This is a genomic window from Actinomadura sp. RB99 (assembly GCF_014706005.1).
Taxonomy (GTDB): Bacteria; Actinomycetota; Actinomycetes; order Streptosporangiales; family Streptosporangiaceae; genus Spirillospora.
In genome coordinates this window covers 1-87,165 of record NZ_JABMCA010000042.1, presented here as the reverse complement: position 1 = coordinate 87,165, position 87,165 = coordinate 1, and the positions used below count along the sequence as shown (strand labels likewise).

The following is an 87,165-nucleotide window of genomic DNA, read 5'->3' as shown; positions in this document are numbered from 1 at the left end:
CGGCGCCGCCGGTGCTGGCCAGCACGGCCCCGGCGACGCCGAGCGCGACGATGGTGCGGGGGCCGCGGCGGCGCGGGCCCGGCCCGGGGGCCGGCGGCGGCGTTCCGGGGCCGGGATCGGACGGGCCGGAGGCGTCGCGTCCGGGGTCCTGGTCGTCGACGTCCGCGATCAGCGCGCGCAGCAGCCGGACGGCGGGGTCGGCCGAGCCCTCGTCGCCGTCGGCGGCGCGGGCGCATTCCCCGGCGGCGCGTTTCTCGCCGGCGGCGCGGTCAGCCGCGGGTCGGCCCGTGGAGCCGACAGCGCGCCGCGCCGCCAGCGCGTCGATGAGCGCGTCGGTACGGCGCACCGCGCCGAGATCGGCGAGCAGGGTGACCGCCGGGGCCGGCGGCCGGCTCCCCGGCTCGCGGGTCCCGCCGGAGTTCGAAGGCCCGACCGGATCCGGGGCGCCAGGGCTCCGCTCCGTCAAGCGATCGACTCCTCTCTGGCCATCGCGCGGAGCCGGGCCAGGGCCCGGTGCTGCGCGACCCGTACCGCCCCCGCGGACATGCCCAGCACATTACCGGTCTCCTCCGCCGACAGGCCCGCCACCACGCGCAGCAGCACCAGCTCGCGCTGGTGGTCGGGGAGCCGCGTGAGCAGGTCGCGGGCGCGCTGCGCCTCGATGTAGCGGACCACCGTCTCCTCGGGTCCCGGACGGTCGTCCGGGCCGTCGGGCAGGTCCTCGGTGGGCACGGCCGCGCGGACCGCGCTGCGCAGCGCGTCGGCGATCTTGTGCGAGGCGATGCCGAAGACGAAGGACGCGAACGGGCGCCCCATGTCGCGGTAGCGGGGCAGCGCCGACAGCACCGCGATGCAGACCTCCTGGGCCACGTCGTCGGCGATGTGGTACTGCCCGGAGACGCGGCCGAGACGCGCGCGGCAGTACCGCACGATCATCGGGCGGACCTCGCCGATGAGCACCTCGATGGCGCCCGGATCGCCCTGCACGGCGAGGTTGGCGAGTTCCCGGAGGTCGCCGTCGCCCTCGTTCGCCGCGCGGAGCACGCGCATGCGGCGGCCGGTGTCGTGGCGCGGCGGAGGGGCCGGTCCCCCCGAGGGTTCGACAGCGCGCGCGGTCATGGTCCCGGCGTAGCTTCCCTCGGTCACGTCAAGCATGATGCCCAGCACCGCCGGGCGTGTCGCCACTGTCGTCGGCAACGGAATGGTCACAGTGCGGGGACGAGCCCGGAAATACCACGCATTGCTGTCACTCAAGTGCCCAGAGTGGCGGCGTGACCCTCCCCCATGCGGAGAGAGATGTGTTCCTCCCCACGCGGACAGAAAGGCGGCGGGAGGGCCGGAACGGCGGGGGAAGGCCGGAACGGCGGCGGCCGGGGCGGAACGGCGGTGGGAGGGGCGGGGACGGCGAAGGCCCCCGCCCGGTGACGGGCGGGGGCCTCGGTGATCTCCGCGGCGGGCGAGCCGCACGCCCGCCGAGAACGGACGATCAGTGACCGTGGCCGTGCCCGTGGCCGCCGGCCGCCGGCTCCTCCTCCTCGGGCTTGTCCACGACGAGCGCCTCGGTGGTGAGCAGCATGCCCGCGATCGACGCGGCGTTGGTGACGGCCGAACGGGTCACCTTGACCGGGTCGATGACGCCCTGGGCGATCAGGTCGCCGTACTCGCCGGTGGCGGCGTTGTAGCCGTGGCCCGGCTGCAGCTCCTGCACCTTGGAGACGACGACGTAGCCCTCCTGGCCGGCGTTCTCGGAGATCCAGCGCAGCGGCTCGACCAGCGCGCGGCGCACCGCGTCCGCGCCGGTGGCCTCGTCGCCGGACAGGCCGAGGGCGTCGAAGCCCTCCTTGGCCACGTGCACCAGCGCGCTGCCGCCGCCGGACACGATGCCCTCCTCGATCGCCGCGCGGGTCGCCGAGATGGCGTCCTCCAGGCGGTGCTTCTTCTCCTTCAGCTCCACCTCGGTGGCGGCGCCGACGCGCAGCACGCAGACCCCGCCGGCCAGCTTGGCCAGGCGCTCCTGCAGCTTCTCGCGGTCCCAGTCGGAGTCGGAGTTCTCGATCTCGACCTTGATCTGGTTGACCCGCGCGGTGATCTCGTCCGCGGAGCCCTCACCGTCGACGATGGTGGTGGCGTCCTTGGTGACGGTGATGCGGCGGGCGCGGCCGAGGTCCTCGAGCCCGATCGAGTCGAGCTTGAGGCCGATGGCCTCGCTGACGACCTGGCCGCCGGTGAGGGTGGCCATGTCGCCCAGCATCGCCTTGCGGCGGTCGCCGAAGCCCGGCGCCTTGACGGCGACGGAGGTGAAGGTGCCGCGGATCTTGTTGGCGACGAGCAGTGCCAGGGCCTCGCCCTCGACGTCCTCGGCCACGACCAGCAGCGGCTTCTTGGTCTGGGCGACCTTCTCCGCCAGCGGCAGGAACTCCTGCACGTTGGAGATCTTGCCGTCCACGATGAGCACGTAGGCGTCCTCCAGGACGGCCTCCATGCGCTCGGGGTCGGTGACCATGTGCGGCGACAGGTAGCCCTTGTCGAACTGGAGGCCCTCGGTGAACTCCAACTCGAGGCCCATGGTGTGGGCCTCCTCGACGGTGATGACGCCGTCCTTGCCGACCTTGTCGAACGCCTCGGCGATCAGCTCGCCGATCTGCGCGTCCTGGGCGGAGATGGTGGCGACGTGCGCGATCTCGCCCTTCTCGTCGACCTCGCGGGCCGACTTCAGGAGCTGGTCGGACACGTGCTGGGCGGCCGCGTCGATACCGCGCTTGAGGCCGAGCGGCGAGGCGCCGGCGGCCACGTTGCGGATGCCCTCGCGGACGAGGGCCTGGGCGAGGACGGTCGCCGTGGTGGTGCCGTCGCCCGCGATGTCGTTGGTCTTGGTCGCCACTTCCTTGGCGAGCTGGGCCCCGAGGTTCTCGTAGGGGTCCTCCAGCTCCACCTCGCGGGCGATGGTGACGCCGTCGTTGGTGATGGTCGGCGCGCCGAACTTCTTGTCGATGACGACGTTGCGGCCGCGCGGGCCGATCGTCACCTTGACGGCGTCCGCGAGAGCGTTGACGCCGCGCTCAAGAGCCCGGCGAGCGTCCTCCTCGAACTCCAGGATCTTCGCCATGGGGTTAACTCCTATGTCACGCGATCCGCCCCGGCCGCCCCGCCGGTGGGCGGCGCGGGCCGGGGCGGGCGCATCACGTCTCGGTGATTACTTCTCGATGACCGCGAGCACGTCGCGGGCCGAGAGGACGAGGTAGTCCTCGCCGTTGTACTTGACCTCGGTGCCGCCGTACTTGCTGTAGAGCACGACCTCGCCGACCTTGACGTCGACCGGGACGCGCTCGCCCTTGTCGTCGACGCGGCCCGGGCCGACGGCCAGGACGGTGCCCTCCTGCGGCTTCTCCTTGGCGGTGTCCGGGATCACCAGGCCGGAGGCGGTGGTGGTCTCGGCCTCAAGCGGCTGGACGACGATGCGGTCCTCGAGCGGCTTGAGAACAACCTTGGTGGCGGTCGTCACGATCTGACCTCCCCTTCGATTGGTCCTCGGCGGCCATGGCAGGCCGCCGGCACATGTGACAGAGAGGCGACCCTGGACCGGCCTGTCGTCGCGGGTGCCAGACCGACCTTGTCGCTGTGTTGGCACTCTCGCAGTGAGAGTGCCAGTCAGTGAGACTATGCCGTGCCCGTTGGCCCGTCAACACGGACACGGAGGCACGGCCCGCGGCGTTCCGGCGCGTTCACCCGCGGATCACCCGGGCGCCGCGCTCGGTACGGTCCAGGCATGGACATCGCGTCGTTCCGGGAGCTGCTCACCCCCGTCGGCCAGGCACTTCTGGCAGAGGCGGGCGAAGCGGACATCTCGGAGGCCGGGTTGCTCGGCACGGCGTCGCGGCTGCGCGAGCGGCACGGGGCGGACCTCGTGGCGGCGGCGCTGACCCAGGTGCGGCTCCGGCGGCGCGCCGAGGCGAAGTTCGGTTCCGACGCGGGCCGCATGTACTTCACCCAGGCCGGCCTGGAGCAGTCCACGCGTGCGAGCGTGGCAGCGCATCGCGCGCGACGCTTCGCCTCTGGGCTGCCCGCAGGCGCGCGCGTACTGGAACTGGGATGCGGCATCGGTGCCGACCTTATGGCGCGTTCCCGAGTGGGTCTGACGGGCGACGGCGTTGAACGCGACCCGCTGACGGCCGAGGTGGCCGGCGCCAACGTGACGGCGTTCGACTTGGACGGCCTCGCGCGCGTGCGCTTAGGCGACGCCTTGGACGAGGACCCGGACGGGCACGCGGCCGTGTTCGCCGACCCCGGCCGCCGGACGGCACGGGGCCGCGTCTTCGACCCGCGCTCCTACGAGCCGCCGCTCGACGCCGTCCTCGGCCTCGCCGGACGGGCGCCGGCGGCGTGCGTCAAGGTCGCGCCCGGCATCCCGCACGAGGCCGTGCCGGACGGCGCGGAGGCGGAGTGGGTGTCGGTCGGCGGGGACGTGAAGGAGGCCGCCCTGTGGCTGGGCGGCCTCGCAGGGGACGTGCGACGCCGCGCCACGCTCCTGCCGGCCGACGGCACCGCCGCCGGGGAGGCGGTCACGCTGGTCCCGGCCGGGCTCGGCGATCCGGACGTCCGCCCCTGGGGCCGCTACCTCTACGAGCCGGACGGGGCCGTCATCCGGGCGCATCTCGTCGCCGAGGTCGCGGACCTGGTCGGCGGCGGGCTCGCGGACCCGCACATCGCCTACGTCACGTCCGACGAGCTGCGCCCGACGCCGTTCGCGTCCGCGTACGAGATCGACGGCGTGCTGCCGTTCTCGGTGAAGCGGCTCAAGGCCGAGCTGCGGCGCCTCGGGACCGGCGTGCTGACGGTCAAGAAGCGGGGGTCGGCGGTCGACGTGGACCGGCTCCGCCGCGACCTCGGCTTCGGCGGGCGGCGGGCCGGGTACGGCGCCGCCGAGACCACGGTGGTGGTGACGCGGGTCGGCCGGGACCCGGTCGCGCTGCTCGCCCGGCCCGTCGCGCGGCCCGGGACGGCGGACGCCGACCCGCCCAGGGCGGGCCGCGCCCGCTAAACGGTCCAAAGATCTCCGCACGGCACCGCAACGCCAAGGACGTCCGTGGGACGCACCATGCCCGTGCAAATCATCGGCGCTTTTCTGTATTGCGTTCACCAGGGATTCCGGGCGCCTGGCAAGGTGGGTGCGGCGGCAGGCGAAACGGCACGGCGAGAGCCAGGGACGGCAAAACACCAAGGCAGGTTCAGCGATCGGGTTCCGGGCTCCCACGAATGCCGGCCTGAAATGGCCGCGGGCCGGGCGGCCGGGCGCCCGGCCGGACGTCCCCGCGCCGGGGCGCCGCGCCGGGAGGGCGGCTCGGGAACTGCCGATGTTGGACGAGATGTACGGACAGAGCCCCCGCCGCAGGCGCTCCGGCGGCGTCAGGGCGCTGGCGCGGTGACGGAACCGACCGCCGCAATCACCCCGAAGCCCTCAAACTGCGGAAATCACCTTATGGACGGTGGTCAACGTCAATTCACACCATCGGGATAACAGGCGCATTCCGCAGAACCCGCGACGTTCCCTGCTACCCGTTATAGCGGCGCTTCACACGCACTACAGTGGCGACTTCACGATTCATTGCCGTGCGCCATTTCGACGCGTCCGGCACACGAAGGAGCATCGGGTGGAAACGAATCACAACTTCCTGCAGACGGGGGGTCAACCGGTCTCGGATCGGATGCGGGAGTTGCTCGCCCGTGCGGCGCAGGACCACGTCTATGAACAGCGCTCACAGGGTCAGGTCCTGGACGAGATCCGCCAGCGGCTGGAGGGTATGGAGTGGCTGCTCCGCGAGGTCCGCGAGCGCGAGCTCAGCGGGCTGACGGGGCAGCTCGACAGCGTGCGGGGCCAGGTCGACGAGCTGGTCGGCAAGCCCCCCGAATGGGCCGAGGGGCTGGCCGAGCACATCGACGGCCTCGGCGAGCGGGTCAAGCCGGTCGCCGAGCTCCCCGCGCTGTGGGCCGACGTCGGCGTCGTCGCCGAGAACGTCGACGAGGGGCTGACCCGCATCCAGGCCGTCCTCGACTCCGCGCAGCACATCACCGACGCCACCCAGCAGGCGTCGCAGCGCATGGAGGAGATGACCAAGCGGCTGGACAAGCTCCAGGGCAGCATGGAGGCCGCGTCCGTCCGCTTCAACCGGCTGGACAAGTCGCTGGCCGAGCTCGGGCACCGGTCCGAGCGGCTGGAGCACTCGATCACCGGCGTCACGGCACGGGTCGACCAGTCGCTCGGGGAGATGGCCGAGCGGATGGAGCAGGGGCTTGAGGCGGTCAACGGCCGGGTCGAGGGCGTCGGCGGCCGCCTCGACGGGCTGGACGGGCGGCTGGACGGGGTCGACGGGCGCCTCGAGGGCCTGTCGGGCAAGCTGGAGGGTCTGGACGGCCGGTTCGAGAGCATCGACGGCCGGATCGACGGCGTGGGCGAGCGCATCGCGCGGCTCCCGGCCACGCTGGAGATCGCCGAGATGCACCGGGTGCTGGGCGAGCTGGCGCGGCGCCCGCCGATGGACCACAGCGACCGGTTCGACGCGCTGGAGAAGCACCTGGCCGACGCGGTCGACCCGCTGATCGAGGAGCTGCGCGCCCGGCCGGACCGCGACGAGGTCAAGGCCACGATGTCGCAGATCGCCGAGACGGCCTACAGCGACGTCGCCCGGCGCATGGACGAGTTCTCCCGCCGGTTCGAGGACGTGCACGACGACGTCCGCAAGCGGATCGAGGGCATCCACGAGGAGGTCGCCAAGCGCGTCGATGTGGCACTGGAGGAGTTCACCGCGCAGGTCGACCTCGTGTCCCGCCGGGTGGAGTCGGTGCACACCGATGTCACCAAGCAGGTCGAGTCCGTGCACAGCGAGGTGGTGCGGCAGGTCAGCGGGGTGCACGACGACTTCGGCAAGCGGATCGGGGACATCCACGAGGACGTCAGCCGGCAGGTCGGCGCCATCAACGACAACGTCGCCAAGCAGGTCGCCGGGATGCAGGAGGACATGGCCCGCCAGGTCGGCGGCGCGCAGGAGGAGTTCGGGCGCCGGGTGGACGGCGTGCAGGACGAGGTGACGCGCCGGGCCGAGGCGGTGCAGGCCGAGTTCGCCAAGCGGTTCTCGTACGTGCAGGACGAGGTCGGAAGGAAGGTCGACGGCGTCCACGACGATGTGTCGAAGCAGGTCAACGCGGTGCACGAGGACGTGCTGAAGCGGCTGTCCACGCTGGAGGAGACGATGCTCGCGCTGGCCGAGGCCCTCCTGCGCCCCCGCCGCGACGGCAAGGACTAGCGACGGGCGGGGAACGGCGACGGCGACGGCGACGGCGAGGACGAGCGACGGGGTACGGGCTCCGGGATACGGGTCGGGTGGGGTCGTGGCGCGGCCCCACCCTGCGCCGTGTCCCGCCCCGTCGCCGCCCCCTCGGCCAGGGCTTCGGATACCCCACCGGATCCATTGAGTTCGTCCGGGTAACCGGCGCGATGACCGGAGAGCCTCCACCAAGACCCCGCGATGACGTGCATTTTGTTACGTTCCGTCTTCGCAAAATCACTCCCAATACCCTTCGGAATCCGTTTTCATGGATCTCGTGACTCCCACACCGGCCCAGTGCCTGCCGACCGGCGCCCTGCCCGGCCACGCCATCCTGCGCTGGGTCGAGGGCTGTCTCGGCGAGGGCGCCGAGGTGCGGATGGTGCGGCCGCTGCCCGGCGGCACCGCGCACGCCAACCACGCGCTCGTCGTCGAGACGCCGTCCGGCAGCGCGCACCGGCTCGTGCTGCGCCGGTGGACCGGGCGCGACTCCGGCCTGGACGCGGGCCCCGGCCGCCGCTCCTACGGCGACACCGAGTTCTCCCCCGAACGCGAGATCGCCGCGCTCGCGCTGCTCGCCGGCTGCGAGATCCCGACCCCCGAGCTCGTCGCCGCCGACCCGTCCGGCGCGCACTGCGACGTCCCCGCCCTGCTGATCACCCGGCTGACCGGCCACCCGCCGCGCCCGTCCCCCGACGACCTGCCCGAGTACCTCATCCAGCTGGCCGCCGCCCTGCTGCCCGTGCACGCGCTGAACGGCGCGGCCACGATGCCGCCGTACGTCCCCTACAACCGGCTCGACCAGCGGCTCCCGCCCAAGCACGCGCTCCGCCCTCAGCTGTGGGAGCGCGCGTTCGAGATCGCCGCCGGGCCCGCCCCCGAGGCGCCCGCCCGGTTCGTCCACCGCGACTACCACCCCGACAACACGCTGTGGTCCTACGGCAAGCTGACCGGCGTGGTCGACTGGTCGGACGCCTCGTCGGGGCCCGTCGCCGTCGACGTCGCGCGCATGCGCCGCGCCTTGGCGCTCCGCTACGGGGTGCCCGTCGCCGACCGCTTCCTCGGATCGTTCGACCAGGTCTCCGGCGGTTACACGCACCACCCGTACTGGGACGTCCGCTGCCTTCTCGACCTGCTCCCCGAGGACGACGGCCGGATCGTCGACGAGGCCAAGGTCCCCCTCTTCGAGGACTACCTCGACGCCCTGCTGGCCGCCCTCAGAGGGTGACGGACTCGATCGGCAGGCTGGAGTCGGCCGGAAGGTCCAGGTCGGACGGGGCGAGGCCGGAGGCGACGAGTTCGGACCCGAGCGCGGCGACCATCGCGCCGTTGTCCGTGCACAGCTTCGGGCGCGGGACGCGCAGCCGGACGCCCGCGGCCTCGCAGCGCTCGGCGGCGAGGGCGCGCAGCCGGGAGTTCGCCGCGACACCGCCGCCGATCAGCAGGTCGCGCACGCCGTTGTCCTTGCAGACCTTGAGGGCCTTCTGGGTGAGGACGTCCACGACGGCCTCCTGGAAGGACGCGGCGACGTCCGGGACGGGGACGGCCTCGCCCGCGCGCTCCTTCGCCTCCACCCACCGGGCCACGGCGGTCTTCAGGCCGGAGAACGAGAAGTCGTAGGTGCCGTCGTTGTACTTGCCGCGCGGGAACGCGATCGCGGCGGGGTCGCCCTCGCGGGCCATCCGGTCGATCACCGGGCCGCCCGGGAAGCCGAGGCCGAGGACCCGCGCGACCTTGTCGAACGCCTCGCCCGCCGCGTCGTCGACGGTGCTGCCGAGCGAGCGGACGTCGCCCGCCACGTCCGGGACGAGCAGCAGCGAGGAGTGCCCGCCGGACACCAGCATCGCGACGCACGGCTTCGGCAGCGGCCCGTGCTCCAGCTGGTCGACGCAGACGTGCGCGGCGAGGTGGTTGACGCCGTACAGCGGCTTGCCGAGCGACAGCGCGTACGCCTTGGCGGCGGCGACGCCGACCATCAGGGCGCCGGGCAGGCCGGGGCCGGCGGTGACGGCGAACGCGTCGATGTCGTCGAACGTCACGCGCGCCTCGTTCAGGGCCCGCTCGACGGTCGGGCCCATCGCCTCCAGGTGCGCGCGGGACGCGACCTCGGGCACCACGCCGCCGAACCGGGCGTGCTGCTCGACGCTGGAGGCGATCGCGTCGGCCAGCAGCGTGTGCCCGCGGACGATGCCGACGCCCGTCTCGTCGCACGAGGTCTCGATGCCGAGGACCAGCGGCTCTTCGCGGATCATCAATTCCCCCTGGTGAAGCCCACCGGGCGGCGCTCCAGACGGCGGCACATGACGACCGCGTCCACGTCGGCGGGCTGGTAGTAGCGCTTGCGGACGCCGACCTCGAAGAACCCGAACCGCTCGTAGAGCCGGCGCGCGGGCGGGTTGTCGGCGCGGACCTCCAGGAACACCGCCTCGGCGTTGCGCCGGGACGCCTCGTCGATCAGCTCGGCGAGCAGCGCCGCGCCGATCCCGGCGCCGCGCCGGTCGGCGCGGACCCCGATCGTCTGCACGTCGGCCTGCCCGCCCGCGGCGGCGAGGCCCGCGTAGCCGACGATGTCGCCGTCGGGCTCCTCGGCGACGACGTAGTGGCGGGTGTCCGGCTGCCCGGAGAGCTCGTCGGCGAGCATCTGCGGGCTCCACGCGTCGTCGGGGAACAGCACCTGCTCCAGCAGGTGGACGGCCGCCAGGTCCTTCGGGGTCATCCCGCGGAGCACGACGCCGGTCGCCATGCCGGTCACCGCGGCGTCACCTTCTTGCGGGGGCCGGGCTCCCGCGCGTCGGGACGGCGCAGGTAGAGCGGTTCGGGCGGCAGCAGGTCGGGGCCCTTCTCGCCGGCGAGCCGCGCGACGGCGAGCTCCGCGACGGCGGACGCGGTGGGCAGCAGCGGCTCGTGCCCGGACTCGCCGAGCACCTCCGGGTACAGGGCGGCACCCTCGCCGATGACGGGAAGGCCCTCGGGCGCGCCGTCCAAGACGTCGGACGCGGGGCCGACGGCGGGTTCGGTGGCCCGCGCGCGGGACGACTCGTACCGCGCCCAGTACACCTCCTTGCGGCGGGCGTCCGTGGCGACGGCGAACGGCTCGTCGCGCGCGGCGGCCCAGGCGATGGCGTCGAGGGTGCAGACGCCGTGCACCGGGATGCTCAGGGACGCGCCCATCGCGCGGGCCGTGACCAGCCCGACCCGCAGGCCCGTGTACGGGCCGGGGCCGACGCCGACGGCGATCGCGCTGAGGGTGTCGGGCGCCGCGCCGGCCTCCGCCAGCACCGCCTTGATGGCCGGGGTGAGCAGCTCGGTGTGCCGGCGCCGGTCGACGGCCTCGGCGTGGCCGCGGCGCCGCGCGCCCTCGCCGGGGATCCACTCATGAAGCGCCACCGTGATCGCGGCGGTCGCGGTGTCGAAAGCCAAGACCAGCACGGGTTGTAAGCCTAGTCCAGACTCCGCCCTGGACGGTCCCCATCTGCGACGGAACGGCCCGGACGCCCCGGAGCCCCCTGCGCCGCCGGTGGGGCGGGGCCGGTTCAGCCCTTGGCGAGCGACTGAAGGACGGTCTTGGCCGCCTCGGTGGCGCCGTCGCCGGCGTCCTTGGACGACAGCGGGTCGCCGCCGTCGGAGCCGGAGTAGTGGATCGTGACCAGGACGTTCGCCAGCCGCACGTTGGTGATCGCCTCGCCGGAGCCCTGCCCCTTGTCTACGCTGTAGACCAGGTAGCCCTCGTCGCCGACGCCCTTGAGGTCGCTCTTCTCGGTCAGCTCCTGGCCGGCGAGCAGCGACTTGCCGGACTCGTCGGCGCTGCGCTCGGAGGAGATCGTGCCCTGCGCGATGGCGGTCGGGGTCTGCGAGGCGGTCCCGGCGATCGCGCGCAGCTCGACGGTGAGCTGGCGCTTGTTGTCGCCCGCGTAGGCGCCCCAGACGCAGCCGTTCTGCTGCTCGTTGTTCTGGTAGTTGTCGGCCGGGTTGCGCTCGGAGCCGGGGGCGAGCCGGTTGATCAGGTCGTCGGCGACGACGGAGCAGGAGTCGGGCACCTCGGAGCGCTCGCCGCCGGCGGTCGGCGAGCTGTCGGCGCCGCTGCCGACGGCCTGGCCGGTCCCGTGCTCGGAGCCGCCGCCGACACCGTGCAGGATGACGAACACGGCGAGCGCGCAGGCCGCCACGGCGCCGCCCGCGGCCAGCAGGATCGCGCCGCGCCGGCCGCCGCGGCGCTCGCGGGCGACCCGGTGGCTGCCGCTGCCGGACCGGTAGCCGCCGCTTCCCGCGCGGTGGCCGCCGCTTCCGGATCCGTATCCCCCGCTCTCGGAGGCGTAGCCGCCGGTTCCGGACGCGTATCCCCCGCTGCCCGAACGCGAGCCGCCGCCCTCCGTGCGGTAGCCGCCACTGGCGGAGCGGTAGTCGCCACTGGCGGAGCGGTAGTCGCCACTGGCGGAGCGGTAGTCGCCACTGGCGGAGCGGTAGTCGCCGCTGTCCGCTTCGTAGCGGTCACGCCGCGAGTAGCCGCCGCTGTCGGCCGGGTAGTTGCCGCTGCCCGAGCCGGTCTCGTAGCTGCCGCCCGTCCGGTAGTCGCCGATCGGGTAGCTCCCGCTCTCGCCCGGGTAGCCGCCGGAGGGGCGGCCGCCCGGCGGGTAGCGGCCGCTTTCGGACACGTACGCGCCGCTGGCGGTCGAGTAGCGTCCGCTTCCGGACGCGGAGCCCCCGCCTCCGGTGGGATAACCGCCGCTCTCGGTTGAGTAGCCGCCACTTGCCGTGGAGTAGCCGCCGCTCTCGGTGGGGTAGCCGCCGCTCGTGGAGTAGCGGCCGCTGTCGCCGGACCGGTCGCCGCCCTGGGTGGGGTATCCACCGGTCGAGTAGCCACCCGTGGAGTAGCCGCCGGTGGAGGACTCCACGGCCGGGTACCCGCCCGTGGAGTAACCACCGGACGAGGGATCACCGCTGGAGAGGGGCGCTGTCGGGTAGCCGCCGGAGCCGCTCTCGAAGCCCCCGGTGCTCGCCTGGTGGCCGCCCGTGCCCGAGGCACGGCGGCCGTCCTGTCCCGGGTACGGCGCGTACTCGCCGTCCCCCGTGCGGTCGTCGCCGCTGCGATGGCTGCCACTCACCGGATCCCACTCCTGCTGTGAGGAAATCTCTGATATGTCGCGAAGGTGAGGTTCGTTCCGGCAAAGAGTACGACATCTCACAGCAAAGTGGTCCGGGCCCACTTACCGAATTCGGGGAAGATCTCCGATCCTTCTCAGACCAGGTCGGCGGGCAGGTCGCGCCAGCGATCACCGACCCCTTCGATCCTTACTTCGCGGATCTCGCCCGGCCCCTCCCCGCGGGAAATGATCACTTCCAGCCGGTCGTCGGCGAGGCCCTCCGCGAGCCCTTCTCCCCATTCCACGATCGTCACCGATTCCGCCAGCGAGGCGTCCAGATCGAGATCGTCGAGCTCGGCGAAACCGCCCAGCCGGTAGGCGTCCACGTGCACCAGCGGCGGCCCGCCCGCCAGCGACGGGTGCAGCCGCGCGATGACGAACGTCGGCGAGGTCACCGGCCCGCGGACCTTCAGGCCCTCGCCGATCCCCTGCGTCAGCGTCGTCTTGCCCGCGCCGAGGTGCCCCGTCATCACCAGCAGGTCCCCGGCCCGCAGCAGCCCGGCGAGCCGGACCCCCAGCTCGCGCATGTCCCGGTCGGTCGGGACGGTCACCGTCATGCCGTTCACGCCGTCATGCCCTTCACGCCGTGCGCTCCTCCTCGTCCTCGTCGCAGCCGGGGCGGACGCGCTCGACCAGCCGGCGCAGGCCGCCGGTGACCACGCCCGGGTACTCCAGCGGCAGCACGTGCCCGGCCTCGTCCACCTCTACCAGCTCCGCGTCCGGCAGCGCCGCCGCGATCCGGCGGCCGTGCTCCGGCGGGGTCAGCCGGTCCCGGCCGCCCGCCAGCACCAGCACGGGCACCCGGCCCAGCGGCTCCAGCGCCGCGACCTTGTCGTGCACCATCAGCGCCGGATAGAACTCCGCGATCACGTCGATCGGCGTCGCCCTGATCATCTGCTCCAGGAAGTCCACCACCGTCGGGCTGACGTGCTTGTCGGCGAACGCCATCTTCCGGGTGACGACGAACGCCAGGTCGGCGCCCAGCCCGCGGGCCCGGTCCACCAGCTCGGCGCGCCGCCCGAGGCCCCGCAGCGTCCGCGGCGCCAGCGGGCGGACGACCTTCGCCAGCACCAGTGGCAGCCCCAGCGTCATCTCCGCGAGGTCCCCGCAGGAGGTGTTCACCAGCGCGACGCCGACGACCCGCGTCCCGAACAGCTCGGGGTGCGCGTCCGCCAGCGCCATGATCGACATTCCGCCCATCGAGTGCCCGACGAGGATCACCGGCCCCTCCGGGACCGCCGCCCGCAGCACCGCGTACAGGTCCTCGCCGGTCTGCTCGATCGTCGCATGGGTCGGGTCGCTGCGCCCCGACCGGCCGTGGCTGCGCTGGTCCCAGAACACCGTCCGCAGTCGTCCCCGCAGGTCGCGGCGCTGGTAGTGCCACGAGTCGCCGTTCAGGCAGTAGCCGTGGCAGAACACGACCGTGAGCCCGGCGTCGTCCGGGCCGTCCACCTCGGCGTGCAGTTCCAGGCCGTCGGAGGCGCGGACGGTCAGCTCCCGGCCGCGCAGCTCGCCGAACGGCTCGTCCGCGTCCGGGTCGGGACGCAGCCGCACCCGGCCCACCGCGAGGTGCCGCAGGCCCACCGCCGCGCCGATCCCGGCCGCGCCGACGCCCGCCACGACCCCGGCGACGCCGATCCGCCGCTTGTTCCTGACGTCCATGCTCACGCCCCCTGCCGCCCCCGGTAGGCCCTCGGCACCCGGGCCCCGATGCGGGTGACGATCTCATACGAGATGGTGCCGAGCGCCTCCGCCCACTCCTGCGCGGTCGGCTCGCCCCGGTCCCCCGGCCCGAACAGCACGATCTCCTCCCCCGGCGCCAGTTCGTCGTCACCGAGGTCGATGACGAACTGGTCCATGCAGACCCGCCCGGCGATCGTCCGGCGGCGCCCGGCCGCGAGGACCTCCAGCACGTTCGAGCCGTGCCGCGGAATGCCGTCCCCGTACCCGGCGGGCACCACCGCCAGGTTCGTCTCCCGCGACGTGAAGTAGGTGTGCCCGTAGGACACGCCGCTGCCCGCCGGCACCCGCTTGACCAGCGCCGCGTCCGCGACCAGCGTCATCGCGGGCCGCAGTCCGAAGGTACCGAGGGACGGCACCGGCGTCAGCCCGTACGTCGCGATACCCGGCCGTACGAGGTCGAACCGCGCCTCCGGCAGCGTCAGCGCCGCCGCCGAGTTCGCCAGGTGCCGGACCTCGAACCGCGCGCCCGCCTTCTCGGCGTGCTCCACCATCTCGGTGAACGCCCCGATCTGCGTGCCGATCGACGGGTGGCCCGGCTCGTCCGCGCAGGCGAAGTGCGACATCGCCCCGACCACCCGCAGGTGCCCGGCCGCCTCCGCCTTCAGCGCCGCGTCCACCAGGTCGTGCCAGTCCTGCCCGCGCGCCCCGCCCCGCGCCATGCCGGTGTCGGCCTTCAGGTGCACCCGCGCCGGGCGCCCCGCCAGCTCCGCCGCCCGGACCAGCTCGTCCACCAGCCACATCGCGCCCACGGTGATGTCGACGTCGCGCGCCACGGCCTGCTCGTACGGCTCGCCGGGCACGCCCAGGCACACCAGCGTCCGGACGTCCACGCCCGCGTCCCGCAGCGCCAGCGCCTCCGCCAGTTTCGCCACGCCCAGCCACGTCGCGCCGCCGGCCAGCGCCGCGCGCCCCGCCTCCACCAGGCCGTGCCCGTACGCCTCGGCCTTCACCATCGCCATCACCTCGGCGCCGCCCGCCCGCTCGCGCAGCAGCCCGACGTTCCCGGCAATGGCGTCCAGATCGACGCGCGCCTCCGCAGGAACCCTCATGGTTACCCAGTGTGCCGTTCCCCAGGCCGTGCCCGAAGCATCGCGGACAGGCCCCGTCCCCCGCAGGGCCCACCCCCGTGCGCCCTTTGCCTGATATGACGCACTTTCCCCGCACCCGGTTCAGCCCACGCCCGAGCTCTCCCTTGATCAAACCACCGCCCCGCACGCGAGCGCGTTACCTGACCGATGGGGGCGACGCCGAAGGCGAGCGCCCATCGGGAAGCTCGCGAAGCGAGGTCGCCCTCGCCCAAGACCGGTCAGCGGGCGAGCCGCCAGGCGAGGCCGCTGGGCCGGGATTGCGAGAACACAGCCGCCAGGCGAGCGCGCTGGCCGGGGTTGCATCAAATACTGCGGAAGGCGTCGGGGAGGGCGGTGATGACGTCGTAAGCGCTGATCGGGGCCTCGGCGGCGGACGGGTGGGGCGCGGACGCGAGGCGGGCGGCGAGGCCGTGCAGGTAGGCGCCGGAGGCGGCCGCGTCGAGGGCCGGCATGCCGCCCGCGAGCAGGGCGCCGATCAGGCCGGACAGGACGTCGCCGGTGCCTGCGGTGGCCAGCCGCGGGGTGCCGGTCGGGTTCACGCGGACGGGGCGGTCCTGCTCGGCGACGAGCGTCGTGGAGCCCTTGAGCAGGACCGTCGCGGACAGCTCGGCGGCGGCGCGGCGGGCGTGCTCCAGCCGGCGCGCCTCGATGTCCTCGCGGGGGACGCCGAGGAGGCGGGACAGCTCGCCCGCGTGCGGGGTGAGGACGGTCGGCGCGGGCCGCAGCAGCAGGTCGCGGCGGCGGGCGAGGACGGTGAGGCCGTCGGCGTCGACGAGGACGGGCAGGTCGGTGGCCAGGACGGCCGCCAGCAGCGACTCGGCGGCGTCGCCGGTGCCGAGGCCGGGGCCGGCGACCCACGCCTGGACGCGCCCGACGCGTTCGAGGACCTTCGGCTCGTGCGGGCCGGGGTCGATCACGGTGGTGACGACCTCGGGCCAGCGCTGCCGGACGAGCTCGACGGGGTGCGCGACGGAGGCGAAGCGGACCATCCCGGCGCCGCCGTGCACGGCGCCGCCGGTGCTGAGGACGGCGGCGCCGGTGTACTCGTCGCCGCCGGCGAGGATGCCGACGACGCCGCGCCGGTACTTGTCGGACTCGGGGCCGGGCTCGGGCGGGCGGACGTCGGCGGGGCGGGCGGCGACGACGTCGGGGTCGGGCAGGTCGTCGCCGAGGCCGATGTCGACGAGTTCGACGACGCCGCAGTGGGCGGCGCCGGGGTCGATGAGCAGGCCGGGCTTGTGGGTGCCGAAGGTGACGGTGATGTCGGCGTGGACGGCGTCGCCCTCGACGCACCCGGTGCCGGCGTCGACGCCGCTCGGGACGTCGCAGGCGACGACGAGGCCGGGCGCGGCGGAGGCGAGGGCGGCGAGGCGGGCGTGCGGGTCGCGGAGGGCGCCGGTGCCGCCGATGCCGGTGAGGCCGTCGACGATGAGGTCGGCGCCGGCGATCGCGGGCTCGGGGTCGCCGTCGAGGAGGCGGCCGCCGGCGGCGCGCAGCGCGGCGAGCCCGGCTTCGTGGATCTTGGAGCCGGCCTGGACGGCGCGCACCCGGGCGCCCCGGCGGGCCAGCCGGGCGCCCGCGTAGAGGGCGTCGCCGCCGTTGTCGCCACCGCCGACCAGCAGGACGACGCGGGACCCGTAGACGGCGGGCAGGACGCGGGCGCAGACGGCCGCCAGCCCGGCGGCGGCGCGCTGCATCAGCGCGCCGTCGGGGAGCCGCGCCATGAGCGCCCGCTCCGCCGCCCGCACCTTGCCGACCTCGTGCGCGTACCTCATCCGCTGCTCCCCATGCGCGCCGTCCGGACGATCACATGACTTAGCCTGCCACGCTCCACCGCCGTGTAACCGGCCGGAGCCGTTCCGCGATCCCCGGCGCAATGGCGCGGGGGATCCGGGTCCGATTCATGGTCCGCCACCCGAAAGGTGGGTTAGCGTGTGTTTTCACGGAAGTTGCAGTGCGGCGCGGGCGCGGAAAAACCCGTAAAATGATCAGCCAACGTGCAGCGACGGACGGTCCCGATGCGGCACACTGCGACGGGACCGCTCCCCGGACGAGAAGGGGGTCGGAACGGTGGTCGCGTCTCGGAGTGCCTCCGGGGACATGAGTCCGTTCCGGGGTCCGAACGTCCGGCAGCGCCGGCTCGCCGCCGAACTCCGGCGGCTCAGGGAACAGAAGGGACTCACCGGAGACGATGTCGCCGAGCGGCTGGCCTGGTCGACCGCCAAGGTGAGCCGGCTGGAGAACGCGCGTACCGGCGCGAAGATCGACGACATCCACGCGCTCATCGACCTCTACGATATCGCCGAATCCCACCGATCCGAGCTGATCGCCCTTGCACACGATGCCGCGGAGAAGGGCTGGTGGGAGGGTTACCGGGAACTGCCCGGCGGCTACTCCGCACTGATCGCACTGGAAGACGAAGCGAACAAGATCACGCAATGGGAGACCTACATCGTTCCGGGCCTCCTGCAAACCGAGGCGTACGCGCGCGCGACGATCTCCGGGCTGCATCTTTTCGACACCGTCCCGCCGCGGGAGATCGACCGCAGGGTCGAGGTGCGGATGCGTCGCCAGGGAATCCTGCACAGAGCAGAACCTGTCGAATACACCGTCCTGCTGGACGAGTCCGTGCTGCAGCGCCTCGTCGGCGACCACGCGGTGATGCGAGCGCAGCTCGACCATCTCCTCGAGGTCGCGGAGATGCCGAACGTGACTCTGCGCGTCCTGCGGCTGGGTGTCGCCCATCCTCTGATGGAGGCGTCGTTCCAGTTGCTGGAGTTCGACCCGGTCCACGACGTCGTCTTTCCGGACATCGTTCACACGGAAAGTCTCACGGTCAGCCAGTTTCTCGACGAGAAGATCACGCACATGTATCGGCTCGCGTTCGAGGGAATGGCCCGGGTCGCGCTCGACGGCGCCGAGTCCATGGAATTCATTGCGCAAGCGCGGGCCGTCTGGCGATAGCACCGCCGCTACGGCGGTGCATATATCCGGAAAGGCCAACGCGTGTCCTCGTTCGAAATGTCGCCTGACCTCAACGCGCCCGCAGCCGGTGCGTCCGAAAACGCCGCGACCGGCTGGCGGAAAAGCGCGCGGTGCGCGGGCAACGGCGCCTGCGTGGAAATCGGGAGCCTGCGCGGCGGCGCGGTCGCCGCACGGGACGCCTTCCACGGCGACAGCGGGCCCGTGCTGACGTTCTCCGCCGCCGAGTGGCGGGCGTTCGCGTCCGCCGCCAAGGCCGGCCGCTTCGATCTGGCCCGCTGACACCGGGGGTCCGCGGGCGAAGAGGTGACCGACGGCCCGCACCGGCGTCCGCCGGGGCGGGCCGCTCTTGCGCACCAGGGGTCGCAGCGGTACCGGCGCCCCCGCTGATCATCGGCATTCCGGGCAGATCTTGTTACCTTGTTCCTGGCATCGGCAGCGCCGCCGTGAGCAGAATGCGTCTCCGATTCGGGAGCCAGGATGAGTTTCCATGCCGCACCGCCCCCACGCTGGAGGAAGAGCACCCGCTGCGGGGCGAGCAACACCTGTGTCGAGGTGGCCGGGCACGACGACGGAATCGTCTCCGTACGGGACGGAGCAGCCGACGATACGTGCTTGGACTTCGCTCGCGGAGAATGGCGGCGGTTCGTCGCGGCCGTCCGGAGGGGAGCCTTCGACTTGCACTGAAAGTTGCATTTACTGAGATTCTCAGAAACGACCCGCGAATAGCCGCCACCCGTCCGCACCGGCGCGGACGGGCCCGCGCGCAAAGGCTCCGCACGCGAAGGGCGGGGGAGGCGCCCGCCTCCCCCGCCCCCCGCGTCGGCGGCTACTCGACCGTGACGGACTTCGCGAGGTTCCGGGGCTGGTCGACGTCGTGGCCCTTCGCGGTGGCCAGCTCGCAGGCGAACACCTGCAGCGGCACGGTCGTCACGAGCGGCTGCAGCAGCGTCGGGACGGCCGGGACGCCGATCAGCGTGTCCGCGTACGGCTCCACCGACGCGTCGCCCTCCTCCGCGATCACGATGGTGCGGGCACCGCGGGCGCGGATCTCCTGGATGTTCGAGACGATCTTGTCGTGCAGGACGTCCCGGGCGCGCGGCGGCACGACCACCACGACCGGCAGCCCCTGCTCGATGAGCGCGATCGGGCCGTGCTTCAGCTCGCCCGCCGCGAACCCCTCGGCGTGCATGTACGCCAGCTCCTTGAGCTTCAGGGCGCCCTCCAGCGCCACCGGGAAGCCCACGTGCCGGCCGAGGAACAGCACGCACCGCTCGTCCGCCAGGGACCGGGCCAGCTCGCGGACCGGCTCCATGGTCTCCAGGACCTTGTCGACCTTCTCCGGCATCCGCTCCAGCAGCTGCACCATCGCGAACACCTCGTCGCCCCACTTGGTGCCGCGCACCTGCGCGATGTAGAGCGCGATCAGGTAGACCGCGACGAGCTGGGTCAGGAACGCCTTGGTGGAGGCGACCGCGATCTCCGGGCCGGCGTGCGTGTACAGCACGCCGTCGCACTCGCGCGGCAGCGTCGAGCCGTTGACGTTGCAGATGCCGAGCAGCTTGGCCTTCTGCTCGCGGGCGTGCCGGACGGCCATCAGCGCGTCCATCGTCTCGCCGGACTGGGAGATCGCGATGACCAGCGTCGTCGGCGACAGGATCGAGTCCCGGTAGCGGAACTCGCTGGCCAGCTCCACCTCGCAGGGCAGCCCCGCCCAGTGCTCGATCGCGTACTTGGCGATCAGCCCGGCGTGGTAGGACGTGCCGCACGCCACCACGATGATCTTGTCGACCTCGCGGAGCTCCCGGTCCGAGATGCGCATCTCGTCCAGGTGCAGCCGGCCGTCCGCGCCGATCCGGCCGAGCAGCGTGTCGGCGACCGCCCGCGGCTGCTCGGCGATCTCCTTGAGCATGAAGTAGTCGTAGCCGCCCTTCTCCGCGGCGGACACGTCCCAGTCGACGTGGTACTCCTTCACCTCGGCGGGCCGGCCCTCGAAGTCGGTGACCGTCACCCCGCCGGAGCGCAGCTCCACGACCTGGTCCTGGCCCAGCTCGATCGCGTCCCGGGTGTGCTCGATGAACGCCGCGACGTCGCTGGCGAGGAAGTTCTCGCCCTGCCCGACCCCGACCACCAGCGGCGAGTTGCGGCGCGCCCCGACCACCAGGTCGGCGTCGCCGGTGTGCACCGCGACCAGCGTGAACGCGCCCTCCAGCCGGCGGCACACCCGGCGCATCGCCTCCGCCAGGCCGCCGCCCCCGCCGGCCAGCTCGTCCTCCAGCAGGTGCGCGACGGCCTCGGTGTCGGTGTCGGACTTCAGCTTGTGCCCGGCGTCCTCCAGCTCGGCGCGCAGCTCGGCGAAGTTCTCGATGATCCCGTTGTGGATCACCGCGACGGAGGCGGTGCAGTCGGTGTGCGGGTGGGCGTTGCGGTCGTTCGGCGCGCCGTGCGTCGCCCACCGCGTGTGCCCCATGCCGAGCGTCCCGGCGGGCGGCGGCTCCTCGGCGATCGCCTCCCGCAGGTTCACCAGCTTCCCCGCCCGCTTCGCCGTCGCCAGGCGCCCGTCGGCCAGCACGGCCACCCCGGCCGAGTCGTAGCCGCGGTACTCGAGCCTGGCCAGTCCGTCGACCACGACGTCGAGCGCGGGCCGGCCGCCTACGTACCCCACGATTCCGCACATGGCGGCAACTCTATTCGGTGTCTCCCACCGGACCTACCTGCAGAGGGCGTAGACGGGTGGCGCTAGGTTGGACGCCCGGTGAAAACCCGGAGACCGGCCTGAACGAACGATTACCGTTCTGGCCATGACGAGCGGATGGGACAGCGTGCCGACCCCTTACGTGGAACTCTCCCGCGAGGCCTGGCGGGCCCTGCGCGAGAACACCCCGCTGCCCCTCACCCCCGGTGAGCTGGACGCCCTGCGCGGCCTGCGGGACCCGATCGACATCACCGAGGTCGAGGAGGTCTACCTGCCGCTGTCCCGGCTGCTGAACCTGTTCTTCCAGTCCGACGGGCGGCTGCGCGACACCGTCAGCGGCTTCCTCGGCGGCGAGGTCGCGCCCACCCCGTTCATCATCGGCGTCGCGGGCAGCGTCGCGGTCGGCAAGTCCACCACGTCGCGGCTGCTGCGCACCCTGCTGGCCCGCTGGCCCGAGCACCCGAGCGTGGAACTCGTCACGACCGACAGTTTCCTGTATCCGAACGCGATCCTTACCGAGCGCGGGATCATGGAAAGGAAGGGTTTCCCCGAGTCCTACGACCGGCGCGCGCTGGTCCGGTTCGTCTCGTCGATCAAGGCGGGGGCGGACAAGGCGGAGATCCCGGTCTACTCCCACCTGGAGTACGACATCGTCCCGGACGCGGTGCAGACCGTCCGGCGGCCCGACATCCTGATCGTCGAGGGGCTGAACGTGCTGCAGGCGCCGCCGCCCGGCACCCTCGGCGTCTCCGACTTCTTCGACTTCTCGATCTACGTGGACGCCCGGGTCGAGGACATCATGCAGTGGTACGTCGAGCGCCTGTTCGCGCTGCGCCGCACGGCGTTCACCGACCCGCGCTCGTACTTCCACAAGTACGCCCACGAGCTGGACGAGGACGAGACCGCCGCGTTCGCCAAGCGGGTCTGGCGGGACGTCAACGAGATCAACCTCGTGTCCAACATCCTGCCGACCCGGGCCCGCGCCACCCTCGTCCTGCACAAGGGCCGCGACCACGCCGTCCAGCGCGTCCGGCTGCGCCGGATCTGACGCCGCTCCCCGCCGGGTCGGGGACCCCGTGCCCCTTGCCGGGGCGATCCCTCGGCGCATAGTGTACGAAACGGTTTCGTTTCGAAGTGGGGAGGGACGGGCGCATGTCGGACGCACGGGGCGCGGCCCGCGAGGAGGCCATCCTGCGGGCCGTCCTCGACCTGGTCGCCGAGGTCGGCTACGACCAGGTGACCATGGACGCGATCGCCGCGCGGGCGCGGGCCAGCAAGGCGACGATCTACCGGCGCTGGCCCGGCAAGGCCGAGATGGTGGTGGCGGCGGTCCGCGGCCGCGCCGGCGCCGCCGCGGTGACCCCGCCCGACACCGGGGAGCTGCGCACCGACCTGCTCGCGGTGCTCCGGCAGATGCGCGACGGCCTGCTGGCCCAGGACGCTGCGCTCGTCCTCGGGCTGATGGTCGCCATGCACCGCGACCCGGCGCTGGCCGACGCCGTCCGGGCCCGGTTCGTGCACGACAAGCACGCGATGTTCGGCGCCGCCATCGCGCAGGCCGTCGCGCGCGGCGACCTCCCGGCCGGCCTCGACGCCGCCCTGTTCATGGAGATCAGCTCGTCGATGCTGTTCTCCCGGCTGTTCGTCGCGGGCGAACCGCTCGACGACGCCTTCGTTCTCCGCCTGGTGGACGACGTGCTGCTGCCCCTCCTCGACCACCAGACCAGCGCGACCGACCGGGCCAGCGCGACCCACCGGACCAGTGCGACCTAGGAGCATCCGATGTGGCAGACGATCGTTCTCAGCGGCCTCGGCGGAGTGGTGGGCGGCAACGCCCTCCCCCACTTCGTGCGCGGCATCACCCGCGAGCGCTACCCGAACGTCACCGGCAACGGGCCGCTGCCGAACCTCGTCGGCGGCTGGGCCGGGCTCGTGGTGGCGCTCCTGTTCGTCCACTGGGCGGACCCGGGCCGGCACCCCGGCTGGGCCTTCGGGTCCACGGCGGCCGGCGTGCTGCTCATCGGCCTTTTCCACGCGGGCCCCGGCGCCTTCGGCCGCAAGGAGACCCCGCCCCCGGCCGCTCCCCGCCCCGGCCCCGCGGCCTGAGTCCCGCGCGGGCGCGTGTCAGGACGTCCAGGCCAGCTCGTAGTACTTCAGCGCGTCGTCCTCGGCGACCAGGCGCATCCCCGCCGCGGCCATGACGCGCTGCGACGCGACGTTGCCGCGGTCGGTGTCGCCCCTCACACGGGCGGCGCCGCCCGCGCGGGCGAAGCGGAGCAGTTCCCGGAGCGCCTCGGCGGCGTAGCCGTGGCCGCGCGCCGCCTCGACGAGCCCGTACCCGATCGTGACGGTGCCGCCGTCGTCCGGGGCCGCGTGGAAGCCCGCGCCGCCGATGGCGCGCCCGTCGGCCCGTACCCGGATCTCGTAGGCGCCGAAGGGCCGCGGATCACCGTCGGAGGCGCAGACCTCCAGGTAGCGGCGCGCTCCCGCCACGTCCATGCCGGTGGGATAGCCGCCCGCCGGAGCCGGCCCGGCCGCCACCAGCCGCTCCGCCTCGGCGACGGTGAACGGGTGCAGCACGAGACGTTCCGTCACAAGATCCTCCATACCGGAACCACTACCAGCCGGCCGGCCGGCAGGGCACCTGGTTTTCCGCCGCCGCCGGGTGGCGCGGGCCGGTAGGTTCGTCCGTTATGGGGGCGACCGTCGGTGCGGCGATCGGCATGTTCGCGGGGACGAACGTCGACGACATCATCGTGCTGACCGTCCTCTTCCTCAGCGGGCGGACCGGCGGGGCACCGCGGGCCCGGCAGATCTGGGCCGGGCAGTACGCGGGCGTCGGCGTGCTGGTCCTGGTCTCGGTGGTCGCGGCGCTGGGGCTGACCGTCGTGCCGGACGCGTGGATCGGGCTGCTCGGCCTCGTCCCGTTCGCGCTCGGCGTCCGCGGGCTGGCCGGAGCGGTGCGGGCCGGGGACGGCGCCCCGCCGCCCGTGGCGTCGGGCACCGTCGCCGTGGCCACCGTCACGATCGCCAACGGCGCCGACAACATCGCGGTCTACACCCCCGTGTTCCGCACCATCGGCCCCGGCGCGACGGCCGTGACGATCGCTGTGTTCGCCGCCGGGGTGGCGCTGTGGTGCCTGGCCGGGTCGTGGCTCGGCTCGCACAAGAAGGTCATCGAGGTCGTCGAGCGCTACGGCCGCTGGCTCGTCCCGCTCGTCTTCATGGCGATCGGCGCGGTCATCGTCGTCGGTTCCGGCGTGCTGACCCGGCTCTGAGCAGGGAGATGCGGGTAATCCGCCAGGGGGCGGTGGGCGTCCTCTGGTGAACCGGCCTCCCCGCGCCGGGCGGCGGCTCGGCCGCGGACAGGCCTCAGGAGAGAAATGATCTATCTCGTCGGCACGACCGGGTTCCCGAACTACGGCGATGAGCTGATCGCCGCGGCCTGGCTGCGGCACCTGGCCGAGGCGGCCCCGGACACGGACGTGTGGCTGGACTGCCCGAGCCCCGGCCCGGCCGGGGTGCTGCTCGACGGGATCCACCCGCGGGCGCGGTTCACCGACACGTTCTGGCGGCTGTGCTGGGAGGCCCCCGGCGACGGGCCGTGGGAGACGGCGGCCTGGGTGCGGCGGGCAATGCACCATCCCGGGATGGCCTGCCGCTGGGTAGCCGGCATCGAGCTGGCCGCGCGGGCGCGGATTGTCCACGTCATCGGCGGCGGATACGTGAACCGCATCTGGCCGAAGCACTACGGGCTGCTCGCCGCCGCCGTGGGGGCGGTCGAGCGGTCCGGCGGACGGGCCGTGATGACCGGGCAGGGGCTCTTCCCCGCGGCGGAGGACGCCGCGCCGCTGGTCCGCGAGCTGGCGGCGCGCTTCGAGCTCGCCGACGTGCGGGACGAGCCGTCCGAGCGGCTCCTCGGCGACGTGACGGCGACCGGCCGCACCGGCGACGACCTTCTCCTCGGGATCGGCCCGCACCTGTACCGGCGAGCCGAGGAAGAGATGCCGGAGGCCATGCTCTGCCTCCAGTCGGACCTGCTGGAGATCCCGCGCCCCGCCCTCGCGTCCTTCGTGACCGGCACCATGCGGGCCTGGGGCGTCACCGGCGACCGGATCGGGGTCGTCGAGGGCATCCCGGGCGTCGACCGGGCGATCTACGACCTGGTCGAGCCGTACCTGCCCGGCATGCGCTTCTACCCGTTCTCCGACATCTGGGCGCACGGGCTGCCCGCCGGGCCGGAGCAGGTCTGGCTCTCCACCCGCTTCCACCCGCACCTGCTCGCCGCCGCCGCCGGGGCGAGCGGCGTGGCGGTGCCGATCAATCCCGACTACTACGCGACCAAGCACCGCTCCCTGACCGGCGCGGGCAGCGGCTGGACGCTCGCCGAGCCCCCGGCGGTGCCGGAGCGTCCGGCCGGCGGCGGGTTCGACCCGGCGGCGCTGGCGTCCCTCCGGGAGGGGAAGGCCGCGCTGGCCGCGAAGATCTACTCCTGACACCCGGCGGCCGGGCGCCCGATCAACGAGCGCCCGGCCGCCGGGTATCAGGCCGCTGGAAGGCGCATCACTCGGCGCTGGCGATGGTCAGCGAGCGCAGCCGGAACGCCGCCAGGAACGCGGCGCCCACCGTGACGGCGACGAGCAGCGGGATCGCCACGCCGAGGTCGACGGACGAGCTGACGGGCGACGCCGGGGTCAGGGCGTCGGTGACCGACAGCGCCCACTGCTGGATGGACGCCGACTTCGCGCCCGGCGCGAAGCTCCCGAGCAGCGTCTCCCAGACCAGCGCGTACAGCAGCCCGATCGTGACCGCGTTCCGGCTCATCACCGCGAGCGCCACGAACACCGCGCTGTAGGCGACGCCGCCGACCAGCACGCCGACGGTGAAGGCGGGCACGAGCTGCGCGGTCGTCCCGGTCAGCACCAGCCCGGCCAGCAGGGTCGGGACGACCGAGAACGCCGCGACCAGCACGATCGCGACCGCCAGCTTCGTCAGCACGATCACCTGCCGCGGGATCGGCTTGGTCAGCACGTACATGATCTGGCCGTCGTCGATCTCCGGGCCGATCACGCCGGTGCCGGCGATCAGCGCGAGCAGCGGCAGCAGCGTGGCCAGCCCGAACTTCTGCAGCACGTTCGCCGAGACGTCCAGGTCGTTGTTGCCCGTCCAGCGCAGCACGACCGCCAGGACGACCAGCAGCGCCGGCAGCGCGAGCAGGAGCAGCGCGCGCCGCCGGCCGAGCATCGCCCGGAAGGTGATCATCGCAATGGTCGCGTTCATCGGAGCATCACCGGGCCACCAGGTAGGAGAAGACGCTTTCGAGGGACTCGTCGGCCGGGGAGACCTCCCACAGCCGGACGCCGGCGTCCCGCGACACCTGCGGGAGCAGCCAGGTGAAGCGCTGGAAGTCGACCGCCTCGACGCGCAGGCCCTTGTCGGTGAGCTGGACGCTGCGGGCCGAGCCGTCGGCGATGACGGCGGCGGCGAGGCCCCGGTCGTCGGACGAGCGGACGAGGAAGATGTGCGGCCGGTCGGTCATCAGCCGGCGGATCTTGCGGAAGTCGCCGGACGCGGCGTGCCGGCCCGCGACGATCACCTCGATGTGCCCGGCGAGCCGCTCGACCTCCTCCAGGATGTGCGAGGAGAACAGGATCGTGCGGCCCTCGTTCGCCATCCGGGTGATCAGGTCCATCAGCTGGAGGCGCTGGCGCGGGTCCATGCCGTTGAACGGCTCGTCCAGCAGGAGGACGGGCGGGTCGTGCACGAGCGCGGACGCCATCTTGATCCGCTGCTTCATGCCCTTGGAATAGGTGCCGATCGTCCGGCCCGCCGCGTACGCCATCTCGACCCGGTCGATGGCCTGCCGTGCGGCGGCCTGCGGGTCGGGCAGCTTGTGCAGCTTCGCCATCGACAGCACGAACTGCTCGCCGGTGAGGAAGTCGTAGGCGCTCTCGCGCTCGGGGACGAGCCCGAGCCGCCGGTAGATGCCGGGGTTCTGCCAGATCGGCTCGCCGTCCAGCGTGATCGTCCCGGACGAGGGGGCGAGGAACCCGCCCATCATGTGGATGAGCGTGGACTTCCCCGCGCCGTTCGGGCCGAGGAGGCCGGTGACGCCCGGGCCGATCGTCATCGAGACGCCGTTGACCGCGACGACGTTGCCGTACCAGCGGGACACCTTCTCCAGCCTGATCTCGCTCATGCCCCGCTCCTTCGAGGGGAGACGGCCCCTCGCGCTCCCCGGTTCGCTTCGCTCATGACAGCCCCGCCTTCCGGAACCGGCGGTACAGGACCGCGACCGAGCCGGCGACGATCAGCGCGCACAGCGCGAGCGCGACGACGCCGCTGACCGTGCCGGACGGCACGTCCACCGCGGACTTCTGCTGGCCGAGCAGCCGCACCTGGACGATGTCGATCAGGTTGAACGGGGCGAGGACGCCGATCCAGCCGGCCAGGGTGAAGTTGGTCTGGTGCTCGGCGATGCCCTGGATGATCAGCGTGAACGTGCTGGTGATCATGTAGACGGCGATGACGGCGGCGACGCCGAGGCCGCGGCGCGGGGTGAACGCGGCGACGACCGTCCCGATCGCGGCGAGCACCAGCGCGAACAGCACGCAGCCGGCGAGGCCCGCGAGGTAGTGCAGGAACTGGTGCCAGGAGTCCGGCACCTTCGTCACGAGGCCGCCGACGTACAGCACGGTGACGGGCACCGCCATCAGCGCGAACAGCGCGGTGGCGAGCGCGCCGAGCTTCGCCAGGACGAAGTCGAGGTGGCCGACCGGGCGGGAGAAGTACAGCGGGACGACGTGGAAGCGGATCTCCCGGGACGCCAGCACGGGCGCCTGCGTGGCCAGGAAGATCGCGATGATGACCTGGAGGGTGACCGCGTACGAGGAGTAGCGCATCAGCGCCTCGGGCCGCTTGGCGACCGCGACGACCGCGACGGACCCGGCGGCCGGCAGCAGCATGATCGCGGCGAGCAGGAACGGCATGACCTTCGCGCGGGCGGGCCGTCCGAGGCCGAAGGCGGCGCGCAGGTTGTGCACGTACAGCGACCGCATCACGTAGGCGCGGCCGCTGCGGCGCCCCTCGTAGTGGCGGTAGCCGATGTCGTGGATGGTGCTGGTGCTCATCGCGGGCCTCCCTGCGGCGCGCCGGGCGGCATCGGGACGGGCGGGGCGCCCGGCGGGGCGGGCGGCGGCACGCCCGGCGTCCCGGGCGGACCGAACGAACCCGGCGGACCGGGCGGGCCCGGCGGGACGGTCTCCGCGGGGGCGGTCTGGAAGACCTCCTCGATGTGGTGGCGGCGCTGCTCCATCCGGATCAGCCGCAGCCCGAGGTCGGCGACGCCGTCCCGGACGAGGTCGTAGGTCGCCTCCCCCGCGATGTCGATGACCAGGAACCGCCCCTCCGGATGCACGGACACGCCCTGGTCGTACAGGTGCTGCCCGAGCGTGTCGCGTCCCTCGTCCACCTCGACGGTGAGCACGCCGCTCTCGGCGGTGTACGCCTCGACGGCCTGGGAGCGCAGCAGCTTCCCGCCGTCGATGATGACCACGTGGTCACAGACCCGCTCCAGCTCGCCCAGCAGGTGCGAGGTGACCAGCACGCTGATGCCGAACTCGGCGCCGATGCGCCGGATCAGGTCGAGCATCTCGTCGCGCCCGGCCGGGTCGAGGCCGTTGGTCGGCTCGTCGAGGAAGACCAGCTTCGGGTCGTGCACGAGGGCCTGGGCCAGCTTCACCCGCTGCCGCATGCCCGTCGAGTAGCCGCCGATCGGACGGTAGCGCTCCTCGTACAGCCCGACGTGGCGCAGGGTGTCGGCGGCGCGCTCGCGCGCGGCGGTCGGCGGCAGCCCGCACATCCGCGCCATGTGCACGACGAACTCCGTCGCGGACACGTCCGGCGGGAGGCACTCGTACTCGGGCATGAACCCGACGTTCTCCCGGATCCGGACGCCCTCGCGGGCGATGTCCATGCCCAGCACGGTCGCGGTGCCGGCGGACGGGGGCTGCAGGCCGAGCAGGATCTTGATCAGCGTGGACTTGCCGGCGCCGTTGGCGCCGACCAGCCCCACGACGCCGGGCTCGACGGCCACCGTCAGGTCGTCCAGGGCGGTCACCCGGGGGAACCTCATCGTCAGGCCCTGGGTGGCGATAATCGGCATGTCCCCGAACCTAGCGGCTGGGTGCGGCCGCGGCGTCACCCTTAGGTGGTACGCGGATGCGCCTTAAGTCGACCGTTTGGCCGCCGATCGGCCCCTCTGGCGGAGGACCGCGCTCCACACGGCGCGCTGGAGGAACAGCGTCACCGTCCCGGCGATGATCATCCCGAGGAGGTTGACGCCGAGCTGCTCCAGCGACCCGGTGATCTCGGCGCCGTGCCGGAGCGCCATCGCGACCGCGAGGTTCCCGGCGGCCGGGACGGTGGTGACCGAGATGAAGACGCCGACCAGCGCCGACGACTTCCCCGCCGTCAGCGACAGCACCCCGGCGGCGCCCGCGAGCAGCGCGACGATGAACGACCAGCGGTCGGGGCTGTAGATGAACGCGGTCAGCGGCCGGCTCGCGGGCAGCCGGTCGCTCTCGATCACGCCGGTCCACTTGCTGACCAGCGCGCAGACGTAGGTGATGGCGATGGCGGAGGTGAACCCGACGATCAGCGCCCGGACCGCCTGCCAGATCCGCCCCGGCTGCCGGCGGAAGATCCCGTAGCAGATCGCCGCTACCGCGGCGAACTCCGGGCCGAGCACCATCGCGCCGACCACCAGGACCGGCGAGTCGATCAGCGCGGCGATCCCGGCCAGCTGCGTCGCCAGCGCGAGGAACGCGATGAACGACCAGGTCAGCATGGTGCCCTCGGTGACCTGCCGGTCGAACTCGTCCCACACGACCGCGTCGTCGCCGTGGCCGGGCGCGCGCCGTTCGGCCCGCTCGGCGACCTCCGACACCGACAGGTCGATCTTCTCCATCGCGATGGAGCCGTCCCTGTCGATGCCGAGCCGGCGCAGCGCGGCGAGGACCTCGTTGGCGGACTCGCGCGCCACGTCGATCTGGACGAGGTCGCCGCGCGGGGAGCGCGCGGCGCCGGGGAGGACGACGACGTTCGTGGCGCCCGCGCAGTCCGACAGGGCCGCGCAGACAGCCTCCGTCCGGTCCGGCGGGACGATCGCTCTGAGGTGCAGCACCCGCCACATGCTGCCGTAAAAGCCCGGGGACCATGGCGCCGGCGCGAGTCCGTACGATTTGATCGTTTATTTACCCGCATCTGGGTGAAAGACGACAGAAAACTCCGGGTGGTGAGGGCATGACGCGGCGCGACGGGCTGCGACGGGAACGCGTGCTACGACGGGCACGGGCGCGACGACGGGAACAGGGCCGGCGCGGGACGGCCCTCGCGGCGGCGGCGCTCGCGCTCACCGTCCCCCTCGCGGCGTCCGGCTGCAAGACGGACCCGGGCGCGGACGGATCGGGCGGGACGGGCGGGTCGTCCGGCGGGTCCGGGCCGTCCCGCAACGACGGGCACGCGGTGAGCCCCCTCGACAACCCCGACGGCACCAAGCCGGGCCTCGCGCCCATCACCTCCTCCGGCGACCTCGGCAAGGCGCGCGCGCTCATCAAGAAGGTCGCCACCAAGGGACGCGGCCCGAAGACCGGCTACGAGCGCGACAAGTTCGGCTACGCCTGGATGGACAACGCGCCCGACGTCCCGTTCGCGCACAACGGCTGCGACACCCGCAACGACCTGCTGAAGCGCGACGGGGAGGACGTGAAGTACCGGTCCGGGTCCAACTGCGTCATCGTCTCGCTCACGCTGGACGACCCCTACTCCGGCAAGACCATCCACTGGACGAAGTCGCACGCGACCGCCATCCAGATCGACCACGTCATGCCGCTGTCGTACGACTGGCAGATGGGCGCGTCGCGGTGGACCAAGGACAAGCGCGAGTCCATCGCCAACGACCCGCTGAACCTCATCCCGGTGGACGGGCCGCTGAACGGCGCCAAGAGCGACTCCGGACCGGCGTCGTGGCTGCCGCCGAACAAGCGCGTCCGCTGCTCGTACAGCGTCCGCGTCGCGCAGGTGTCGCTGAAGTACGACCTGCCCGTGACGTCCGCCGACAAGCAGAAGATGCTCGAACTGTGCGGAGGATGACGGCGGCCCGCCCCAATATGCTCGTCGGATGAGCAACGAACCCGACGACCGGCCGGAAGCCGAGAGCACCGAGACCTCCGAGGCCGCCGGCCGGCCCCGCGTCCGCACCGAGCGCGGGGTCGGCGCCCGCGCCGTCGGCGCCGAGGTGACCGGCGCGTCCGCGACCGGCCTCACCCTGCGCCTCGGCAACGGCCTCGGCTCGCTCGCCCTCGGCTCCATGGCGCTCGGCGCGATCGCCATCGGCGCCGTCGCGATCGGCAAGCTCGCCGTGAAGCGCGCGATCATCGGCCACCTGGAGGCGGGCACCGTCGAGATCAAGCACCTCAAGGTCGGGCGCCTGGAGATCGACGAGCGCTGACCGCGCCCGCGCGGCCCCGGCCCGGCCCGGCTCGCGGCCGGGGTGCTCGCCAGGTGGCTCGCACCCCGGCCGGCGGATCAGCCGAGGAGGTCGCGGACGACGGCGGCGAGGCGCTCGGCGACGGCCTGCGCCTGGTCGTGCGACGCCGCCTCCACCATCACCCGCACCATCGGCTCGGTGCCGCTCGGCCGGATCAGCACCCGGCCCGTCTCGCCCAGCTCGGCCTCCGCGTCCGCCACCGCCGACGCCAGCCCCGGGTCGGTCTTCGCGCGCGTCTTGTTCACGTCCTTGACGTTGATCAGCACCTGCGGCAGCCGCGTCATCACCTTCGCCAGCTCGTCCAGCGGGCGGCCCCGCCGCACCATCGCCGCCAGCAGGTGCAGGCCGGTCAGCACGCCGTCCCCGGTGGTCGCGTGGTCCAGCATGATCACGTGGCCGGACTGCTCGCCGCCGAAGACGAACCCGCGCTCCTTCATCGCCTCCAGCACGTACCGGTCGCCGACCGCGGTCTCCACCACCGCGATCCCGGCGTCCCGCATCGCCAGCTTGAAGCCGAGGTTCGACATCACCGTCGCCACCACGGTGTCGGCCGCGAGCGCGCCCGCCTCCCGCAGGTCCAGCGCCAGGATCGCCATGATCTGGTCGCCGTCCACCACCTCGCCCGACGCGGTCACCGCCAGGCACCGGTCGGCGTCGCCGTCGTTGGCGATGCCCGCGTCCGCGCCGTGCTCGCGCACCGCCGCGCACAGCGCGTCCAGATGCGTGGACCCGCAGCCGGAGTTGATGTTCAGCCCGTCCGGCGCCGTCCCGATGGTGATCACCTCGGCGCCCGCGCGGCGCAGCGCCTCCGGCGCCACCTCGCTGGACGCGCCGTTCGCGCAGTCCACCACCACGCGCAGCCCGTCCAGCGACACCGGCAGCGTCGCCAGCAGGTGCGCGACGTACTGCTCGACCGCGCCGTGCGCCTCCCGGACCCGGCCGACGCCCGCGCCGGTCGGCGGCTCCCACGCCGCCCCGAGCCGCGCCTCGATCCGGTCCTCGATCTCGTCGGGCAGCTTGTAGCCGCTGCGGTCGAAGAACTTGATCCCGTTGTCCGGCGCCGGGTTGTGCGACGCCGACAGCATCACGCCGAGGTCGGCGGCCAGCTCGTGCGTCAGGTGCGCGACCGCCGGCGTCGGCAGCACCCCGAGCCGCAGCACGTCGACGCCCGAGCTCGCGAGCCCGGCGACCACCGCCGCCTCGAGGAACTCGCCCGAGGCCCGCGGGTCGCGCCCGACCACCGCCATCGGCCGGTGCCCCCGGAACGCGCCCTGCTCGCCGAGGACCCGCGCCGCCGCGACGGACAGGTCCATGGCCAGCGGGGCGGTCAGGTCGCGGTTGGCGAGCCCACGCACGCCGTCGGTCCCGAACAGACGAGCCACAGTTCAACTCCCGGAAAGACGAAAAGACCGCGCGGGCGGTCCGGAGCGGGTGCGCGCCCCGTCCGCCCATGCGGTCAAATCTAGTGGGCCAGGCCCTGCGAACACGGGCGAGCCGCCGCACCCGGTGCGCCGCCCGTGCGGGGCGGCCGCGGAAACGTCCACGGGGTGCGGCGGCTCGTGCCGTCGATCAGCGCTTGCTGTACTGCGGAGCCTTGCGGGCCTTCTTGAGACCGGCCTTCTTGCGCTCCGGCACCCGCGCGTCGCGGGTGAGGAACCCGGCCTTCTTCAGCGCCGGGCGGTGCTCGATGTTCGCGAACTGCAGCGCGCGGGAGATCCCGAGGCGCAGCGCGCCGGCCTGGCCGGTGGTGCCGCCGCCGTTGACCCGGGCGAGGACGTCGAACTGGCCCTCCAGGCCGAGCAGGACGAACGGCTCGTTCACGATCTGCTGGTGGACCTTGTTCGGGAAGTACTGGTCCAGGGTGCGGCCGTTGATCTTCCACTGGCCGGAGCCCGGGACGATCCGGACCCGCGCGATGGCCTGCTTGCGGCGGCCGGTACCCGCGGCCGGGCCGGTGGCGACCGGCTGGCCCAGGTAGCTCTCGCCGGCGGCCTCGGGGGTCTCGGTGCTGTACTCGGACGGAGCGTCCTCGTAGGAGTCGAAGTCGACGCCCTCGGCGGGCGTCTCGGTGGACTCGGTCACGCTTCTCCTCAGGTGTTCTAGCCAGGGCGGCTGGCCCGGTGATCGGGTGCCCCGGCGGCCTCCGCGGGCGCGCGCCGTCGCGCGTCCGCGTTACTTCGCGAGCTGGCTGATCTGGGTGATCTCGAACGGGACGGGCTTCTGCGCCTGGTGCGGGTGGTCCGGACCGGCGTAGACCTTCACCTTCCCGAACATCTTCCGGCCGAGGGTGTTCTTGGGCAGCATGCCCTTGATCGCCTTCTCGACCGCCCGCTCGGGGTGCTTGGCCAGCAGGTCGCCGTAGGCCACCGAGCGGAGACCGCCCGGGTAGCCCGAGTGCCGGTAGGCCTTCTTCTGCTCCAGCTTGTTGCCCGACAGCGCCACCTTGTCGGCGTTCACGATGACCACGAAGTCACCGGTGTCGAGGTGCGGGGCGTAGATGGGCTTGTGCTTACCCCGAAGCAGCTGCGCGACCTGACTGGCGAGACGGCCCAGCACGACATCGGTCGCGTCGATGACGTACCACTGACGCTGTACGTCAGCGGGCTTAGGGGTGTACGTGCGCACGGTCGTCAGCCTTCGTTTCTCGTCGACTTCACAGCGGATATCCTGCTCGCGCCGATCAGGACACTTGGATCTCCGACCTGGCGCTCCGGGAGGCCGGGGCCCGTAACGCGCGGACCCGTCCCCGGGACGGACACGCTGTGGGGCACACCGACACGTCGTTGCGATTCGTCTCCCGCCCGGACAGGCGTCGACGCATACAACAAACCCGCAGGATACCCGCGCGGACGCACGCGGGTCAAAACGCGGATCGCTGTGGCAGTCTCCCAGCCGCTCTCCAGTATGCAGCATCGTCCGCGGGGCCCGGCCCGGCGGCCCCGCCCCGGCCGCAAGGCCGTTTCAGACGATCTTGGTGTTCCCTCCCTCTTATAGGGATAAGGTGCCGCCGACCGGTCCACGCTGGCGCCGCCGGCCCGCACCCGGGAGCCCCCGCTGTCCCCTGCCCGCAGAACCGGTGCCCGCAGATCCGGTGCCCGCAGTTCCGGCCGACGGCCCGGACGCCATCAGGCCCGGCACTCCGGCGAGCCCGCGGCGCGCGGCTCCTCTCCTTCTCCTCCCTCCTCTTCCCCCCACGGCTCCTCGTCGGTGCGGCCCGACCGGCCCGCGGGATCCCGGCGGCGGCGTCGCCGGGCGCGGAAGGGACGGCCCGGCTCCCGGCCCCTCATCGCGATCGCGGTGACCATCGGCGCGTCGGCCCTCGCCATCGGCACGGGCGTCGCGCTCGACCGGCTCGTCCTGCCCCAGTTGCGGTCGGAGCCGATCGCCGCGTCCGACCACGGCGGCGGCCCGTCCGGCACGGGAGACTCGGGCCGAAGGGACGAGCCCGGCGCCGGGACGGGCGGCGGTGCCGGCCCCGGGCGCGGCACGCGCACCGCGCCCGCCGACGCCCCGGCCGGCGTCGGCGCGACGGCGCCGCCGAGGACGGCGCACTCCCCGTCGCCCTCCCCTGAGCCGTCGACGGCGAAGACGACGCCGCCCGCCGAGGACGCCGACCCGCCGGCGGACGGCCCGGCCGAGGCCCCCGGCGCGTCCGATCCGGCGGGCGCCGTCGTCGCGCTCACCAACACGGAGCGGGCCAAGGCCGGCTGCCGGCCCCTCCGCGTCGACAAGCGGCTCGCCGCCGCGGCCCGCGCGCACTCCGCCGACATGGCCGCGCACGGTTACTTCGATCACGACTCCCTCGACGGCGACAGCCCCTGGACGCGGATGCTCGACGCCGGCTACCCCGCCCCCGGCGCGGAGAACATCGCCAAGGGGTACGCCACGGCCGCCGCGGTCGTCGGCGGCTGGATGGACAGCCCCGGCCACCGCGCGAACATCCTCGACTGCGGTCTGCGCGCCATCGGCGTCGGCATGGCCGCGGGCCCGGACGGCCCGCTGTGGACCCAGGACTTCGGCTGGACGTGACGGCCCGAACCCGGACGGCGACCTTCCGCAAAGCACCGGCGTCCGGTTCGCCCCCATGTCATGGTGGGTGTTCCGAAGGTCCAGAGCCCTGAACGAGGAACGGTAAGGTCCAGAGCCATGGGTTATCCGGGCGATCAAGGCAGGCCCGGCGGCCGGCCACCGGGGCCGTCGCCGCAGGCGCCGTACGGCTCCGGAGCCGAGGCGCCACCGTACGGCAACGACAACGACGAGACCTCCGCCCCGCACGGCGAAGCCTCCGGCGCGCGCCCGTTCGGCGGCGAGTCCTTCGGCACCGGACCGCTGGAGGCGGACCCCTTCGGGACCGGACCGCTGGAGGCGGAGCCCTTCGCGGCGCCGTCCGCGGCGGCCGAGGCCCCGGGCGCGCCCGGCGGTCCGACGGCCGTCTGGGGCGAGCCGCCCGCGCAGGGAGGCCAGGACGCGTTCCCGCCGGGCGACTTCGGGTCCGGCGGGCACGACCGCTTCGGGCAGGGCGGATCCGACCAGTTCGGGCAGCAGCAGTTCGGACAGGACCAGTTCGGGCAGCAGCAGTTCGGGCAAGAGCAGTTCGGGCAAGAGCAGTTCGGGCAGCAGCAGTTCGGCCAGGGGCCCGGCGAGTTCGGGCACGGCGACCCCGGGGACGACCCCTACGGCGCCCCGATGCCCGGCGGCTATCAGCCGGGCGACGCCGACGGCGCGCCTCCCGGACCGTCCGGCGAGAGCGGCCCGTCCGGGCGGCGCCGCAGCCTCCCGCTGATCATCGGCGGCGCGGTCGTCGCCGGGCTGGTCCTCATCGGCGGCGGCGTCGGCGTCGCGTCGATGATGAAGGACGATCCCAAGCCGGAGAAGAAGGCGCCGCCCGCCGCGGCGTCCACCAAGCCGACGGCGCCGGCGTCGCCGACCGTCCCGCCGTTGCAGGCGGTGAAGCTGCAGAGTCGCGCCACCGACCCGGTGAAGCTGACCCTGTCGGAGGTGTTCGGCAAGGCGTCGTTCAAGGCGTCGGGCCTCAAGTACGTGCGGACCGCCGCGAGCTCCACGACGAAGTGCAGCGCCGTCGTCGGCGGTACCGCGCTGGAGAAGGCGCTGAAGAAGGGCGACTGCACGCAGGCGCTCCGCGCCACCTACGCGCTCAGCAGCGGGTCGCTGATCGGCACCATCGGCGTCCTCAACCTCAAGTCCGCCGACGCCGCCAAGCTGGCGGTGAAGGCCACGTCCGCCAAGGACGCGTTCCTGGTGGCCCTGCCCGGCAAGGGCGTCACCAAGAAGGCGGGCAAGGGCCTCGCGTTCGGCACCTCGCAGGCGCGCGGCCACTACCTCGTCATGACCTGGGTGCAGCGGCCGGACGGCAAGGCGATCGCCGCCAAGTACCATAAGGCGGTCAGCGTCTTCGGCGCCGAGCTGTACAAGGGCAGCGACCTCGCCTTCGCCCTGCACTACAGGGAAACAGAAGGCAAACCCCTCAAGAAATGACCGGTTTGAATACCCTGTCTGCTTATGTCTGGACCTAGAGACACCCGGGAGACCGCCGAGGAGGCGGGGACGGCCGCCGCCCCCGCCTCCTCGGCGCCCCCCAGCTTCGGTGCGGTCCCTCCCGCGGGAGGCTCCGCCACCGAGGCCGCTCCCGCCAGCCAGGCCCCGATCGACGAGGCCGCCGCGCCCGCCAGTGCGGGCGGCGCCGCCGCAGCCGACGAGGCACCGTCCGCGTCCTCCCCCCTCCGGCTGCCCGCGTTCGGCCTGCAGACCCCCTGGTGGGCCTCCGAACCCGCCGCCGACACGGGCGCCACCGGCGAACCGGCCGGAGCCGCCCCGGCTCCGGGCACCGCGCCGTCCGCGGAGACCGGGGCGCCCGCCGCGCCCGGGGCCCCCGCCGGAACGGTCCCGCCCGGCACGCTCGTCGCCGGGGCCGGCGCCCCGAACATCGACTCCCGCGGCGCCGTCCCGTCCGAACCGCTGATCAAGGGGCCGCTCGCCTTCGGCGACACCGACCCGGACGGCTTCGCCGCCGTCCCCGACGAGGACACCGCCCCCGGGCCGGTCCCCTCCGGCACTGACGGCGGCGCGAACGGCGGCACGGCCGAGGACGCCCCGAGCCCCTCCACGACGACCGGGCCCATGGGCATCGCGCCTCCGGTCCCGCCGAAGAGCGGCAAGCCCGCCGCGAAGGCCAAGGCCGCTGCGAAGGCCAAGCCCACCGCACGCGCGAAGCCGACAGCACCTGCCCAGCCCGCCGCCGCGAAGACGGCCGAGCAGCCCCGGCCCGCGCCGGAGCCCCCGGCCCCGCCACGCGGCAGCACGGACGGCACGGCGGCGTTCGAGAAGGCCGTAGAGGCCGAGAAGGCGTCCACGGCGGTCGCCCCGGTCCTGGTCCCCGATGCGATCCTGCCGCCGGGCGTCCTGCCGCCCACCGGCAGCGGCCCGTACCCGCACGGCGAGGCAGGCGACGCGACCGCGACGGCCGAGCAGCCCGCCATGGCCACCGTGATCACCCCCGTCTACCACGCCGAAGGCGGCGTCCCGCTCGACGAACCCGCCCCGGCGGGCCCAGGCGGCCCCGGCGGGCCGTCCGCGCCCGGCCCCCGGCCGCGCGGGGGCGGCGGCGGCAGGCAGCGCCTCGTCCTCGTCGGCGGCGGCGCGGGCCTCGTGCTCGCCGCCCTCGTCGCGCTGTTCGTCCTCGGCGGGACGGGATCGAAGGGCGACGGCGCCACCCGCAAGGCCGCCGAGCCCAGCCACGCCGCCTCGGCGCCGCCGAAGGCGGGCACGACGCCCAAGCCGAAGCCGACCGACATCAACGACGAGAAGACCGACCCGAAGGACCTGTCGTTCACCGAGGCCTTCCCCGAGGCGACCGTGCAGCTCGGCAGCCGCACCTTCGCCCGCGACCGCTGGTCCATCAACAAGGACCTCGGCTACGCGGCGCGCGGCTCGATGCTGAAGGCGCTGCAGCGGGAGAGCTGCCGCAAGGTCGTCCGCGCCACCTTCGTCAACAAGATCAAGACGTGGGCCGTCACGACCGGGATCGCGGTCATGCCGAACCGGGCGGCGGCGCTGCGGGTGAGCCGCGCCGGCGACCCCGCCAAGTACGAGTGGTTCCGCGGCATGTCCGGCCAGCAGGCCAAGGACATCGACCGCGCCGGCGGCTACGCGGCCGTCACGGTCCGCGGCCGGTACGTCCTCTACGCCTACGTCCAGGACCCGAGCGGCAAGCAGATCAAGCCCGGCGACCAGCTCGCCAAGCAGATCGCGCAGGAGTTCCTCGGCTACGACGCCCGGCCGATCGAGGCCCGCGCGCACGGCTGACGCGCCGAGCGCGGCCCGGCGCACCGAAACGGCGGCGGCCGAGGGGATCATCCCCTCGGCCGCCGCCGTCTTCCGTTCCGTGCCAGGACACGGTGCGCCGGGCTAGGACGCGGTGCCGGGCTAGGACGCGGTACCAGGCTGCTCCGCGCCCGCCGCGCCCGCCGCGCCCGCCGCGCCCGCCACGTTCGCGGCATGCTCCGCGGCCGCCGCAGCGGCGTTCAGCGTCCGGACCCGCCGCGTCTCCTGCGCTCGCTTGGCGAGGCTGTCGTCGTCCGGGTACCGGATCTCCTCCAGCGACAGGCCGTGCGCTGGCGCCACGTTCACGCCCGAGTCCCGGACGCGCGCCGCGAGCACCTGGGCTGGCCACTCCACGTCGCGCCGCCCGTCCCCCACCATCAGCAGGGCGCCCACCAGCGCGCGGACCATCGAATGGCAGAACGCGTCCGCCTCGACCGTCGCGAGCGCCAGATGCGGGTCCCGGTCGTCGCGCGCCCACTCGTAGCGCAGCAGCTCCCGGATCGTCGTCGCGCCCTCCCGCTTGCGGCAGTACGCGGCGAAGTCGTTCTCCCCTACCAGCAGCCGCGCGGCCTCGTTCATACGGTCCAAATTCAGCGGACGCGGATGCCACAGCACGTCGTGGCGGCGCAGCGGCTCGACGCCCACCGGGTTGTCGCACACCCGGTACACGTACCGGCGCGCCAGCGCCGAGAACCGGGCGTCGAACCCCTCCGGGGCCACCGAGACCCGCCATACCCGCACGTCCGGCGGCAGCAGCCCGGCCAGCCGGCGCGGCATCGTCCCGTTGATCGCCGAATACGCGGCGACCGGCACCACCAGATGCGCCACCTGCGCGCGCGCGTGCACGCCCGCGTCCGTGCGTCCCGCGACGGTCAGCATCGGCGGCGGATCCAGCCGCAGCATCCGCGCCAGGGCGTCCTCGATCACCCCTTGCACGGTGCGCTGGTTCGGCTGCCGGGCCCAGCCCGCGAAGTCCGTCCCGTCGTATCCGATGTCGAGGCGGAGTCGTACCAGTGCGGTCATGTCAGGTGGACTGTCCTTCGCCACTGCCCGTCCGTTCCCCCCGATGAGCCCGTGGTTTCATCGGGTCTTCCATTGACACGCTCCCCCGCCGTCCGCAGCCGCCTGACCTGACCATGCCCTCAAGTCTGACAAAGATCAGGCCCACCGTCTTACACCGACGGTGGGCCTGTTCATCTCGTGCCTACTCTTGACGTCCCGCGAACCCCGCGCACGCGGGGACCGGGAGGACGGCGGTCCGTAGCCCGGGGGCTACTTCTCGTCCTTGCCCTCTTCCGCCTCGTCGGCGCCGGTGGCCTCGGCGGTCGCCGGGGCCTCGGTCTCCTCGGCGGCGGTCTCCTCGGCGGGGGCCTCGGCCGGGGCCTCGGCCGGGGCGGCCTCGGTCGCCGGGGCGGCCTGCGCGGTCGCCGGGCCGGCCGACAGCTGCTCCTGCACCAGCTCGATCACGGCCATGGGGGCGTTGTCGCCCTTGCGCGGCCCGATCTTGGTGATGCGGGTGTAGCCGCCGGGGCGGTTCTCGAAGCGCGGCGCGATCTCGGTGAAGAGCTCGTGCACGACGCCCTTGTCGCGGATCGTGCGGGCCACCAGGCGACGGTTGTGCAGGTCGCCCTTCTTGGCCTTGGTGATCAGCTTCTCCGCCAGCGGGCGCACCCGCCGGGCCTTGGCCTCGGTGGTGGTGATGCGGCCGTGCTCGAACAGCGCCGTCGCCAGGTTCGCCAGGATCAGCTTCTGGTGGGCGGCGCTACCGCCGAGGCGGGGGCCCTTGGTGGGCTGCGGCATGTCTCGTCCTTCCTGCACCGGCCGTATCAGGTACCGGTGTCAGCTGGTTCCGGAACGGCCGGGGAACGTCGCCCCCGGCCGTCCGGAATCGGGTTTCTAGTACTGCTCGGTCTCGGCGTAGCTCTGGTCGTCGTCGCCGTAGTTGTCGGCCGCCGCGCTCGGGTCGAACCCGGGCGGGGAGTCCTTCAGCGACAGGCCCATGTCGTTGAGCTTCTGCTTGACCTCTTCGATCGACTTGGCGCCGAAATTCCTTATATCGAGGAGGTCCTGCTCGCTGCGGGCCACGAGCTCGCCCACCGAGTGGATGCCCTCGCGCTTGAGGCAGTTGTAGGAGCGGACCGTCAGGTTCAGCTCCTCGATCGGCAGGGCCAGGTCCGCGGCGAGCGCGGCGTCCGTCGGGGACGGGCCCATGTCGATGCCCTCGGCCTCGACGTTGAGCTCCCGGGCCAGCCCGAACAGCTCGACGAGGGTCTTGCCGGCGGAGGCCACCGCGTCGCGCGGCAGCATCGCCTGCTTGGTCTCCACGTCCAGGATCAGGCGGTCGAAGTCGGTGCGCTGCTCGACTCGGGTCGCCTCGACCTTGTAGGTGACCTTCAGCACGGGCGAGTAGATGGAGTCGATCGGGATCCGGCCGATCTCCTGGCCCGGCTGCTTGTTCTGCGCGGCGGAGACGTAGCCGCGGCCGCGCTCGACCGTCAGCTCCATCTCCAGCTTGGCCTTGTTGTTCAGGGTGGCGATGTGCAGGTCCGGGTTGTGGACCTCGACGCCCGCCGGCGGCGCGATGTCGGCCGCGGTGACCTCGCCCGGGCCCTGCTTGCGCAGGTACATCACCACGGGCTCGTCGTGCTCGGAGGAGACCACCAGCTCCTTGAGGTTCAGGATGATGTCGGTGACATCCTCCTTGACCCCCGGGACGGTGGAGAACTCGTGGAGCACGCCCTCGATCCGGATGCTGGTGACGGCCGCACCGGGGATCGAGGAGAGCAGCGTACGGCGGAGCGAGTTGCCGATCGTGTAGCCGAAGCCCGGCTCCAGCGGCTCGATGGTGAACCGCGACCGGTACTCGTCGACCTGCTCTTCGGTGAGAGTTGGACGCTGAGCGATGAGCATGTTGGTGCCTTCTTCCCGCGGTGCCCGCTATTTGACGACCGCGTTCTGGAGTGTTCCCCGTCCCACCAGGATGCCACGCGGAGCGCGGCATCCCGGTGGAACGCGGGGTCCTGCTTGTTGCGGAGCTCCTACTTGGAGTAGAGCTCGACGATCAGCTGCTCCTGGACGGGAGCGTCGATCTGCTGGCGCACGGGCAGCGCGTGCACGAGGATCCGCATCTTCTCGCCGTCGATCCCGAGCCACGCCGGGACCTGGCGCTCGCCGACCTCGGCCTTGGCGACCTGGAACGGCGTCATCTCGAGCGACTTGCTCTTGACGTCGACGATGTCGGCCTCGCTCACCAGGAAGGACGGGATGTTGACCTTCCTGCCGTTGACCCGGATGTGGCCGTGGCGGATGAGCTGGCGGGCCATGTCGCGGGACTTGGCGAAGCCCGCGCGGTAGACCACGTTGTCGAGCCGGCGCTCGAGCAGGCGCAGCAGGTTCTCACCCGTCTTGCCGCCCTGGCGGTTCGCCTCGACGTAGTAGTTGCTGAACTGCCGCTCCAGCACGCCGTAGATGCGCTTGGCCTTCTGCTTCTCGCGCAGCTGCAGCAGGTACTCGGTCTCCTTGGGCCGACCGCGGCCGTGCTCACCCGGCGGGTAAGGACGGATCTCGATCGGGCACTTCGGGCCCTCGCACTTGCTGCCCTTGAGGAACAGCTTCATCTTCTCGCGGCGGCAGAGCTTGCAGTCCGCACCGGTGTAACGAGCCATTGTTCTGTGATCTCCCCTACGGCCTCAGACGCGGCGGCGCTTGGGCGGCCGGCAGCCGTTGTGCGGAACGGGCGTGACGTCCTGGATGGAGCCCACCTCCAGGCCGGTGGCCTGGAGCGAGCGGATCGCGGTCTCGCGACCGGAGCCGGGGCCCTTGACGAAGACGTCGACCTTGCGCATGCCGTGCTCCATCGCGCGCCGGGCGGCGGCCTCGGCGGCCTGCTGCGCGGCGAACGGGGTCGACTTGCGCGAGCCCTTGAAGCCCACGTGGCCCGAGGAGGCCCAGGAGATCACGTTGCCGTTGGGGTCGGTGATCGAGACGATCGTGTTGTTGAACGTGCTCTTGATGTGGGCGTGCCCGTGAGCGACGTTCTTCTTCTCCTTGCGGCGCACCTTCTTGGCGCCGACACGGCTCTTAGGAGGCATCTGCTCTCTCTACTCTCGAGGTCATCGATCCGGAGGACCGACTCCGGACTACTTCTTGCCGGCCTTCTTCTTGCCGGCCACGGTCTTCTTCTTGCCCTTGCGGGTGCGCGCGTTGGTCTGGGTGCGCTGGCCGTGGACGGGCAGACCGCGGCGGTGCCGGATGCCCTGGTAGCACCCGATCTCGATCTTCCGGCGGATGTTCCCCTGGATCTCGCGGCGCAGGTCGCCCTCGATCTGGTAGTTCTTCTCGATCCAGTCGCGGAGCTTGACCAGCTCGTCGTCGCCGAGCTGGTGCACCCGCAGGTCACCGCTGATGCCGGTGCCCTCCAGGGTCGCCAGGGCCCGGGTCCGGCCGATGCCGAAGATGTAGGTGAGAGCGACCTCGAGGCGCTTTTCGCGCGGGAGGTCGACGCCGAGGAGGCGTGCCATCTTGGGCAGTTCCCTTCATTTCGCGGAGGTATGGACGCATCGCCCCCGCACACACCCTGCCCGGGTGGCGGCCTCGGCCTCCGTCGTCCGAGGGTCTCCCTTCACACAGTGGTGCCGTACAACCCGATCACCGGGGATCCCGGGACGAGCTGTACGGCGACCTGTGCGAAGGCTGCGATGCGCTTGCTGTTGTGGACCGTCCGGCTGGTGCCGGTCAGCCCTGGCGCTGCTTGTGGCGCGGGTCGGAGCAGATGACCATGACCCGGCCGTGCCGGCGGATGACGCGGCACTTCTGGCAGATCTTCTTGACGCTCGGCTTGACCTTCACTGGGTCTCCTAGAGATAAGGGTCACCCCCGCGCCGCCACGCACGGGGAAGGCAACCCCAGTGGGATTACTTGTAGCGGTAGACGATCCGACCGCGCGTGAGGTCGTAGGGGCTCAGCTCCACAACGACGCGGTCGTCCGGCAGGATCCGGATGTAGTGCATCCGCATCTTGCCGCTGATGTGGGCGAGCACCTTGTGCCCGTTGTCGAGCTCCACCCGGAACATGGCGTTCGGGAGGGACTCGATGACGGTGCCCTCGATCTCGATGGCCCCTTCTTTCTTGGGCATGTCCTCCGCGCTTCACTGATCGGCTCATTGGACCCGGCCCGAGACCCCGCGAGGGGCACGGCCGCGCCCGTGCCACGACGCGGACGCATCGAGAACAAGGGGAACAGGCGGCCGACAACGGACCGGCACAGCAGTCTACGGCACCGAACCGCCCAATGCGAAATCAACGCATGATATGGGTCCGGAGACTGCTTCCGAGTCAAGCATACCTCGCTCGCGCGTTGTACCTTTCAGGAGAGATACGTCGGAGGAGGGTCAGCATGCCGAGCTATGACTTCGCGCTGATCCTGAGCCGTCCCCTCTACGAGGACGAGCTGGACCCGCTGTTCGACCGGACGCACGGCGCCGTCACCGTGTCCATCATCAGCGAGCCGCAGCACGCCGACCGTCCGGGCAACGCCTCGTGCGCCTGGCAGGGCGCGACCCTCGCCGCCGCCATCATGGAGGTGGTCGAGCACGTCGAGGCCAGCGCGGAGGGCCTGCACGTGCTGCAGGTGGAGGCCGACCCGCTGCTGACGATCCGCGACATCGCCGACCGCGTCGGCAGGTCCGCGGACTCGGTCCGGCACGCGATCACCGGCGCCCGCGGCGCCACCGGCTTCCCCGCGTCCGAGATCTCCACGGCGGGCCACCGGCTGTGGCGCTGGTCGAAGGTCGCCGCCTGGTACGGCGTCGACGACCCGCAGCTCGTGGAGGCCAAGCCGACGGTGCAGGCGATCAACGGCTGGCTGGCCCTGCGCGACGTCGTCCCCGACGTCGCGCCCGCCCCCGAGGACGTCACCTCGGCCCTGTCCCTGGTCATCCCCCACGTCGCCTGATCCGGCGGCTCCGAGCCCGCCTCCCGCACCACGGCCATCGGGGGCGTGCGCGGCCCTAAGGCGCCTGCACAGGGCTCAAGGCGCCCGTCCAGGGCGAAGTGCTCTTCCAGCCCGGCCCCCGGCCGGTCGCGCACCGCACGGGCGACACGTACCACACCCCAGAGACCGTCCGCCCGTCCTCGGCCGGGCTCGGTCGAGGGCTATGTACAGGTTCGGCAACGGGGTGGCGGGCGCTCCGTCCGAGGACGGCCGCATCGCCATGCGCCAGCGCAGGGCGCTGCGGCGGCGCCAGGCGGGCACGATCTGCCCGGCGGGCCAGCCCAGGCCGCGCTGTGCCTCGGGGTCGCTTCCGGCCGCCAGCAGCGGGAGGGCGTCGGCGAGGGTGGCGGTGCGCAGGAAGAGACGGGGCGTCGCGAGGGCGTGCCGGCCGGGGGCGCAGGTGCCGAGGGTCTCCAGGGTCCAGGGCGGCACGAACATCACTCCCGGGGCGTTTGTGCAGGGGGCGGGCCGCAGCCTAGCGGCGCCGGTTCGACAGGGAGGCGCTCGGACGCGAAGATCGTCTGCGGCGCGGGGGCCGGGGGGTGCCCCGAAGGCGGGGCCGTGATGTGCTGGGACGTGCCCTGGCGAGGGGAGGATCAATGGCGATCATCGCGCAGTTGAGCGACATCCACCTGGCCGCCGGACGTGACGGCGAGGTGGACGACGGGTCGGGGCCCGTGCGGGCCCTGCGCGCGGCGGTGTCCAGCCTGCTGGCGCTGCCCGCGCGGCCGGACGCGGTGGTGCTGACCGGCGACCTCGCCGACGGCGGGCGGCCCGAGGAGTACGCGCGGCTGCACGCGCTGCTGTCGCCGCTGCCGATGGCGGTCTACCCGATGCCCGGCAACCACGACGACCGGGACGCCATGCGCGCCGCGTTCGACGATCACCCCGCCGTGGTCGACACCGGGATCTGGCCGCAGGCGCCCGTCCAGTACGCGGTGGACGTGGCGGGCGTGCGGCTGGTGTGCTGCGACACCACCGTGGACGGGCATCCGCACGGGCACATGAGCGAGGAGCGGCTCGCGTGGCTGGACGGGGCGCTCGGCGCCGCGCCGGCCACGCCGACGGTGGTCGCGACGCACCATCCGCCGTTCCCCATCGGGATCAGGTTCATCGACGACATGCGGTTCGTCGACCCGGCGGGGTTCGCGAAGGTGATCTCCCGGCATCCGCAGGTGGTGCGGATCATCTCGGGGCACGTGCACCGGGGGTCGGTGGGGTCGCTGGCCGGGACGGTCAGCACGACGTGCCCGAGCACCTACCGGCAGCTGTTCCTGGACCTGACGCACCCGGGACGGGCGGCGGTGACCGGGGAGCCCGCCGGGTTCGCGGTGCACCTGGTGTCCGACGAGGGCGCGGCCACGACCCATTTCGTCCCGACGGGCAACTACCGCCCGCTGATGGACGTGGAGTAGCCCTCCGGAAGGTCAGGGGCGGCGCCTGGGGCCGAAAACCGCCCCGATGAGGAGCAGGGCGCCCCACGGCCCGGCCACCCAGATCCACCACGGGTAGACCACGTTGCCGGTGACCGCAAGGGCCAGCCACACCACGAAGTTGATCGCGCTGACGGTCGCCCAGGTCGCCCAGACGGCCCGCCCGCCCTGCCGGTACAGGTCGCCGCCCGAGCGCCGGACGGCCGGGCTCGCGGTGCTGTTGGGGCGCGACGCCGGGATCGGGTGCTGGTAGAGGTCGTGCTCCGGCAGATCGGCGGTGATCTCCTGGAGGTCGCCGAGGGTCTTGGCCGCGTACGTGGACTCCAGGCGCTCGTGCATCTCGTCCATCGTGATCCGGCCCTCGGCGCAGTGCTCGCGCAGGCTCTCCGCCACCCGGTCGCGATCGGCGTCCGATGCCCGGATGTCAGGGTTCGGCGCCATCGATGCCCTCCCGATCGTCACGACACGGTACGTCCTACGATCAGCCTACTTCCAGCCTGGCGAACCACTCCCGGCCCTCGTCGAGGGCCGTCAGGACGCGGGGGCCGTCCGGGGTGACGGCGAACGTGTGCTCGAAGTGCGCGGAGGCGCGGCGGTCGGTGGTGATCACCGTCCAGCCGTCGTCGAGCTCCTCGGTCTCCTTGGTGCCGAGGTTGACCATCGGCTCCACCGCGAAGCACATCCCGACCTCCAGCTCCGGGCCGTGCCCGGGGGCGCCGTGGTTCGGGATCAGCGGGTCCATGTGCATCTCGGTCCCGATGCCGTGCCCGCCGTAGCCCTCGACAATGCCGTAGGAGCCCTGAGAGCGGATGTGAGACTCGATCGCGTGCGACATGTCCGTGAGGCGGGCCCCGGCCTTTCCGGCCGCCAGACCGTGCCACAGGGACGTCTCGGTGACCTCCAGCAGCCGCCGCAGCTCGTCGTCGACCTCCCCGACCGGGACGGTGATCGCCGCGTCGCCGTGCCAGCCGTCCACGATCGCGCCGCAGTCGAGGGAGATGACGTCGCCGTCCCGCAGGATCTTGTCCGGCCGCGGGATGCCGTGCACGATCTCCTCGTTGATCGACGCGCAGATCGTCCCGGTGAAGCCGTGGTAGCCGAGGAACGACGGCACGCCGCCGTGGTCGCGGATGTGCCGCTCGGCGATCGCGTCGAGGTCGAGCGTGCTGATCCCCGGCTTCACCGCCTCCCGGAGGACCTCCAGGGTGCGGCCGACCAGCAGCCCCGCCGCGCGCATCCGCTCGATCTGCTCGGGCGTCTTCACCTGGATCGCGGGCCTGCGCCTCTTGAACATGTCTCCCCCTAACAAAGATCGCCGGGACCGCCACGAAGCGGCCCCGGCGTCCACGTCCACCGTTCATGCCCGGTCGGGACCCGCCTGGCGCGGACCGGAGCCGGGAACAGCCTGCCGCTGCCTCCATGCTCCGTCATCCGCCGGCGCGCCGGTCCCGGGGACCGCGAGCGCGCGGTCCCGAAGCTCAGTCCCTCAGTCCCTCTCCAGCGGCCGCAGCGCCGTCAGCGCGCGCTTGGTGACCTCCTCGACCGGGCCGGTCGCGTCGATCCCCACAAGGATGTTCTCGTCCGCGTAGAACTGCACCAGCGGCGCCGTGTCGTGCCGGTAGACCTCCAGCCGGTGCATGACGACCTCTTCCTTGTCGTCGTCGCGCTGGAAGAGCCGCCCGCCGCAGTCGTCGCAGATGTCGTCCTGCTTGTCGTCGAAGTCGACGTGCCAGATCCGGCCGCACTTGTCGCAGGTACGGCGGCCCGACAGGCGCCGGACGACCTCGTCCTCGTCGACGACCAGTTCCAGGACGATGTCCAGGCGGGTGTCCCACTCGGCCAGGATCTTCTTCAGCGTCTCGGCCTGCGGGACGTTGCGCGGGAACCCGTCGAGCAGGAACCCGTCGCGCGCGTCGTCCTCGCCGAGCCGGTCGCGCACCATCGCGATCGTCACCTCGTCGGGGACGAGGTCGCCGCGGTCCATGTACTCCTTGGCCTGCCGGCCGAGTTCGGTGCCGCCGCTCACGTTGGCGCGGAAGATGTCACCTGTCGAGATCTTCGGGATGGACAGATGAGATGCGATGAACTGGGCCTGCGTCCCCTTGCCCGCTCCCGGGGGGCCCACCAGCACGATACGCACTACCGGAGGAAGCCCTCGTAGTTGCGCTGCTGTAGCTGACTCTCGATCTGCTTCACGGTATCCAGTCCGACGCCGACGACGATGAGGATGCTCGTGCCGCCGAAGGGGAAGTTCTGGGTCGCGTTCAGGAGTGCGAACGCCACCATGGGGATCAGGGCGACGAGCCCCAGGTAGAGCGCACCGGGTGTGGTGATCCGGGTCAGCACGTAGTCGAGGTACTCGGCGGTCGGCCGGCCAGGACGGATACCTGGGATGAATCCACCATACTTCTTCATGTTGTCGGCGACTTCAGTGGGGTTGAAGGTGATCGCCACGTAGAAGTAGGTAAAGAAGATGATGAAGACGAAGAAGATCCCCATGTGCCAGGGATTGTCCTGCTGGAGGTAGGGCTGCACCTTCTGCAGCCACTTGGTGTTCGGCCACAGCTGCGTCGCGAGCACCGGCAGGTACAGCAGCGATGAGGCGAAGATCACGGGGATGATGCCCGCCTGGTTCACCTTCAGCGGGATGTAGGTCGAGGTGCCGCCGTACATCCGCCGGCCCACCATCCGCTTGGCGTACTGCACCGGGATGCGGCGCTGCGCCTGCTCGACGAAGACCACGCCCGCCATGATGGCCAGCCCGACGATGATCACCAGCGCGAAGACGAACCCGTTCTTGGCCTTGTAGATGCTCCAGAACTGGGACGGGAAGACCGCCACCACCTGCGTGAAGATCAGGATCGACATGCCGTTGCCGACGCCGCGGTCGGTCATCAGCTCGCCCAGCCACATGATCACCGAGGTGCCCGCCACCATGCAGATCACCATGGTGATGATCGGGAACACGCCGGTGTCGTACAGGATGTTGTCGCTGCCCGACTGCCCCTGGAACAGCTGCCCGGTGCTGGCCATCGCCACGATGCCGGTCGCCTGCAGGATGCCCAGCCCGATCGTCAGGTACCGGGTGTACTGGGTGATCTTCGTGGTGCCCGCCTGGCCCTCCTTCTTGAGGGCCTCCAGCCGCGGGATCACCACCGTCAGCAGCTGCAGGATGATGCTCGCCGTGATGTACGGCATGATCCCCAGCGCGAACACCGACAGCTTCAGCAGCGCGCCGCCGCTGAACAGGTCGACGAGACCGTACAGCTGGTTGCTCTTCTTCGCCGCGTCCGCGGTCGACTTCAGCACGCTCACGTTCACGTTCGGCGTCGGAAGGGTCGCCCCGATCCGGAACACCAGGATCATGAACAACGTGAACAACAGCTTCTTACGCAGGTCGGGCGTACGGAAAGCCCGAGTGAACGCGGTCAGCACCATTCCTCCTGCGCGACTGGCGAGAACATGGCCGCCGAGGGGCCGGTTACAAGTCCATGGGATGCGGCGGAAACGAAGATCGTGGGGAATCTCACGCGCGTCGCCTCCGCCGGTGTGACTCTAACAGCAGATGAGACCGGGGCCGCCCCGCCCGCCCCGCGGGCCCTACGGCCCGCGGGGCAAGGCGAAGACGGCCCCGGCATCGAAGGTGTCGCCTTACAGCTCGTCGGCGGTCCCGCCGGCGGCGGCGATCTTCTCCTTGGCGGCGCCGGAGAAGGCGTGCGCCTTCACCTGCACGGCCACGGAGATCTCGCCGGTGCCGAGGACCTTCACCGGCCGGCCGCGGCGCACCGCGCCCTTGGCCGCCAGGTCCTCGGCGGTGACCTCGCCGCCCTCGGGGTAGAGCGCCGCGAGCTTGTCCAGGTTCACCACCTGGAACTCGACCCGGTTCGGGTTCTTGAAGCCCTTCAGCTTCGGCACCCGGCGGATCAGCGGCATCTGGCCGCCCTCGAACCCGACCGGCACCGTGCTGCGGGCCTTGGTGCCCTTGGTGCCGCGGCCCGCCGTCTTGCCCTTGGACGCCTCGCCGCGACCCTTGCGGATCTTGGCCTTGTTGGCGCCGGGGGCCGGACGCAGGTCGTGGATCTTGAGCGGCGTGCCGTCCTTCTCCAGATCGGCGGCCATGTCAGTCGACCTCCTCGACGGTGACCAGGTGGGCCACCGTCCGGATCATGCCGAGCACCTCGGGGCGGTCCTCGCGGACCACGCTCTGCCCGATCTTCTTCAGGCCGAGGGTGCGCAGCGTGTCACGCTGGTTCTGCTTCTCGCTGATCACGGACTTGGTCTGCGTGATCTTCAGGTTGCTCATGAGGTCGCGGCCTCCGCCCTCGGCTCGCTGCCCGCCGCGCGAGCGCGCAGCATGGCCGCCGGGGCGACGTCCTCGATCGGCAGGCCGCGCTTGGCCGCGATCTCCTCCGGACGCTTCAGCGACTTCAGCCCCGCGATCGTGGCGTGCACGATGTTGATCGCGTTGTCACTGCCCAGCGACTTGCTCAGCACGTCGTGGATGCCCGCGCACTCCAGCACCGCGCGCACCGGACCACCGGCGATCACGCCGGTACCGGGGGCGGCCGGGCGCAGCAGGACCTCGCCCGCCGCGTCCCGCGCCTGCACCAGGTGCGGGATGGTGCCCTGGATCCGCGGCACCTTGAAGAAGTGCTTCTTGGCCTCCTCGACGCCCTTGGCGATCGCCGCGGGCACCTCCTTGGCCTTGCCGTAGCCGACGCCGACGGTGCCGTTGCCGTCACCGACGATCACCAGAGCGGTGAAGCTGAACCGGCGACCGCCCTTGACGACCTTGGCGACGCGGTTGATCGCCACGACCTTCTCGATGTACGACTGGCCCTTGTCGGCGCCACCGCGGCGGTCGTCGCGGCGGCCGTCGCGACGGTCGCCACCCTGACCGCCACCACGCCTCTGCGCTGCCATCAGTGGTTCCTCTCGTTTGCCTTGGAAAGGGCCATCAGAGCTCCAGGCCCCCCTCGCGCGCACCCTCCGCGACAGCGGCGATGCGGCCGTGGTACTTGTTGCCGCCGCGGTCGAACACGACCGCGGAGACGCCGGCCTCCTTCGCGCGGGCGGCGACGAGCTCGCCGACCTTGCGGGACTTGGCCGTCTTGTCGCCGGAGTCGGCGCGCAGGTCCGCCTCCATCGTCGACGCGTAGGCCAGCGTGTGGCCCTTGCTGTCGTCGATGACCTGGACGAACACGTGCTTGGTGGAGCGGGTCACGACCAGGCGAGGACGCGCGGCGCTGCCCACGACCTTCTTCCGGACCCGCAGGTGCCGGCGCTTGCGGGACTTGGCCCGCGCCGACGTGGCCTTGGCGGCCAGGGCCTTGGTGCCTGCCATGACTACTTACCAGCCTTTCCGACCTTGCGGCGGATCTGCTCGCCCTCGTACCGCACGCCCTTGCCCTTGTACGGGTCGGGCTTGCGCAGCTTGCGAATGTTGGCGGCGATCTCGCCGACCTTCTGCTTGTCGATGCCCTCGACCGTCAGCTGGGTCGGCCGCTCCACCGTGAAGGTGATGCCCTCGGGGGGCTCGACCGTGATCGGGTGGCTGTACCCGAGCGAGAACTCGAGGTTCTTGCCCTTGGCCACCACACGGTAGCCGACGCCCTGGATGACCAGGGTCTTCTTGTAGCCCTCGGTGACACCGACGACCATGTTGTTGATCAGCGAGCGGGTGAGCCCGTGCAGGGCGCGCACCGTGTTGATGTCGTTCGGCCGGGTCACGGTGACCTTGCCGTCCTCCATCGCCACCTCGATCGGCTCGGCGACCGTGTGCGACAGCGTGCCCTTCGGCCCCTTGACGGTGACCTCCCGGCCGTCGAGCGTGACCTCGACGCCGCTGGGCACGGTGATGGGGAGACGTCCGATTCGCGACATTGTTAGAGCCCTCCCCTCACCAGACGTAGGCGAGGACTTCGCCGCCCACGCCGCGCTTGCCCGCCTGCCGGTCGGTCATCAGGCCGGAGGACGTCGAGATGATCGCGACGCCCAGCCCGCCCAGCACCTTCGGCAGGTTGTCCTTCTTCGCGTACACGCGCAGACCCGGCTTCGAGACGCGCTTGATGCCGGCGATCGAACGCTCGCGGGTCGGTCCGAACTTCAGCTCGATGGTGAGCTTCTTGCCGACCTCGGCGTCCTCCACGGTCCAGCCCGAGATGTAGCCCTCCTGCTGGAGGATCTCGGCGATGTGCGCCTTGATCTTCGAGTACGGCATCGCCACCGAGTCGTGGTACGCCGAATTCGCGTTGCGCAGACGCGTCAGCATGTCTGCGATCGGGTCGGTCATCGTCATGGCCTGCTGGCCCTCCCTCGCCACGGTTTCCTCGGGGTGATGTCGTCCCGTGGACCTTTGGCGTGGTCGTGGGCACCCGTGCGGATGCCCGGTGGTTGATACACGCCGGTGGGCTCCCCCCGTCGCCGGGGGGAGGCTCCTACCAGCTGGACTTGGTGATGCCCGGCAGCTCGCCGCGGTGGGCCATCTCCCGGAAGCACACGCGGCACAGGCCGAACTTCCGGTAGACGGAGCGCGGGCGCCCGCAGCGCGAGCAACGAGTGTACGCGCGCACGCCGAACTTCGGCTTCCGCGCCGCCTTGGCGATCAGCGACTTCTTCGCCATCTGCTCAGTTCTCCTTGAAGGGGAAGCCCAGGAGCTTGAGCAGCGCCCGGCCCTCGTCGTCGGTCTTCGCGGTCGTCACGACCGTGATGTCCATGCCCCGCGTCCGGTCGATCTTGTCCGGGTCGACCTCGTGGAACATGACCTGCTCGGTCAGCCCGAAGGTGTAGTTGCCGTTGCCGTCGAACTGCTTCGGCGACAGGCCGCGGAAGTCACGGATACGGGGCAGCGCGGTGGCGAGCAGCCGGTCGAGGAACTCCCACATCCGGTCGCCGCGCAGCGTCGCGTGCGCGCCGATCGGCATGCCCTCGCGCAGCTTGAACTGCGCGATCGACTTGCGGGCCCGGTTCACGGCCGGCTTCTGCCCGGTGATCTGGGAGAGGTCGCGGATCGCGCCCTCGATCAGCTTCGCGTCCTTCGCCGCGTCGCCGACGCCCATGTTGACCACGATCTTGGTCAGCCCGGGGATCTGCATGACGTTGGCGTAGCCGAACTGCTCCTGCATCTGCTTCGCGATCTCCTCGCGGTAGCGGAGCTTGAGCCTCGGCTGCGGGACGGGACGCTCGGTGACGGTCTCGGTCATCGGTCTCAGATCTCCTTACCGCTACGGCGCGAGATCCGAACCTTCGTGCCGTCCTCGTTGATGCGGTAGCCGACCCGGACCGGCTTGCCGTCCTCGGCGAGCGCGACGTTGCTGACGTGCAGCGGCGCCTCGACCGTCACGCGGCCGCTCTCCTTGCCGGCACGCTGCTGGTCGGCCTTGATGTTCTTGGTGATGAGGTTGACGCCCTCGACGACCACGCGGTCCTCACGCGGGAGGACGCGCAGGACCTTGCCCGTGGCGCCCTTGTCCTTGCCGGCGATGACGACGACCTCGTCGCCCTTGCGGATCTTCATCACAGCACCTCCGGCGCGAGCGAGATGATGCGCATGAACTTCTTCTCGCGCAGTTCGCGGCCCACCGGGCCGAAGATGCGGGTGCCGCGGGGGTCCCCGCCGTCCTTGATCAGGACCGCGGCGTTCTCGTCGAAGCGGATGTAGGAGCCGTCCGGGCGCCGGCGCTCCTTGCGGGTGCGCACGACGACCGCCTTGACGACGTCACCCTTCTTCACGCCCGCGCCGGGAAGGGCGTCCTTCACCGTCGCGACGATGATGTCGCCGACTCCCGCGTAGCGCCGACCCGAGCCGCCGAGAACGCGGATGCAAAGGATCTCCTTCGCACCCGTGTTGTCGGCGACCTTGAGTCGCGACTCCTGCTGGATCACGTCAACTCCTGTTCGTCACACCGGTTCTCTCTCGGACCTGGTCCGAGGAGCCTGGTGGAACCATCGGTGTTCAATGCGGGACTCGCGTCCCGCGAGAGCCTCGCGGCTCCTACTTGGCCTTCTCCAGGATCTCCACCACGCGCCAGCGCTTGCTCGCCGACAGCGGGCGGGTCTCCATGAGACGGACGCGGTCGCCGACGCCACACTCGTTGGCCTCGTCGTGCGCCTTGTAGTTCTTCGTGCGGCGGATGACCTTGTGGTACTTGGCGTGCTTCACACGGTCCTCGACGGACACGACCACGGTCTTGTCCATCTTGTCGCTGACCACCAGGCCCTCCAGGACCTTGCGGCTGCTCCGCGCCTGAGTCTGCTCGGTCATTCGGTGCCCTCCACGGCGTCCTCGGCGACCGTGACGATGCCGAGCTCGCGCTCCCGCATCACGGTGTAGATGCGGGCGATCTCGCGCTTGACGGTGCGCAGCCGCCCGTGGCTCTCAAGCTGGCCGGTCGCGGCCTGGAAGCGGAGGTTGAACAGCTCCTCCTTCGCCTCCTTCAGCTTGGTGACCAGAACGTCCTCGGGCTCGGTCCGCAGGTCGTCGGCGGTAAGACCCTTGGCCATCAGGACTCACCCACCTCTCGCTTAACGATCTTGCACTTCATGGGAAGCTTGTGGATCGCGCGGGTCAGCGCCTCGCGGGCGATCTGCTCGTTCGGGTAGGAGATCTCGAACAGCACGCGGCCCGGCTTGACGTTCGCGACCCACCACTCCACGGAGCCCTTACCGGAACCCATCCGGGTCTCCGCGGGCTTCTTGGTCAGCGGACGGTCCGGGAAGATGTTGATCCAGACCTTGCCGCCACGCTTGATGTGGCGGGTCATCGCGATACGCGCGGCCTCGATCTGCCGGTTCGTCACGTAGGCGGCCTCGACCGCCTGGATGCCGTACTCGCCGAACGTCACCTTGGTGCCGCCCTTGGCCATGCCGCGGCGCTTCGGGTGGTGCTGCTTGCGGTGCTTGACCTTGCGAGGGATCAGCATGGGTTACTCAGCTCCCCTCACCCTGCGGAGCAGCGTCGGCCGTCTGCGCCGGCTGCTCGGAACTCTGCTGCTGCTTCGGCGCCTCGTTGCCGCCGCGGGCCTCGCCGCCGCGGGCACCGCCGCGCTCGCCACCGCGACCGCCGCGTCCACCGCGACCGCCGCCGCGGCGCTCGCCGCCGCCGCCACCGCGACGCTCGCGGCCACCGCCGCCACCGCCGGCGGCGCGCTGCTGCGCGGCCTTCTGCTCACGCTCGGCGCGCGTCGCCGCGGCCTCGCCCTTGTAGATCCACACCTTCACGCCGATGCGGCCGAACGTCGTCCGGGCCTCGTAGAACCCGTAGTCGATGTCGGCGCGCAGCGTGTGCAGCGGGACCTGGCCCTCGCGGTAGAACTCCGACCGCGACATCTCGGCGCCGCCGAGACGGCCGCCGCACTGCACCTTGATGCCCTTGGCGCCGGACTTCATCGCCGACTGGATCGCCTTGCGCATGGCGCGGCGGAACGCGACCCGGCTGGACAGCTGCTCGGCCACGCCCTGCGCGACGAGCTGCGCGTCGATCTCGGGGTTCTTCACCTCGAGGATGTTCAGCCGGACCTGCTTGCCGGTCAGCTTCTCCAGGTCGCCCCGGAGGCGCTCGGCCTCCGCGCCGCGGCGGCCGATGACGATGCCCGGCCGGGCGGTGTGGATGTTGACCTCGACACGGTCACGGGTCCGCTCGATCTCCACCTTGGAGATGCCCGCCCGGTCCATGCCCTTCTGCAGCATGCGCCGGATCTGGACGTCTTCCTTGACGTAGTCCTTGTAGAGCTTCGTGGCGAACCACACGGACTTGTGGTCGGTGGTGACGCCCAGGCGGAACCCGTGCGGGTTGATCTTCTGACCCACTACCGGGCCCTCCTCGTCTTCTTACCGCCGGCCGAAGCGACCTCGTCCTTCGGGGCGACGACCACGGTGATGTGGCTCGTGCGCTTGTTGATGCGGTAAGCCCGACCCTGGGCGCGGGGACGGAAACGCTTCAGCGTCGGCCCCTCGTCGACCCACGCGCCGCTCACGACGAGCGTGCCCGTGTCGAGCTTGAAGTTGTGCTCGGCGTTGGCAATGGCACTGGCCAGCACCTTGCCCACCGGCTCACTGGCGGCCTGGGGGGCGAACCGCAGCACCGCCTGCGCCTCCGCGGCAGGCAGGCCGCGGATGAGGTCCACCACGCGGCGGGCCTTCATGGGCGTGACGCGGATGAACCGCGCCTGGGCCCTGGCTTCCATCGCTGTTCCCTCTCTCCTACGTGCCCGCTCAGCCGCGACGGCTGCGGCGGTCTTCCTTGACGTGGCTGCGGAACGTCCTCGTCGGCGCGAACTCGCCGAGCTTGTGCCCCACCATGGCGTCGGTGATGAACACCGGCACGTGCTTGCGGCCGTCGTGCACGGCGATCGTGTGACCGATCATGTCCGGCACGATCATGGAGCGCCGGGACCACGTCTTGATGACGTTCTTGGTGCCCTTCTCGTTCTGGACGTCCACCTTCTTGATCAGGTGGTCGTCCACGAAGGGACCCTTCTTAAGGCTACGTGGCATGACGAGCGACTCCTACCGCTTCTTCTTGCTGCGACGACGGACGATCAGCCGGTCGCTCGACTTGTTCGCCTGGCGAGTGCGGCCTTCCTTCTTACCGTTCGGGTTCACCGGGTGCCGACCGCCGGAGGTCTTGCCCTCACCACCACCGTGCGGGTGGTCGATCGGGTTCATGGCCACACCGCGGACGGTCGGGCGCTTGCCCTTCCACCGCATCCGGCCGGCCTTGCCCCAGTTGATGTTCGACTGCTCGGCGTTGCCGACCTCGCCGACCGTCGCGCGGCAGCGCACGTCCACCATCCGCATCTCGCCCGAGGGCATGCGCAGCGTGGCGTACTTGCCCTCCTTGGCCAGCAGCTGGACGCCGGCGCCCGCGGAGCGGGCGATCTTGGCGCCGCCGCCGGGCCGCAGCTCGATGGCGTGGATGACGGTACCCGTCGGGATGTTGCGCAGCGGCAGGCAGTTGCCCGGCTTGATGTCCGCGCCCGGCCCGTTCTCGACGCGGTCGCCCTGGCGCAGGTTCCGCGGCGCGAGGATGTAGCGCTTCTCGCCGTCGGCGTAGTGCAGCAGCGCGATGCGGGCGGTGCGGTTCGGGTCGTACTCGATGTGCGCGACCTTCGCCGGGACGCCGTCCTTGTCGTGCCGGCGGAAGTCGATCACGCGGTAGGCGCGCTTGTGGCCGCCGCCCTGGTGCCGGGTCGTGATGCGGCCGTGGTTGTTGCGGCCGCCCTTCTTGGGGAGAGGACGCAGCAGCGACTTCTCCGGCTCGCTGCGCGTGACCTCGACGAAGTCGGCCACGCTGGAGCCGCGACGACCCGGAGTCGTCGGCTTGTAGTTACGGATGCCCATCTTTTTCGTTCATCCCTATTTCAGTCTTCGGGACGACCCCGGCTGTTTAGGCCGGGCCGCCGAAGATGTCGATCCGCTCGCCCTCGGCGAGGCTGACGATGGCGCGCTTGGTGTCCTTGCGCTTGCCGTAGCCGAACCGGGTGCGCTTGCGCTTGCCGGGCCGGTTGAGCGTGTTCACGTTCGTCACCTTGACGCCGAACACCGACTCGACGGCCTGCTTGATCTGCGTCTTGTTGGCGTCGGTCCGGACGACGAACGTGTACTTGTTCTCGTCCAGCAGCCCGTAGCTCTTCTCCGAGACGACCGGCGCGATGATGACGTCGCGGGGGTCGGCGATCTTGTTCACTGTGCGACCCTCCTTACTTCTTCGCCGCGCGCGAGATGAACTCGTCGTACGCCTTCTGCGTGAAGACGACGTCGTCGTTCACCAGCACGTCGTAGGTGTTGAGCTGGTCGGAGACGAGAACGTGCACGCTCGGCTCGTTGCGCAGGCTCTTCCAGGTCAACTCGTCCTCGCGGTCCAGGACCAGCAGGACGCGCTTGGCCTCGGTGACCGAGCGCAGCGCCGTCAGCGCCGTCTTCGTCTTCGGGGTGTCGCCCTCGATGATGTGGTCGACCACGTGCACCCGGCCGTAGCGGGCGCGGTCCGACAGGGCGCCGCGCAGCGCGGCGGCCTTCATCTTCTTGGGCGTCCGCTGCGAGTAGTCCCGCGGCTGCGGGCCGTGCACCGTGCCGCCGCCGGCGAACTGGGGAGCGCGGGTCGAACCCTGGCGGGCGCGGCCGGTGCCCTTCTGCCGGTACGGCTTCTTGCCGCCGCCGGACACCTCGCCGCGGGTCTTCGTGGCGTGCGTCCCCTGCCGCGCCGCGGCCAGCTGCGCCACCACGACCTGGTGGATCAGCGGCACGCTGGTCTTCGCGTCGAAGACCTCGGCGGGCAGGTCGATGTCGAGCTTGGAGGTCACTTGCCCGTCCCCTTCACTGCGTCGCGGACCAGCACCACGCCGCCGTTGGGACCGGGAACCGCGCCCTTGATGAGCAGCAGGTTCTTCTCCGCGTCGACGGCGTGGACGGTCAGGTTCTGCACGGTGGTACGGGCGTTGCCGTGCCGTCCCGCCATGCGGAGGCCCTTGAAGACGCGACCCGGGGTCGCGCAGCCGCCGATCGAGCCCGGCGAGCGGTGCTTGCGCTGGGTGCCGTGCGAGGCGCCGAGGCCCTTGAAGCCGTGGCGCTTCATGACACCGGCGGTGCCCTTGCCCTTGCTCGTGCCGGTGACGTCGATCTTCTGGCCGGCCTCGAAGACGCCAGCGGTGATCTCCTGGCCGAGTTCGAACTCGGTGGTGTCGTCCGAACGCAGCTCGACGAGGTAGCGGCGCGGCGTGACGCCGGCCTTCTCGAAGTGGCCCGTGCGCGGCTTGTTCACCTTGCGCGGGTCGATCTGCCCGTACCCGATCTGGACGGCGGTGTAGCCGTCCTTCTCCTGGGTGCGGAGCTGCGTGACGACACACGGCCCGGCCTGGACGACGGTCACCGGAACGATCCGGCCCTCATCGTCGAAGACCTGGGTCATGCCGAGCTTCTCGCCCAGGACGCCCTTCCTCTGCGTGCTCATTTCTGGTGCGTCCCTCAGAGCTTGATCTCGATGTCAACGCCGGCCGGAAGGTCGAGCCGCATCAGCGAGTCGACCGTCTTGGGCGTCGGGTCGATGATGTCGATCAACCGCTTGTGCGTGCGCATCTCGAAGTGCTCGCGGCTGTCCTTGTACTTGTGCGGCGAGCGGATGACGCAGTACACGTTCTTCTCGGTCGGCAGCGGCACCGGGCCCGCGACCTTGGCGCCCGTCCGCGTCACCGTCTCAACGATCTTCTTCGCGGAGGTGTCGATGACCTCGTGGTCGTAGGCCTTGAGCCGGATGCGGATCTTCTGTCCCGCCATGGTGGCCTCGGTGTCCTTTGCTGTAGTGCCGCTGTTTACTTCCTGGTCGTGACGCGGCGGCCCAGTCGCCCGGTCCTGCCGGCGGCTGGGCCGCCGCGTCCACGAGGGGTGTTACTTGATGACCTTGGTGACGCGACCGGCGCCCACGGTCCGGCCACCCTCACGGATGGCGAACTTCAGGCCCTCCTCCATGGCGACGGGCTGGATCAGCTCGACGCGCATCTCGGTGTTGTCGCCCGGCATGACCATCTCGGTGCCCTCGGGGAGGTTCACCACGCCGGTGACGTCCGTGGTCCGGAAGTAGAACTGCGGACGGTAGTTGTTGAAGAACGGCGTGTGGCGGCCGCCCTCGTCCTTGGACAGGATGTAGACCTGCGCCTCGAACTCGGTGTGCGGGGTGTTCGTGCCCGGCTTGATGACGCACTGGCCGCGCTCGACGTCCTCGCGCTTGATGCCGCGCAGGAGCAGGCCGACGTTGTCGCCCGCCTGGCCCTGGTCGAGCAGCTTGCGGAACATCTCGACACCGGTGACGGTCGTCTTGGACGACGCGTCCTTGATGCCGATGATCTCGACTTCCTCGTTGACGTTCACGACGCCGCGCTCGATGCGGCCGGTGACGACCGTGCCGCGACCGGTGATCGAGAAGACGTCCTCGATCGGCATCAGGAACGGCTTCTCGGTGTCGCGCACCGGCTCCGGCACGTTCTCGTCGACGGCGTTCATCAGCTCGACGATGGACTCGGACCACTTCTCGTCGCCCTGCAGCGCCTGGAAGGCGGACACGCGCACGACCGGGACGTCGTCGCCCGGGAACTCGTACTCGGACAGCAGCTCGCGGACCTCGAGCTCGACGAGCTCCAGGATCTCCTCGTCGTCCACCATGTCGCACTTGTTCAGCGCGACGACGATGTAGGGGACGCCGACCTGGCGGGCCAGGAGCACGTGCTCCTTGGTCTGCGGCATCGGGCCGTCGGTCGCGGCGACCACCAGGATGGCGCCGTCCATCTGCGCCGCACCGGTGATCATGTTCTTGATGTAGTCCGCGTGACCGGGGCAGTCCACGTGCGCGTAGTGCCGGGACTCGGTCTGGTACTCCACGTGCGCGATGGAGATCGTGATACCGCGCTCGCGCTCCTCCGGCGCCTTGTCGATGTCCTCGAACGGCGTGAAGGGGTTGAGGTCCGGGTACTTGTCGTGGAGCACCTTGGTGATCGCCGCGGTAAGCGTGGTCTTACCGTGGTCGATGTGACCGATGGTGCCGATGTTCACGTGCGGCTTCGTCCGCTCGAACTTGGCCTTCGCCACTGGTTGCTCCTTGTTGCGATCCTCGGCCGTCTGGAACGACCGCTTCGATGTACGTCTGGTGTGATCTGTGGGCAGGCCCGGGTGCTTACTCGCCCCGCGCCTTCGCGATGATCTCCTGCGCGACGTTCCCCGGAACCTCGGCGTAGGAGTCGAACTGCATGGTGAAGACGGCCCGGCCCTGGGTCTTGCTGCGCAGATCACCCACGTAGCCGAACATCTCGGACAGCGGCACGAGCGCCTTGATGACGCGCATCCCGCTGCGCTCGTCCATGGACTGGACCTGGCCGCGGCGGCTGTTGAGGTCGCCGATCACGTCGCCCATGTTGTCCTCGGGCGTGGTGACCTCGACGGCCATCATCGGCTCCAGCAGCGTCGGGGACGCCTTGCGGGCGGCCTCCTTGAACGCCATGGAACCGGCGACCTTGAACGCCATCTCCGACGAGTCGACCTCGTGGTAGGCGCCGTCTCGCAGGGTGACCTTGACGCCCACCATCGGGTAGCCGGCGAGGACACCGAACTCCGCGGCCTCCTGGCAGCCCGCGTCGACCGACGGGATGTACTCCCGCGGGATGCGGCCACCGGTGACCTTGTTCTCGAACTCGTAACCGTCGGACCCGCCGCCGAGCGGCTCCAGGTCGATGATCACGCGGCCGAACTGGCCGGAGCCGCCCGTCTGCTTCTTGTGGGTGTACTCGACCTTCTCGACCTTCTTGCTGATGGTCTCGCGGTAGGCCACCTGCGGCTTGCCGACGTTGGCGTCGACCTTGAACTCGCGCTTCATCCGGTCGACGAGGATCTCCAGGTGGAGCTCGCCCATGCCGGAGATGACGGTCTGGCCGGTGTCCTCGTCCGAGCGGACCTGGAAGGACGGGTCCTCCTCGGCCAGCCGCTGGATCGCGGTGCCCAGCTTCTGCTGGTCGGCCTTGGTCTTCGGCTCGATCGCCACGTGGATGACCGGCGCCGGGAAGTTCATCGACTCGAGGACGATCGGGTCCTTCTCGTCGCACAGCGTCTCACCGGTGGTGGTCTGCTTGAGGCCCATCACCGCGACGATGTCGCCGGCGCCCGCGCGCTCGATCTCGGTGCGCTTGTTGGCGTGCATCCGGTAGATCTTGCCGATGCGCTCCTTGCGCTCCTTGACGGAGTTCATCACGCTCGCGCCGGACTCCAGCACGCCGGAGTACACGCGGACGAAGGTGAGCTTGCCCAGGTGCGGGTCGCTGGCGATCTTGAAGGCGAGCGCGGAGAACGGCTCGTCCTCGCTCGGCTTGCGGGTGAGGACCTTCTCCTCGTCGCGGACCGCGTGGCCCTCGATGGCCTCGACGTCCAGCGGCGAGGGCAGGTAGCGGACGATCGCGTCCAGCAGCGGCTGCACGCCCTTGTTCTTGAAGGCGGTGCCGCAGGTCACCGGGGTCACGGCGGCGGAGATCGTGGCGCGGCGGATGCCGGCGTGCAGCTGCTCCACGGTGGGCTCGTTGCCCTCCAGGTACAGCTCCATGATCTCGTCGTCGTTCTCGGCGAGCGTCTCGACCAGCTTGTCGTGCCACTCGCGGGCCGACTCGGCGTGCGTCTCGGGGATGTCGACCGTGTCGTACATCTCGCCGAGCTTGGCCTCCTCGTTCCACAGGAGGGCCTTCATGTTCACCAGGTCGATGACGCCCTTGAAGTCCGCCTCGGCGCCGATCGGCAGCTGCAGCACGAGCGGGACCGCGTTGAGACGGTTCTCGATCATGTCGACGCAGCGGTGGAACTCCGCGCCGACGCGGTCGAGCTTGTTGACGAAGCACATGCGGGGCACGCCGTAACGGTCGGCCTGGCGCCACACCGTCTCGGACTGCGGCTCGACGCCGGCGACACCGTCGAACACCGCGACCGCGCCGTCGAGCACCCGCAGGTTGCGCTCCACCTCGATGGTGAAGTCGACGTGCCCGGGGGTGTCGATGATGTTGATCGTGTGCTTGACGTCGTCGACGGGCCATTCGCAGGTGGTGGCGGCGGAGGTGATGGTGATCCCCCGCTCCTGCTCCTGCTCCATCCAGTCCATGGTGGCGGCGCCGTCGTGGACCTCGCCGATCTTGTAGCTGATGCCCGTGTAGTACAGGATCCGCTCGGTCGTCGTGGTCTTGCCAGCGTCGATATGGGCCATGATCCCGATGTTGCGGACCTTGGCCAGGTCTACACCGGTTTTGGTAGCCACAGTGTCCTCGCGTCCTCGCGTCGTCTCGTCGTTCTCAACCCGCCGGGGTTACCAGCGGTAGTGGGCGAAGGCCTTGTTGGACTCCGCCATCTTGTGGGTGTCCTCGCGCTTCTTGACAGACGCGCCGAGTCCGTTGCTCGCGTCGAGCAGCTCGTTCATCAGCCGCTCGGTCATGGTCTTCTCGCGACGCTGCCGGGCGTACACCACCAGCCAGCGCAGGGCGAGGGTGGTGCTGCGGGCCGGCCGCACCTCGACGGGGACCTGGTAGGTCGCGCCACCGACACGGCGGCTGCGGACCTCCAGGGTCGGCTTGACGTTGTCGAGCGCGCGCTTCAGCGTGACGACCGGGTCGTTGCCGGTCTTCTCGCGGGCGCCCTCGAGGGCGTCGTACACGATGCTCTGCGCGATGGAACGCTTGCCGTCCAGGAGAATCTTGTTGATGAGCGCGGTGACCAGCGGCGAGTTGTACACCGGGTCAGCGATCAGCTGGCGCTTGCCAGCGGGGCCCTTGCGCGGCATCAGCTCTTCTCCTTCTTCGCGCCGTACTTGCTGCGCGCCTGCTTGCGATTGCGGACGCCCTGAGTGTCGAGCGACCCGCGGATGATCTTGTACCGAACACCCGGGAGGTCCTTCACACGGCCGCCGCGCACGAGCACGATCGAGTGCTCCTGCAGGTTGTGACCGACGCCGGGGATGTAGGCCGTGACCTCAATCCCGCTGGTCAGCCGGACACGGGCGACCTTGCGAAGCGCGGAGTTCGGCTTCTTGGGCGTCGTCGTGTAGACGCGCGTGCAGACACCCCGGCGCTGGGGGCTCTCCTTCAGCGCGGGCGTCTTGTTCTTGGTCACCTTGTCCTGGCGGCCCTTGCGGACCAGCTGCTGGATCGTGGGCACCGCGTCTCCGTCTTCCCTCGTACCGAGCCGGTAAGTCCTGTTGCTGCAATCACCACCTCAGGCGAGGCTGTGACCTGCCGGTTTCCCGACCTCTCCGACCCACGCGGTCGGGCGTGTCGCCGGTTCACGGAGCATTGCCCGCGAACAACCGACACAGACCGCCCGGCCCATCTCAGGGCCGAATCAAGCCGGGGAGTAGATGCGGCGCTGGGCCGGTCCTGTCGAACCTCGCCGGCGCGCACGCATAGCGGCCCGCATACAGCGGGCACAAGTGAAGAGGTTACCGACCCCTTCGCCAAAGTGCAAAGCGAAGAGCGCACTACCGCGTGAGCCCCGTCCGGCGCAAGCCCGGAGGGCCCTCGAAAGCCGACTCACCCGTACAGATCAACGGAAGAAAGCCGACGGGTGTTCCCGCCCGGTGGCGGGAAGACCCGTCGGCATTGTGACCCACGCCCCGGCTCTTGGGGAAGACGTGGACGATCTTTTACGCCCTCCCCCGCCGGGGCCTGCTAGAGGACGAACGCGACGATCAGGACGATGAGGATCACCGCGACGACCGCGCCGCCGATGATGTACAGGAGCGTGTTGCTCTTGCCGCTCTTGCCCTCGTCGGCCCCGTACGTGGTCGGCTGGCCGTACTGACCCGGCTGCCCGAACTGTCCCTGCTGACCGTGCTGACCGTGCTGGCCGTGCTGAGCGGGCTGGCCCGGCTGGCCGAACGCGGGCTGGCCGCCGTACTGCTGCTGCTCGCCGGGCTGGCCGAACTGCTGCCCGCCCTGCTGCTGGCCGAAGCCCTGCTGCTGGCCGTAGTCCTGCTGCTGCCCGAACTGCTGGCCGTACTGCTGCTGGTCCTGCTGGGCGCCGAACTGCTGCGCACCGTACTGCTGCTGCTCACCCTGCTGGCCGAACTGCTGCCCGCCCTGCTGCTGGCCGTAGTCCTGCTGCTGGCCGTAGTCCTGGCCGAACTGCTGCGCGCCGGGCTGCGGCGGCTGCTGCTGGGACTGCGGCTGCCACGACTGCTGCCCGATGTCCAGGCGGGTGTGCTCGGCCATCCCGCCGGACGGCTCCGCGGCGTGCCGGCCCTGCGACTGCGCGGACGGGTCGAACGCCTCGGTCGGCCGGGCGTCCTCGACGCCGCGGGCGCCGAACGCGGGCGGCTCCTCCGGCTGCGGGGACCCGCCGAAGCCCGAGTCGGGCGGCGGGACCATCATCGTCCGCTCGTGGTCGGCCTGGCCCTGGCCCGGCCCGCCCTGCTGCTGCCCCGGCTGGGACGCCTCGGGCGACCACGGCTCCGGCGTCGACGGCGGCACCGGCGCCTGCCACGGCTCGGCGGGCGGCTCCTGCCGGCGCTCCGGGCCGGTCGCGACGGGCACGTCCGTGCCGGGCGACCAGTGCAGCGTCGCCTGGTCGTCCACCGGGGGGCGCTGCGGCCGCTCGGGCTCCTGCCCGCCCGCGCCGGGGCCGGGCACGATCAGAGTGCGCTCGTTGCCCGCGTCCTGCGGCTGCCCCGGGGCCGGCGGCGCCTGCTCGGCGGGCGCGCCGCCCTCGGGCGAGCGCGGCTCCGGGGGCGGCGCGTAGCCGCCCTGGGCGCCGAACGGCGGCTGGCCGTACTGCTGCTGCTCCTGCGGAGCGCCGTGCATCGGCTGCTGCGGGTACGCCTGCTGCTGGGGCTGGCCGTACTGCTGCTCGGGCTGCTGCCCGTACTGCTGGCCCGGCTGGCCGCCGTACTGCTGCTGCTCCGGCGGCGGGAAGCCGCCCGGGCCGGGAGGCGCGCCGTAGGGCGCCTGGCCTCCGGGCTGCTGCCCGTAGGGCTGCTGCTCGTACTGGGGGGCGCCGTACTGCTGCTGGGGCGGCGGCGGGGGCTGCTCGCCGTACTGCCGCAGCGGCTGCTCGACCATCGTCGGGGGCGGCGGCGGAGGCGTCTGCCGCTCCTGCTCGCCGGGCTCCTGCGGCGCCGGGGGCCGCTGCCCGCCGGCCGCGCCGCCCAGCTGCGGGGCGCCGAACACCACGGTCCGGTCGCCGAGCGGGCGCGCGGGGGGCTCGCCCCGCTCCTCGGGGGCCTGACGGCCCTCGTCCTCCGGCAACGGCCGCTGCGGTCCCTGCGTGCCGTCATTCTCGGTCATCGTCGGGCTCCTTCAGCGCCGTCGTCCCGGGGCTCCTCAGTCCCGGTCGCCCGAGGATCCGCTGGGCGGTTCCCCGGACCTGTCACTCGTCTCGCCCCGTGGCGGTCTGGCCGCCCGTGGGCGTTCTGGCCCCCAGCCTGCCCCGATCGCCGGTGGTATCGCAAATCATCGCCCAAGATAGACGTCCGGCGCCCCCGATCCGTTCCGACCGGGGGCGCCACCTGCGGGAACGTCCGGGCGGTGGTTCAGTCGTGCCCGCGCACCGGGTGCGGCCGGTACGGCGCCTCCAACCGCTCCACGTCCTTGTCGTCCAGCACGAGCCCGGCGGCCGCGACGGCGTCGTCGATATGCGCGACCTTCGTGGCACCGACGATCGGGGCCGTCACACCGGGCCGTCCGAGCAGCCAGGCGAGCGCGACCTGCGCCATGGGGACGCCCTTCTCCCCCGCGACCTCGCGGACGACGTCGACCACGTCGAAGTCGGCCTCCTCGTACATCATCTCGCCGTAGGCGTCGTTGCCCGCCCGGACGGTGTTGGTGCGCCCGCCGCGGTCGCGGTTGCCCGCCAGCCGGCCTCGAGCGAGGGGGCTCCACGGCAGCAGCCCGACGCCCTGGTCCGCGCAGAGCGGGTTCATCTCCCGCTCCTCCTCGCGGTACAGCAGGTTGTAGTGGTTCTGCATGGTGACGAACTTCGTCCAGCCGTGCTTGTCCGCCACGTGCTGCGCCTTGGCGAACTGCCACGCGAACATGCTGGACGCGCCTATGTACCGTGCCTTGCCCGCGCGCACCACGTCGTGGAGGGCCTCCATCGTCTCCTCGATGGGCGTTCCATAGTCCCAGCGGTGGATCTGGTAGAGGTCCACGTAGTCGGTGCCCAGGCGCCGCAGGGAGTCGTCAATGCCCGCCATGATGTGCTTGCGGGACAGCCCCTTGTCGTTGGGCCCGTCGCCCACGGGGAGGCAGACCTTGGTGGCGAGGACGTAGTCCTCCCGGCGCGGGAACAGTCTCGCCAGCAGATGGCCGGTGATGATCTCGCTCACACCGCGCGAGTACATGTCGGCGGTGTCGAAGAATGTCACACCGGCCTCGACGGCCCTGCGCACGATCGGCTCCGCGGCCTCCTCGTCCAGCGCCCAGGGCCGTTGCGCGGGGTCGCCGAAGCTCATCATGCCGAGGCAGATCCGCGAGACCCTCGTCCCGGTCGTCCCGAGCCGCACCTGTTCCATGTGTCTCTCCTCTCGGTTCACCGCCCTCCACGATGCAGAGCGGCCCCGCCGATGGCCAACCCATTTCCGGGCCGATGGCCATGGTGAGTCACGCCTCTGGCGAAGCCCGTCATGGCGAGGGCCCTGGCGTCGCTGAACGCACGGGAACGCGACGTGGTCCTGCTGCTGGCGTCGATCCGGACCGGGGGACGCTGCCGGCCGTCCGCGACCTGGTGGCGACGCCGCCGAAGACATGGAAGGGCCCGCTCCCCTTGGAGCGGGCCCTTTCCGTGTGCGTCGGTCAGTCGAACCGATCAGCCGAACCGGTCAGGCGAAGGCGTGGCACTCCACCTCGGCTCGCGCGTGGGTCATTCCCAGCTTGACGTACTTCTCCGCGCAAGCGCGCTGCTTGGCGTTGAGGTCGATCTTGCCGCACTCCTTGACGCTGGAGTAGGTGCGGCAGTCCTGCTGCTGCGTCCCCTGTCCGCTGCCGGACGGCTGGGCGGCGCTCGCGGTGCCGATCCCGCCGAGCACGACGGCGGTGGCGAGCAGCGTTGCGGTCATGACCCTCTTCATGCGATTTCCTCCCCCGACGCGACTTTAGCCAGCAACTGGGTCGTCCCCGGGCACAGCACCGCAAAACACGCTCAAAGGTCAAGAAAACCGACGAAAGCGCAGGTAGATCGCGTGGACGCGCCGGCGAGAGCGCGGGCGACGGCGCGAACGCGGAAGGCCCCTCCCGCCGCAGCGGAAGGGGCCCTCGCCACCGGGGACGCGTCCCCGGTTCAGGTGTTACCGGTTGTACTGGCCGAAGTCGTACTCCTCCAGCGGCACGGCCTCGCCGGAGCCCTGCCCGAAGGCGTACTCGGCGCCGTCGTCGTAGGAGCCGACGGAGTACACCGCCGCCTTCGCCTCCTCGGTCGGCTCGACCCGGACGTTGCGGTACTGCGGCATGCCGGTACCGGCCGGGATGAGCTTACCGATGATGACGTTCTCCTTGAGGCCGAGCAGCGGGTCGCTCTTGGCGTGCATCGCGGCCTCGGTGAGCACCCGGGTCGTCTCCTGGAAGGACGCCGCCGACAGCCACGACTCGGTCGCGAGCGAGGCCTTGGTGATGCCCATCAGGACGGGGCGGCCGGCGGCGGGCGTCCCGCCCTCGGCCACGACGTTCCGGTTCGTCTCCTCGAAGATCGGACGCTCCACCAGGTCGCCCGGGAGCAGCTCGGTGTCGCCCGACTCGAGGATGTTCACCCGCTTCAGCATCTGGCGGACGATGATCTCGATGTGCTTGTCGTGGATCGACACGCCCTGCGACCGGTAGACCTCCTGGACCTCCTGCACCAGGTGCAGCTGCACCGCGCGGGGGCCGAGGATGCGCAGCACCTCGTGCGGGTTGATGGCACCCGCGATGAGCTGCTGGCCGACGTCGACGTGCTCGCCCTCCTTGACCAGCAGCCGGGACCGCATGGGCACCTGGTAGCCGATCTCGTCGGAGCCGTCGTCCGGGACGACGACGACCTTGCGGGTCTTCTCCGTCTCGTCGATCTTGATCCGGCCGGCGACCTCGCTGATCGGGGCCACACCCTTCGGGATGCGGGCCTCGAACAGCTCCTGGACGCGCGGCAGACCGTGCGTGATGTCACCGCCGGCGACACCGCCGGTGTGGAACGTCCGCATGGTCAGCTGCGTGCCGGGCTCACCGATGGACTGCGCGGCGATGATGCCGACGGCCTCGCCGACGTCCACCCGCTTGCCGGTCGCCAGCGAGCGGCCGTAGCAGGCGGCGCAGACACCGATCTTCGCCTCGCAGACCAGCGCGCTGCGGGTCCGCACGGACTCGACGCCCGCCTCGACCAGCCGGGTCACCACCGCGTCGGACAGGTCGGTGTCGGCCGGGAAGATGACCGTCCCGTCGACCTCGACGTCCTCGGCGATCGTGCGGCCGATCAGCGCGGTCTCCGAGGTGGCCAGCTTGACCAGCGTGCCGTCCGGCAGCTTCTCGGCGACCTCGAACGGGATCGTCCGGTCGGTGCCGCAGTCGATCTCGCGGACGATGACGTCCTGCGCGACGTCCACCAGGCGCCGGGTCAGGTAACCCGAGTCGGCGGTCCGCAGCGCGGTGTCCGCGAGGCCCTTCCGGGCGCCGTGCGTCGAGATGAAGTACTCGACGACCGACAGCCCCTCGCGGAAGGACGACTTGATCGGCCGCGGGATGGTCTCGCCCTTCGGGTTGGAGACCAGGCCGCGCATGCCGGCGATCTGGCGCAGCTGGAGCGGGTTGCCTCGGGCGCCCGACTGGATCATCATCCAGATCGGGTTGGCCTTCGGGAACGCCTTCTCCATGTCCACCGCGACGTCCGCGGTGGCCTTGTTCCAGATCTCGATGAGCTCCTGCTTGCGCTCGTCATCGGTGATCAGGCCGCGGTTGAACTCGCGCTGCACCTTCTCCGCGCGCGCCTCGTAGCCGCTCAGGATGTCCTGCTTGTTGGGCGGCGTGACGACGTCGTCGATGGAGATGGTCACACCGGACCGGGTGGCCCAGTGGAACCCGGTGCTCTTCAGCGCGTCCAGCGCGTTGGCCACCGCGACCTTCGGGTACGTCTCGGCCAGCTCGTTGACGATCGCCGAGAGCTGCTTCTTGCCGATCTCGTCGTCGACGAACGGGAAGTCGTCCGGCAGCGCCTCGTTGAACAGGGCGCGGCCGAGCGTCGTCTCCAGCCGGTACGGCTGGCCGGGCTCGTAGCCCTCGGGCGCCTGCCAGCCGCGCGGCGGCGGGACGTCCTTGAGCCGGATCTGGATCTTGGCCTGCAGGTCCAGCTCGCGCCGGTCGTAGGCCATGATCGCCTCGGCGATCGAGCCGAACGCGCGGCCCTCGCCGTCGGCGCCGTCCTTCTGCGTCGTCAGCCAGTACAGGCCGATGACCATGTCCTGGGTGGGCATGGTGACGGGCTTGCCGTCCGACGGCTTCAGGATGTTGTTGGTCGACAGCATCAGGATCCGCGCCTCGGCCTGCGCCTCGGCGGACAGCGGCAGGTGCACCGCCATCTGGTCGCCGTCGAAGTCCGCGTTGAACGCGGTGCAGACGAGCGGGTGGATCTGGATGGCCTTGCCCTCGACCAGCTGCGGCTCGAACGCCTGGATGCCCAGGCGGTGCAGGGTCGGCGCCCGGTTCAGCAGCACCGGGTGCTCGGTGATGACCTCTTCCAGCACGTCCCACACGACCGGGCGCGCGCGCTCGACCATCCGCTTGGCGGACTTGATGTTCTGCGCGTGGTTGAGGTCGACCAGCCGCTTCATGACGAACGGCTTGAACAGCTCCAGCGCCATCTGCTTGGGCAGGCCGCACTGGTGCAGCTTCAGCTGCGGGCCGACGACGATGACCGAACGGCCGGAGTAGTCGACGCGCTTGCCCAGCAGGTTCTGCCGGAACCGGCCCTGCTTGCCCTTGAGCATGTCGGACAGCGACTTCAGCGGACGGTTGCCGGGCCCGGTGACCGGGCGGCCGCGGCGGCCGTTGTCGAACAGCGCGTCGACGGCCTCCTGCAGCATCCGCTTCTCGTTGTTGACGATGATCTCGGGCGCGCCCAGGTCGAGCAGGCGCTTGAGCCGGTTGTTCCGGTTGATGACCCGGCGGTACAGGTCGTTCAGGTCGGAGGTCGCGAAGCGGCCGCCGTCCAGCTGCACCATCGGACGCAGGTCCGGCGGGATCACCGGGATGCAGTCCAGCACCATGCCGAGCGGGCTGTTGCGGGTGTTGAGGAACGCCGAGACGACCTTCAGCCGCTTGAGGGCGCGGGCCTTCTTCTGACCCTTGCCGGTGCGGATGATGTCGCGCAGCTTCTCGGCCTCGGCGTCGAGGTCGAAGTTCTGCAGCCGGGCCTGGATGGCCGCGGCGCCCATGCCGCCCTCGAAGTACTTGCCGAACCGGTCGCGCATCTCGCGGTAGAGCAGCTCGTCGCCCTCCAGGTCCTGGACCTTGAGGTTCTTGAACCGGCTCCACACCTCGTCGAGGCGGTCGAGCTCGCGCTGCGCGCGGTCGCGCAGCTGCTTCATCTCCCGCTCGGCGCCGTCGCGCACCTTGCGCTTCTGGTCGGCCTTCGCGCCGGCCTCCTCGAGCTCCGCCAGGTCGCCCTCCAGCTTCTGCTGGCGGGCCTCGACCTGCGCGTCGCGGGCCTGCTCGATCTGCTGGCGCTCCACGGAGATGTGGGCCTCCAGCGTCGGCAGGTCGCGGTCGCGGCGCTCGGCGTCCACGCTGGTGATCATGTAGGCCGCGAAGTAGATGATCTTCTCGAGATCCTTCGGGGCCAGGTCCAGCAGGTAGCCGAGGCGCGACGGGACGCCCTTGAAGTACCAGATGTGCGTGACCGGCGCGGCCAGCTCGATGTGGCCCATCCGCTCACGGCGCACCTTGGCCCGGGTCACCTCGACGCCGCAGCGCTCACAGATGATGCCCTTGAACCGGACGCGCTTGTACTTGCCGCAGTAGCACTCCCAGTCCCGGGTCGGACCGAAGATCTTCTCGCAGAAGAGCCCGTCCTTCTCCGGCTTGAGGGTCCGGTAGTTGATCGTCTCCGGCTTCTTCACCTCGCCGTGGGACCACTGGCGGATGTCGTCGGCGGTCGCCAGGCCGATGCGAAGCTCGTCGAAGAAGTTGACGTCAAGCAACTGTTTTCCCCTTGAGTTGATCAGACCTCTTCGACACTGCTCGGCTCGCGCCGGGACAGGTCGATGCCGAGCTCCTCCGCTGCGCGGAAGACGTCCTCATCGGTGTCGCGCATCTCGATGGACATGCCGTCGCTCGACAGGACCTCGACGTTGAGGCAGAGCGACTGCATCTCCTTGATGAGCACCTTGAAGGACTCGGGAATGCCGGGCTCGGGGATGTTCTCGCCCTTGACGATGGCCTCGTACACCTTCACGCGGCCGAGCACGTCGTCGGACTTGATGGTCAGCAGCTCCTGGAGGGCGTAGGCGGCGCCGTAAGCCTCCAGCGCCCACACCTCCATCTCACCGAAGCGCTGGCCGCCGAACTGGGCCTTACCGCCGAGCGGCTGCTGGGTGATCATGGAGTAGGGGCCGGTCGAGCGGGCGTGGATCTTGTCGTCGACCAGGTGGAGCAGCTTGAGGATGTAGATGTAGCCGACCGAGATCGGGTCGCTGTACGGCTCGCCGGTGCGGCCGTCGAACAGCCGCGCCTTGCCGCCCGGGCCCACCATCCGGTTGCCGTCGCGGTTGGGCAGGGTGCTCTCGATCAGGCCGGTGACGTCGTTCTCACGCGCACCGTCGAAGACCGGGGTGGCCGTGTTGGTCCACGGCGGAGCCTCGTCCGCGCCGATCTCCTTGAGCGCCCGCTTCCAGTCGGCGTCGTCGCCCTCGACCTTCCAGCCGCGGGAGGCGACCCATCCGAGGTGGGTCTCCAGGACCTGGCCGACGTTCATCCGGCCGGGCACGCCCAGCGGGTTGAGCACGATGTCGACCGGCGTCCCGTCCTCCAGGAACGGCATGTCCTCGACCGGGAGGATCTTGGAGATGACGCCCTTGTTGCCGTGCCGGCCGGCCAGCTTGTCACCGTCGGTGATCTTGCGCTTCTGGGCCACGTACACCCGGACCAGCTCGTTCACGCCGGGCGGGAGCTCGTCGCCCTCGTCGCGGGAGAACACCCGGACGCCGATGACCTTGCCCTCTTCACCGTGCGGCACCTTCAGGGAGGTGTCGCGGACCTCGCGGGCCTTCTCGCCGAAGATCGCGCGCAGCAGCCGCTCCTCGGGGGTCAGCTCCGTCTCGCCCTTGGGCGTGACCTTGCCGACCAGGATGTCGCCGGGGACGACGTCCGCGCCGATGCGGATGATGCCGCGCTCGTCGAGGTCGGCCAGGACCTCCTCGGAGACGTTCGGGATGTCCCGGGTGATCTCCTCGGGGCCGAGCTTGGTGTCGCGGGCGTCGACCTCGTGCTCCTCGATGTGGATCGAGGAGAGGACGTCGTCCTGCACCAGCCGCTGGCTGAGGATGATGGCGTCCTCGTAGTTGTGGCCCTCCCACGGCATGAACGCCACGAGCAGGTTCTTGCCGAGCGCCATCTCGCCGTTGTCGGTGCACGGGCCGTCGGCGATGACCTGCCCGAACTCGACCCGCTGGCCCTCGTCCACGATCGGCTTCTGGTTGAAGCAGGTGCCCTGGTTGGAGCGCTTGAACTTGGACACGCGGTAGGTCGTCCGGGTGCCGTCGTCGTTCATGACGGTCACGTAGTCGGCCGAGACCTCCTCGACGACGCCGGCCTTCTCGGCCGTGATCACGTCGCCGGCGTCGGTCGCCGCGCGGTACTCCATGCCGGTACCGACCAGCGGCGCCTCGCTGCGCAGCAGCGGGACGGACTGGCGCTGCATGTTGGAGCCCATCAGCGCGCGGTTGGCGTCGTCGTGCTCCAGGAACGGGATCATCGCGGTCGCGACCGAGGTCATCTGCCGGGCCGAGACGTCCATGTACTGGACCTCGCGGGCCGGGACCAGCTCGACCTCGCCGCCCTTGCGGCGGACCAGGATGCGGTCGTCCTGGAAGGTGCCGTCCTCGTTGAGCAGGGAGTTGGCCTGCGCGATGACGAAGCGGTCCTCCTCGTCGGCCGTCAGGTAGTCGATCTGCTCGGTGACCCGGCCGTCCTCGACCTTGCGGTACGGGGTCTCGACGAACCCGAACGGGTTGACCCGGCCGAACGCGGCGAGCGAGCCGATCAGGCCGATGTTCGGGCCTTCCGGCGTCTCGATCGGGCACATGCGGCCGTAGTGCGACGGGTGGACGTCGCGGACCTCCATGCCCGCGCGCTCACGGGACAGACCGCCGGGGCCGAGCGCGTTCAGGCGGCGCTTGTGCGTCAGCCCGGCCAGCGGGTTGGTCTGGTCCATGAACTGGGACAGCTGGCTGGTGCCGAAGAACTCCTTGATGGAGGCGACGACCGGCCGGATGTTGATCAGCGTCTGCGGCGTGATCGCCTCGACGTCCTGGGTGGTCATCCGCTCGCGGACGACGCGCTCCATGCGGGCCAGGCCCAGCCGGACCTGGTTCTGGATGAGCTCGCCGACCGTGCGCAGGCGCCGGTTGCCGAAGTGGTCGATGTCGTCGACCTCGATCGGCACGGAGACGGCCCCGAGGGTGGCCTCCTCCTCGCCGGCGTGCAGCCGGACCAGGTACTCGATCGTGGCGACGATGTCGTCCTCGGTCAGGGTGCCCTGGCGCATGTCCAGGTCGAGGCCGAGCTTCTTGTTGATCTTGTAGCGGCCGACCTTGGCGACGTCGTACCGCTTCGGGTTGAAGTACAGGTTCTCCAGCAGGGTCTGCGCCGACTCGCGGGTCGGCGGCTCGCCCGGCCGCAGCTTGCGGTAGATGTCGAGGAGGGCGTCGTCCTGGCCGGAGGTGTGGTCCTTCTCCAGGGTGACGTTGATCGACTCGTAGGCGCCGAAGTGCTCGCGGATGCGGGCCTCGTCCCAGCCGAGGGCCTTGAGCAGCACGGTGACCGGCTGCTTGCGCTTGCGGTCGATGCGCACGCCCACGTTGTCGCGCTTGTCGATCTCGAACTCGAGCCAGGCGCCGCGGCTCGGGATGACCCGGCAGCCGTAGATGTCCTTGTCGGACGCCTTGTCGAGGGCGCGGTCGAAGTACACGCCGGGCGAGCGGGTCAGCTGCGAGACGACCACGCGCTCGGTGCCGTTGATGATGAAGGTGCCCTTTGGGGTCATGAGCGGGAAGTCGCCCATGAACACCGTCTGGCTCTTGATCTCTCCGGTGGTGTTGTTGATGAACTCCGCCGTGACGAACAGCGGGGCGGAGTAGGTCATGTCCTTGTCCTTGCACTCCTCGACGGAGTACTTGGGCGGCTCGAACCGGTGGTCGCGGAACGAGAGGGACATGGTCCCGGAGAAGTCCTCGATCGGACTGATCTCTTCGAAGATCTCCTCCAGCCCCGACTGGGTCGGGACGCTCTTACTTCCGGCCTTCTGGGCCGCCTCGACCCGGGCCTTCCACCTCTCGTTGCCCAGCAGCCAGTCAACGGAGTTGGTCTGCAGAGCAAGGAGGTCCGGGACTTCGAGCGGCTCCTTGATGCGCGCGAAGGAGACGCGGTTCGGACCGGTTGCGGTATTCGAGGCGTTGCGCGAGGCTGCCAAGAGTGGTGGTCCTTCCGAGGGCTCGCGGCGTAACTGACGACACGCACGCCAGACGACCCACGTTCAAGACCCGTGCGTTAGGGTCCAAAACGGACCCGCTCGGGAGTGCTCTCACACGTGGATAGTCAGAGGGCAGCGCAAAGGGGCAGTGTAGCCGACCGGTACACCGCTCGCAACTCTAGCGCCGCAGTATGCATCACGTTGCCATGGAGCATCGCCCCTCAGGGCCTTGCAGTCAAGAGCGGACTTGGACTTTTCGGGCTCTGACCTGCAGTGAGGAAGGCCATAGTTTAGGGGTCCCTGCGGCCCGCCGCGAAGCACCCGCGCCACGGCCCCCGGCGCCCCCTCCCGTCCCGCCCGCCGCACCCTCCGCGAACGCCTCGGACGGCCCCTCGCGGCGGCCGCTCGGCGGAGGTCGCTACGTCGGAGGGCTGCTCGGCGGAGGTCGCTACGTCGGCCGGCCCTCGCCGGAGGGCCGCTCGCGGAGGGCGGGGCCGCTCGAAGCGCGGACGGCCCGCCGGCGGGGCCGGCGGGCCGTCGGGAGGCGCTGAGCCTCGGACGCTCTCGAAGGGGCGGCGTGTCAGGAGATGACGTCGACCTTCTCGGCGAGCCACTTCCCGTGGACCTTGACCATGGTCATCTTCAGCCGCAGCGACTCGGGGAGCTGCTGCGTCTTGTCGTTCTTGGTGGCGGACGAGCGGTCGGCGTAGACCAGCGCCACGACCCGGTCCGGGGTCGCGCTGATCACGCCGGTCTTCATCACCGTCGTCGTCCCGATGAGCTGCTGCGCGGTCGCCTGCGCCTTGAAGGACGGGATCTGCTTGACGTAGTCGTCGTGCAGCTTGCCCGTCGTCATGGCGGCGGCGGCCTTCGTGTCGGTGTCGATCGTCCGGTAGTCGTAGGACGACAGCTCCTGGGCGGCCTTGGACGCGGCCCACAGGCCGTTCTTGCGGGCGTCGTCCGTGGCGCTCTGCTCCTGCGCCTTGAGGAAGAGCAGCGTCGACGCGGTGCCGAACGCGATGACCAGGACGACCAGCACGGCGAGCAGGGTGAACCCGCCGGTGCCGAAGCGGCGGCCCGGCGCTGCGCCGTCCTCGTCGTCGTCTTCGTCTTCGTCGTCGGAGTCGTCGGCCTCGACCTTGGCGGACTTCTTGAGGGTCAGCCGGCCGCGCTTCGCCTTGGGCGCGTCGTCCTCATCCTCGTCGTCGTCGGAGTCGTCGGCCTCCGCCTTGGCGTCGTCCTCGGAGTCGCCTTCCGCGTCCTCGCCGGTCTCGTCCTCGGCGTCGGTCTCCTCTTCGGTGCCGGCCGAGCCGCTCTCGGTCTTCTCGGGCTTGGCGCCCGTCTCGACCTCGTCGACATCGGCGGCCGATGCCTCAGCGGGCGCTGAGACGTCCGCTGCGGGCTCGTCGTCCTCAGGGCCGCTTTCGGGGGCCTTCTTGGTACGGCGGGGCTTCACGGCCGTTTTGACGGCCTTCCCCGCGCCCGCGGGAGCGTCGTCGCCGTCGTCCTCGGCCTCGTCGGCCTCGTCGGCCGCCGCGGCCGCCTCAGCGGCGATCTGCGCCAGCCGCGCGGCCTCCCGGGCGCGCTCGGCCGCCTCCTCGGCGAGCCGCGCCGCCTCGGCGGCCTCCTCGGCCTTGGCGGCCTGCTCGGCGGCCGTGCGGGTGCGGCCCTCGCCGCCCTTGCCCTCGCCGCCGTCCTTGCCCTCGGCGCCGCCCTTGCCCGCCGCGCCGTCCTTGCGGGAGCCCTTGCCCTTCTCCGGTGCGGAGCGCTTGCCCCGGCCGAGCATGGTCACGGGACCACCTCCAGGTTGGCGACGAGCCAGCGGTCACCGACCCGGCTGAGTTCCATGAGGTACCGGTAGGCGCGCGGGGCGCCGTCCTTCACCTTCGGGTTGGTGACGGTCCCGTTGAGGGAGACCATCACCTCGGCGGAATCGCCGTCCATGGAGACGACCCCGGCCTCGACCTGGTTGACGGTCGACTTGGCCTGCGTCTGGCTCAGCGTGTCCATCAGGGTCTTGGACTGGGAGCCGAGCTTGTTCTTCAGGTCGCCGGTGGCACCCGCCATGATCCGGTCGATGTCCTTCTGGGCGGACGACGAGCTGATCGTCATCAGGTTGACGCCCATCTGGCGGGCCGACTGCGTCGCCTTCGCGCGCTGGTCGGCGGCGTCCTTGCCGTGGTACACGCGGACGGAGTAGACGCCGGTGAAGACGGCGAGCGCGATGACGAGCACGCCGAGGGCGATGGTGGCGATCTGCGGTGAGAGGCGTCTCATCGGCCCCGCCTCACTGGCTCAGGGGTCCGAGCATGAGCCACTTCCACGAGGAATCTCCCAACTCACGGTTGCCGGCGGTCCGTGGCATGACGTACTTCTTGCCGTCCGGCCCGTAGACCGCGCCCGTCGACGGATCGTATCCAGCGAATTCCACTGAATTGGCCGGATACGACAGGTACAGCCGCCCATTCGACAGCTCGCCCGTGGGCGCCGCCGCCGCGGCGGCGGCCTGGCCGTTCCCCGCGCCGCCGCCGGAGGTCTTGCCCTTCCCCTTGGCCTCGGACGAGCCGGAGCCGGAGCCGGCGTCCGAGCCCGTCCCGGACGCGCCGCCGGCCGGGAACCCGGCGCCGGCGGTGGCGCCGGAGGGCAGCGCCGGGACGGGCGAGAGCTCGTCCTTGGGGAAGTTGCGGGCGCCGCGCACGGCGGTCGACGAGTCGTGCGGGGCCTTGCAGCCGACGTTCAGCGGCGGGTTGCGCAGCGAGGTGTCCTGCGGCCAGCGGTGCTTCACGCCCTCGTAGCCCTTGGTGCACGCGGGCGGCGAGCTGATGTTCAGGTCGAGGCCGAGGTGCTGGGTGCCGTCGCCGGGGGTGACGGTGAACGCGCCCGCCACCTCGACCGGGTAGAGGATGAACAGCGACCGCAGGCCCGCCTGCCGGGACGTGATGACCTGCCCGGTGGTGGACAGGTTCGCCAGCAGCGTCGGCAGCGTCGGGGCGAGCTGGTCGATGGCCTTGTGGGTCTGGTCGACGGCGCCCGGGGCGTTGTCGATCGTCTGGCGCAGGGCCGGGTCGTCCTTGCGGAGCGAGGCGGTGAAGTCGTTGAGGTTGCGGGCGAAGCCGCGGATGTTCGCGGCCTCGCTGCGCTGGGTGTCGAGCACCGTCACGCTGTTGTCGAGGAGCTGCTTGGTGTCCGGGTAGGTCTGGTTCGCGGTCTCCAGCAGCCGGTGCGTGTCGTCCAGGATCGACTGCAGGTCCGACGCGGAGCCGTTGAACGCCCGGCCCAGCTCGTCGACGATCGTGCCGAGGTCCTTGGTGTTCACCGACCCGACGAGCTGGTCGACGTTGCGGAGCAGCTCCTCGGTGCGCACCGGGAGCGTGGTCATGTTCGCCGGGATCGTGTACGGCGCGCCCTGGTCGAGGTAGGGGCCGGTCCTCTTGCTGGGTTCGAGGTCGATGTACTGCTCGCCGACCGCGGACCGGTTCGCGACGATCGCCTTGGTGCCGTCGCGCGGGATGCGCTTGCCGCGGTCGAGCTGCAGCTTGACCTTGATGCCGTCCTTGGTGAGCGACATCGGCCCGACCCGGCCGACGGGCACGCCGCGGTAGGTGACCTCGGCGTTGGTGAACACGCCGCCGGAGTCGGTCAGGTCGACGTAGGCGGTGTACTGCTTGCCGAGGACCTGCCGGCCGACGCCGATGTAGTTCACCAGGACGATCGTCACGCCGACGACCGTGATCACCGCGAAGGCGATCAGCTGAACGATGACGCCGCGCTTGAGGATCACCAGAGGCCCCCCATCAGGGTCCGCAGACCGTCGTCGCCCGAGGCCGGGGGCAGCGCGCCGGTCTTCGAGCCGCCGGAGCCCTTCGTCTTCGCGCCCTTGGTCGGCGTCGGCGTCGGCATGGTCGCGCCGGGCAGGCCGGGCAGCCCGCCGGCGCCGCCGCCGGACGACTGCGGCAGCGAGCCGAGCGGCGAGTCGGGAAGGGTCACGTTGGGCACCTGCAGCATGTTGCGCATCTGCTTGCCGCTGCCGATCTGGTTCTCCAGGTCGGTGCCGCCGAGCAGGTTCTGGGCGAGGTCGTTGAAGTCCAGGTCGACGGTGAGCTTCACGTTGCCGTAGTCGCCCTGGATGACGTTGGCGAAGGTCGGCGGGAACGGGAAGGTGATCAGCGACTGGAGCGCGTTCGGCAGGTCGGAGCCGGCCTTGTTGAGGTTGGCGAGGATCTTGTTCAGGTCCCGCAGGTTCGCCACGAAGTTCGCCTGCGACTTGTCGATCACGTCGGTGGTGGTGCGGCTGAGCTTGTTCAGCGCGACCAGCATCTTCGTGAGGTCGGCCCGGTTGCGCTTGAGGACCGCGATCGCCGGGCCGGTCTCGTCGATGGTGTCGGTGATCGTCTTGCGCTCGTCGGACAGCTTGCCGGTGAGCCGGTCGAGGCTGTCCAGCGCGCGGGTGATCGCGGCGCGGTTGGTGTCCAGCGTCCCGGCGAAGGTGTCGACCCGCTGCAGCACCGCGCGGATCGAGCCCTCCCGGCCGCTCATCGCGGCCTGCAGCTCGTGGCTGATCGTCGCGACCTGCTGGATGCCGCCGCCGTTCAGCAGCAGCGACATCGCCGACAGCACCTCTTCGATCTCGGTGCCCTGGCCGGTGCGCGACAGCGGGATGACGTCGCCGGAGCCGAGCCGCCCGGTCGGCGGCTCGCTGGTCGGCGGCTCCAGCTGGACGAACTTCTCGCCGAGGAGGCTCGTCTGGCTGATCGTCGCGTGCGCGTTGTCCGGCAGGTTCACGTCGCCGCGCACCTTGACGGTGACGACGGCGTGCCAGCCGGCGCTGCCGCCGGCGAGGTCGACCTTCGTGACCTTGCCGACCGACACGTCGTTGACCTTGACCACCGACTGCGGCACCAGGTCCAGCACGTTCGCGAACTCGATCTTCACGGTGCGGGGGTGCGGGCCGAGGTCGGGGCCGCCGGGCAGCGGCAGCGACGAGACGCCGCTGAACGAGCAGCCCGACAGCGCCGTGACGCCCGCGAGGACGGCGGCGCCGAACAGCCTGCCGCGCCGCACCGGCGCCCGGCCCTCGCCCGGCGCCCGGCCCGTGCTCGGCGCCCGGCCCTCGCCCGGCGCCCGGCCCGTGCTCGGCACCCGGCCCTTGACCGGCGTGCCGGACGCGGCCGTCCCGGCGCGCCTGCGGGGTGTCCTGCTCATCCGGCACCTCCGGGCAGCAGCGAGGTGATGCTCTTCGGGTCGTGCGCGGTCGCCGTGCCCGTCTTCGTCGTCTTGGCGGTCTTCGAGGTCTTCGTGGTCGTGGAACCGCCGCGGCCGCCGGGACCGTAGGCGTCGGGCGGGATCGGCACCGGGTCGTAGTGCGTGGTCAGCGCGGTGATCCAGGACAGGTCCAGGCTGACCCCGGCCAGCGCCTTGCCGATGCCGTTGTACGGCTTGACGAAGTCCAGGCACTGCTTGGCGGGCGTCCCGACCGAGTACGCCAGCGAGCACACCCAGTCGGCCAGGTTGTTGAACTGGCGGAAGTTGTCGCGGGTGTGGATGGTGCCGCTGATCGGGTCGTAGGCGCGGGCCAGGTTGTTGATGGCGAGCGGGCCGGCGGTCAGCACCTCGGCCAGCGCGTCCTTCTCCTTCACCAGCACACCGGTGACCTGCGCGAGCTGCCGGACGTTCGACGACAGCTCGGTGCGGTTGTCCTTGATGAACTTCTGCACGTTCCGCAGCGTCGGGGCGAGGGTGTTGAGGGCCGCGCTGAGCTCCTCCTTCTCCCCGTCCAGCTGGCCGGAGACCCCGTTCAGGTGGGTGCTGAACGACCGGATCTGCTGGTCGTTGGCCTTCATCGTGTCGGTGATGATCCGCAGGTTCCGGATCGTCGTGGCGATGTCGCCGCGGTCGGTGCTGAGCGTGCTCAGCATCTGCGAGGTGTCGGCGATCGTCTGCCGGATGTCCTCGCCCTGCCCCTGCAGGTTCTGCGCGCCGACCTGCAGCAGCCGCGACAGCGAGCCCTGCTGCTTGTCGGGGGTGGTGGCGTTCGCGCCCTGCGGGCCGAGCGCCTTGGTGAGGTCGTTCAGGCTGCCGCCGACCTCGTCCACCTCGACCGGGACCTGGGTGCGGCTGGTGGTCAGCGTCGCGCCGTCCGCCAGCACGGGCCCGCCGGTGTATGCGGGGGTGAGCTGGATGTACCGGTCGGCGACCAGGCTCTGGTTGACGATGACGGCCTGGGCGTTCGCCGGGACCTTGTACTTGGCGTCCCACTTCAGCCCGACCTTCACCGCGTCGCCGACGGGCTTGACGCTGGTGACCTCGCCGACGGGGATGCCGAGGATGCGGACCTCGGCGCCCTTGTAGAGGCCGACGGTCTTGGTGAAGTAGGCCGTCATGTGCCGCTGCTTGGGTTCCTGCAGGAGCAGGACGAGCGCGGCCGCCAGCACCGCGACGGCGAGGATCGCGCCGCCCAGGCGAAGTATCAACGCGGAGTTACGCACTTATGACCTGCCTGCTCACGGGAGGAAGGGCAACGGGTTGTCGCTGTTGTTGCCGGTACCGGTCCGGCCGTTCTGCTTCTGCTGGCCGCCGCCCTGGGTCGTGGCGCCCGTCCCGGTGCCCGTGCTCTTCGGGGCGTCCTGGATCGAGGCGGGGATGGGGAGAAGGTTCTGGATGTAGGAGTCGAACCAGCGGCCGGTGCCGACGACGTCGGAGAACTGCCGGGCGTACGGCGCGAACAGCTGGATCGTCCGGTCCAGGTTGTCCTGGTTCTTCAGCAGGATCCGGTTGACCTTCGTGAGGTTGTCCAGCATCGGCCTCAGCTGCGCCTGGTTCTCACTGATCAGCGCGTTCACCTGCTGCGACAGTGTGACCGTGTTGACCAGCAGCTGGTGGATCACGGCGCGGCGGGCCTGCACGGCCTGGAGGACCTTGTCGCCGTCCTGGACGAGCTTGGCGAAGTCCTGGTTGCGGTCGGCCAGCAGCTGCGAGACGTCCTTGGCCTTGCCGGCCAGCTCGTGCAGCTGGTCGTCGCGGGACGCGACGGTGTTCGACAGCCGGCGCAGCCCCTGCAGGGACGCCCGCACCTCCGGCGGGGAGTTCTTGAAGGTGTCCGAGAGGGTGTCGAACGACTTGGCGAGCTGCACCGTGTCGATCTTGTCGACGCGCTGGCTCAGCTGGCTGATCGCCGGCACGACCTCGAACGGCGTGTGCGTGTCCTTCAGCGGGATGTTGCGGCCGAGTTTTCCGGTCCCCTGCGGGGTGAGCGCCAGGAAGTGCTGGCCGAGCAGCGTCTTGATCTTGATGTCGGCCTGCGTGCGGTCGCCGAGCCGCACGTTCTTGTCCACCTGGAAAGTGACCTTGACGTGGCCGTGGTCGAGGTCGAGGCCGGTGACCTTGCCGACCTTGACGCCGGCGATCCGGACCTCCTCCCCCGACTTCAGCCCGGCCGCCTCCGCGAACGTGGCGGTGTGCGTGGTGCCGCCGTTGACGAACGGGATGTTCCCGAGGTTCATCGCCAGCACGAGCGCCAGGACGATCACCGCGAAGCCGATGAGGGCGATGGGGACCGGGTTGCGCTCCCGGAACGGGATCCTCATCTACTTGCACCTCGCGTTCTCGTTCACGATCGCCGGCGTCTGGTAGACCGGTCCGCCCGGCAGCCGCACCCGCGCGTCGAGGCCGCAGATGTACATGTTGAACCAGGAGCCGTACTGGGAGATGCTGACCAGCTTCTGCAGCGTCCTCGGCGAGCCCTCCAGGGCCGAGTTGACCTGGCCGCTGTTGGCGTTGAGGGTCCCGGTGAGCTGCTTCAGCCCGGCGATGTCGCTCTTGATCCCCGGCCGCGACTGCTTCAGCAGGCCCGCGGTGGTCCCGGTCAGCTGGTTGATCGCCGACACCGAGTCGAAGATCGCCTGCCGGTCGCCGGACACCCCGCTGACGAACCCGCGCAGGTCGGTGATCAGCTGCTCGACCTGCTGGTGCCGGTCGTCGATCGTGCCGAGCACGGTGTTCAGGTTGTCGATCACGTCGCCGATCACCTGGTCGCGGTCGGCGAGGGTGTTGGTCAGCGACGCCACGTGCGACAGCAGGCTGTTGACCGTCCCGCCCTCGCCCTGCAGCACCTGGATGATCTGGGTGGCGAGGGTGTTGACGTCCTTCGGCTCCAGCGCCTGGAACAGCGGGTGGAACCCGTTGAACAGCGCGGTGAGGTCGAGCGCGGGCTGGGTCTGCGCGACCGGGATCGTGCCGCCGGTCCTGAGGTAGCTGTTGGCCTGCCCGGCGCCGTCGCTCAGCGACAGGTACCGCTGCCCCATCAGGTTGCGGTAGCGGATCTGCGCCTGCGTGGACGCCGGCAGCCCCGCCTCGAACACGCCGCTCTTCTGGATGCTGAACGTCACCTGGGCCTGGTTGCCGTGGTACAGCTTGACGCTCTTCACCTGGCCGACCCGGACGCCCGCCACGCGCACGTCGTCGTTGTCGAGCAGCCCGGTCGCGTCGGTGAAGATCGCCTTGTACTCGCGGGACGGCCCGAACCGGGCGTTGGAGATCGTCATCGCGAGCACGCCGGTGGCGAGCGCGGTGAGCACCACGAAGATGCCGAGCTTGATCGCGGCGCTGGTCGTCCTCACTTGATCGTCACCACCGATCCGCGCAGCAGCGGCCCGTACATCAGCGAGGCGACGTCGGAGACCTCGTCGGCCGGGGTCCGCGTCATCGGCCCCACGATGTTCTTGATCTTGTCGTTCTCGCTCATCGCGCCCGGGTCGACGAACACGTCGGAGATGCCGCGCCCGCGCGCGCCCCCGCCGCTGCCGCCGTTGGGGTCATCGGGGTTCTTCCACCACAGGTCGTCCTGGGTGCCGTCCAGCGCCAGGTAGTCCGGCGAGGGGACCTTCGGGTTCGGCAGCCCGTAGCAGCGCGGGTTGCGCTGGTCCTTGGCCTCGGGCAGGTCCAGCGGGTACTTGTAGCCCGGCCGCGGCTTGACGATCTCGACGGTCAGGTTGAAGGTCTTGGACCCGTTGCCGCCGGCCACCCGCTCGGCCTCCGGCCGCAGCTTCACCAGCCCGGCGAACACGCACGGCAGCGACGGCGAGTACCGGGCGATCAGCGACAGCCCGGTGCGGCTCGCGATGTTCACGCCGACGATCTTCGGCGCGTTCTGCGTCATGAACGCGTCGCCGTCCTGCGCGAGCGCGGTCGTCGCCGGGATCAGCTGCTCGATCGTCGCCTTCTTGTCGGTGATCGTCCGGCTGGTCACGTTGATGTTGCGCAGCGTCTGCAGCAGGTCCGGCGCGGCCTGGTCGTAGATGTCGGACACGTCGGCGAGGCTGTGCAGGTCGTGCACCAGCGTCGGCAGCTGCGGGTTGATCTTCTGCAGCAGCGTGTTGGCCTCGTCGATGTCCTGGCCGATCTGGTCGCCGCGCCCCTGCAGCGCGGTCGCCAGCGCGTTCAGGGTGGTGTTCAGCTCGGCCGGCTTCACGGCCTGGAGGACGGGCAGCAGGTCGTCCAGCACCTTGTTGATCTCGACGGCCTGCTGGGAGCGGTCCTGCTGGATCGTCTGGCCGGCGCGCAGGCCCTGCGGGCCCGGCTGCTGCGGGATCTCCAGGTCGACGTACTTCTCGCCGAACAGCGTCTTCGGCAGCAGCCGCGCCTGCACGTTGTTCGGGATCAGCTTGGCCTTGCCGGGGTCCAGCGCGAGGTCGAGCGTCGCGCCACTGCCGGACACGTGCGTGCCGCGGACCTCGCCGACGATGATGCCGCGGACCTTCACGTCCGCGTGCGGCAGCAGCTGCAGCCCGGCCCGTTCCGTCGCGACCTTCACGTTCGTCACCGGCGTGAACCACTTGTTGTAGAACGCCACGGTCAGCGCCAGCAGCATCACGATCACCAGGATCATGGCCAGCCCGAGCACGCGGTAGCGCATGCGTTCGCTCATGGCCGCGTCACCCCGCGATCCGGACGCCGGTGCTGGTGCCCCAGATGGCCATGCCGAGCAGCAGGTCCGCCACGTTGATCACCACGATGCTGGTGCGCACCGCGCGGCCGACCGCGATGCCGACGCCGGCCGGGCCGCCGCTGGCGTTGTAGCCGTAGTAGCAGTGGATCAGCATCACCAGCACCGAGAAGATGATCACCTTGCCGAACGACCAGTAGATGTCGTGCGGCGGCAGGAACAGATGGAAGTAGTGGTCGTAGGTGCCGGTCGACTGGCCGTAGAACATCGTCACGATGACCCGCGTCGCGCCGTAGGAGGCCAGCAGGCCCACCACGTACAGCGGGATCACCGCGACCATCCCCGCGATCATCCGGGTGGTGACCAGGAACGGCATCGACGGGACCGCCATCACCTCGAGCGCGTCGATCTCGTCGGAGATCCGCATCGCGCCGAGCTGGGCGGTGAAACCGCAGCCGACCGTGGCCGACAGCGCCAGCGCCGACACCAGCGGCGCGATCTCGCGGGTGTTGAAGTAGGAGGCGATGAAACCGGTGAACGCGGCGGTGCCGATCTGGTCGAGGGACTCGTAGCCCTCCAGGCCGACCTGGCTGCCGGTGAAGAACGTCATGAAGCCGACGATGACCACCGAGCCGCCGATGACGGCGAGGCCGCCGGTGCCGAGGCTCACCTCGGCCAGCAGCCGCAGCACCTCGACGCGGTACCGGCGCAGCACCCGGAACGTCCACGCGAACGCGCGGACGTAGAACGACATCTGGTGGCCGAAGTCGTCCAGCCGGTCCAGGGGACCGCTGATCGCCCGGCTGACGGCCTTCCCCGCCTTCGTTGGGGCCGCCATCACATGCCCTTCGCCGGGACGAACTGGGTGTACAGCGTCGAGATGATGAAGTTCTCGACGAACAGCAGCATGAAGGTGATGACCACGGTCTGGTTGACCGCGTCGCCGACGCCCTTCGGGCCGCCCTTGGCGTTCAGGCCCTTGTAGGCCGCGACCAGCCCGGCGGTGATGCCGAACACGAACGCCTTGATCTCCGCCTGCACCAGGTCGGGCAGCTGCGCGATCGCGTTGAACGAGGCGAGGTAGGCGCCCGGCGTGCCGTCCTGCAGCACGACGTTGAAGAAGTAGCCGCCGAGCAGGCCGACCACCGACACCAGGCCGTTCAGGAACAGCGCGACGAACGCGCACGCGAGGGTGCGCGGCACCACGAGGCGCTGCAGCGGGTTGATCCCGAGCACCTCCATGGCGTCGATCTCCTCGCGGATCTTGCGGGAGCCGATGTCGGCGCACATCGCCGACCCCGCGGCGCCCGCGACCAGCAGCGAGGTGACCAGCGGGCTGGCCTCGCGGACGATCGCGACCACCGCGGTCGCACCGGTGTAGGACTGCGCGCCCAGCTGCCGGATGAGCCCGCCCACCTGCAGCGACAGCACGCCGCCGAACGGGATGGCGACCAGCATGGTGGGGACGACGGTGACGCTGACGATGAACCAGGCCTGCTCGATGAACTCGCGCCACTGGAAGGGCGGGCGGAACAGCTGCCGCCCCGTGTCCAGGCACATGCCGAAGAAGCGGCCGGGCTCCTTGATCGCGACGTTGGCCGCGCCGTCCCCGATCTTGCGGAGCGTGCCGGAGGACCCTCCGGTCCGCCTTCCCCCTCGCTGGTCCGCGCCGATACCAGGAGTGGACATCAGTACGCCGCACCTCCGGGCGCGCCGGGCGGCGGGCTGCCGGGGAACATGCCGGGGGCGCCGGGGCCGCCGGGCGGCGGGCCCGCGGGCGGCGGTCCGCCCGG

Annotated in this window: 91 protein-coding genes; 17 read left to right on the top strand and 74 right to left on the bottom strand. The window is 71.1% G+C overall.

Features of this window, described 5'->3' with window-relative positions; translation table 11 throughout:
- The 4 genes from amrb99_RS31020 to groES all read right to left on the bottom strand — a co-directional run.
- The coding region (locus amrb99_RS31020; RefSeq protein ID WP_241756093.1) for an anti-sigma-D factor RsdA at positions 1–466 on the bottom strand (466 nt) is incomplete at its 3' end.
- On the bottom strand, positions 463–1,050 hold the full coding sequence (locus tag amrb99_RS31015; protein WP_151542703.1) for a sigma-70 family RNA polymerase sigma factor: 588 nt from the start codon (positions 1,048–1,050) through the stop codon (positions 463–465). The genes amrb99_RS31020 and amrb99_RS31015, both read right to left, overlap by 4 nt.
- A 436-nt stretch (positions 1,051–1,486) precedes the next feature.
- Positions 1,487–3,106: a chaperonin GroEL gene (groL, locus tag amrb99_RS31010; RefSeq protein WP_190862738.1), complete on the bottom strand. Its 1,620-nt coding sequence runs from the start codon at positions 3,104–3,106 to the stop codon at positions 1,487–1,489.
- An 87-nt stretch (positions 3,107–3,193) separates the two neighbouring features.
- Complete coding sequence (groES, locus tag amrb99_RS31005; protein ID WP_205718926.1) at positions 3,194–3,505, bottom strand: co-chaperone GroES; 312 nt, start codon at positions 3,503–3,505, stop codon at positions 3,194–3,196.
- A 261-nt stretch (positions 3,506–3,766) separates the two neighbouring features.
- On the opposite strand from groES, the gene amrb99_RS31000 reads away from it, so the two are divergent.
- The 3 genes from amrb99_RS31000 (at position 3,767) to amrb99_RS30990 (ending at position 8,547) form a co-directional block, all read left to right on the top strand.
- Entirely contained in the window at positions 3,767–5,038 is a 1,272-nt protein-coding gene (locus amrb99_RS31000; protein ID WP_190862736.1) for an SAM-dependent methyltransferase, read from the top strand.
- Between the two features lie 664 nt (positions 5,039–5,702).
- Positions 5,703–7,298, top strand: a complete 1,596-nt coding sequence (locus amrb99_RS30995; protein WP_190862734.1) for a hypothetical protein — start codon at positions 5,703–5,705, stop codon at positions 7,296–7,298.
- A gap of 289 nt (positions 7,299–7,587) precedes the next feature.
- Positions 7,588–8,547: an aminoglycoside phosphotransferase family protein gene (locus amrb99_RS30990; protein ID WP_190862722.1), complete on the top strand. Its 960-nt coding sequence runs from the start codon at positions 7,588–7,590 to the stop codon at positions 8,545–8,547.
- On the opposite strand, the gene tsaD is transcribed toward amrb99_RS30990, so the two are convergent.
- The 8 genes from tsaD to amrb99_RS30950 all read right to left on the bottom strand — a co-directional run bounded on the left by tsaD (position 8,537) and on the right by amrb99_RS30950 (position 17,066).
- Entirely contained in the window at positions 8,537–9,571 is a 1,035-nt protein-coding gene (tsaD, locus tag amrb99_RS30985) for a tRNA (adenosine(37)-N6)-threonylcarbamoyltransferase complex transferase subunit TsaD (protein ID WP_190862720.1), read from the bottom strand. The two genes, amrb99_RS30990 and tsaD, sit on opposite strands and share 11 nt — an antisense overlap.
- Positions 9,571–10,062, bottom strand: coding sequence for a ribosomal protein S18-alanine N-acetyltransferase (gene rimI / locus amrb99_RS30980; protein ID WP_190862747.1), 492 nt, complete (start codon positions 10,060–10,062; stop codon positions 9,571–9,573). Before rimI ends, tsaD begins: the two co-directional genes overlap by 1 nt.
- Positions 10,063–10,067: 5 nt before the next feature.
- On the bottom strand, positions 10,068–10,748 hold the full coding sequence (gene tsaB / locus amrb99_RS30975; RefSeq protein WP_190862718.1) for a tRNA (adenosine(37)-N6)-threonylcarbamoyltransferase complex dimerization subunit type 1 TsaB: 681 nt from the start codon (positions 10,746–10,748) through the stop codon (positions 10,068–10,070).
- A 104-nt stretch (positions 10,749–10,852) separates the two neighbouring features.
- The gene (locus tag amrb99_RS30970) at positions 10,853–12,421 is read right to left on the bottom strand and encodes a hypothetical protein (protein WP_190862715.1); all 1,569 of its coding nucleotides are present in this window, start codon (positions 12,419–12,421) and stop codon (positions 10,853–10,855) included.
- Positions 12,422–12,555: 134 nt separating this feature from the next.
- Complete coding sequence (gene tsaE / locus amrb99_RS30965) at positions 12,556–13,017, bottom strand: tRNA (adenosine(37)-N6)-threonylcarbamoyltransferase complex ATPase subunit type 1 TsaE (RefSeq protein WP_190862746.1); 462 nt, start codon at positions 13,015–13,017, stop codon at positions 12,556–12,558.
- A gap of 22 nt (positions 13,018–13,039) precedes the next feature.
- On the bottom strand, positions 13,040–14,122 hold the full coding sequence (locus tag amrb99_RS30960) for an alpha/beta hydrolase (RefSeq protein WP_190862713.1): 1,083 nt from the start codon (positions 14,120–14,122) through the stop codon (positions 13,040–13,042).
- A gap of 2 nt (positions 14,123–14,124) precedes the next feature.
- Positions 14,125–15,252: an alanine racemase gene (gene alr / locus amrb99_RS30955; protein ID WP_190862711.1), complete on the bottom strand. Its 1,128-nt coding sequence runs from the start codon at positions 15,250–15,252 to the stop codon at positions 14,125–14,127.
- Positions 15,253–15,593: 341 nt separating this feature from the next.
- Positions 15,594–17,066, bottom strand: coding sequence for an NAD(P)H-hydrate dehydratase (locus amrb99_RS30950; protein WP_190862708.1), 1,473 nt, complete (start codon positions 17,064–17,066; stop codon positions 15,594–15,596).
- Between the two features lie 325 nt (positions 17,067–17,391).
- Here amrb99_RS30950 and amrb99_RS30945 point away from each other — a divergent pair, with 325 nt between their 5' ends.
- Both amrb99_RS30945 and amrb99_RS30940 read left to right on the top strand, forming a co-directional pair.
- A complete protein-coding gene (locus tag amrb99_RS30945; RefSeq protein WP_190862706.1) occupies positions 17,392–18,255 on the top strand; it encodes a helix-turn-helix transcriptional regulator in 864 nt (287 codons plus the stop codon).
- 57 nt (positions 18,256–18,312) lie between these two features.
- Entirely contained in the window at positions 18,313–18,555 is a 243-nt protein-coding gene (locus tag amrb99_RS30940) for a DUF397 domain-containing protein (RefSeq protein ID WP_190862744.1), read from the top strand.
- Between the two features lie 547 nt (positions 18,556–19,102).
- On the opposite strand, the gene glmS is transcribed toward amrb99_RS30940, so the two are convergent.
- The gene (glmS, locus tag amrb99_RS30930; protein WP_190862702.1) at positions 19,103–20,950 is read right to left on the bottom strand and encodes a glutamine--fructose-6-phosphate transaminase (isomerizing); all 1,848 of its coding nucleotides are present in this window, start codon (positions 20,948–20,950) and stop codon (positions 19,103–19,105) included.
- Between the two features lie 124 nt (positions 20,951–21,074).
- On the opposite strand from glmS, the gene coaA reads away from it, so the two are divergent.
- The 3 genes from coaA (at position 21,075) to amrb99_RS30915 (ending at position 23,074) form a co-directional block, all read left to right on the top strand.
- Positions 21,075–22,016 (top strand): type I pantothenate kinase, encoded by a 942-nt coding sequence (gene coaA, locus amrb99_RS30925; RefSeq protein WP_190862700.1) that lies wholly within the window; start codon positions 21,075–21,077, stop codon positions 22,014–22,016.
- Between the two features lie 104 nt (positions 22,017–22,120).
- Positions 22,121–22,741: a TetR/AcrR family transcriptional regulator gene (locus amrb99_RS30920; protein WP_190862697.1), complete on the top strand. Its 621-nt coding sequence runs from the start codon at positions 22,121–22,123 to the stop codon at positions 22,739–22,741.
- A 9-nt stretch (positions 22,742–22,750) separates the two neighbouring features.
- Positions 22,751–23,074 carry a hypothetical protein gene (locus amrb99_RS30915; RefSeq protein WP_190862694.1) on the top strand — a complete coding sequence of 108 codons (324 nt, stop codon included), beginning with the start codon at positions 22,751–22,753 and terminating at the stop codon, positions 23,072–23,074.
- A gap of 18 nt (positions 23,075–23,092) precedes the next feature.
- Here amrb99_RS30915 and amrb99_RS30910 read toward each other — a convergent pair whose 3' ends face one another.
- Entirely contained in the window at positions 23,093–23,563 is a 471-nt protein-coding gene (locus amrb99_RS30910; RefSeq protein WP_206700167.1) for a GNAT family N-acetyltransferase, read from the bottom strand.
- A 98-nt stretch (positions 23,564–23,661) separates the two neighbouring features.
- On the opposite strand from amrb99_RS30910, the gene amrb99_RS30905 reads away from it, so the two are divergent.
- Both amrb99_RS30905 and amrb99_RS30900 read left to right on the top strand, forming a co-directional pair.
- Positions 23,662–24,246: a cadmium resistance transporter gene (locus amrb99_RS30905; protein WP_190862690.1), complete on the top strand. Its 585-nt coding sequence runs from the start codon at positions 23,662–23,664 to the stop codon at positions 24,244–24,246.
- Positions 24,247–24,351: 105 nt separating this feature from the next.
- Complete coding sequence (locus amrb99_RS30900) at positions 24,352–25,464, top strand: polysaccharide pyruvyl transferase family protein (RefSeq protein ID WP_190862689.1); 1,113 nt, start codon at positions 24,352–24,354, stop codon at positions 25,462–25,464.
- A 67-nt stretch (positions 25,465–25,531) separates the two neighbouring features.
- On the opposite strand, the gene amrb99_RS30895 is transcribed toward amrb99_RS30900, so the two are convergent.
- From amrb99_RS30895 to amrb99_RS30875, 5 genes are all read right to left on the bottom strand, one after another.
- The gene (locus amrb99_RS30895; RefSeq protein WP_190862686.1) at positions 25,532–26,248 is read right to left on the bottom strand and encodes an ABC transporter permease; all 717 of its coding nucleotides are present in this window, start codon (positions 26,246–26,248) and stop codon (positions 25,532–25,534) included.
- 7 nt (positions 26,249–26,255) lie between these two features.
- Positions 26,256–27,167: an ABC transporter ATP-binding protein gene (locus amrb99_RS30890; protein ID WP_190862684.1), complete on the bottom strand. Its 912-nt coding sequence runs from the start codon at positions 27,165–27,167 to the stop codon at positions 26,256–26,258.
- A gap of 52 nt (positions 27,168–27,219) precedes the next feature.
- Positions 27,220–28,098: an ABC transporter permease gene (locus amrb99_RS30885; RefSeq protein ID WP_190862682.1), complete on the bottom strand. Its 879-nt coding sequence runs from the start codon at positions 28,096–28,098 to the stop codon at positions 27,220–27,222.
- Positions 28,095–29,132, bottom strand: a complete 1,038-nt coding sequence (locus tag amrb99_RS30880) for an ABC transporter ATP-binding protein (protein ID WP_190862679.1) — start codon at positions 29,130–29,132, stop codon at positions 28,095–28,097. Before amrb99_RS30880 ends, amrb99_RS30885 begins: the two co-directional genes overlap by 4 nt.
- Positions 29,133–29,195: 63 nt before the next feature.
- Positions 29,196–30,152: a DUF389 domain-containing protein gene (locus amrb99_RS30875; RefSeq protein WP_190862677.1), complete on the bottom strand. Its 957-nt coding sequence runs from the start codon at positions 30,150–30,152 to the stop codon at positions 29,196–29,198.
- A 119-nt stretch (positions 30,153–30,271) separates the two neighbouring features.
- Between amrb99_RS30875 and amrb99_RS30870 the strand changes: the two genes are divergently transcribed.
- A complete protein-coding gene (locus tag amrb99_RS30870) occupies positions 30,272–31,120 on the top strand; it encodes an HNH endonuclease family protein (protein ID WP_190862676.1) in 849 nt (282 codons plus the stop codon).
- Positions 31,121–31,148: 28 nt separating this feature from the next.
- On the top strand, positions 31,149–31,478 hold the full coding sequence (locus amrb99_RS30865) for a hypothetical protein (protein ID WP_190862673.1): 330 nt from the start codon (positions 31,149–31,151) through the stop codon (positions 31,476–31,478).
- Positions 31,479–31,555: 77 nt separating this feature from the next.
- Here amrb99_RS30865 and glmM read toward each other — a convergent pair whose 3' ends face one another.
- The 3 genes from glmM to rplM all read right to left on the bottom strand — a co-directional run bounded on the left by glmM (position 31,556) and on the right by rplM (position 34,142).
- Positions 31,556–32,899, bottom strand: coding sequence for a phosphoglucosamine mutase (gene glmM, locus amrb99_RS30860; RefSeq protein ID WP_190862671.1), 1,344 nt, complete (start codon positions 32,897–32,899; stop codon positions 31,556–31,558).
- 187 nt (positions 32,900–33,086) lie between these two features.
- Positions 33,087–33,599: a 30S ribosomal protein S9 gene (gene rpsI, locus amrb99_RS30855; RefSeq protein ID WP_190862669.1), complete on the bottom strand. Its 513-nt coding sequence runs from the start codon at positions 33,597–33,599 to the stop codon at positions 33,087–33,089.
- A 90-nt stretch (positions 33,600–33,689) separates the two neighbouring features.
- Positions 33,690–34,142 (bottom strand): 50S ribosomal protein L13, encoded by a 453-nt coding sequence (rplM, locus tag amrb99_RS30850; protein ID WP_190862666.1) that lies wholly within the window; start codon positions 34,140–34,142, stop codon positions 33,690–33,692.
- Between the two features lie 672 nt (positions 34,143–34,814).
- On the opposite strand from rplM, the gene amrb99_RS30845 reads away from it, so the two are divergent.
- The 3 genes from amrb99_RS30845 to amrb99_RS30835 all read left to right on the top strand — a co-directional run bounded on the left by amrb99_RS30845 (position 34,815) and on the right by amrb99_RS30835 (position 38,840).
- Positions 34,815–35,546, top strand: coding sequence for a CAP domain-containing protein (locus amrb99_RS30845; RefSeq protein ID WP_190862664.1), 732 nt, complete (start codon positions 34,815–34,817; stop codon positions 35,544–35,546).
- Positions 35,547–35,663: 117 nt separating this feature from the next.
- Entirely contained in the window at positions 35,664–37,013 is a 1,350-nt protein-coding gene (locus tag amrb99_RS30840; RefSeq protein ID WP_190862662.1) for a hypothetical protein, read from the top strand.
- Between the two features lie 24 nt (positions 37,014–37,037).
- Positions 37,038–38,840 (top strand): hypothetical protein, encoded by a 1,803-nt coding sequence (locus tag amrb99_RS30835; RefSeq protein WP_190862660.1) that lies wholly within the window; start codon positions 37,038–37,040, stop codon positions 38,838–38,840.
- 120 nt (positions 38,841–38,960) lie between these two features.
- On the opposite strand, the gene truA is transcribed toward amrb99_RS30835, so the two are convergent.
- From truA to infA, 8 genes are all read right to left on the bottom strand, one after another.
- A complete protein-coding gene (gene truA, locus amrb99_RS30830) occupies positions 38,961–39,881 on the bottom strand; it encodes a tRNA pseudouridine(38-40) synthase TruA (protein ID WP_190862658.1) in 921 nt (306 codons plus the stop codon).
- Positions 39,882–40,130: 249 nt separating this feature from the next.
- Positions 40,131–40,658 (bottom strand): 50S ribosomal protein L17, encoded by a 528-nt coding sequence (gene rplQ / locus amrb99_RS30825; protein ID WP_190862656.1) that lies wholly within the window; start codon positions 40,656–40,658, stop codon positions 40,131–40,133.
- Positions 40,659–40,754: 96 nt separating this feature from the next.
- Entirely contained in the window at positions 40,755–41,768 is a 1,014-nt protein-coding gene (locus amrb99_RS30820) for a DNA-directed RNA polymerase subunit alpha (RefSeq protein ID WP_131741171.1), read from the bottom strand.
- A gap of 128 nt (positions 41,769–41,896) precedes the next feature.
- A complete protein-coding gene (gene rpsD, locus amrb99_RS30815) occupies positions 41,897–42,523 on the bottom strand; it encodes a 30S ribosomal protein S4 (protein ID WP_190862654.1) in 627 nt (208 codons plus the stop codon).
- A gap of 24 nt (positions 42,524–42,547) precedes the next feature.
- Positions 42,548–42,949 (bottom strand): 30S ribosomal protein S11, encoded by a 402-nt coding sequence (gene rpsK, locus amrb99_RS30810; RefSeq protein WP_021596710.1) that lies wholly within the window; start codon positions 42,947–42,949, stop codon positions 42,548–42,550.
- A gap of 48 nt (positions 42,950–42,997) precedes the next feature.
- Entirely contained in the window at positions 42,998–43,378 is a 381-nt protein-coding gene (rpsM, locus tag amrb99_RS30805) for a 30S ribosomal protein S13 (protein WP_190862646.1), read from the bottom strand.
- Positions 43,379–43,592: 214 nt separating this feature from the next.
- On the bottom strand, positions 43,593–43,706 hold the full coding sequence (gene rpmJ / locus amrb99_RS30800) for a 50S ribosomal protein L36 (RefSeq protein ID WP_018657566.1): 114 nt from the start codon (positions 43,704–43,706) through the stop codon (positions 43,593–43,595).
- A gap of 65 nt (positions 43,707–43,771) precedes the next feature.
- On the bottom strand, positions 43,772–43,993 hold the full coding sequence (gene infA, locus amrb99_RS30795) for a translation initiation factor IF-1 (RefSeq protein WP_018657567.1): 222 nt from the start codon (positions 43,991–43,993) through the stop codon (positions 43,772–43,774).
- 260 nt (positions 43,994–44,253) lie between these two features.
- Here infA and amrb99_RS30790 point away from each other — a divergent pair, with 260 nt between their 5' ends.
- A complete protein-coding gene (locus amrb99_RS30790) occupies positions 44,254–44,811 on the top strand; it encodes a hypothetical protein (protein ID WP_190862644.1) in 558 nt (185 codons plus the stop codon).
- Between the two features lie 638 nt (positions 44,812–45,449).
- On the top strand, positions 45,450–46,265 hold the full coding sequence (locus amrb99_RS30785; RefSeq protein ID WP_190862643.1) for a phosphodiesterase: 816 nt from the start codon (positions 45,450–45,452) through the stop codon (positions 46,263–46,265).
- A gap of 12 nt (positions 46,266–46,277) precedes the next feature.
- Here the strand turns inward: amrb99_RS30785 and amrb99_RS30780 are convergent, their stop codons facing one another.
- From amrb99_RS30780 to amrb99_RS30565, 44 genes are all read right to left on the bottom strand, one after another.
- Positions 46,278–46,724, bottom strand: a complete 447-nt coding sequence (locus amrb99_RS30780) for a DUF1707 domain-containing protein (RefSeq protein ID WP_190862641.1) — start codon at positions 46,722–46,724, stop codon at positions 46,278–46,280.
- Positions 46,725–46,764: 40 nt separating this feature from the next.
- On the bottom strand, positions 46,765–47,577 hold the full coding sequence (map, locus tag amrb99_RS30775) for a type I methionyl aminopeptidase (RefSeq protein WP_190862639.1): 813 nt from the start codon (positions 47,575–47,577) through the stop codon (positions 46,765–46,767).
- A 192-nt stretch (positions 47,578–47,769) separates the two neighbouring features.
- Entirely contained in the window at positions 47,770–48,423 is a 654-nt protein-coding gene (locus tag amrb99_RS30770) for an adenylate kinase (protein WP_190862637.1), read from the bottom strand.
- Positions 48,423–49,718 (bottom strand): preprotein translocase subunit SecY, encoded by a 1,296-nt coding sequence (gene secY / locus amrb99_RS30765; RefSeq protein ID WP_173101564.1) that lies wholly within the window; start codon positions 49,716–49,718, stop codon positions 48,423–48,425. The genes amrb99_RS30770 and secY overlap by 1 nt, the downstream gene beginning before the upstream one ends.
- Before the next feature lie 216 nt (positions 49,719–49,934).
- Positions 49,935–50,402, bottom strand: coding sequence for a 50S ribosomal protein L15 (gene rplO / locus amrb99_RS30760; protein ID WP_151545527.1), 468 nt, complete (start codon positions 50,400–50,402; stop codon positions 49,935–49,937).
- 1 nt (position 50,403) lies between these two features.
- Positions 50,404–50,586, bottom strand: a complete 183-nt coding sequence (gene rpmD / locus amrb99_RS30755) for a 50S ribosomal protein L30 (protein WP_021596720.1) — start codon at positions 50,584–50,586, stop codon at positions 50,404–50,406.
- Positions 50,583–51,209 (bottom strand): 30S ribosomal protein S5, encoded by a 627-nt coding sequence (gene rpsE / locus amrb99_RS30750; RefSeq protein ID WP_151545537.1) that lies wholly within the window; start codon positions 51,207–51,209, stop codon positions 50,583–50,585. Before rpsE ends, rpmD begins: the two co-directional genes overlap by 4 nt.
- A 31-nt stretch (positions 51,210–51,240) precedes the next feature.
- Positions 51,241–51,627: a 50S ribosomal protein L18 gene (gene rplR, locus amrb99_RS30745; RefSeq protein WP_190862635.1), complete on the bottom strand. Its 387-nt coding sequence runs from the start codon at positions 51,625–51,627 to the stop codon at positions 51,241–51,243.
- 2 nt (positions 51,628–51,629) lie between these two features.
- Positions 51,630–52,166 carry a 50S ribosomal protein L6 gene (gene rplF / locus amrb99_RS30740; protein WP_190862633.1) on the bottom strand — a complete coding sequence of 179 codons (537 nt, stop codon included), beginning with the start codon at positions 52,164–52,166 and terminating at the stop codon, positions 51,630–51,632.
- Between the two features lie 16 nt (positions 52,167–52,182).
- Positions 52,183–52,581: a 30S ribosomal protein S8 gene (rpsH, locus tag amrb99_RS30735; protein WP_151545530.1), complete on the bottom strand. Its 399-nt coding sequence runs from the start codon at positions 52,579–52,581 to the stop codon at positions 52,183–52,185.
- Positions 52,582–52,720: 139 nt separating this feature from the next.
- Positions 52,721–52,906 (bottom strand): type Z 30S ribosomal protein S14, encoded by a 186-nt coding sequence (locus tag amrb99_RS30730; protein WP_018657585.1) that lies wholly within the window; start codon positions 52,904–52,906, stop codon positions 52,721–52,723.
- 4 nt (positions 52,907–52,910) lie between these two features.
- Positions 52,911–53,486: a 50S ribosomal protein L5 gene (gene rplE, locus amrb99_RS30725; RefSeq protein ID WP_151545531.1), complete on the bottom strand. Its 576-nt coding sequence runs from the start codon at positions 53,484–53,486 to the stop codon at positions 52,911–52,913.
- Positions 53,487–53,491: 5 nt separating this feature from the next.
- Positions 53,492–53,800 carry a 50S ribosomal protein L24 gene (gene rplX, locus amrb99_RS30720; protein ID WP_151545532.1) on the bottom strand — a complete coding sequence of 103 codons (309 nt, stop codon included), beginning with the start codon at positions 53,798–53,800 and terminating at the stop codon, positions 53,492–53,494.
- Positions 53,800–54,168, bottom strand: coding sequence for a 50S ribosomal protein L14 (gene rplN, locus amrb99_RS30715; RefSeq protein WP_021596728.1), 369 nt, complete (start codon positions 54,166–54,168; stop codon positions 53,800–53,802). Before rplN ends, rplX begins: the two co-directional genes overlap by 1 nt.
- A gap of 109 nt (positions 54,169–54,277) precedes the next feature.
- Entirely contained in the window at positions 54,278–54,547 is a 270-nt protein-coding gene (gene rpsQ / locus amrb99_RS30710) for a 30S ribosomal protein S17 (RefSeq protein ID WP_151545533.1), read from the bottom strand.
- Positions 54,544–54,786: a 50S ribosomal protein L29 gene (gene rpmC / locus amrb99_RS30705; protein ID WP_151545534.1), complete on the bottom strand. Its 243-nt coding sequence runs from the start codon at positions 54,784–54,786 to the stop codon at positions 54,544–54,546. Before rpmC ends, rpsQ begins: the two co-directional genes overlap by 4 nt.
- The gene (gene rplP / locus amrb99_RS30700) at positions 54,786–55,205 is read right to left on the bottom strand and encodes a 50S ribosomal protein L16 (RefSeq protein ID WP_067806120.1); all 420 of its coding nucleotides are present in this window, start codon (positions 55,203–55,205) and stop codon (positions 54,786–54,788) included. The genes rpmC and rplP overlap by 1 nt, the downstream gene beginning before the upstream one ends.
- A gap of 7 nt (positions 55,206–55,212) precedes the next feature.
- Positions 55,213–56,091, bottom strand: coding sequence for a 30S ribosomal protein S3 (gene rpsC, locus amrb99_RS30695; protein WP_190862631.1), 879 nt, complete (start codon positions 56,089–56,091; stop codon positions 55,213–55,215).
- On the bottom strand, positions 56,091–56,468 hold the full coding sequence (rplV, locus tag amrb99_RS30690) for a 50S ribosomal protein L22 (protein WP_151543208.1): 378 nt from the start codon (positions 56,466–56,468) through the stop codon (positions 56,091–56,093). Before rplV ends, rpsC begins: the two co-directional genes overlap by 1 nt.
- A 28-nt stretch (positions 56,469–56,496) precedes the next feature.
- A complete protein-coding gene (gene rpsS / locus amrb99_RS30685) occupies positions 56,497–56,778 on the bottom strand; it encodes a 30S ribosomal protein S19 (RefSeq protein ID WP_067454662.1) in 282 nt (93 codons plus the stop codon).
- Positions 56,779–56,790: 12 nt separating this feature from the next.
- Positions 56,791–57,624 (bottom strand): 50S ribosomal protein L2, encoded by an 834-nt coding sequence (gene rplB / locus amrb99_RS30680; RefSeq protein WP_151543207.1) that lies wholly within the window; start codon positions 57,622–57,624, stop codon positions 56,791–56,793.
- A 46-nt stretch (positions 57,625–57,670) separates the two neighbouring features.
- Positions 57,671–57,970: a 50S ribosomal protein L23 gene (gene rplW, locus amrb99_RS30675; RefSeq protein WP_151543206.1), complete on the bottom strand. Its 300-nt coding sequence runs from the start codon at positions 57,968–57,970 to the stop codon at positions 57,671–57,673.
- A 13-nt stretch (positions 57,971–57,983) separates the two neighbouring features.
- Positions 57,984–58,586, bottom strand: a complete 603-nt coding sequence (rplD, locus tag amrb99_RS30670) for a 50S ribosomal protein L4 (protein WP_190862628.1) — start codon at positions 58,584–58,586, stop codon at positions 57,984–57,986.
- Positions 58,583–59,233: a 50S ribosomal protein L3 gene (rplC, locus tag amrb99_RS30665; protein ID WP_151543204.1), complete on the bottom strand. Its 651-nt coding sequence runs from the start codon at positions 59,231–59,233 to the stop codon at positions 58,583–58,585. Before rplC ends, rplD begins: the two co-directional genes overlap by 4 nt.
- 14 nt (positions 59,234–59,247) lie before the next feature.
- A complete protein-coding gene (gene rpsJ / locus amrb99_RS30660; RefSeq protein WP_018657599.1) occupies positions 59,248–59,556 on the bottom strand; it encodes a 30S ribosomal protein S10 in 309 nt (102 codons plus the stop codon).
- Between the two features lie 111 nt (positions 59,557–59,667).
- Positions 59,668–60,861, bottom strand: coding sequence for an elongation factor Tu (gene tuf, locus amrb99_RS30655; protein ID WP_190862626.1), 1,194 nt, complete (start codon positions 60,859–60,861; stop codon positions 59,668–59,670).
- A gap of 85 nt (positions 60,862–60,946) precedes the next feature.
- A complete protein-coding gene (fusA, locus tag amrb99_RS30650; protein ID WP_190862624.1) occupies positions 60,947–63,058 on the bottom strand; it encodes an elongation factor G in 2,112 nt (703 codons plus the stop codon).
- A gap of 48 nt (positions 63,059–63,106) precedes the next feature.
- Positions 63,107–63,577 carry a 30S ribosomal protein S7 gene (rpsG, locus tag amrb99_RS30645; RefSeq protein ID WP_021597494.1) on the bottom strand — a complete coding sequence of 157 codons (471 nt, stop codon included), beginning with the start codon at positions 63,575–63,577 and terminating at the stop codon, positions 63,107–63,109.
- Positions 63,577–63,951 (bottom strand): 30S ribosomal protein S12, encoded by a 375-nt coding sequence (gene rpsL / locus amrb99_RS30640; protein WP_030176166.1) that lies wholly within the window; start codon positions 63,949–63,951, stop codon positions 63,577–63,579. The genes rpsG and rpsL overlap by 1 nt, the downstream gene beginning before the upstream one ends.
- A 509-nt stretch (positions 63,952–64,460) precedes the next feature.
- Positions 64,461–66,074: a hypothetical protein gene (locus amrb99_RS30635; RefSeq protein WP_190862622.1), complete on the bottom strand. Its 1,614-nt coding sequence runs from the start codon at positions 66,072–66,074 to the stop codon at positions 64,461–64,463.
- Positions 66,075–66,319: 245 nt separating this feature from the next.
- A complete protein-coding gene (locus tag amrb99_RS30630; protein WP_190862620.1) occupies positions 66,320–67,300 on the bottom strand; it encodes an aldo/keto reductase in 981 nt (326 codons plus the stop codon).
- 306 nt (positions 67,301–67,606) lie between these two features.
- The gene (locus tag amrb99_RS30625) at positions 67,607–67,855 is read right to left on the bottom strand and encodes a hypothetical protein (protein ID WP_206700166.1); all 249 of its coding nucleotides are present in this window, start codon (positions 67,853–67,855) and stop codon (positions 67,607–67,609) included.
- Between the two features lie 216 nt (positions 67,856–68,071).
- Entirely contained in the window at positions 68,072–71,944 is a 3,873-nt protein-coding gene (locus tag amrb99_RS30620; RefSeq protein ID WP_151543197.1) for a DNA-directed RNA polymerase subunit beta', read from the bottom strand.
- 20 nt (positions 71,945–71,964) lie between these two features.
- Positions 71,965–75,432, bottom strand: a complete 3,468-nt coding sequence (gene rpoB / locus amrb99_RS30615) for a DNA-directed RNA polymerase subunit beta (protein WP_190862616.1) — start codon at positions 75,430–75,432, stop codon at positions 71,965–71,967.
- Between the two features lie 580 nt (positions 75,433–76,012).
- Positions 76,013–77,224 (bottom strand): hypothetical protein, encoded by a 1,212-nt coding sequence (locus amrb99_RS30610; RefSeq protein WP_190862614.1) that lies wholly within the window; start codon positions 77,222–77,224, stop codon positions 76,013–76,015.
- Positions 77,221–77,709, bottom strand: coding sequence for a hypothetical protein (locus amrb99_RS30605; RefSeq protein WP_190862612.1), 489 nt, complete (start codon positions 77,707–77,709; stop codon positions 77,221–77,223). The genes amrb99_RS30610 and amrb99_RS30605 overlap by 4 nt, the downstream gene beginning before the upstream one ends.
- Before the next feature lie 10 nt (positions 77,710–77,719).
- Complete coding sequence (locus amrb99_RS30600) at positions 77,720–79,213, bottom strand: MCE family protein (protein ID WP_190862610.1); 1,494 nt, start codon at positions 79,211–79,213, stop codon at positions 77,720–77,722.
- A complete protein-coding gene (locus amrb99_RS30595; protein WP_190862608.1) occupies positions 79,210–80,634 on the bottom strand; it encodes an MCE family protein in 1,425 nt (474 codons plus the stop codon). Before amrb99_RS30595 ends, amrb99_RS30600 begins: the two co-directional genes overlap by 4 nt.
- Positions 80,631–81,917, bottom strand: a complete 1,287-nt coding sequence (locus amrb99_RS30590) for an MCE family protein (RefSeq protein ID WP_347256933.1) — start codon at positions 81,915–81,917, stop codon at positions 80,631–80,633. Before amrb99_RS30590 ends, amrb99_RS30595 begins: the two co-directional genes overlap by 4 nt.
- Before the next feature lie 15 nt (positions 81,918–81,932).
- On the bottom strand, positions 81,933–83,015 hold the full coding sequence (locus amrb99_RS30585) for an MlaD family protein (protein ID WP_190862606.1): 1,083 nt from the start codon (positions 83,013–83,015) through the stop codon (positions 81,933–81,935).
- Positions 83,016–84,047, bottom strand: coding sequence for an MCE family protein (locus tag amrb99_RS30580; RefSeq protein WP_190862603.1), 1,032 nt, complete (start codon positions 84,045–84,047; stop codon positions 83,016–83,018).
- Complete coding sequence (locus amrb99_RS30575; RefSeq protein ID WP_241756092.1) at positions 84,044–85,354, bottom strand: MCE family protein; 1,311 nt, start codon at positions 85,352–85,354, stop codon at positions 84,044–84,046. Before amrb99_RS30575 ends, amrb99_RS30580 begins: the two co-directional genes overlap by 4 nt.
- Before the next feature lie 7 nt (positions 85,355–85,361).
- Positions 85,362–86,126, bottom strand: coding sequence for an ABC transporter permease (locus tag amrb99_RS30570; protein ID WP_347256934.1), 765 nt, complete (start codon positions 86,124–86,126; stop codon positions 85,362–85,364).
- Positions 86,127–86,209: 83 nt separating this feature from the next.
- Positions 86,210–86,932 (bottom strand): ABC transporter permease, encoded by a 723-nt coding sequence (locus tag amrb99_RS30565; RefSeq protein WP_206700168.1) that lies wholly within the window; start codon positions 86,930–86,932, stop codon positions 86,210–86,212.
- Positions 86,933–87,165 lie beyond the last annotated feature (233 nt).

Excerpts from the sequence above, each read along its gene's own strand:
- truA (WP_190862658.1), bottom strand. The coding sequence starts at position 39,881 with ATGACCGCACTGGTACGACTCCGCCTCGACATCGGATACGACGGGACG.
- amrb99_RS30835 (WP_190862660.1), top strand. The coding sequence starts at position 37,038 with ATGTCTGGACCTAGAGACACCCGGGAGACCGCCGAGGAGGCGGGGACG.
- amrb99_RS31000 (WP_190862736.1), top strand. The coding sequence starts at position 3,767 with ATGGACATCGCGTCGTTCCGGGAGCTGCTCACCCCCGTCGGCCAGGCA.
- glmS (WP_190862702.1), bottom strand. The coding sequence starts at position 20,950 with ATGTGCGGAATCGTGGGGTACGTAGGCGGCCGGCCCGCGCTCGACGTC.
- rplF (WP_190862633.1), bottom strand. The coding sequence starts at position 52,166 with ATGTCGCGAATCGGACGTCTCCCCATCACCGTGCCCAGCGGCGTCGAG.
- groL (WP_190862738.1), bottom strand. The coding sequence starts at position 3,106 with ATGGCGAAGATCCTGGAGTTCGAGGAGGACGCTCGCCGGGCTCTTGAG.
- amrb99_RS30960 (WP_190862713.1), bottom strand. The coding sequence starts at position 14,122 with ATGGACGTCAGGAACAAGCGGCGGATCGGCGTCGCCGGGGTCGTGGCG.
- amrb99_RS30820 (WP_131741171.1), bottom strand. The coding sequence starts at position 41,768 with ATGCTCATCGCTCAGCGTCCAACTCTCACCGAAGAGCAGGTCGACGAG.
- amrb99_RS30605 (WP_190862612.1), bottom strand. The coding sequence starts at position 77,709 with ATGAGACGCCTCTCACCGCAGATCGCCACCATCGCCCTCGGCGTGCTC.
- amrb99_RS30570 (WP_347256934.1), bottom strand. The coding sequence starts at position 86,126 with ATGTCGTTCTACGTCCGCGCGTTCGCGTGGACGTTCCGGGTGCTGCGC.
- amrb99_RS30895 (WP_190862686.1), bottom strand. The coding sequence starts at position 26,248 with ATGAACGCGACCATTGCGATGATCACCTTCCGGGCGATGCTCGGCCGG.
- amrb99_RS30900 (WP_190862689.1), top strand. The coding sequence starts at position 24,352 with ATGATCTATCTCGTCGGCACGACCGGGTTCCCGAACTACGGCGATGAG.
- amrb99_RS30945 (WP_190862706.1), top strand. The coding sequence starts at position 17,392 with ATGAGTCCGTTCCGGGGTCCGAACGTCCGGCAGCGCCGGCTCGCCGCC.
- tsaD (WP_190862720.1), bottom strand. The coding sequence starts at position 9,571 with ATGATCCGCGAAGAGCCGCTGGTCCTCGGCATCGAGACCTCGTGCGAC.
- rpmC (WP_151545534.1), bottom strand. The coding sequence starts at position 54,786 with ATGGCCAAGGGTCTTACCGCCGACGACCTGCGGACCGAGCCCGAGGAC.
- rplO (WP_151545527.1), bottom strand. The coding sequence starts at position 50,402 with ATGGCCGCCGATCTGGAGAAGGACGGCACGCCGCTCAAGATCCACGAC.
- amrb99_RS30595 (WP_190862608.1), bottom strand. The coding sequence starts at position 80,634 with ATGAGCAGGACACCCCGCAGGCGCGCCGGGACGGCCGCGTCCGGCACG.
- amrb99_RS30915 (WP_190862694.1), top strand. The coding sequence starts at position 22,751 with ATGTGGCAGACGATCGTTCTCAGCGGCCTCGGCGGAGTGGTGGGCGGC.
- amrb99_RS30790 (WP_190862644.1), top strand. The coding sequence starts at position 44,254 with ATGCCGAGCTATGACTTCGCGCTGATCCTGAGCCGTCCCCTCTACGAG.
- amrb99_RS30785 (WP_190862643.1), top strand. The coding sequence starts at position 45,450 with ATGGCGATCATCGCGCAGTTGAGCGACATCCACCTGGCCGCCGGACGT.
- tsaE (WP_190862746.1), bottom strand. The coding sequence starts at position 13,017 with ATGACGGTGACCGTCCCGACCGACCGGGACATGCGCGAGCTGGGGGTC.
- amrb99_RS30950 (WP_190862708.1), bottom strand. The coding sequence starts at position 17,066 with ATGAGGTACGCGCACGAGGTCGGCAAGGTGCGGGCGGCGGAGCGGGCG.
- rplV (WP_151543208.1), bottom strand. The coding sequence starts at position 56,468 with ATGGAAGCCAGGGCCCAGGCGCGGTTCATCCGCGTCACGCCCATGAAG.
- rimI (WP_190862747.1), bottom strand. The coding sequence starts at position 10,062 with ATGGCGACCGGCGTCGTGCTCCGCGGGATGACCCCGAAGGACCTGGCG.
- infA (WP_018657567.1), bottom strand. The coding sequence starts at position 43,993 with ATGCCCAAGAAAGAAGGGGCCATCGAGATCGAGGGCACCGTCATCGAG.
- rplX (WP_151545532.1), bottom strand. The coding sequence starts at position 53,800 with ATGAAGATCCGCAAGGGCGACGAGGTCGTCGTCATCGCCGGCAAGGAC.
- amrb99_RS30995 (WP_190862734.1), top strand. The coding sequence starts at position 5,703 with ATGCGGGAGTTGCTCGCCCGTGCGGCGCAGGACCACGTCTATGAACAG.
- amrb99_RS30905 (WP_190862690.1), top strand. The coding sequence starts at position 23,662 with ATGGGGGCGACCGTCGGTGCGGCGATCGGCATGTTCGCGGGGACGAAC.
- amrb99_RS30870 (WP_190862676.1), top strand. The coding sequence starts at position 30,272 with ATGACGCGGCGCGACGGGCTGCGACGGGAACGCGTGCTACGACGGGCA.
- amrb99_RS30880 (WP_190862679.1), bottom strand. The coding sequence starts at position 29,132 with ATGCCGATTATCGCCACCCAGGGCCTGACGATGAGGTTCCCCCGGGTG.
- rpsK (WP_021596710.1), bottom strand. The coding sequence starts at position 42,949 with ATGCCTCCTAAGAGCCGTGTCGGCGCCAAGAAGGTGCGCCGCAAGGAG.
- rpsD (WP_190862654.1), bottom strand. The coding sequence starts at position 42,523 with ATGGCTCGTTACACCGGTGCGGACTGCAAGCTCTGCCGCCGCGAGAAG.
- amrb99_RS30920 (WP_190862697.1), top strand. The coding sequence starts at position 22,121 with ATGTCGGACGCACGGGGCGCGGCCCGCGAGGAGGCCATCCTGCGGGCC.
- rpsJ (WP_018657599.1), bottom strand. The coding sequence starts at position 59,556 with ATGGCGGGACAGAAGATCCGCATCCGGCTCAAGGCCTACGACCACGAG.
- rpsS (WP_067454662.1), bottom strand. The coding sequence starts at position 56,778 with ATGCCACGTAGCCTTAAGAAGGGTCCCTTCGTGGACGACCACCTGATC.
- amrb99_RS30565 (WP_206700168.1), bottom strand. The coding sequence starts at position 86,932 with ATGTGCCTGGACACGGGGCGGCAGCTGTTCCGCCCGCCCTTCCAGTGG.
- alr (WP_190862711.1), bottom strand. The coding sequence starts at position 15,252 with ATGAGGGTTCCTGCGGAGGCGCGCGTCGATCTGGACGCCATTGCCGGG.
- rplQ (WP_190862656.1), bottom strand. The coding sequence starts at position 40,658 with ATGCCGCAGCCCACCAAGGGCCCCCGCCTCGGCGGTAGCGCCGCCCAC.
- amrb99_RS30575 (WP_241756092.1), bottom strand. The coding sequence starts at position 85,354 with ATGAGCGAACGCATGCGCTACCGCGTGCTCGGGCTGGCCATGATCCTG.
- rplR (WP_190862635.1), bottom strand. The coding sequence starts at position 51,627 with ATGGCAGGCACCAAGGCCCTGGCCGCCAAGGCCACGTCGGCGCGGGCC.
- rpsM (WP_190862646.1), bottom strand. The coding sequence starts at position 43,378 with ATGGCACGCCTCCTCGGCGTCGACCTCCCGCGCGAAAAGCGCCTCGAG.
- amrb99_RS30780 (WP_190862641.1), bottom strand. The coding sequence starts at position 46,724 with ATGGCGCCGAACCCTGACATCCGGGCATCGGACGCCGATCGCGACCGG.
- amrb99_RS30890 (WP_190862684.1), bottom strand. The coding sequence starts at position 27,167 with ATGAGCGAGATCAGGCTGGAGAAGGTGTCCCGCTGGTACGGCAACGTC.
- amrb99_RS30990 (WP_190862722.1), top strand. The coding sequence starts at position 7,588 with ATGGATCTCGTGACTCCCACACCGGCCCAGTGCCTGCCGACCGGCGCC.
- amrb99_RS30885 (WP_190862682.1), bottom strand. The coding sequence starts at position 28,098 with ATGAGCACCAGCACCATCCACGACATCGGCTACCGCCACTACGAGGGG.
- rpsQ (WP_151545533.1), bottom strand. The coding sequence starts at position 54,547 with ATGACCGAGCAGACTCAGGCGCGGAGCAGCCGCAAGGTCCTGGAGGGC.
- rpmD (WP_021596720.1), bottom strand. The coding sequence starts at position 50,586 with ATGAGCAACCTGAAGATCACGCAGACCAAGTCCGTGATCAGCGAGAAG.
- amrb99_RS30940 (WP_190862744.1), top strand. The coding sequence starts at position 18,313 with ATGTCGCCTGACCTCAACGCGCCCGCAGCCGGTGCGTCCGAAAACGCC.
- rpsH (WP_151545530.1), bottom strand. The coding sequence starts at position 52,581 with ATGACGATGACCGACCCGATCGCAGACATGCTGACGCGTCTGCGCAAC.
- rpsG (WP_021597494.1), bottom strand. The coding sequence starts at position 63,577 with ATGCCGCGCAAGGGCCCCGCTGGCAAGCGCCAGCTGATCGCTGACCCG.
- amrb99_RS30840 (WP_190862662.1), top strand. The coding sequence starts at position 35,664 with ATGGGTTATCCGGGCGATCAAGGCAGGCCCGGCGGCCGGCCACCGGGG.
- rplB (WP_151543207.1), bottom strand. The coding sequence starts at position 57,624 with ATGGGCATCCGTAACTACAAGCCGACGACTCCGGGTCGTCGCGGCTCC.
- amrb99_RS30865 (WP_190862673.1), top strand. The coding sequence starts at position 31,149 with ATGAGCAACGAACCCGACGACCGGCCGGAAGCCGAGAGCACCGAGACC.
- coaA (WP_190862700.1), top strand. The coding sequence starts at position 21,075 with ATGACGAGCGGATGGGACAGCGTGCCGACCCCTTACGTGGAACTCTCC.
- amrb99_RS30585 (WP_190862606.1), bottom strand. The coding sequence starts at position 83,015 with ATGAGGATCCCGTTCCGGGAGCGCAACCCGGTCCCCATCGCCCTCATC.
- rplE (WP_151545531.1), bottom strand. The coding sequence starts at position 53,486 with ATGACCGAGACCGTCACCGAGCGTCCCGTCCCGCAGCCGAGGCTCAAG.
- amrb99_RS30635 (WP_190862622.1), bottom strand. The coding sequence starts at position 66,074 with ATGACCGAGAATGACGGCACGCAGGGACCGCAGCGGCCGTTGCCGGAG.
- amrb99_RS30630 (WP_190862620.1), bottom strand. The coding sequence starts at position 67,300 with ATGGAACAGGTGCGGCTCGGGACGACCGGGACGAGGGTCTCGCGGATC.
- amrb99_RS31015 (WP_151542703.1), bottom strand. The coding sequence starts at position 1,050 with ATGCGCGTGCTCCGCGCGGCGAACGAGGGCGACGGCGACCTCCGGGAA.
- amrb99_RS30625 (WP_206700166.1), bottom strand. The coding sequence starts at position 67,855 with ATGAAGAGGGTCATGACCGCAACGCTGCTCGCCACCGCCGTCGTGCTC.
- map (WP_190862639.1), bottom strand. The coding sequence starts at position 47,577 with ATGTTCAAGAGGCGCAGGCCCGCGATCCAGGTGAAGACGCCCGAGCAG.
- rplP (WP_067806120.1), bottom strand. The coding sequence starts at position 55,205 with ATGCTGATCCCTCGCAAGGTCAAGCACCGCAAGCAGCACCACCCGAAG.
- amrb99_RS30730 (WP_018657585.1), bottom strand. The coding sequence starts at position 52,906 with ATGGCGAAGAAGTCGCTGATCGCCAAGGCGGCGCGGAAGCCGAAGTTC.
- rplC (WP_151543204.1), bottom strand. The coding sequence starts at position 59,233 with ATGAGCACGCAGAGGAAGGGCGTCCTGGGCGAGAAGCTCGGCATGACC.